Annotated in this window: 93 protein-coding genes (2 of these 93 only partly in view); 38 read left to right on the top strand and 55 right to left on the bottom strand. The window is 43.4% G+C overall.

Annotated features, from left to right (window positions below; genetic code table 11):
* A protein-coding gene (locus tag ACQY73_RS08190) for a serine hydrolase (RefSeq protein WP_428664007.1) crosses the window boundary here: on the top strand, positions 1-1,302 show its 3' portion. Its footprint begins 192 nt before the window's first position; the window shows 1,302 of its 1,494 coding nt (coding positions 193-1,494); the start codon falls outside the window, past its left edge; its stop codon occupies positions 1,300-1,302.
* Positions 1,303-1,347: 45 nt separating this feature from the next.
* Here the strand turns inward: ACQY73_RS08190 and ACQY73_RS08185 are convergent, their stop codons facing one another.
* From ACQY73_RS08185 to ACQY73_RS08160, 6 genes are read right to left on the bottom strand one after another with little or no spacing between them, the layout of a single operon-like run.
* Positions 1,348-2,664, bottom strand: a complete 1,317-nt coding sequence (locus ACQY73_RS08185) for a PKD domain-containing protein (RefSeq protein WP_428664005.1) — start codon at positions 2,662-2,664, stop codon at positions 1,348-1,350.
* Positions 2,665-2,711: 47 nt separating this feature from the next.
* Positions 2,712-8,657 (bottom strand): T9SS type A sorting domain-containing protein, encoded by a 5,946-nt coding sequence (locus ACQY73_RS08180; RefSeq protein WP_428664003.1) that lies wholly within the window; start codon positions 8,655-8,657, stop codon positions 2,712-2,714.
* The gene (locus ACQY73_RS08175; RefSeq protein ID WP_428664000.1) at positions 8,654-10,753 is read right to left on the bottom strand and encodes a fibronectin type III domain-containing protein; all 2,100 of its coding nucleotides are present in this window, start codon (positions 10,751-10,753) and stop codon (positions 8,654-8,656) included. The genes ACQY73_RS08180 and ACQY73_RS08175 overlap by 4 nt, the downstream gene beginning before the upstream one ends.
* Positions 10,754-10,765: 12 nt before the next feature.
* On the bottom strand, positions 10,766-14,956 hold the full coding sequence (locus ACQY73_RS08170; protein WP_428663998.1) for a hypothetical protein: 4,191 nt from the start codon (positions 14,954-14,956) through the stop codon (positions 10,766-10,768).
* Positions 14,957-14,986: 30 nt separating this feature from the next.
* Positions 14,987-16,939: a hypothetical protein gene (locus ACQY73_RS08165; RefSeq protein ID WP_428663995.1), complete on the bottom strand. Its 1,953-nt coding sequence runs from the start codon at positions 16,937-16,939 to the stop codon at positions 14,987-14,989.
* A gap of 9 nt (positions 16,940-16,948) precedes the next feature.
* Complete coding sequence (locus tag ACQY73_RS08160) at positions 16,949-18,664, bottom strand: hypothetical protein (RefSeq protein ID WP_428663992.1); 1,716 nt, start codon at positions 18,662-18,664, stop codon at positions 16,949-16,951.
* A 291-nt stretch (positions 18,665-18,955) separates the two neighbouring features.
* Between ACQY73_RS08160 and ACQY73_RS08155 the strand changes: the two genes are divergently transcribed.
* Positions 18,956-21,916, top strand: a complete 2,961-nt coding sequence (locus ACQY73_RS08155) for an ATP-binding protein (RefSeq protein ID WP_428663990.1) — start codon at positions 18,956-18,958, stop codon at positions 21,914-21,916.
* A 79-nt stretch (positions 21,917-21,995) separates the two neighbouring features.
* Positions 21,996-22,865, top strand: a complete 870-nt coding sequence (locus ACQY73_RS08150) for an aldose 1-epimerase family protein (protein ID WP_428663987.1) — start codon at positions 21,996-21,998, stop codon at positions 22,863-22,865.
* Between the two features lie 12 nt (positions 22,866-22,877).
* On the opposite strand, the gene ACQY73_RS08145 is transcribed toward ACQY73_RS08150, so the two are convergent.
* From ACQY73_RS08145 to ACQY73_RS08125, 5 genes are read right to left on the bottom strand one after another with little or no spacing between them, the layout of a single operon-like run.
* Positions 22,878-23,261 (bottom strand): hypothetical protein, encoded by a 384-nt coding sequence (locus tag ACQY73_RS08145; RefSeq protein ID WP_428663985.1) that lies wholly within the window; start codon positions 23,259-23,261, stop codon positions 22,878-22,880.
* 38 nt (positions 23,262-23,299) lie between these two features.
* A complete protein-coding gene (locus ACQY73_RS08140) occupies positions 23,300-23,845 on the bottom strand; it encodes an HD domain-containing protein (protein WP_428663982.1) in 546 nt (181 codons plus the stop codon).
* Positions 23,846-23,855: 10 nt separating this feature from the next.
* Positions 23,856-24,356, bottom strand: a complete 501-nt coding sequence (locus ACQY73_RS08135; protein ID WP_428663979.1) for an RICIN domain-containing protein — start codon at positions 24,354-24,356, stop codon at positions 23,856-23,858.
* Positions 24,357-24,403: 47 nt separating this feature from the next.
* Positions 24,404-24,610 carry a hypothetical protein gene (locus tag ACQY73_RS08130; RefSeq protein WP_428663976.1) on the bottom strand — a complete coding sequence of 69 codons (207 nt, stop codon included), beginning with the start codon at positions 24,608-24,610 and terminating at the stop codon, positions 24,404-24,406.
* Between the two features lie 27 nt (positions 24,611-24,637).
* Positions 24,638-25,330, bottom strand: a complete 693-nt coding sequence (locus ACQY73_RS08125) for an arylesterase (protein WP_428663974.1) — start codon at positions 25,328-25,330, stop codon at positions 24,638-24,640.
* Between the two features lie 140 nt (positions 25,331-25,470).
* Between ACQY73_RS08125 and ACQY73_RS08120 the strand changes: the two genes are divergently transcribed.
* Positions 25,471-26,154, top strand: a complete 684-nt coding sequence (locus ACQY73_RS08120; RefSeq protein WP_428663971.1) for an ABC transporter ATP-binding protein — start codon at positions 25,471-25,473, stop codon at positions 26,152-26,154.
* A gap of 108 nt (positions 26,155-26,262) precedes the next feature.
* On the top strand, positions 26,263-28,800 hold the full coding sequence (locus tag ACQY73_RS08115) for an ABC transporter permease (protein WP_428663969.1): 2,538 nt from the start codon (positions 26,263-26,265) through the stop codon (positions 28,798-28,800).
* Positions 28,801-28,802: 2 nt separating this feature from the next.
* On the opposite strand, the gene ACQY73_RS08110 is transcribed toward ACQY73_RS08115, so the two are convergent.
* From ACQY73_RS08110 to ACQY73_RS08070, 9 genes are all read right to left on the bottom strand, one after another.
* A complete protein-coding gene (locus tag ACQY73_RS08110; RefSeq protein WP_428663966.1) occupies positions 28,803-30,119 on the bottom strand; it encodes an MFS transporter in 1,317 nt (438 codons plus the stop codon).
* Positions 30,120-30,138: 19 nt separating this feature from the next.
* The gene (locus ACQY73_RS08105) at positions 30,139-31,152 is read right to left on the bottom strand and encodes a zinc-dependent alcohol dehydrogenase (protein WP_428663962.1); all 1,014 of its coding nucleotides are present in this window, start codon (positions 31,150-31,152) and stop codon (positions 30,139-30,141) included.
* A 113-nt stretch (positions 31,153-31,265) separates the two neighbouring features.
* Positions 31,266-32,702, bottom strand: a complete 1,437-nt coding sequence (locus ACQY73_RS08100) for a TlpA family protein disulfide reductase (RefSeq protein ID WP_428663959.1) — start codon at positions 32,700-32,702, stop codon at positions 31,266-31,268.
* 75 nt (positions 32,703-32,777) lie between these two features.
* Positions 32,778-34,187, bottom strand: a complete 1,410-nt coding sequence (locus ACQY73_RS08095; RefSeq protein WP_428663957.1) for a TlpA family protein disulfide reductase — start codon at positions 34,185-34,187, stop codon at positions 32,778-32,780.
* Between the two features lie 14 nt (positions 34,188-34,201).
* The gene (locus ACQY73_RS08090) at positions 34,202-35,659 is read right to left on the bottom strand and encodes a POTRA domain-containing protein (protein WP_428663955.1); all 1,458 of its coding nucleotides are present in this window, start codon (positions 35,657-35,659) and stop codon (positions 34,202-34,204) included.
* Complete coding sequence (locus ACQY73_RS08085; protein ID WP_428663952.1) at positions 35,652-36,038, bottom strand: BlaI/MecI/CopY family transcriptional regulator; 387 nt, start codon at positions 36,036-36,038, stop codon at positions 35,652-35,654. The genes ACQY73_RS08090 and ACQY73_RS08085 overlap by 8 nt, the downstream gene beginning before the upstream one ends.
* Before the next feature lie 175 nt (positions 36,039-36,213).
* Positions 36,214-37,821, bottom strand: coding sequence for an FG-GAP repeat domain-containing protein (locus tag ACQY73_RS08080; RefSeq protein WP_428663949.1), 1,608 nt, complete (start codon positions 37,819-37,821; stop codon positions 36,214-36,216).
* Between the two features lie 105 nt (positions 37,822-37,926).
* Entirely contained in the window at positions 37,927-39,522 is a 1,596-nt protein-coding gene (locus ACQY73_RS08075; protein WP_428663947.1) for a SusD/RagB family nutrient-binding outer membrane lipoprotein, read from the bottom strand.
* An 18-nt stretch (positions 39,523-39,540) separates the two neighbouring features.
* Positions 39,541-42,864: a SusC/RagA family TonB-linked outer membrane protein gene (locus tag ACQY73_RS08070; RefSeq protein WP_428663944.1), complete on the bottom strand. Its 3,324-nt coding sequence runs from the start codon at positions 42,862-42,864 to the stop codon at positions 39,541-39,543.
* 610 nt (positions 42,865-43,474) lie between these two features.
* On the opposite strand from ACQY73_RS08070, the gene ACQY73_RS08065 reads away from it, so the two are divergent.
* Positions 43,475-44,701, top strand: coding sequence for an ROK family transcriptional regulator (locus tag ACQY73_RS08065; RefSeq protein WP_428663942.1), 1,227 nt, complete (start codon positions 43,475-43,477; stop codon positions 44,699-44,701).
* Here the strand turns inward: ACQY73_RS08065 and ACQY73_RS08060 are convergent.
* Positions 44,698-45,432, bottom strand: coding sequence for an MlaE family ABC transporter permease (locus tag ACQY73_RS08060; protein WP_428663940.1), 735 nt, complete (start codon positions 45,430-45,432; stop codon positions 44,698-44,700). The genes ACQY73_RS08065 and ACQY73_RS08060 overlap by 4 nt on opposite strands.
* A gap of 89 nt (positions 45,433-45,521) precedes the next feature.
* On the bottom strand, positions 45,522-46,541 hold the full coding sequence (pdhA, locus tag ACQY73_RS08055) for a pyruvate dehydrogenase (acetyl-transferring) E1 component subunit alpha (protein WP_428663938.1): 1,020 nt from the start codon (positions 46,539-46,541) through the stop codon (positions 45,522-45,524).
* Between the two features lie 94 nt (positions 46,542-46,635).
* On the opposite strand from pdhA, the gene recF reads away from it, so the two are divergent.
* Complete coding sequence (recF, locus tag ACQY73_RS08050) at positions 46,636-47,736, top strand: DNA replication/repair protein RecF (RefSeq protein ID WP_428663935.1); 1,101 nt, start codon at positions 46,636-46,638, stop codon at positions 47,734-47,736.
* Positions 47,737-47,779: 43 nt separating this feature from the next.
* Here recF and ACQY73_RS08045 read toward each other — a convergent pair whose 3' ends face one another.
* A complete protein-coding gene (locus ACQY73_RS08045; RefSeq protein WP_428663933.1) occupies positions 47,780-48,412 on the bottom strand; it encodes a NeuD/PglB/VioB family sugar acetyltransferase in 633 nt (210 codons plus the stop codon).
* Positions 48,413-48,689: 277 nt separating this feature from the next.
* Between ACQY73_RS08045 and ACQY73_RS08040 the strand changes: the two genes are divergently transcribed.
* Positions 48,690-49,508, top strand: a complete 819-nt coding sequence (locus ACQY73_RS08040) for a UDP-2,3-diacylglucosamine diphosphatase (RefSeq protein WP_428663930.1) — start codon at positions 48,690-48,692, stop codon at positions 49,506-49,508.
* Positions 49,509-49,596: 88 nt separating this feature from the next.
* On the opposite strand, the gene ACQY73_RS08035 is transcribed toward ACQY73_RS08040, so the two are convergent.
* A complete protein-coding gene (locus ACQY73_RS08035) occupies positions 49,597-50,325 on the bottom strand; it encodes a LysM peptidoglycan-binding domain-containing protein (protein ID WP_428663927.1) in 729 nt (242 codons plus the stop codon).
* 131 nt (positions 50,326-50,456) lie between these two features.
* Positions 50,457-50,951, bottom strand: coding sequence for a 5-(carboxyamino)imidazole ribonucleotide mutase (gene purE, locus ACQY73_RS08030; RefSeq protein WP_428663924.1), 495 nt, complete (start codon positions 50,949-50,951; stop codon positions 50,457-50,459).
* A gap of 116 nt (positions 50,952-51,067) precedes the next feature.
* On the opposite strand from purE, the gene ACQY73_RS08025 reads away from it, so the two are divergent.
* Complete coding sequence (locus ACQY73_RS08025) at positions 51,068-52,006, top strand: sterol desaturase family protein (RefSeq protein ID WP_428663921.1); 939 nt, start codon at positions 51,068-51,070, stop codon at positions 52,004-52,006.
* On the opposite strand, the gene ACQY73_RS08020 is transcribed toward ACQY73_RS08025, so the two are convergent.
* Together ACQY73_RS08020 and ACQY73_RS08015 are read right to left on the bottom strand one after the other, a co-directional pair.
* Positions 51,984-53,024 carry a LacI family DNA-binding transcriptional regulator gene (locus ACQY73_RS08020; protein WP_428663918.1) on the bottom strand — a complete coding sequence of 347 codons (1,041 nt, stop codon included), beginning with the start codon at positions 53,022-53,024 and terminating at the stop codon, positions 51,984-51,986. The two genes, ACQY73_RS08025 and ACQY73_RS08020, sit on opposite strands and share 23 nt — an antisense overlap.
* Positions 53,025-53,141: 117 nt before the next feature.
* Positions 53,142-54,026 carry an inositol oxygenase family protein gene (locus tag ACQY73_RS08015; protein ID WP_428663915.1) on the bottom strand — a complete coding sequence of 295 codons (885 nt, stop codon included), beginning with the start codon at positions 54,024-54,026 and terminating at the stop codon, positions 53,142-53,144.
* A gap of 290 nt (positions 54,027-54,316) precedes the next feature.
* Here ACQY73_RS08015 and mce point away from each other — a divergent pair, with 290 nt between their 5' ends.
* Positions 54,317-54,721, top strand: a complete 405-nt coding sequence (gene mce, locus ACQY73_RS08010) for a methylmalonyl-CoA epimerase (protein ID WP_428663912.1) — start codon at positions 54,317-54,319, stop codon at positions 54,719-54,721.
* A gap of 91 nt (positions 54,722-54,812) precedes the next feature.
* The gene (locus tag ACQY73_RS08005; protein WP_428663909.1) at positions 54,813-55,475 is read left to right on the top strand and encodes a lysoplasmalogenase; all 663 of its coding nucleotides are present in this window, start codon (positions 54,813-54,815) and stop codon (positions 55,473-55,475) included.
* 68 nt (positions 55,476-55,543) lie between these two features.
* On the opposite strand, the gene ACQY73_RS08000 is transcribed toward ACQY73_RS08005, so the two are convergent.
* The 3 genes from ACQY73_RS08000 to ACQY73_RS07990 all read right to left on the bottom strand — a co-directional run bounded on the left by ACQY73_RS08000 (position 55,544) and on the right by ACQY73_RS07990 (position 58,100).
* Positions 55,544-56,665, bottom strand: coding sequence for a hybrid sensor histidine kinase/response regulator (locus tag ACQY73_RS08000; protein ID WP_428663906.1), 1,122 nt, complete (start codon positions 56,663-56,665; stop codon positions 55,544-55,546).
* A 450-nt stretch (positions 56,666-57,115) separates the two neighbouring features.
* Positions 57,116-57,370, bottom strand: coding sequence for a hypothetical protein (locus ACQY73_RS07995; RefSeq protein WP_428663903.1), 255 nt, complete (start codon positions 57,368-57,370; stop codon positions 57,116-57,118).
* Positions 57,371-57,908: 538 nt separating this feature from the next.
* Positions 57,909-58,100 (bottom strand): cold-shock protein, encoded by a 192-nt coding sequence (locus tag ACQY73_RS07990; RefSeq protein ID WP_428663900.1) that lies wholly within the window; start codon positions 58,098-58,100, stop codon positions 57,909-57,911.
* A gap of 164 nt (positions 58,101-58,264) precedes the next feature.
* Between ACQY73_RS07990 and ACQY73_RS07985 the strand changes: the two genes are divergently transcribed.
* Complete coding sequence (locus ACQY73_RS07985) at positions 58,265-60,724, top strand: alpha/beta hydrolase-fold protein (protein WP_428663897.1); 2,460 nt, start codon at positions 58,265-58,267, stop codon at positions 60,722-60,724.
* Between the two features lie 63 nt (positions 60,725-60,787).
* Here ACQY73_RS07985 and ACQY73_RS07980 read toward each other — a convergent pair whose 3' ends face one another.
* The 11 genes from ACQY73_RS07980 to ACQY73_RS07930 all read right to left on the bottom strand — a co-directional run bounded on the left by ACQY73_RS07980 (position 60,788) and on the right by ACQY73_RS07930 (position 69,967).
* The gene (locus tag ACQY73_RS07980; RefSeq protein ID WP_428663894.1) at positions 60,788-61,141 is read right to left on the bottom strand and encodes a heavy-metal-associated domain-containing protein; all 354 of its coding nucleotides are present in this window, start codon (positions 61,139-61,141) and stop codon (positions 60,788-60,790) included.
* 62 nt (positions 61,142-61,203) lie between these two features.
* Positions 61,204-63,522: a TonB-dependent receptor gene (locus tag ACQY73_RS07975; protein WP_428663891.1), complete on the bottom strand. Its 2,319-nt coding sequence runs from the start codon at positions 63,520-63,522 to the stop codon at positions 61,204-61,206.
* Between the two features lie 91 nt (positions 63,523-63,613).
* Positions 63,614-64,180 (bottom strand): helix-turn-helix domain-containing protein, encoded by a 567-nt coding sequence (locus ACQY73_RS07970; RefSeq protein WP_428663888.1) that lies wholly within the window; start codon positions 64,178-64,180, stop codon positions 63,614-63,616.
* An 82-nt stretch (positions 64,181-64,262) separates the two neighbouring features.
* Complete coding sequence (locus ACQY73_RS07965) at positions 64,263-64,709, bottom strand: HYC_CC_PP family protein (RefSeq protein WP_428663885.1); 447 nt, start codon at positions 64,707-64,709, stop codon at positions 64,263-64,265.
* Between the two features lie 118 nt (positions 64,710-64,827).
* Complete coding sequence (rplT, locus tag ACQY73_RS07960) at positions 64,828-65,172, bottom strand: 50S ribosomal protein L20 (protein ID WP_013930989.1); 345 nt, start codon at positions 65,170-65,172, stop codon at positions 64,828-64,830.
* A 157-nt stretch (positions 65,173-65,329) separates the two neighbouring features.
* Positions 65,330-65,524, bottom strand: a complete 195-nt coding sequence (rpmI, locus tag ACQY73_RS07955; protein WP_013930988.1) for a 50S ribosomal protein L35 — start codon at positions 65,522-65,524, stop codon at positions 65,330-65,332.
* Between the two features lie 120 nt (positions 65,525-65,644).
* Positions 65,645-66,175, bottom strand: a complete 531-nt coding sequence (locus ACQY73_RS07950) for a DUF6702 family protein (RefSeq protein ID WP_428663881.1) — start codon at positions 66,173-66,175, stop codon at positions 65,645-65,647.
* A gap of 70 nt (positions 66,176-66,245) precedes the next feature.
* On the bottom strand, positions 66,246-67,553 hold the full coding sequence (rseP, locus tag ACQY73_RS07945) for an RIP metalloprotease RseP (RefSeq protein ID WP_428663878.1): 1,308 nt from the start codon (positions 67,551-67,553) through the stop codon (positions 66,246-66,248).
* Positions 67,554-67,617: 64 nt separating this feature from the next.
* Positions 67,618-68,208 (bottom strand): Uma2 family endonuclease, encoded by a 591-nt coding sequence (locus tag ACQY73_RS07940; protein WP_428663875.1) that lies wholly within the window; start codon positions 68,206-68,208, stop codon positions 67,618-67,620.
* Positions 68,209-68,212: 4 nt separating this feature from the next.
* Positions 68,213-68,755 (bottom strand): Uma2 family endonuclease, encoded by a 543-nt coding sequence (locus ACQY73_RS07935; protein ID WP_428663872.1) that lies wholly within the window; start codon positions 68,753-68,755, stop codon positions 68,213-68,215.
* Between the two features lie 42 nt (positions 68,756-68,797).
* Positions 68,798-69,967, bottom strand: a complete 1,170-nt coding sequence (locus ACQY73_RS07930; RefSeq protein WP_428663869.1) for a 1-deoxy-D-xylulose-5-phosphate reductoisomerase — start codon at positions 69,965-69,967, stop codon at positions 68,798-68,800.
* Positions 69,968-70,416: 449 nt separating this feature from the next.
* Between ACQY73_RS07930 and ACQY73_RS07925 the strand changes: the two genes are divergently transcribed.
* Both ACQY73_RS07925 and ACQY73_RS07920 read left to right on the top strand, forming a co-directional pair.
* Positions 70,417-72,924: a glycoside hydrolase family 95 protein gene (locus ACQY73_RS07925; RefSeq protein ID WP_428663866.1), complete on the top strand. Its 2,508-nt coding sequence runs from the start codon at positions 70,417-70,419 to the stop codon at positions 72,922-72,924.
* 95 nt (positions 72,925-73,019) lie between these two features.
* The gene (locus ACQY73_RS07920) at positions 73,020-73,439 is read left to right on the top strand and encodes a DoxX family protein (protein ID WP_428663863.1); all 420 of its coding nucleotides are present in this window, start codon (positions 73,020-73,022) and stop codon (positions 73,437-73,439) included.
* A gap of 76 nt (positions 73,440-73,515) precedes the next feature.
* Here ACQY73_RS07920 and folP read toward each other — a convergent pair whose 3' ends face one another.
* Entirely contained in the window at positions 73,516-74,352 is an 837-nt protein-coding gene (folP, locus tag ACQY73_RS07915; protein WP_428663860.1) for a dihydropteroate synthase, read from the bottom strand.
* A 124-nt stretch (positions 74,353-74,476) separates the two neighbouring features.
* Here folP and ACQY73_RS07910 point away from each other — a divergent pair, with 124 nt between their 5' ends.
* The 5 genes from ACQY73_RS07910 to ACQY73_RS07890 all read left to right on the top strand — a co-directional run bounded on the left by ACQY73_RS07910 (position 74,477) and on the right by ACQY73_RS07890 (position 77,462).
* The gene (locus ACQY73_RS07910) at positions 74,477-75,028 is read left to right on the top strand and encodes a DUF1599 domain-containing protein (RefSeq protein ID WP_428663857.1); all 552 of its coding nucleotides are present in this window, start codon (positions 74,477-74,479) and stop codon (positions 75,026-75,028) included.
* A 70-nt stretch (positions 75,029-75,098) separates the two neighbouring features.
* Complete coding sequence (locus ACQY73_RS07905; protein ID WP_428663854.1) at positions 75,099-75,290, top strand: hypothetical protein; 192 nt, start codon at positions 75,099-75,101, stop codon at positions 75,288-75,290.
* On the top strand, positions 75,281-75,778 hold the full coding sequence (locus ACQY73_RS07900) for a hypothetical protein (RefSeq protein ID WP_428663851.1): 498 nt from the start codon (positions 75,281-75,283) through the stop codon (positions 75,776-75,778). The genes ACQY73_RS07905 and ACQY73_RS07900 overlap by 10 nt, the downstream gene beginning before the upstream one ends.
* Positions 75,779-76,867 (top strand): BT_3928 family protein, encoded by a 1,089-nt coding sequence (locus ACQY73_RS07895; protein WP_428663848.1) that lies wholly within the window; start codon positions 75,779-75,781, stop codon positions 76,865-76,867.
* 79 nt (positions 76,868-76,946) lie between these two features.
* Positions 76,947-77,462, top strand: a complete 516-nt coding sequence (locus ACQY73_RS07890; RefSeq protein ID WP_428663845.1) for a shikimate kinase — start codon at positions 76,947-76,949, stop codon at positions 77,460-77,462.
* Positions 77,463-77,470: 8 nt separating this feature from the next.
* Here ACQY73_RS07890 and ACQY73_RS07885 read toward each other — a convergent pair whose 3' ends face one another.
* Positions 77,471-78,040, bottom strand: a complete 570-nt coding sequence (locus ACQY73_RS07885; RefSeq protein ID WP_428663842.1) for a hypothetical protein — start codon at positions 78,038-78,040, stop codon at positions 77,471-77,473.
* Positions 78,041-78,364: 324 nt separating this feature from the next.
* On the opposite strand from ACQY73_RS07885, the gene ACQY73_RS07880 reads away from it, so the two are divergent.
* The 3 genes from ACQY73_RS07880 to ACQY73_RS07870 are packed head-to-tail and all read left to right on the top strand — an operon-like array spanning position 78,365 to position 81,582.
* Positions 78,365-79,009, top strand: coding sequence for a class I SAM-dependent methyltransferase (locus ACQY73_RS07880; protein ID WP_428663839.1), 645 nt, complete (start codon positions 78,365-78,367; stop codon positions 79,007-79,009).
* Between the two features lie 7 nt (positions 79,010-79,016).
* Positions 79,017-80,267 (top strand): glycosyltransferase family 87 protein, encoded by a 1,251-nt coding sequence (locus ACQY73_RS07875; protein WP_428663836.1) that lies wholly within the window; start codon positions 79,017-79,019, stop codon positions 80,265-80,267.
* 58 nt (positions 80,268-80,325) lie between these two features.
* Positions 80,326-81,582 (top strand): hypothetical protein, encoded by a 1,257-nt coding sequence (locus ACQY73_RS07870; protein ID WP_428663834.1) that lies wholly within the window; start codon positions 80,326-80,328, stop codon positions 81,580-81,582.
* A gap of 21 nt (positions 81,583-81,603) precedes the next feature.
* On the opposite strand, the gene dapF is transcribed toward ACQY73_RS07870, so the two are convergent.
* Both dapF and rplS read right to left on the bottom strand, forming a co-directional pair.
* Positions 81,604-82,392 (bottom strand): diaminopimelate epimerase, encoded by a 789-nt coding sequence (gene dapF, locus ACQY73_RS07865; RefSeq protein ID WP_428663831.1) that lies wholly within the window; start codon positions 82,390-82,392, stop codon positions 81,604-81,606.
* A gap of 79 nt (positions 82,393-82,471) precedes the next feature.
* A complete protein-coding gene (gene rplS, locus ACQY73_RS07860; RefSeq protein ID WP_114459589.1) occupies positions 82,472-82,828 on the bottom strand; it encodes a 50S ribosomal protein L19 in 357 nt (118 codons plus the stop codon).
* A 248-nt stretch (positions 82,829-83,076) separates the two neighbouring features.
* On the opposite strand from rplS, the gene metF reads away from it, so the two are divergent.
* Positions 83,077-84,036: a methylenetetrahydrofolate reductase [NAD(P)H] gene (metF, locus tag ACQY73_RS07855; protein ID WP_428663828.1), complete on the top strand. Its 960-nt coding sequence runs from the start codon at positions 83,077-83,079 to the stop codon at positions 84,034-84,036.
* Positions 84,037-84,258: 222 nt separating this feature from the next.
* Here the strand turns inward: metF and ACQY73_RS07850 are convergent, their stop codons facing one another.
* A complete protein-coding gene (locus ACQY73_RS07850; RefSeq protein WP_428663825.1) occupies positions 84,259-84,588 on the bottom strand; it encodes a hypothetical protein in 330 nt (109 codons plus the stop codon).
* A gap of 444 nt (positions 84,589-85,032) precedes the next feature.
* On the opposite strand from ACQY73_RS07850, the gene ACQY73_RS07845 reads away from it, so the two are divergent.
* From ACQY73_RS07845 to ACQY73_RS07835, 3 genes are read left to right on the top strand one after another with little or no spacing between them, the layout of a single operon-like run.
* On the top strand, positions 85,033-85,926 hold the full coding sequence (locus ACQY73_RS07845; protein WP_428663823.1) for an OmpA family protein: 894 nt from the start codon (positions 85,033-85,035) through the stop codon (positions 85,924-85,926).
* Between the two features lie 44 nt (positions 85,927-85,970).
* Positions 85,971-86,495, top strand: coding sequence for a hypothetical protein (locus ACQY73_RS07840; protein WP_428663820.1), 525 nt, complete (start codon positions 85,971-85,973; stop codon positions 86,493-86,495).
* A 27-nt stretch (positions 86,496-86,522) separates the two neighbouring features.
* The gene (locus ACQY73_RS07835) at positions 86,523-87,062 is read left to right on the top strand and encodes a hypothetical protein (protein WP_428663817.1); all 540 of its coding nucleotides are present in this window, start codon (positions 86,523-86,525) and stop codon (positions 87,060-87,062) included.
* 51 nt (positions 87,063-87,113) lie between these two features.
* On the opposite strand, the gene ACQY73_RS07830 is transcribed toward ACQY73_RS07835, so the two are convergent.
* A complete protein-coding gene (locus ACQY73_RS07830) occupies positions 87,114-88,388 on the bottom strand; it encodes a mandelate racemase/muconate lactonizing enzyme family protein (RefSeq protein ID WP_428663814.1) in 1,275 nt (424 codons plus the stop codon).
* Between the two features lie 38 nt (positions 88,389-88,426).
* The gene (locus ACQY73_RS07825) at positions 88,427-89,371 is read right to left on the bottom strand and encodes an RraA family protein (protein WP_428663811.1); all 945 of its coding nucleotides are present in this window, start codon (positions 89,369-89,371) and stop codon (positions 88,427-88,429) included.
* 265 nt (positions 89,372-89,636) lie between these two features.
* Here ACQY73_RS07825 and ACQY73_RS07820 point away from each other — a divergent pair, with 265 nt between their 5' ends.
* The 6 genes from ACQY73_RS07820 to ACQY73_RS07795 all read left to right on the top strand — a co-directional run bounded on the left by ACQY73_RS07820 (position 89,637) and on the right by ACQY73_RS07795 (position 101,029).
* Entirely contained in the window at positions 89,637-94,712 is a 5,076-nt protein-coding gene (locus tag ACQY73_RS07820; RefSeq protein ID WP_428663808.1) for a fibronectin type III domain-containing protein, read from the top strand.
* Positions 94,713-94,720: 8 nt separating this feature from the next.
* Complete coding sequence (locus tag ACQY73_RS07815) at positions 94,721-95,170, top strand: hypothetical protein (protein ID WP_428663805.1); 450 nt, start codon at positions 94,721-94,723, stop codon at positions 95,168-95,170.
* Between the two features lie 513 nt (positions 95,171-95,683).
* Entirely contained in the window at positions 95,684-99,100 is a 3,417-nt protein-coding gene (locus tag ACQY73_RS07810; RefSeq protein ID WP_428663802.1) for a hypothetical protein, read from the top strand.
* On the top strand, positions 99,097-99,513 hold the full coding sequence (locus ACQY73_RS07805; protein ID WP_428663799.1) for a hypothetical protein: 417 nt from the start codon (positions 99,097-99,099) through the stop codon (positions 99,511-99,513). The genes ACQY73_RS07810 and ACQY73_RS07805 overlap by 4 nt, the downstream gene beginning before the upstream one ends.
* Positions 99,510-100,058, top strand: coding sequence for a hypothetical protein (locus ACQY73_RS07800; protein WP_428663796.1), 549 nt, complete (start codon positions 99,510-99,512; stop codon positions 100,056-100,058). The genes ACQY73_RS07805 and ACQY73_RS07800 overlap by 4 nt, the downstream gene beginning before the upstream one ends.
* A gap of 542 nt (positions 100,059-100,600) precedes the next feature.
* On the top strand, positions 100,601-101,029 hold the full coding sequence (locus ACQY73_RS07795) for a hypothetical protein (protein WP_428663793.1): 429 nt from the start codon (positions 100,601-100,603) through the stop codon (positions 101,027-101,029).
* Between the two features lie 669 nt (positions 101,030-101,698).
* Here the strand turns inward: ACQY73_RS07795 and ACQY73_RS07790 are convergent.
* Positions 101,699-102,808 (bottom strand): DUF922 domain-containing protein, encoded by a 1,110-nt coding sequence (locus ACQY73_RS07790; protein ID WP_428663790.1) that lies wholly within the window; start codon positions 102,806-102,808, stop codon positions 101,699-101,701.
* 66 nt (positions 102,809-102,874) lie between these two features.
* Here ACQY73_RS07790 and ACQY73_RS07785 point away from each other — a divergent pair, with 66 nt between their 5' ends.
* The 5 genes from ACQY73_RS07785 (at position 102,875) to ACQY73_RS07765 (ending at position 107,443) form a co-directional block, all read left to right on the top strand.
* The gene (locus ACQY73_RS07785) at positions 102,875-103,363 is read left to right on the top strand and encodes a deoxycytidylate deaminase (RefSeq protein WP_428663787.1); all 489 of its coding nucleotides are present in this window, start codon (positions 102,875-102,877) and stop codon (positions 103,361-103,363) included.
* Between the two features lie 32 nt (positions 103,364-103,395).
* Positions 103,396-103,992, top strand: a complete 597-nt coding sequence (locus ACQY73_RS07780; protein WP_428663784.1) for an ACP phosphodiesterase — start codon at positions 103,396-103,398, stop codon at positions 103,990-103,992.
* Between the two features lie 58 nt (positions 103,993-104,050).
* Positions 104,051-104,551, top strand: coding sequence for an MOSC domain-containing protein (locus ACQY73_RS07775; protein ID WP_428663781.1), 501 nt, complete (start codon positions 104,051-104,053; stop codon positions 104,549-104,551).
* Between the two features lie 94 nt (positions 104,552-104,645).
* Positions 104,646-106,481 carry a DNA polymerase III subunit gamma/tau gene (locus ACQY73_RS07770; protein ID WP_428663778.1) on the top strand — a complete coding sequence of 612 codons (1,836 nt, stop codon included), beginning with the start codon at positions 104,646-104,648 and terminating at the stop codon, positions 106,479-106,481.
* A gap of 227 nt (positions 106,482-106,708) precedes the next feature.
* Positions 106,709-107,443 (top strand): DUF6515 family protein, encoded by a 735-nt coding sequence (locus tag ACQY73_RS07765; protein ID WP_428663775.1) that lies wholly within the window; start codon positions 106,709-106,711, stop codon positions 107,441-107,443.
* Positions 107,444-107,738: 295 nt separating this feature from the next.
* On the opposite strand, the gene ACQY73_RS07760 is transcribed toward ACQY73_RS07765, so the two are convergent.
* The 6 genes from ACQY73_RS07760 to ACQY73_RS07735 form a co-directional block, all read right to left on the bottom strand.
* Entirely contained in the window at positions 107,739-108,374 is a 636-nt protein-coding gene (locus ACQY73_RS07760; RefSeq protein ID WP_428663772.1) for a hypothetical protein, read from the bottom strand.
* A 34-nt stretch (positions 108,375-108,408) separates the two neighbouring features.
* The gene (locus ACQY73_RS07755; protein ID WP_428663769.1) at positions 108,409-108,600 is read right to left on the bottom strand and encodes a hypothetical protein; all 192 of its coding nucleotides are present in this window, start codon (positions 108,598-108,600) and stop codon (positions 108,409-108,411) included.
* 130 nt (positions 108,601-108,730) lie between these two features.
* Positions 108,731-109,864, bottom strand: a complete 1,134-nt coding sequence (locus tag ACQY73_RS07750; protein WP_428663766.1) for a hypothetical protein — start codon at positions 109,862-109,864, stop codon at positions 108,731-108,733.
* Between the two features lie 102 nt (positions 109,865-109,966).
* Positions 109,967-110,611 (bottom strand): ABC transporter ATP-binding protein, encoded by a 645-nt coding sequence (locus tag ACQY73_RS07745; RefSeq protein ID WP_428663763.1) that lies wholly within the window; start codon positions 110,609-110,611, stop codon positions 109,967-109,969.
* A 36-nt stretch (positions 110,612-110,647) separates the two neighbouring features.
* Positions 110,648-112,006, bottom strand: coding sequence for a vanadium-dependent haloperoxidase (locus ACQY73_RS07740; RefSeq protein WP_428668439.1), 1,359 nt, complete (start codon positions 112,004-112,006; stop codon positions 110,648-110,650).
* A gap of 300 nt (positions 112,007-112,306) precedes the next feature.
* Positions 112,307-114,628, bottom strand: coding sequence for a choice-of-anchor A family protein (locus ACQY73_RS07735; protein ID WP_428663760.1), 2,322 nt, complete (start codon positions 114,626-114,628; stop codon positions 112,307-112,309).
* 524 nt (positions 114,629-115,152) lie between these two features.
* Between ACQY73_RS07735 and ACQY73_RS07730 the strand changes: the two genes are divergently transcribed.
* On the top strand, positions 115,153-115,343 hold the start of the coding sequence (locus ACQY73_RS07730; RefSeq protein ID WP_428663757.1) for a PhoH family protein. It continues 766 nt past the right edge of the window; only the first 191 of its 957 coding nucleotides appear in the window; its start codon is at positions 115,153-115,155; the stop codon falls past the right edge of the window.

Here is a 115,343-nt window from a genome sequence, read left to right as displayed (position 1 = left end):
ATTACCAACGGCAAACGGGATTTTATCAACAGCCTCAAAAATAATCTTTGTGCTCATCCGGAGAGTTATCAATCACGAAGAGCGTTGGTAAAAGGTAGTTTGCAAGTATATGCACTGGAAAAAAACGGCGTTTTATACGGCGCGATCCAATCGGGGCAGCATCGTTTTTACGAGAATATCAAAGGAAAACCCGAACGCTTTGCGAGTATTGCCCGATTTTCGCACGTTTGGTTGTTGGAGGACGGAGCCTGGAAGCTCGCCCGTGGATTGAGCTACGACCATCAAACATTGGATGTACTTGATAACTCCGGAAAAGGAGGAACGCTGTTTGAGAACGACGCTGCGGTAGAAAGTTGGTTGGCCCAAAATAACATCCCTGCGTTGGGATTGGGTATTATAAGAGACGGGAAATTGAAGGAAGTAAAAGTGTACGGGAGTCTAAAAAAAGGCGTATCTGCGCCCTACAACGCACTTTTTAACGTAGCTTCGCTGACAAAACCTATAACGGCCTTAGTTACATTGAGATTAGTGAGTGCCGGCAAATGGAATTTAGACGAGCCATTGTTTAGCTATTGGATCGACCCTGATCTGAAAGACGACCCGCGCCATAAAAAATTAACAACGCGCCATGTACTGACTCACCAAACAGGATTTCCGAATTGGCGTTGGAACAATGCCGACAAAAAACTGGCCTTCGGTGTTGATCCCGGCACCAAGTATGGGTATTCGGGTGAAGGGTTTGAATACCTGCGCAAAGCCTTAGAAAAGAAATTTAAAAAACCTTTGGACGAGTTAGTCAAAGAAACACTGCTGACGCCCGTTGGCATGAATGATACGCAATTTTACTGGAATGCTACTGTCGATGAATCTCGTTTTGCCGTAGGCCATACCCCCAAAGGCGATGTCTATAAAATCAATAAAAACACTTATGCTAACGCTGCCGACGATCTGTTGACGACGGTGGAAGATTATGGCAAATTTTTGGTTTCGGTTATGAAAGGTGATGGGTTGAGTAAGGAAGTTTTTGACGAAATGGTCGCTCATCAGGTAAAAACGAAAGACCACAAATATTTTGGACTGGGTTGGGAGATATACGATTTTGGAAATGGTGAATACGCGTTATCACATGGTGGCTCAGATGAAGGCGTTAAGACGCAGGTATTTTTGTTTCCCAAGTCAAAGCAAGGATTGATCATTTTTACCAATGTAGACGACGGTCACAAAACGTATACAGAATTGGTGAAAACGTACTTGGGTGATTTGGGACAGCGGATCATTGCTATTGAAATGGGATCAAAATAGAAATCAAATCCTCTCAAAGTTATGTTTTGAGAGGATTTGATACTGTTACTTTAAAACCTTTATGTCAAATTTAATGCGGGATTTGGCACCGTCTTTGATAAATTCTTTGATCAGTAATGCACCTTTCTTCTTTTGGGCATTTTCGAACAAAACGATCTTAGGTCCTGTCTCATTGAATGAATTGTCGGGGTCTTCTACTATTCGATTTATTTCCAACGCGTTGAGTTGAGCTTCTCCCATACTTTCAAAGGCAGGAACAGTACCGACATTGGCAGGATTCAGAACGATGGTTTTTCCCGTTCCCGGAATAGGATTGATTCCTGCGGAAGCGGCTGCATCGGGCGAGAGAAAACGATTAAAACTGAAATCGTCATTTAATCCAAAAAAAAGCAGGTCAATGGCGGCGGCCTCCCCCGCAGTTACCGGGTCAGACTCTTTGAAGGCCTTTCGGAGTGTGGTAGAATAAAAAACGCCTAAATCACTTTTGGCGGCGTAGATTCCGAGTTCAACATCCTTGATGTATGCGTAGCCTTTGCTTGGTTTTATGGTGATTGACTGACTGGTTTTTTTTGTTTTTTTTCCGTTGTTGATCTCCAGCAAAATCGTGTAGGTGCCTGCTTTAGAAAACCGGACAATAGGCTCTTTTTCTTGGGATTGGCTGACATCAGCGCCCTCTGTTTGCCAAAGATTCACGGTATTTCCAACGGAAGTATTCTTTAATTGTAACGTGACCGGGGCTTCCAATTCTTCAAACTGTTTAGGGATTTCAATGGAAAAGGCGGGGGTGAGTTCGGGTTCAAAGGTGATGAGCGTGTCTTTGGAAACACTTTCGCGGGAGTTAAAAATGGTCAATCGAATTTTATGTGGACCTCCGTTTTCAAACGTTACCACCGGCTGCTGTTGGGTAGACGTGGCCGGCGTGCCTCCTTCAAACGACCATTCCACTTTTTCGTATCCCGCTGATGCATTGGAAAAGTTGACAACAACGGGCGCGAAGGCATTACCTGCCAATGAATAACTGAAATCGGCCTTTAATTGGGCGTCGATGGTTACTTTTTTCTCCACTACGTTTTGACTTCCGTCAAAATTGCTAACTTCCAAACGCACGTTGTAGATGCCGGGCTTTCTGTAAATAACCTCACCGGGCGTTTTTTTTGCAGAAGTGCCGGGGTCCCCTCCTTCAAACGTCCACTTAAAACTTTCGGCGCCCACAGAGGTATTGCTGAACGTAAGGGTGACCGGAACGGTGAAGCCGTTGTTAACTGCCTGATACTCAAAATTGGCGGTGACGGGAAGCGCAGCTTCTTTGTAACATCCTGTAAACAGAAGGAGAACAGCATAGAATGGTACAGGCCGTATCATTTTGAGTCGTGTTTTGAAAAGTGTTCTCATTTTTATCAACATGATGTTTATCTCAGTATTGAAACTTTTTTAGTGATTCGGTCTTTTGGCGTTTCGACGGATAAGATATATGTGCCCGAATTGAAATCCCGTGCGTTTATCTTAGTATTGAAATCAATCTTATCTTTTTCCTCCATCTCCATAAGTACAACATCCGGCTTGGCAGAATCAATGATTTTGAGTTTGAAAGAAGTAGGGCTTTCAAAATGAAGCGTTACCTCAAATGCATCAAACGTTGGATTGGGACTTACCCTTAATGAAAGCTGTTCGGGGTTGAATGCCACCGTTTTAGGGTAAGAGTCAACGATGGTGATTTTTTTTGTTTGATATAATTCACATTCGGCAAATATGGCTTTGATACCGATATTGTAGTCGCCGAGTGCAGCGATACTGAACTGTAATTGCTGATCGGACTTTTCCGTTATTACGGCTTCTTTGGGCATTCGCCACTCTACTTTGCCGGAAGCCGGTTCGGAAAGATTGAGGATGAAGATCGGCTCGTTGCGGGGAGCGGAAGAGGCCGAAGCAAAGCGGATTTTGCCCGTAGCCTGTACCGATGCCACATTAACCAACGATTTGAATTCACACTTGGATTTATCAAAAAGGGATACGGTAAAAACGCCCGTTTGTTGGGTTTCGATGGCAGGTTTATCAGAAGTGCTTCCATCGGGCAGTTTCCACAAGTAGGAAGCGGCAGATTCGTAAGTGGCATCAAGCAGGATGCTTTGTCCCTGACAGATTTTTCGGTCTTTTTCGATCTTTAAATCAATGGCCGCGGGCTTAACAATGGGGATAACGGCCAATGCTACACATTGATTGGCATCGGTTGCTCTGAGGGTCAGGGATTCGTTGCCACATAGATTTTCGATTTTCAACGCCCGGTCAGTTCGGCCATTCCAGGCAAAACTATAAGGTGCCACTCCACCTGAAATGGTTGTTGCCACCTCCCCGTTGCAGGAGTTGGAGCAGGTGGGATTGCTGACTTTATACGAAATTTCTACTTTGGAAGGCTCACTTATTTTCGCTGAAAAAATGTCCGATTGGCACCCCTGCACGTCGTACGCAACGCCTGCGTAGGTACCTGCGACCAAATTATTTATTTTTAATTCCTTGGATTTATTGCTCCAACTTGCCGTATAAGGAGATTTCCCTCCGGCCACCGCAATTTCTATGCTTCCGTTTTTATCGCCGTTACAGGTCAGGTCTTTTATGGAAGTGATCTTAACGGTTACTTTTTGAGGTTCTCCCAGAAAATAATCAAAACTGCGCGACACATCGTTGGCGTCGGTAACGGTGAGGGTGTACTGACCTGTGCCGAGATTTTTGAATTGGTTTTTGTCGGACAGGAAAGCGGTTGGACTGTCACTTTTCTTTTCTAAACGCAACACATAGCCCGTTGTTGATGGGACTCCGCCTTTGGGCGTGATTAGCAGGACACCGTCTTTTTTGCCGAAACAGGTTATTGCTGTGGCTACGTCGATCTTTGCTTCGATAATGGGAGGCTCAACCAATGTGAAAGTGGCTTGATTGAAACAGCCGTTTTTTTGAGTTGCGATGGAATAGTTGGCATCGTAGACACGTACAGTATACTGCCCGCCGCGCAGCGTTTTATTGGCGTTTTCAGCATTATTGGTTATTCCTGTTCCGTACGAAACGCCTTGTTCATTTGTCCATTCAAATACATAACCGGGAGTGCCGCCCTTCACATTGACAATGGCCTGCCCGTCTTTTGTTTCAAATCCGCGCGGGTCTTTTTGAAAGATTTTGGTAAGGCCGACCGGCTCGGAAGGTTGGTTGACAGTTACCGACTGATCGGGAGCAAAGCAATTAAAGCTGTCGGCTACGCGAAGGGAGTAAGTGGCCAATCCGACATTTTCAATGGTATGCGTGTTGCCATTGGTAAAATAAACCCGATTGTCGGAGTTGAGTTGATAGAAAAACAGACCGGTGCCGCCGGTGGCGTTTATTTCTATTTTACCATCGGCCCCACCAAAACATTTTATATCGCTTTTGCTGAAAGAAAAGGAAACGGGTTCGGGGTTGTTTATGGTAATAATTCCCTCAGTTTGAGCCGAAACGGTGCCGCCGATAAAAGTTTCGATGATCGCAGTGTAAGTACCTGCTTCTAAATTTTCGGGAGTAGTGAAATTTGAACCTTGGAAGAAATACTCGCTGATATTTACGCCGTTCTTTGAGAGTTTTAAGCGGATATTGGTTTCTCCAACGACAGTTCCTCTGCTGAGATTCAGGGTTAAACTTCCATTTTGGTTACCAAAGCAGGTAGGTTGTTTGTGTGCATTGGAAACAATAAAAATGGGCGCAGGACTGACCGTAACCGTAACATTGGCGGTACAATTATTCCCTCCCCCGAATGGGACACACGTGGCGGTATAAGTGGTGGTGGAAACGAGGTACAAAGTAATGTTGTTTCCCGATCCGACGCCATTGTTCCAATTGACGCTGCCGTTAGAACATCCTGTATACGAAAGGGTTGTGGTCTGCCCGACATTGATGGCATCAGAGCTTGCAAAGGCAGCAATGGAGCACTGCGTTACATTGACGGTAACGGAAGCTGTACATGGATTTCCCCCGCCGGAGGGAGTACAGGTTAAAGTATAAGTAGTGGTTCCGGAAGGGAAGACAATAACATTATTTCCTGAGCCCGCACCATTATCCCATGTTACGGTGCCGTTGGAGCAACCTGAATAAGATAACGAAGCGCCTTGTCCGGCATTGATATTAGAAGGGCTTGCAGATGCAGAAATAGTGCATTGGGTCACGTTGACGGTAACGGAACCTGTGCAGGTGGAGCCACCACCCGAAGGCATACAGGTGGCAGTATAGGTGGTAGTGGAGGCCGGACTGACGCTTTTGTTATTTCCCGTCCCGACGCCATTGTCCCACGTTACAGTGCCGTTGGAACAGCCGGAGTAGGATAATGTGGCGTTTTGGCCTGCATTGAGGTTATTGGTACTTACTGATACATTCAATGAACAGCCGGCCACATTAACAGTGACGCTGCTTGTGCATGGGCTGCCTCCACCATTTGGGGTGCAGGTAGCCGTATAAATGGTGGTTGCTGAGGGGCTAACGCTTTTGTTGTTGCCACTTCCAACGCCGTTATCCCAGCTAACGCTTCCGCCGCTGCAACCGGTGTAAGAAAGTGTTGAGCTTTGCCCTGCATTGATATTGTTGGGCGATGCGGATGCCGTGATAGTACAGCTTGTGACATTAACGGTGACGGACGAGGTACAAACCGCTCCGCCGCCCGAAGGTGTGCAGGTAGCCGTATAAGTGGTGGTGGTTGAGGGGCTGACGCTTTTGTTGTTGCCATTGCCCGCCCCGTTATCCCAGCTAACGCTTCCGCCGCTGCAGCCGGTGTAAGAAAGTGTCGAGCTTTGCCCTGCATTGATGTTGTTGGGCGAAGCCGAGGCGGTGATGGTACAGCTTGTGACATTAACCGTGACGGACGAGGTACAAACCGCTCCGCCGCCCGAAGGTGTGCAGGTAGCCGTATAAGTGGTTGTTGATGAGGGGCTGACGCTTTTGTTGTTACCACTTCCCGCCCCGTTATCCCAACTGACGCTTCCGCCGCTGCAACCGGTGTAAGAAAGTGTCGAGCTTTGCCCCGCATTGATGTTGTTGGGCGAAGCCGAGGCGGTGATGGTGCAACTGGTGACGTTGACGGTAACCGATGAGGTACAAACCGCTCCGCCGCCTGCCGGGGTGCAAGTAGCGGTGTAGGTAGTTGTGGCAGTTGGGCTAACGCTTTTGTTGTTGCCATTGCCAACGCCGTTATCCCAACTGACGCTTCCGCCGCTGCAACCGGTGTAAGAAAGTGTTGAGCTTTGCCCTGCATTGATGTTGTTGGGCGAAGCCGAGGCGGTGATGGTACAGCTTGTGACATTAACCGTAACGGAAGACGTACAAACCGCTCCGCCGCCCGAAGGTGTACACGTGGCGGTGTAGGTGGTGGTGGTTGAGGGGCTAACGCTTTTGTTGTTACCGCTTCCTGCACCGTTATCCCAACTGACGCTTCCGCCGCTGCAACCTGTGTAAGAAAGTGTCGAGCTTTGCCCTGCATTGATGTTGTTGGGCGAAGCCGAGGCGGTGATAGTGCAACTTGTAACATTAACCGTGACAGACGAGGTACAAACCGCTCCGCCGCCCGAAGGTGTACACGTGGCGGTGTAGGTGGTGGTGGTTGAGGGGCTAACGCTTTTGTTGTTACCGCTTCCTGCACCGTTATCCCAACTGACGCTTCCGCCGCTGCAACCTGTGTAAGAAAGTGTTGAGCTTTGCCCTGCATTGATGTTGTTGGGCGAAGCCGAGGCGGTGATAGTACAGCTTGTAACATTAACCGTGACAGACGAGGTACAAACCGCTCCGCCGCCCGAAGGTGTACACGTGGCGGTGTAGGTGGTGGTAGCAGTTGGGCTGACGCTTTTGTTGTTGCCATTGCCCGCCCCGTTATCCCAGCTAACGCTTCCGCCGCTGCAGCCGGTGTAAGAAAGTGTTGAGCTTTGCCCTGCATTGATATTGTTGGGCGATGCGGATGCCGTGATGGTGCAACTGGTAACGTTGACGGTCACGGACGAGGTACAAACCGCTCCGCCGCCCGAAGGTGTACACGTGGCTGTATAAGTAGTGGTAGCAGTTGGGCTGACGCTTTTGTTGTTGCCATTGCCCGCCCCGTTATCCCAACTGACGCTTCCGCCGCTGCAACCGGTGTAAGAAAGTGTCGAGCTTTGTCCTGCATTGATGTTGTTGGGTGAAGCCGAGGCGGTGATAGTACAACTTGTGACATTAACCGTGACAGAAGAAGTGCAGACCGTGCCTCCACCCGTTGGGGTGCACGTGGCCGTGTACGTAGTTGTGGCAGTTGGGCTGACGGTTCTATTATTTCCGCTTCCTGCACCGTTGTCCCAACTGACGCTGCCGTTGGTGCAGTTTTCATAGGCCAATACGGTAGATTGTCCGGCGTTGATGGTAGAGTTCTGAGCCAATGCCAGTACGGAGCAGGCAGTGACAGTAACCGTTGCCGAACTGCTGCAGGTAGCGCCACCTCCTGCCGGTGCGCAGGTGGCGGTATAAGTGGTTGTTGTCGAAGGGCTAACGGTTTTGTTATTTCCCGTTCCCGCACCGTTGTTCCAAGTGACTGTTCCTCCTGTACAACCCGAGTAAGAAAGCGTGGATGTTTGGCCGGCATTGATAGCCGTTGGTCCGGCCGAAGCAGTAACGGAACAGGTAGAAACAGTTACCGTAACGGAACCTAAACAATAGCCGCCTTCTTTATGGCAGGCAGCGATATAATTGGTGGTTGTGGATGGATTCACCACGATATTGTTGCCTGAGCCTACTCCTTCGTCATTGCCGGTGACCCAATCGACCGAGCCGCCAACGCAGCCGGTGTACGAAAGCGTAACACTTTGGCCGGGCGTAGCCGTAGAAGGGGAGGCATTGGCCGTAATGGAACAATCTATGAAATTGACCGTCACCGATTGGGTGCAGATCAGGCCGTTGGTCGGAGTACAGGTGGCGTTGTATGTCGTTGTTGCCGAAGGACTTACGGTTTTGGAGTTGCCTGTTCCCAAGCCGTGATCCCAAGTGACCGTACCGCCGTTGCAACCTGAATACGTCAGGGTAGAACTTTGCCCCGCGCTGACGGGATTGGAGGAGTTGAGGCTCAAGTCGCACCCAAAAGAAGGACAGGCATTAATATTTGTGATTCGAAACGAGTAAGGGGTAGCGCCGCAATTGACGGTATAGGTGCCGGCGGTGGATATGGTGCGTAACGTAGTGGCATTGGCACTGTTATCAGCCCATGTTGGGGTGGAAGGGCAGCCGGTAAACTGCACCCTGACAGGGCTTCCCGCCGTACAGGAAAAACTCTGGGCGAAGGCAGTGGTTGTCGACAGCCATCCCAACAAAAGTACGGGTATGATTTTTTTCATTGCTTTAGTTCGATAACGGTTTCTTTCCAGCCTGACAAATATCCCTCCTGCATTTTGGCCCGAATAACATACTTATACGCGGCATTGGGCGCGATCTCAATGGAGTCTCTCCATTCCCGATTATTTTTATCCATTTTTTTGACAAAAGCTAACTCCTGATTGGGTAAGGCTCGGTAAATCAGGAAGTTGTCAATTTTATCCGCTTCATTACATTCCCACGAGATTTTGACCCGATAATCGGTGGTATCTACGACCGATGTAAAATGAAGAAAATGGACAGTTCGGGTAAAAAACGGGGTTTCGAGGATGACCGCGCTTGCCGGCTCGGATTGATTATTGTCGCCGTCAAAAGCGATGAGCGTATAGGCATAGAGACTTTTTTCGACGACGTTCGTATCTGCGTAGGTATGCTGAAGGGTATCGGTCAGGGTCAATACTTCTTCCCAAGCGGCAGAAGGCAGCTTTTTGCGGTATAAAATGTGTTTTTGTACGTCGTCGGAATAACTGCGCGTCCAGCGGAGAAATATCTTTTTGTCTTCTACCGCAAAACTGTCAATGATGGGCGAGGTGGGGGGATAGAGGTCGGGTATCGGAAGAATCAGGGGCTCTGAATTCTCTGACTGCTTAAACAGCTCATCCATGGCATTGACACTATACGTTACATATTTTTGAATATGACTGAGTTGGATGGTGTCTGTCAAGGTTGTATGTGTCATAACTTTATTATTGACTCGGGAAAAATCGGTTTCTACGCCTATTTTTCGATTTAAAAAATATCCCATTAAATCAGAATCCGTATTTGCATCCCAACTGAGAGTGACGATCCCAATATCCTTTTTGACTTCAATCTTGCCTTTCAATCCCTTGGGACGAGCCGGCGGATCATCGTCGGTCAAAACAATGGGATAGGGGAGTGTTTCCATCATCTCTCCTCTTTTGGGATACGTGCGTAATTTGATATAAAAAGAAAATCCTTTGGTGGGTGTCAGGGGCTTGAAATTGTAGTAATGCTGTTCGGGAGGAATGTCGCCGCTGATGGGCGTGTAGGGTCCGTCTCTCAATAAGGAACCTACTAATTGATAGTTGGTAATGTATTTATTGAGACTGTCGCGGTAGAGCCAGGTGACTTCGATCGTGTCTTTGCTTAGCTCCTGAGCGGAATAAATTTCGGGACGCGGAAGATTGGACTTTCCTTTCAGTTTGATGATTTTGGAATAAGGGCCTTCCTCCTGAAAGAGGGTTAATCCCTTTATGCGATAATAGTAATAAATATCATTGTCTTTAAGAGTATCGCTCACCAGTAAGCTATCCCGTTTATTTGTGACTACGATAGGCAAATCGCTGATGGATTTAAATTGGAGGGAGTCGGTAGAGCGTTCGATACGGTATTGAATATAGTCTTTTTTGAGGGTTTTGGTTGTGGCAAAAAGTGTGGCGTTATTGGTTCCTCCCACGCCTGAAAATTCAGCAATATTCGGTAATGGAATATGGTCGCTCAGCCCTACCTCGGCAGAGACAGTAGGGGAAAGTCCGTATTTGGGAGCAATTTTATGCCGGATGATATATTGATAACGCTCTCCGGCAACGGCAGTAGAATCTACAAAACCTATCCCGGCCATGCACGCTGCCTCAAAACTCATATCGGCACCGAAAAGAGCAAACTGATACAACTGACGACGTTCACTCAATTGTTGCAGTATATCCTTGGAATACTCCTGCGGCTCATAAATGGCGGCGTATAAGATCGTATAGTTGCGATCGTTTTTATCCAAAAACGGTTTCCACAGCGTGGCCGGCATAGGCTTGATACCCGCATGGAGCGTAGTTTTCCGGTTGGTTTTAGTATTAATGCGTTCCAGCACGTAGCCGCTTTGGTAGCCAAACTCCCAATAACTCTGCATTGTAGGTACCCAACGGATATAAATATGCCCTTTGATGGCTTTGACCGCCACCCCGATACATGCTCCGGGCTCTTCCGATTCCGGAGGACGTACAGTGCTTTTCGGAGGCGTTTTAATTCCGATTTTGGTCTGACCTATGGTTACTTCACACAGGATCGGACACAACAGACATAGAATAAGTAATGTCTTTTTCATGAGAAGTAAAGGTTAGGGATTACGGATATAATAATCGTGGTTTTTATCGACGTGCTCTGTTTTTAAAGAAACTCCCGTTCGGAACCTAAACTCGAACTTTTGCTCAAAATCTCCCAGTTTGTCCCACTTTCGATCGCCGTCACCGAATTGTATATTGGCATCGTCGGTAATGAGCAGGGTGACTTTTAATATATTATTTTGATTGGGTACATGTAGATTGGCCCACCACCACAAGGTACTGTTGGGCCCTCTGCGTTTTACTTTGTTATACGCATTGTCACGCCCCACAAAGCGTATTTCATCGTCCTGCCGGTCTTTACGCTTTTCCTTCCACCGCTGAATGTTATTAATGGGACCGATACTGTAGTTAGCGACCACCGCCACGTTGACCAAGGTGTCACGCCCGTCAATCACAATATTGCATCGTTCGTATACCGCAATTTCCGGGTTGATCTTCAGGATCAGCATTTCATTCAGATACACTTCTCCGTCGGTAAAATCGGCACGTCCGAACGAATTGTTGGATATAATAGGCGATTTGGGAGATACGTCGGTTACCAAATTGACATTACTGCTTAAATTATACTGTCGAGGATCTAAACAGGGGGCGCTTCCCACTTTGAAAAAAGCTTTACCTTCTATAATACCGCCTAAAATGCTGTACTCAAACATCCCGGCACCGTAGCTCTTTTTACCGTCGCCTACTCCTCCTACTGAGAGGGCTCCTTTCAGGATCGCAAAGCGGGTTTTTCCCTTCGCGGTGAGGTTGATACTTAATCCCAGTTCTCCTGAGCCGTGAAAAACAGCCGAGCCTAAGAAGTTTGAATTATTACAGGTAGGCACCTGACTGTAGGAAAGCATCATCCCGAACCCTATGGATGCCTGAAAATAAGGGAAAACTTTGGCTCCGGAATTGCTGAGTTCTACCGATCCCCCTAAGGAAAAGCCCATAGCGAAATACCGATTGCCGTCCATTTGGAAGGAGGGAGGCAAATCAAAATGCACTTCGTCTTCTCCCCTTGCGGTCAGTTCGGCATTGATTTGATCTTTGACATTTTCCAATAGGGAGTAATACTTAACTTTGGTACTGGGCAATCCTACGTTTCCTCCGATCATAAAAAAAGTAGCCCCAAAACTGATATAAGTAGGAGATTCTTTTCGGCCGACATTGATCATTGCTTCAATGGCTAAAGGCTGATCAGGGCGGCCGATCCAGAAATATCCTTTGTCTTTTTGAGCCCGAAAACTGATCATTCCCAAAAAGCCGAGCCCTTCATCATCGGCCGCTCCCCTGACATACGATCCGTCAGAGTCGCTGGTTTCATCAAGATTCACGTGCATAAATCCGTATAAATTTCCTTCAGCCGTGAATTCATCTTCGGAGTTATCGAGCATGAAGTTGAATTTGAAAAGGGCAAATTTGTCGTCTAACGGGACATCCAGTATCTTGACAGCATCAAAGACCTGTTTATTATACAGCGTACTGTTGCTTGTTGTTTTGGCTACCGGGGTAGTATTGGAAGTGCCCGGTGTTTTGGGCAGACTGCCGGCGGTTTTTTCAAGTACATCCTTAACATTAAAGTCAGCTAAAGGAGAGGCATCTTTCGCGATTTCCCACTGACCGTATAACGTGAGTTTGCGGAAGCCGTCGCCATCCGTTGCAAATTCAAAATAGATGCCTACGTACCCTCTTTGTTTAGAATCTGCTGTGATAAGCGAGACCGAGATCATAGCCCCATAGACTTTTTCTTTGGGCAAAAATTTCAACCCGGTGGCTGTTTTGCGACTTCCAAATTCCTTGGTCTGATACATATTGACTGCAACACCTACCCCGAAGCCGTTGATCTTGACAGCACCTACCGGAATCCCTCCGGCTGCCCCCATATCAAACATTCCGTCAAAATATCCATACCCATACCCGTCTTTTTTGCCGGCAATCCAGTTAATTTGAAATCTGGGAAGAGGTTTGTTGGCAGCGGCTTTTAGGCTCTTAGTTTCTATCTCGGCCATTAAATCTCCCATCACAGCCGTTCCATAATCTTCATCATCGGTTACATAGCGGAGCGAACCGTCAATGGTAAAACCATTGGTAGAAGCATTTCGGATGCGTAATGAGGTAAGCTCAAACCCATCAAAGGAAGCTGCCGCTTTTTCGTCAGAAACTTCCATATAAAAAGTGATGTTGAACCCCAGACTTATTTGAATAGTAGATTTTGGGGGCGGGGGAGTGTTTGGAGTAGTTGGATTTGCAGGCGTAGTTGATCCGGGTGGCGTCGTAGTTGACGGAGATGGCGTCGCAGTTGGTGCAGGTGGTGGCGTAGTTGGCGTAGGTCCCAAGGCATTCTGTCTGCTTTTGGGATTGAAATTGGCGTAGGCTTCTACTTCAATGGTTGCCAGTTTTTCTTGGTCATCGTAGCTTACCATCAACTTCCGGAGCCCGACATACCCGAAGACCGGAATCTGTCCCATTTGCTGATAACCGATTCGCGTAAAACTGAAAATGGGTTTTTCACTTAAAAAAGAATAACCTAACACTACATCTTCGGCTAAAATAACCCCTAAGCTTACAATTTTTTCTGCATTACTCGAAGTGACATCATGCTTCACTACATTACCGGCCAAGTCCTTTCCGATCACGAATCTAAAACTTAACTTAGGAGTGACGAGCCGTGCATTGAAAGTATGGTCACCGGTTACTTTTGTAGACTCGGTCGTTATTTCCGGAAGGTTATTCGCGTTTGTCGTATTGCTGCCTTCGGGCGTAGAGGTAACGGCCGAACTGCGATAGTTGGGGGAATCTTGAGTAAAGATAACTTTTGAGTCCTCGCGCAGAGTGGATTTAGCCCCCATGAAATACATACTGTTGGCGGTTTCGGCTTTCATCGCGAAGGTTTCCGACTTATCGTCCAGACTGCCGGTGTATTTGAGGTATTCTTCCGGTTTTAGATTATCAAAATTATACGACTTGTCTCCTTTGGCCGCAAAGGGGCTTTTGGCTAAAAGTACGCCTATTTTCCCCTTTAGGTTGAAGGATTTATACGTGCTTCCTTTCAGGGTGAATCGAAGTTCATCAATGGTCATGGGCGAACCTCCCATTTTGTCCCATTTGGCAACCGACGTTTGAGCGGAAGTCATATAAATGCCCGAAGCATCCATGACCAAGGCCGAAGATTCATAGCTTGGTCGTACCGGATTGGGATCCTTTTTGGTCGCAGGGTAAAAGAAAAGCGGCAGATAGACCCGCGTTTTTTCGGCGTAAAGGCCGGTCCATTGCTTGCGATTTTGTTCCGTTTTGGGGTTTAGAAATGTATCTAACAGCGTACTGAGCGAAGCAGGGGTAGAAGTCTCGGATATATCTAAAAAGGCTGTTTCCAAGAAAAAGCCCATTACACCGGCGGACTTTTTGAGAGTAAACGCAAGCGAATTTTTTAGCGGAATGCGTACTTCGCTAAGATTGGAGGTTTGAAAATCAATCGGGCATTCAATGGTTGTTCCTTCGGCCATTGGAAAACCTTTGGCGTCCAATTTGAGGAAATGATCCTTATTAAAGACAAAGTTTCCCTTCAGTACCAATGCTTCAAAAGTGCCGCAATTGATCTTTAATTGTGACATGCCGGCATTGGGGGTGCTGCCGGCATTGCCGCCCGTCAGGCTTAGTTTGTATTGGGCATTGGAAAATTCCTGCGTGCCCAGCATGGCCAGCGCGGCATTGCCGGCAAAGCCGGAGCCCGGTACGTAATTGATTTTTTTGTTGCCGAAATAAATTTCCTCATCTCCCAGAAACAATCGGCCGTACACCTCCAATTCAACATGGGTGGGGTAAAATGTGGCTTTTTTGATGGCTAAATAACCTTGTTGAGTAGCCTCCAGTGGGATAGCCACCGGAAGCTCCTGTAAGACTGTATTGGTGAGGCCGGGCAGTATTTTTCCGCGACGTTCCAAGTCATCAAAGAGCGCTTTGGCGTCTTTGGCTTCCTGTGTCAGGTCCGCGGTCGGGATTTGAACCGGTGAGAGCCCGCCGGCTATCTCAATAGGATTGGCCGAATGGAGACTTTTGTTGAGCGCCGTTTCCAGAGCCAACGCGGTTTTTCGTTGGCTTTCGCTGCTGCCGGTTGTGGCGGGGTCGTTGCCTGCACAGGCCATCGGAGTGGCCAACGCAACTAGTGGGAGTAGAAACAGCAATCTTTTAATTTGAGCACACATATCTTCAGGAGATTAACAGGCGTTGGGCAGTTATAGAAAAAGTTGGGGTAAAAGCAGCCCCATTATATCATTGGTGAAATTCAACCCTCTGAAATTTTGGATAAATGTATTCAGGTTGTCTATGTTTTTTTGAGTTTCACTTGATTTGGCCGTTAGTTTGGTTTTCATGTTTTGCAGGTGGGTTCGCTGCTGATTTGGTAGGTTCTTAGCCAGCTCCTCATTGATTACTTTTATACTTTCCAGAATCAATGCCTGCTTGGCCGTAAGCAAACCGGAAAGTGCGGGCAGTGCGGCGGAAATCCGGGAGATATAGCGATTGGCGGTCGTATACGCCAATTGCTGTTTACTTTGATCGTGGATCTGATTGGCCAATATTTTGAGCGAATCAGTTCTGACGCCTAAAGAGATCAATTGTTTATTGGTGATATCTGTTTCACCGATGTCGCCGCCCGAACTGAGAAGTTTGATGCGTTGGTTGGTCACTTCGCCGGTCAAATACCCCGAGATCAGTTCGTTATATTGATTGATTTTAAAATCGGCCGAATAATACAGTTTGACAATCGTACTGCCACCCGGCGTTTTAATGAGGGCATGGGCATATTCGTCCGACATGACGACCACATCGGTGCCGCCGGCATGTACCGTATCGCCGAGCACAACAGCGTTGGTTTTGGTATCGGTCGGATTGACTCTTGGATTTGGACAGGTTGCCGCCAAAGGGTTGGGGTTGTCTTTTCGACTTTTGCCCGCCAACAGCGCCAGATAGTCTTCGCTGTCGCTGAAGATGCCGCTGACGGTGATTTTTGACCAGTCAATCGGCGGTAAAACTATGGGTCCGGAAAACAGCGTTTCTTCGCCCGAAACACCGGTAATACCTCCTACCCGAAAAGTATAGCCGGATTTGAACTCCCTTGCCGCGTTGATCTTGCCGACGTACGTATTGTCGCCTGTTTTTTGCAGATAAGGGTTTGACAGACTGAAAAAAGGAAATGAGGCTTCTTGGGTATCTGAAGTTCTCTTGTAGAGCACCTCAAACTGTGTATGGCGATCCATGCCTTTCCAAGTGATTACCGGCTTGGCATCGTTCCCCCATTTGGCAGAAAGAATAATAGGCGCGCGATTCTTTTCTCCGTAGTTAAAAACGAAGATTTCACTGTAGCCGTCATTTCTGAAAATACCCACTTCTTCAAATCCCTGTTTGGCTTTGGCCCGTACCCTAAACCCGTAGGTTCGTCCGGCGATCAGTGGCGGTTGCGCCGGGCCGAAAAGCAGCGAAGTGCTTGAGGTGGTGGCTTGATAATAAGGAGGTTGGGAAAGAAAAAGGTTTTGGGGGTTCCCGTTGAAATTATCGGGGATCAGCAATTCCGTCAGCACAAATTCGTATTCGACCGTGGCCGCCTGCCGGTGCCGGGGTGTCCATTGAAAAATCAGGTTTTGAGGGTTTTGTACTTTTATCTGACTTAGGTTCTGCGGTACATTCAGGATGGGGGGGTCGTTGACCACCAGCCACACGGGCGGCATTTGCTCCACTTTAGACAACGCCCTGTTGGTCAGCACATCAATGATCTCAACAGAAAACGTATAGATTCCTTCCTGCAAAGGCAACGGATACAAAAAAGGCGAAACGTTGAGATTCTCACGGGTGAAATTACGCGCAAAATCGGCTTGGGTAAAGGTCTGTACCACGCCCGGTGTAAGCGTAAAAATGGGCGTGCCGGAGGGGGTTTGGGGGTTGCCGTAACTGACGGAATTGCTCGAAATTCGAAACTTGAAATACACCTGAGTGGGTCCCAGATTCAGGTCGCGAAGCACTACCTTCAGGGACAGGTTTTTGCCCTGCGGATTGGCATAATCGACCAGCCTGACAGGATAGGGAGGTCTTGAATAAAACGTGGCCTGCACCGGAAAATGCTGCGCCGTTACCTCGGTGACGGTGAGCAAAAGAAGACTGAGAAGCCCTATGAAACACTGTTTATTCCTCATGACTTTGGATTAAAACCGATTGATATATCCGACCGTGAGTGATACATAAGTGCGCGCTCCAATAGATGAACCCGACACCTGCGTAAGACCGAGATTGCCTGATACGCTGTTGTTTTTGTTCCATTTATAATTAACGTTTCCACGCAGGTTAAAGGCCTCCGTTCGGGTATCGGGGGTGTCGTCTTTGGAGTGAATGTAAGAGAGGTAACCGGTGGTGGTAAGCTGATCCTTAAGAAACCCTTTTTGGTAGTTGAGCAGCGGACCGACCGAAAAAGAGTTTTGGGTGCCGATGGTGTTAAGACTTGCATTGATGCCCATCCCGATCCCCTGTGATTTTTTGGGCTGTTGATAATTATAGAGTATATCTGAATTGATAAAACCCGACTGCTGCCCGATTCTGACCGCATCTCCCTGTTTGTTGGCGGATTCCATCCAGGAAAAATCGGCGGTCAGGGTGTTGACTTTTGTCTCTGATTGGGAGAGCGTATAGGCTGCATTGGCCGAAACGGTTTGGTTGATCTGGCGGTAATTGAGGGTGTCCAATTGCTCAAAAGGATTCAACTTGCGGATTTCGTCAAAGGCGGTCCGGACGTAGGAGTAGGACGTAAAATTGGAGAAGCTTACGCCCATATTCAGTTTTTCGGAGGGATTGAACATGAGATTTGCCATGCCGACGATTCGCCGCTGACTCGACGATTTTTGTTTGGCAATGTCATCCTGTTGAAGGCCCAGATTGCCGGACAGGTTGATCTTGCCCGACCATATACTTTGGGAATACCTGAGCGTGAGATTCTCAAAGTCATTGACAAAATAGTAGCCGCCCAACGTGACGTAGTCAGGGTCTACTTTTTGGTATTCAATTCCAAGGATTCCGTTCCATTTACTTAAATTATAGTTGAGACCCAGCCGATAGCTGTTGTATGATTGCAGGGAAGCGTTGTTTCCTAAAAATATACCTGAGAGTGATTTTCGGTTAGCGGGCTCGGTGGAAGTTTGCGCCTTGTCTGCGTTGAGTGTGCTGGAATAATAGGCAGCATCCAATTGTAATTTTTTGAATAAAACTGTGCTGAAATCAAGCCCTGCAACCATATTTTCTTTTGGTTGAGGGCGTTGATTGTCGGGCAGGTTGGGTAAAGTGTTAGCTTGATCTCGGGCGTTGAACAACGATACTCCGAGGGTATAAAAAGAGGATTTGTAGACTGCTTTGATGCCCATGCCCATTCGTCGATAGTTGGCTTCAATTCCTGCATCGGTGCTGCCTTCCGTTGCTTTCAGCAGTCGCCCGTACATCATGCTTACGGTCCATTTATTGGGCGTGAGGGTGAGCCCAACTCCCTGAAACTGATGACCGCTGAGAGAATATGGCGAAAAAGACATAAAACAGGTACCTATTTCTGCCGATGCCCATTTGTAGGAAGGACGAAACGTAACAAAATTGAACGAAAAGGGTTGACTGTAGGTGAACCTGCGATTGGAGTAGTTGATACTCACGGGCAGACTGAAATTTCGGTAGCTGAAATTGATATTTCCACCCAAAAAATAACTTATCGGGGGGATATTCGGTGATTGTGTTGCGTTATATACAATGTTGGCGGTCAGTCCGCCGTTTACTTTCAGTTTGTTGTCGCCTCCTTTTAAAGCACTGAAGTCAATGGTTTGGCTTATACTTTCAAACCAACAGATGCCGCAAAAGAAAAAAGTAAAGGCGGTACATAGTTTCTTCATAACTCAAAAGGGATAGGGTAATGTTAGAGGGAAGACAGACGCCGTCGTTCTCTTTACAAAGCTACCCTCTCCTTTAGGGCAAATGCTACCACTGAAGTGTCATTTCATATAAGTATATTGCACTATGTAAATCGGTCATTTATTGTCCTGTTTTATCTTTTGAAAAAACATCCGGTATTGTGTCATTTTATGTAAATATGTTGCATTTTTGTTATTTACTGCTACCCTATGCAAGGTCTTAACTGTTTGTTGCTGTTGGTTTTGTGCGCTGTTTCGTGCTTGGGACAAATCATGCCCAAACCGCTTCAGGTTATTTCTGTAGAGGGGCATTTTTTTGGCGGTTCCGATATTACGAAAGACCGTTTTGGCAATTATTGGTTTGCGGGACGGAAAGGAATGTGCCGCTATGATGGTAAGCAAACCCGTATTTTTCGGGATCCGAAAGCCGATAAAGAAGAATTCTATACGAAAGCCCGGGCATCGGTAGACGGAAAAGTGTGGTTCAAAACCAGCCGAGGGTATTCCCTTTCTTATTTTGATCCGAAACGTCAACAAATTGTCCGGATTCCGGACAGTGCATCGGTCATTAAAAATTACCTGACTAAATACGGCAGTACTTTTTTATACCCTGACAAAAAAGGAATAGTATGGATTGGCCTGCAGGAAATCGGGCTTTTGCGGTTTGATCCTGCTACCAACGATGTAAAACGTATAACTAACCGGAAAATAAATGTGAATGGTATCACCGAAGATGATTTCGGCCATCTTTGGTTGGCCACCAATCAAGGTGTTCAGCAGTATGATCCGGTATCCGGAAAATTTACGATTTTTTTGCACGATCCTCTCAATGATGAATCACTCAGCGATAATCATACCCACAGCGTAAACCTTCGAAAGAACGGTGATCTATGGATAGGTTTTCAGAACATGGTCAATATCCTCAGTCCGAAAACCGGAAAAGTAAAACGCATTCCGCTTCATTCGTTTCCTGAATATAATACCGTTATTAATGTTGTGCATGACCAAACCGGCAATGATTATCTGGCGCATGGCTTTATCGTGTATCGTTACAACGACCGCGAAGGATTGCTTCGCATGGATTTAACTCCTTCGGGCCGCTACGCGCTGGCAATGATGGTGGACGAAAAAAATCGCCTGTGGGTAGGCAATGCCAAATTTGTCAGGGTATACGACCTGAATCAACTACAGCGCACTCAATCGTTTCATCCTTTGAGTATTACGGTCAATGGCAGTATCCTTAAGGACAATACGGAAAACTACTCCTACACCCGCGACGAGAAGGGAGTTCCTGTCATTACACTTCAGGAAAACGACAATATTGTCATCTATAGTGCTCCTGCGGCACCGGCAAAACTGTATGAATACAAGCAACTCCTTTCCGGAACAGAGGATGCAGGACTGACATTTTCAACGGTGAATAACCGAGTGACGTATACTGACATGGAAGCGGGCAATTATACATTTATTACGTACAACCGCCTTGATTCCAACCGATGGGAAGAAGCCGGCTCGCTTAAAATTATTGTGATAACACCGCTTTGGAAAAGATGGTGGGCCATCGCGCTGTATGTATTTCTGGCGGGGATAATCGTGTTTTTTGTTTCAAAAGAATGGCAAAAACGCCGAAAACTCCGAAAAGAACTGCGCCGTAGAGAACAGGAAACGGAGGTGTTGCAACGCGTGGACGAAATGAAAACGCATTTTTTTGCCAACCTCACCCACGAATTTCGCACGCCTTTAACCCTTATTCTAAATGCTGCCGAGCAATTGGAGCATTCTGCACCGGAATTGACCGACCGGGAACGTATTAAATCCATACAGCGAAATACCCATCAATTGCTTCGTTTGATTAACGAAATGTTGGATCTGACAAAGAAAGATGCGGGAAAACTGGAAGTCATCGAAACCATTGGCGACCCCATCCAACAGTTGTCTCAGCTCGTACGGGCGTTTGAGGGAGTGGCCGCGAAAAAACAACTTACTCTGGCGTTTAAGGCTCCTGAGTCAGGGCATGATTATTTGTTTGATCAGGATAAAATTGAAAAAATTGTTTATAATCTTCTTTCCAATGCCATCAAATTTACCCCTGAGGCAGGAAAGGTAACCTTAGAGGCCAACATCACCCCGGAACACATACTCGTGATTAAAGTCAACGATACCGGAATTGGGGTTGCCCCCGAGCACCTTCCGCATATCTTTAACCGCTTTTATCAGGCGGATGCTTCTTTTACGAAGCAATACGCCGGCACCGGTATCGGATTAGCATTGGTGAAAGAACTTGTTGAAATGATGGGAGGAACCATAAAAGCAGAAAGCATCCTGAATTTAGGAAGTTCATTTCGGGCTCAAATTCCTTTAAAAATAGCAACCTTAAAAAATGCTTCGGCCGGAGAGCGCTCGTTTGAAATTCATCCATCCTCTCTCCCGTCAGCCTCAGACGGTCATATTTCGGTCCAACATTCGACTGCTGCACCGCTTATTTTAGTAATTGAAGACAATGAAGAACTGCGTTCCTTTTTGGTCGATAGCCTGCGCCTTTCCTATCAGGTAAAAGCGGCAGGTAATGGCAAAGAGGGTATTGATTTGGCCTTGGAGTATATCCCTGATGTGGTCATTACGGACGTTATGATGCCATTGGTGGATGGGTACGACGTGATAAAAACCCTCAAAAATGACGAGCGGACCAGTCACGTTCCCATCATTGTATTGTCGGCAAAGTCTTCTTTTGACAGCAAATTGAAAGGGCTGGAGTTTGGTGCCGACGAATACATGAGTAAGCCATTCAGCCTGCCTGAGTTAACGGTAAGGGTACACAACATGCTCTCCATTCGTCAAAAACTTGCCCTGAAAATAACGGGTGCAGAATCTGAAGAATCGCCGAAAACCAATAGCCTGCCTCAGGTATTGATTGAAAAAGAGCGGATCTTTCTGCAAAAGATCAAAAATATTGTGCTGGAAAACCTATCAGATGAGACATTTGAAATAGAAACGCTGGCCGAAAAGGCAAACATGAGCCGCTCGCAGCTGTATCGTAAAATTCAGGCACTTACCAATCAAACTACTTCCCAATTTATCCATAAGATTCGGCTTGAACGAGCCCATGAGCTATTGAAGCAGGGAAATCTCAATGTAACTCAGGTGGCTTACGAAGTAGGCTATAGTTCTCAATCTTATTTTTCCAAAATGTATCAGGAACACTTTGGCTATTCACCCAAAAAGGCGAAAGTTTGAGCCGGATAACTGCTTATTAGCTGAGTCAATTCCGTTTATTCCTTACATTTGCCGGCACATCTTATTAGAATCTGCATCTATGCTAACCATTCAAAACGAATACATCAAGGCTGTCATCAATCCGAAAGGAGCGGAACTCGTAAGTTTAATATTGCTCGGGCCAGAACTCGAATTTATGTGGGAGGGCAATCCCGAATTTTGGAGCAAACATTCACCTGTTTTGTTCCCGATTGTGGGAGGATTGAAAGACAATACGTATTACTGCAATGATAAAGCGTATCAATTGTCCCGTCACGGTTTTGCCCGTGAAAAAACCTTTGCAATAGAAGCACAGGAAAGCGGCTCGGTCACGTTTTTGTTAACGCATGATGAAAGTACGTTGGCCGTATATCCTTTTGAATTTGCCTTTCGTATTCGGTACACTTTACAAGATAATCAACTGCATGTCAGTTATTTGGTAAATAATCCAAGTAATGCCCCGTTATGGTTCTCAGTAGGAGGGCACCCTGCTTTCAAGGTGCCCTTGGTAGAAGGTACGCAGTATGAAGATTATTTGTTGAGTTTTAATAAACAGGAAGATTGGGCAAGATGGCCATTGACGCCGGAAGGTTTGGTTGAAACTAAACCGGTACTTATTGCCGAACAAACGACGGATATTGCGCTTTCCAAAGAATTGTTTCATGAAGATGCGCTGGTTTTCAAGAATTATCGCTCCGACAGTGTGGTGTTGCATACGCCTAAATCTCCACATTCGCTTCGCTTTGATTTTTCCGGGTTTCCTTATCTCGGCGTTTGGGCCGCCAAAAACGCTGATTTTGTGTGCATAGAGCCTTGGTGTGGCATCGCCGATTCGGTTGACCACAATCAGGACATTACCCAAAAAGAAGGTATTATTCAGTTGGCAGAAAAAGGGAGTTTTGAACGGACTTGGAAAGTGATTTTAGGTTGACGAAGGAGTAGATTACTCTTTCGTTTCTTTCTCTAATACTTTGATCTCGGTGATTTCTTTTTTTATCGCCTGACGGATAAGTCCGTAGATATTCATGTAGATATTGGCTATCCAAACCAATGCAAATCCTGCAATCAAATACCCTCGCCAATCATTCAATAACAGTTTATAACCGGTTAAAATAAGGAAGAAAATAGTGATATAATGGCTAAAGCAGTACTCACAGGTAAAAAGATAAAAAAACTTTCGCTGTAACATGGCCTTATCATTCTGACTCCGCCTTATGCAATATTCGCGAGGTTCACGAAAGATTTCTTCGTGCGTAACTGTCCATGCAACACAGGCAATGGGCAGCGCTAATAGAAAAAGCCACTGGATTTGCGTGTATATTTCCATAACGAATGTGGTAGTAATTTTAAAACAAATCTTGTCAATTACGATTGAATATACTTTTCATATTCTGTTATTTTCAAACGCAATCGTTCTTCCAAAAACGTATTTCCTCCTTTCAGTTCTTCTAAAATAATAACTGCTTCGTTCCGGTATTCTATTTTCTTGGCAGTATCCCAATGACTTGGCGGCGTCTGCAAATTCGTGATTCTGTCCGCTAATTTTACCGCCCACGTTTCTGCCTGCAACTGCTTTATTCTTCTTAAACTATCCGGCATCCGTTCCGGTTTTGGTAATGCTTCATTTTTTGTCAAGGCCAAAACGCCTTCGGCGATCATTGGGCCAAATTCGGTGATAAGTTCCTCTATTGTGGTAGAAGTATCTTCCAATGTATCATGTAACAACGCAACCTGTACGGCGTAGTCCAAATCAAAATTAGCAGAATGTTGGGCGGCAAGTAGAATTTCCATGGCTACATTGCTCAAATGTACCACATACGGCAACTCACTTCCCGGAACAATTTGATCTTGTTCCAAGTGTTTTAAAGCGGCAAATTTTATTGCCTTTTGGTATAACGATTGAGTTTGCATTCAGATCGTATTAAAAACTCGGTGTTTGAGCTACTAATTTCCAACGTTGAAGATCGGATTTTTGCTTTTCCTGCAAAATGATCGCGCTGTTATCTGCGCCGTTACTATCTGCTGCCGTAACATACAGATTTGTATTTTTCAACCGAATGGAATATTGGTTTTCCGCTTCTTTAATAAATTCCCATTCCTGTTGCAGATCATCATTGATAAGCGTTTTCTGGATCAATTTGTCGCCCGCTTTGGGTTGGGTTTCTGTCTGGAAAGTTTTAGCGGTAAACAGATTTTTGAGTTGATACACATTATCGGTTTTATGCTGAAAATCCCACGTCATGCACTTCCATTCTCGATGATCGTACAAAACAATTCGGTTGCCTTCGGCTTTTTGAGCTTCATAAGGCCGTAAGTTCTTTTGTGTGGCAACATTCTGAACAGCAAACGTTCCTTTGATTTCCTGAGCTTTTATGACCAATGCATTAACAATGATCAGCAAGGCAAAAATTGTTTGTTTCATGATAGTGTTTTGGATGGGTTTTACTTCAATAGTTTTGGAGCGATCTTCTAAGCAGCTAAAGCTACATTGACATCCATTTCTGCCAATAACACTAAAAGTTGTTTAGTAAGGTCTGTTTTCAAAGCCTGATATTGCTCAATGGCTAATGCATCCGGGGTTTCTTGCGCTTCATGTCGAACGAGGGCGACATTTATACGCCCAATGGTTTCAAGTGTATGTTGAATTTCATCTTGAAGTGATTCGTAAGGTTTCATAAAATGATTGTTTTAGTTATTTAAACTTTACACCTCCTTAACCAACAATCCTTCCAATACTTTCCACACGTTCTCCGCCACGATCTTGGCCCCGATGGCGTTGGGGTGAATGCCGTCTTTTTGGTTAAGTTTTACTTCACCTCCTACATTTTCGAGTAAAAAGGGAATCAATTCGACATTGTTTTTCTCGGCCAATTCGGGATAAATGACGCGAAACTCATCGGCGTATTTTTTACCCATGCTCGGCGGTACCTGCATTCCGGCCAAAATTATTTTGGCTTCGGGATATTTAGCTTTCACTTTGTCGATCATGGCTTGCAGATTTTTGCGCGTTTCCGTGGCGGGAATGCCGCGCAGACCGTCGTTGCCACCCAATTCCAAAATGAATATATCGACGGGATTTTTCAAGACCCAATCCAAGCGACTGTTGCCGCCCGAAGTAGTTTCGCCGCTGACACCCGCATTAACGATCTTGTAAGGTAACTTGAGCGAATCCAACCGATTTTGAAGTTGAGCCGGATACGATTCTGAAGGTTCTAAACCATACCCTGCGGTAAGGCTATTACCAAAAACCAGAATATTCTTTACGACTTTCACGGGGGTGGCGGCGTTGTTTTTGGAAGGCGTGTTTTGCTCGGCGGATGCCTTTTCCTGATTATTGCAGGCAACAAACGTAACTACCGAAAAATAAAGCAGAAAGATTGAAACTATTTTAGACATAATGTATTTTGATTAGAATACTGACTCAAAATAAACTCACGCAAAGACGCATAAGTTTCTGAAAAACTGTCATTTCTTTGCCGCAGCGGCGGACTGCTCCTTGGCGTCTTGGCGTGAACTTTAAATTTTAAACATAGACTATGGCAAATATACTTCATCTTCACCAAGTTGGGAAGGTTTATCGTAGCGGGAATCGAGATTTAACGGTACTCAATGATGTTAATTTCTCCGTCGAAGCGGGTTCTACGCTTTCAATTGTAGGGCCGTCGGGAAGTGGGAAAACAACCTTGCTCGGATTGTGCGCGGGACTGGATCGCGCTTCGAGCGGACAGGTAGAACTGAACGGCATAGGCTTAAACAAACTCAGCGAAGACGAATTGGCGTCGGTCAGAAACCGGTACATCGGGTTTATCTTTCAAAACTTTCAGCTCATGCCTACCCTCACGGCGCTCGAAAACGTGATGGTGCCCTTGGAATTGCGCGGTGAGAAAAACGTTCGCAGTCGTTCGTTAGATTTACTTGATAAAGTGGGTTTAGCCGACCGTGGACACCATTATCCTACCCAATTGAGCGGGGGCGAGCAGCAACGCGTATCGCTGGCGCGGGCTTTCTCCAACCAACCTCAGATTCTTTTTGCCGATGAACCTACGGGAAACCTCGACGCCGAAACGGGTGTAAAGGTGGAAAAGTTGTTGTTTGATCTGAATAAGGAATCAGGAACAACGCTCATTTTAGTGACGCACAACCTCGAATTAGCCGCCAAAACGCAACGGATCATTAGAATCAAAGGCGGTAAAATTGTTTCGGATGCCCCTGTTGTCTGATAAATAATAATCACAGAGTTTTACTGAATAGAGTACGTAGTTATAGAATCGTACTTTGTGTAACTCTGTGCAAAACTCCGTGTAACTCTGTGGTAAAAAAACGTTAACATGAATTCAAAGATAAATTTTGCGTGGCTGGCCAAAATGGCTTGGCGCGACAGTCGGCGCAATTATTCGCGTTTATTACTTTTTGTTTCTTCCATTGTCTTGGGAATTGCGGCGTTGGTGGCCATCTATTCACTAGGTTACAACTTGCAGCAAAATATTGACACACAGGCTGCTTCGTTGTTGGGCGCTGACCTTGAAATCTCTAACAATACGCCTCCAACCCCGAAGATCACCAACCTGATCGACTCACTGAAAGGGCAAAAATCCGAAGAGCGGAGCTTTGCTTCCATGATCTATTTTCCCAAAAGCAGTGGCACCCGCTTGGCACAGATTCGGGCATTGGAAGGCAATTTTCCTTATTATGGTGAATTGGAAACCGAACCGGCATCAGCGGGAAAAAGCTTTCGTAACAAAAAGGAAGTGTTGGTTGATCAAACCCTTATGCTCCAATACCAAGCCCAAGTCGGCGACTCGCTCAAAGTGGGAGAAGTGACTTTTTTGATTGCAGGTATCCTGAAAAAAGCGCCCGGTCAGACGGGCATTGCGGCTACTGTGGCACCGTCGGTATACATTCCGTTGTCTTATTTGAAACAAACAGGGTTGGCGCAGAAAGGCAGTCGAATCGTGTATCGGTATTATTTCAAGTTTGCGCCTACGGTAAATATGCCGCTGTTGGTCAAAAAAATTGAACCGACGGTTGAACGTGAAGATTACAATTACCGCACCGTTGAAAGTCAAAAAGAAGATACGGGCCGCACCTTCCGCGATTTGACGCGTTTTTTAAGTTTAGTGGGTTTTATTGCCTTGTTGTTGGGTTGCGTGGGTGTGGCAAGTGCCATCCATATTTATATTCGTGAAAAGCTTAATTCTATCGCTATTTTGCGCTGTTTGGGCGTGAAGGCTTCACAAGCCTTTTTGATTTACCTGATTCAGATTTCGGGCATTGGCCTGATTGGTTCATTGCTCGGCGCGGGCCTTGGCGCGGTGATCCAACAATTTTTGCCTGCTGTTTTAAAAGATTTTCTGCCTTTCGAACTGGCTACAGAATTGTCATTTTCGGCCATTGGACAAGGCATTGTTTTAGGCGTGATCATTTCCAATCTGTTCGCGCTTTTGTCGCTGATTTCCATTCGCAAAGTATCTCCCCTTAATGTGCTTCGTGCTTCGTATGAGCAAGGCCAAATCACCAAAGACCCCTTGAAATGGTTGGTGTATCTTTTGATTGTGTTGTTTGTGTTCGGGTTTACGTGGCTGCAAATGAAAAAATGGACCGATGCTATAGCTTTTACGGTGGGGGTAATGGTGGCGTTTTTGCTGTTGTTGGGCGTGGCATCGTTGTTGATGTGGTTGGTGCGCCGCTTTTTTCCTTCTTCCTGGGGGTATTTGGGCAGGCAGGGGTTGGCCAATTTATACCGCCCCAATAACCAAACGGCTATTTTGATGGTGTCCATTGGTTTGGGAACCATGTTTATTTGCACACTCCTTTTTGTACAAAATATTCTGCTCGACCGCATCAAACTTTCTACCGATGGCGATCAGCCCAACATGGTGTTGTTCGATATTCAAACATCGCAAAAACAAGGCGTTACAAACCTGCTCAAACAACAAAAACTGCCCGTTTTACAGTCGGTGCCCATCGTGACAATGCGTTTGGAGCAATTGAATGGTCAAACCTCGGTGGAAGCGCTCAAAGATACCACCAACAGGCGGTGGCGTGGGCTGTTCAGCCGTGAGTACCGTGTAACGTTCCGGGACTCGCTGATCTCGACTGAAAAGGTGGTAAAAGGCAAATGGAACGGTGAAGCAAAAGACCTAAATGCGGTGCCGATTTCGTTGGAAGACGGTTATGCAGAACGCAATATGATCAAGATCGGTGATACCCTTACGTTTAACGTGCAGGGAACAATGGTAACGACCGTGGTTTCCAGTTTGCGCGATGTAGATTGGGCGGGCGTGCAAACCAACTTTTTGGTTGTTTTCCCGAAAGGTGTGTTGGAAGAAGCTCCGCAGTTTCATGTGTTGCTGACGCACGTTCCCACTAATGAAGTGTCAGCCAAATTTCAGCAATCTATTGTCCGGCAATTTCCTAACATTTCCTTGATAGATTTGGGCTTGATTCTCACCGTGTTGGATGATATTTCTACCAAGATCGGTTTTGTGATTCGCTTTATGGCAGGCTTCAGCATTTTGACCGGTTTGATCGTCCTTATTGCCTCGGTGTTGATTTCCAAGTACCAACGCATTCAGGAAAGTGTATTGCTGCGCACATTGGGAGCCAGTCGCCGACAGATATTGGTCATTACTGCGTTGGAATATTTCTTTTTGGGAACATTAGCCTCAGCTACGGGCGTTTTGTTAGCCGTGGGCGGTGGCTGGGCGTTGGCGCATTTCAGCTTTGAAACAGATTTTGATCCACAATTTGTGCCTGTTCTTTTGGTATTTTTGATAGTGCCTGCCATTACGGTTTTCATCGGCTTAGCCAATAGTTGGGGTATTTTATCGCGTTCGCCTTTGGAAGTATTACGGCAGGATGTGTAATATTAATTCACATTCTTTGAAGGAATGGAATAGGCCATAAAACCGGCGACCAAAAGCGGAATGGAAAAAAGGCTGAAAAGTGTAGTCACTTCCAACCCCAAGTCGGAAAATATTCCAAACAGAGCAGGGCCAAGAATGGCGCCGAAACGTCCGACTCCCATCGCTAAACCTACGCCGGTAGAGCGCATGTTGGCAGGGTAAATTCGGGTGGCGGTTGGGTAAAAAGCGTTAAATCCTCCCTGCACAAAAAAGCCGATAAAGAAGGTCAATATAAACATCAAAAGTGGCGTGAGTTTTAAATTACCGTAGATGAGCATAATGGTAAATGCCGTCAGCATAAAGCCTAAAAGCACTTTTTTGATGCCAAAGCGGGTAATGCACATTCCCATAACAAAGACGCCCGTAAAAGCTCCGAAATTAAGCGCCGTGCCAACCAGCGTTGCCATTTCAAAGGGCATGCCCGATTCTTTGGCGATGTTGGGAACCCAACTCATGAGGGTGTATAAGGTAAGGAAACCAAAGAAAATCCCCGTCCAGAGCCGAATGGTCGAAGCAGCGTAGAGAGGCGCAAAAAGGTCTTTTAGCGGAATAGGTTGGCTTGCGTGGGGTTTGGTCGGAAGTTGCTCAATGCCTGCCTGATGCATCTTTTCCAGAATTGCATTGATTTTGTCTTTGGCATTTTTTGGCTGATGTTTTCCCAAGAAAGCCAAGGATTCGGGCATAAAAATGTATACGCCGATGAGCATGACTAAAGATACCAACCCGGCAGATAGATATGCAAATCGCCAACCGAATTCGGGAACGGCCCATGTCGTAAAAAATCCTGTAAGAATAGCTCCTAACGGCCATCCGGCCTGTACCAATCCCACACTGAAATCGCGTCTTTTTGTATTGGAAAACTCTGCCGCGACCGTGGCTAAATTGGGCAAAATTCCGCCGATGCCTAAACCGGTTACGACTCGAAGCCCCAAAAGTTGAGCGTACGACGTGACGGTATAAGCCAAAAGCATTCCGCTTGTAATAAGCACCAACGAGATGAGAAATATATTTCTTCGGCCAATTTTGTCGCCTAACGGAGCCAATAAAAAACATCCTGCGGTCATTCCTGCCAATCCGGCGCTGAAAATATAGCCCAATTCACTTTTGGAAAGACCCCACTCATGGGCAATTTCAGAACCGGTGAATGATACCACCAAGACATCAATACCGTCGTTGAAGTTTAAAATAAAACAAAGCGCCACAATGACGATCTGATACGCCGACATGGGATTTGTATCGATCAACTCTTTTAATCGATTTTGTAAATTCTCGTAGGTCATAGGTTAAGAAAAGCGAAGACTAGGGAAGGATAATTATTTTACTGTCTTCCCCGGCGGCGGCAAATTCCAGCGCAGTTTGCAACTGATACAGCGGCATAAAGCGTGAAATAATAAAACTTGGACGAACGATACCGGCCGCAATGAGTTGGATGGTTCGTTTGAAATCTAAAGGATGGTCGTAAATAATGGAAGGAATAATATGAATCCCTTCGCGCGCTATTTTGAGAGGAGTAAAAGTGGCCGGCTTTGCGGAAAGCCCTACCAAAACGATCTCCGAGCCACGCGGCGCAGCGGCCGTTGCCAAGGAAGCAGTATGTGAAGTACCCGCGCATTCAAAAACTGCGGCTACCTGATTTTGCTCCCAAATTGCGTTTAAGAAATCTGCCTGTGTTTGCGTATCACCGACAGGGTAAAGGGCCACAGCACCCATTTCTTTGGCCAGATTTATTTTCGTTTGGCTGATCTCTGTTACAAAAACTTTATACCCTAACGACAGCGCCAAATGGGTCAGCAGCAATCCAATAGCTCCCAAACCAATCACGGCAATGGTATCACCGGGTTTGGCGTTGGACGACAACAGTGCGTGAACACTTACCGCCATAGGTTCTATCGTCACGGCGTCGTTGTCGGAAATGGTCTCGGGTAGCGGCCAACAAAAGTCGGCCGGTACAATGACGTATTCGGCAAAGCAGCCGGGTTCGTTTAGGCCAAGGATGCGTTTGTTGGGGCAAATATTGCCGCGGTTTTTCAGGCAATATGTACATTTATAACAAGGCGTATTTGGTTCAATTACAACACGTTGGCCGAGAATTCGGCCGGTGACACCCTCCCCAAGTTTATCAATGATGCCCAATCCTTCATGCCCAATAACGGTAGGGGAAGGCAGCTGGCGATGACCCAAAAACAGGTGAACATCGGAGCCGCACACACCGATCATTTTTAGCTTTACTCTCACTTCGCCCGCACGAGGTTCGGGAACAGCAATAGTACTTAGTTGGATTTCTTTGGGCTTTGTAAGAAAAGCAGCGCGCATGAGACAAAAACAGAACGTGAGTTTTTATATCAAAATAGCCACTTTTAATTGATTTTCTTGATGAAAAACAGATTAAAATACCAAATTATTTTTTTGATTGGGAGAAAATAAGCTTATTTCAACAACGCCTTTATTTCATTTTCTACTTTTCCGGAAGAGGGGCGGGGGGCAGGTGCGGCACTGATTTTGCCTTCTTGATCAATAAGCAGATATGTCGGCACGCCGACCATTTGATAGGTTTTGTATAAGTTACTGACTTGGTCAGAATTTGAAATATTAATATGAGTCCCCACAAAAGCAGGGTCTGATTTTAAAAACTTTTTCCAACTTTCAGTATCGGTATCTATCGAAACGTATAGAAACACTACTTTATCGTTTTGCGAAAACTGCTTTTGAATTTCTTTTGACTTTGGCAATTCCTCCCGGCAAGGCCCGCACCAAGTCGCCCAAATATCGGTGTAAACTACTTTCCCTTTTAAATCATTCAACGACAGCTTTTGGCCATCGGGTGTTATGCCAACAAAGTTAGGTGCAAGTGTACCTTTTGACAGGGTTAACCATTTCCGGTATCTTTTATCAATACTTGACAAGTAAAAAGAAGAAGGATAACCGGTCATAAATTCGTTGTACAAAGAGGTAGCGACCTCGTTAATACCGTAATCAAAAGCTTCATAGACGTTTTGAGCTAATAAAAATTCTTTAACGGCAGGTGAGTAAGTTCCTTTTTTGATTGCGGCATCTTTCAATTTGGGAAGTAGTATGATACTGTTTTTGCGTTCTTCCGGTAAGATATTGTAGTATATTTGATAGGTAATATCTGTCAGGTAATACAATAAAACAGTGGCGTAAGCCTCATCTTTGGCTAATAAAAGAGCATCATTGAAGGGGACTTCTCCAAAAACTTTTTGCAATGCCGGCGGCACCGCAACTTTTTCTGTCGGGGTATAAAAACGTGCTGTACTATAATTTTGCTTCAGAGAAAGAGGATACATACGGGCGCTGATTCTTAGAAAATCCTGCATTTCTCCGGAAAGAGAAGTTTTTGCCATATACTTACGGTGAAAATAGGCTAATGCTTTATCCATACTATCTAACCTGACAGCAAATTCCTCCGGTTCAAACTCATTAATATATTTCCCGTTGATGATTAAATGATCGGTGACAATTTGTGAAGATTGCGCCAGATAATTGTTGACTTCAGCAGTTTTGCCTCGATAAACAAAAATACGATGCTCTTTTTTCAGATCTACGTTAATTTCTGTGTTTGTATTAGGCTGAAGATAAACCTTTTCAGATTTTTTGCCTATTCGGATAAATGCAAAAACGGGAGTGGTAAGCCGTAATGTAAATTCCGCATTTCCGACCGCATTGAGGTTGGTTTTTGCCAAAGTATCACGTCCTGAGATCATTCCGGAGGATATTATATATACCTTTTCCGCATTGCTGCCAATGGCTTTTATGGTGATTTGAGTAGAAGCAAAAAGTGGAACAGTATTTAAACACAGCACTAAAGTGCTCACGAAGAGCGCAAAGCGAGAAGAGATTTTCATGTGACGGTTTAGGTTTTATTGTTTTTGCACTACAAACTCACTATTTGCTTTTAGCAAGTGAGTTAAATAGAAGCGTTATTTGCTTAATAACGCCTCTATTTCATCCGCCGCTTTCCCGGAAGAGGGACGAGTAGCATCGACATTGACAATTTTTCCTTCCTGATCAATCAGAATATACCGTGGAATGCCGCTGATCTTGTATGATTGATAAATTGATTCGGGAATCTTGGAATTAGGTTGATTAATATGATACCCTTTTGGTGTTCTTTGGTCAGAAAGAAGTTTTTTCCATTGCTGGATGTCTTCATCAATAGATACATTCAGAAATACCACTTTGTCATTGCCTTCAAATTGTTTTTGCAACTCCTTCGCTTTGGGAAATTCGGCCCGGCATGGCCCGCACCAAGTAGCCCACACATCAACATAAATTACTTTTCCTTTAAACTCATTTGTAGACAGCATTTTGTTATCAGAGGTCAAACCGGCTATTTCAGGAGCAGTTTTTCCTTTGGCTAAAGGCAACCATTGATTATATCGACTTTCAACGGACGGAAAATAAGGAGAAGCACTGTATTGCTGTTTGAATTCATGATAAAGCGATTCCGTGATTGAAGTTGGCCCGTTTTGTAAACTATATGCAATCGTTTTTGCGATCAATAATTCTTTAAATTCCTTTGGATAACTATCTTCTTTGATTTTTTCTATTGCCGTTTTGAAAAGATCCTGAGAGCTATTCCGCTCTTTAATTTCTTTGGCGGTAATTGCCAGCTTATCCAAAAAATGGTAGTGTAATAAGGCTCCATAGGGTTCAGGGTTTGCATTCAGAAGAGCGACATCAAAGGGAATGTAATCTTTGATTTTTTGCAGATCAGATGAAATGCTTTTGCGCTCATTACGTATTCTGTTTTGTCTGAGATATAGTAAATACATCTTACTGTCGTTTTCAAACAAAGTACTTAACTCCTTTGATAATGATCCTTTATAAATAGTGTGTATTTCGGAGAGCGAACTTTGGAGTTTATCTAACTGACTGAGATACAATTGAATATCTGTATCGTCTAAACGCTTACCGTCGGGCATCAATGTATTTAGAAAGGCTTGATCGGAGTGAGCCAAATAGAGAGCATTTGCTGCCCCAACTCCCTGAAATTGTGGTATAGCATCAGGCTTAGTTAAATCCACTAAAATGTTTAGATCCTCGTTAGGAGACAGATACAGTCGGCAATACTTCGCTCCGATATTGACTCCAACAAACTGAGCTTGCGTAAGATTAAAATTCAATTTGGCAGCACCGGAAGCGTCTAATTTTGCTTCTGACAATAGTGTAGTCCCACTCCGAACCGGATCGGCAACTTTTACTTTTATACTTTCGGCATTGCCGCCAATGGCTTTTATGGTGATTTGGGTAGAAGCAAAAAGCGGAACAGTATTTAAACACAGCACTAAAGTGCTCACGAAGAGCGCAAAGCGGAAAGAGATTTTCATGAGACGGTTTAGGTTTATTTTTCTTCAACAACAAATTGAATATCCACTATCCAACCTTTAGGAGTTTGTGTCGGTAAAGGAGTAATATTGATTTTCTCAGGATCAAAATAGCCACTTTTAGCCAATGCACTCATTGAATTTATCAATTTGGTGCGATTAAAAAATTCTCCTTTGTGAATAGCAATTTGTTTTATAACGTCCTCTTTCGAAATTTTCTTGTTCCCCATTAAAATAATATCGTTGATCAGCACTTTTTCACCTTCAGCAATCGTAATTTCAATATCTAATTCATTATTTATTGTTTTTGATTTGAGGCTTGAAACGAAGAATAAATATCCTTTATCCATATATAAATTAGAGACGCTGCCCGGACTAAAATCATCAATACGATTACGAATGTCTTTTTCGTTGTATATGTTTCCTTTTTTGAGGCTTAAAGCTTGATCTAATTCAGTGTCAGTATAAAGCGTATTTCCAATCCAGGTAATTTTTCGAACAGGTAACTTCTTATCAGTAACTGTATGTTTTGTTTCAATTTTTTCAGCTACAGTCGGTAAATTATTATTTTTATCTCCTAAGAAAGAGCATGAAACTATAGTAAGTGACAAAGCGGGAATTGCCATTAAAAAACGCAGTTTCTGAATTTGGCCGGATTTAGGTTGAGTGAGCATCATGATTCGGTTTAAAAGTTGATTGTTTGAGATACCGTTTGCCATGGGGAGATTATTTTGTCGAAGGGCTAATTTGAGAAGTAAATGGCTGTATTCTTTTAAGTCATGATATCTTATAATATCTGCATCCACTAAATATTCATGGATCAACTTGAGGGACTTTTTGAGGTAGTTTATTGTAGGATTAAACCAGAAAACAATGCTGACAACTTCAAATAAAAGTAAATCAATGGTATGTTTTTGTCGCACATGAACCTGTTCATGATGAATCACTTGCAGCAATTCCTCCTGTTTTAATTGACGCATTTCATCCTCTAGGAAAATGTAACGCATGAATGAAAAAGTAGGTAGTGCAGTTTGGATGTAAACGGAATAACAGGACTCCTCCTGCGTTTTTTCACTTTGATGAATAAGGCTCATAATAATTCGTAAATTTTTTAGAAAAAACCACAGCTTATATATGAATCCCGAGAGATAAATCGCAGTAAATAGAAAAATCAATTGGTTTGAATCCTGCGTTTTTTCAGAAAGTTGACTTGATGATAAAAACTGATTTTTTGTTTGCCAGACAGCAGGGCTGAGATTCCAATGGAATACCTTGATTATCTCAGGTTGATTGCCATAAAACCAAATTGACGGAGAAATTAGCGGAATGATAAGTGCTAAAGATACGCTGCTTAACAGGTAGCATCGGTTCCATTGAAAATAAGTAATTTTACTCAAGAGCAATCGGAAAATGAGTGTAAATAAGAGCAGACAAATCGTCGATTCTGCCAAATAAATAAAGAAGCTATTAATCATTGGTAGGAGGATTTTTATTGTCGGGGTCTTTATTCAGCATTTCTAAAATCTTCTGAATTTCATCTTGGTTAAGTTTTTTTTCTTTTACCATAAATGATAGCACATTCTCAGGAGAGCCCTCAAAATAATTAGCCAGAAAATTGGAAAAAGTAAACTTTCGATAGGCCATTTTTGAAATCTTGGGAAAATACTCGTGCGTTTTCCCGTATGCCTTATACCCTACAAATTCTTTTTTTTCCAGTATTCGAATCAAGGATGAAACTGTATTGTATGGAGGCTTGGGGTCGGGCATTTTTTCGATTATATCCCTCACTACTCCTCTTTTCAAATCCCAGAGGATTTGCATGATTTTTTCTTCCGCTTTTGTTAATAATTCCATGAAAACGTTTTTTTTAGTTGTATAACTTATTTTACAGTTATATAATTGTAAAATAAGTTAAAAAAAATCAAAAATCTTTTTTTAAGGTCAATTATTGGAAGCTAATTGATTGAAAGAGAGGTGAAAAGAGAAGGATTGGTCGCGCTTATTACAATTCCTGCATGCAACTTCTATTTTATTTCTGCCGATTGGTAAGCACCAATAATTGCGGAAAAGAGGTAATTCCTTTAAACATTAAGGTAGTCAGTTCGCCTACTGTATGGAAATAGGAGCCAAGTACAATATCTACATCGCCATCGTGGTCGAGGTCAGCTACTTCCATTGTTAGCCATTTCCCGGAGGCGGCTTCCGGCGTGGAAAATGCCTCGAAGGTTAGGGTTCCTTTATTGGATAGATAGACAAATCCCTGCTCGGGTTTTTCCAGATCGGAATAAAAAGAAATCGCGGCAATGTCTATATCTCCGTCGTTGTCAAAATCGCGCGCCATGGCTTTGCTTGTTCCGTAAAGCGGATAAAACCAAGCTTCCTTGAAATTATCCCGGCCATCATTGAGGTAGATACGGATGCCGTGGTAATTTTTCTGAATAGCGGAATAATCCCAATTATCACCGTTGGTGAGCAGAATATCCTGAAACCCATCTTTGTTAAAATCTACCAATTCAAAATAACTGACACCATAGGAGGGTTGGAATTTCAGCACTGTTTTTTCCTTAAAATTCCCGTTTCCCTGATTATAAAAAATAGAAACTTCTTCGTGAGCCTGCGCCATCAACACCATTAAATCAGGCTTTTTGTCATTGTTGAAATCCCTGACTTCTACTCGTCTTGCACCCGGCAATGCTTTCAGTATGTGTTCTTTAGCAGAAGAAAAGCCGTCATACCAAAACAGTTTTCCTGCATTATTTCCAAACCCACAGATCACTAAATCTTCTTTGCCGTCCAATGTAAGGTCAGCGGCGACAAACTGAACGGGCCTTGGCAGGGAATCAAAGTAAACACTCGTTTCGGTAGTGGAAGTGTCCAACGAAATGATTTTTCCTAGCTTTTGATCGGAAGGGCTGAACGTCCCGATCGTGAGCAATCGAGGTTTGGCATTTTTGGGAAAGTATATATCCGTCGGCGGACTGTCGAGATTCCACAACGTTTTCAATTGGAATGCCGAATCTACGACATATAGTTCATTGGGGTCATTGCCCACATATAATTGAGAAGAAGCAGGGTCAAATTTTACCAGCGTTGTTTTAGGAACAGGTTTGTCGCTGATTTTTATCGGTGTTGCCTTAAACTGAGGGAGTTGATCGGCGATGGGTGGATGCGCTTTTTGAGGGAGCGGCTCGGTGGGGGCTTCGCTTTCGTAATAGTTGACAATGCTTTCCCATTCGGCTACGGAAAGAAGGGCCGTTTCGGGATATGTACCCAACTGATGAAGTATTTTTTCATCCTCTCTCGAAGTCAGGCCATCATAAGGATTTTTGCCGGCTTGCTTTATTCCCAAGCGTAAGCCCATATTGGGCAGCACACTGCCGACCCACGTTTTTTTGTCCAATAAACCAGGCTCAGGAAAAAGGTGGCAGCTTTGGCAATACTTTAAGGCTAATCGCTTTCCTGATGTTGTTGAGTCTATCGCATAATTTGTAAAGGCGAGCGGATAAGTTTGTTTTGAATCAGTTCGGATCAAAAATTCGTTGCAGTTAGGGTCAGGACGGTTCGCCGCACGATTGCAAATCCGGACCGGCTCACATAGGAAAAGCACAGCAATTAAACCGATTTTGATGGACGCCATAGTATTAGTTTTATTTACAAAGAAAAAAAAATCCGAGATAAAACTATCTCGGATTTTTAACTACTTACCAAAGTTCAATTCTAACATTTTGTTTTTATTCGTAGGTTACTTGACATCCCAAAAAATCTTGTTAGTAAGCTTATCCTGGTCTTTGATCGTCGAATAATTAGGGTTGTATGTGATTTCATTGCCCGGGATTGTCCAACGGTAGGGAGGCAACGTTTGATTGTTTGAATTATCCGCCACAAAGCTAAACTTAGGCATGTCAAGTCTTCTCACGTCAGCCCAGTTTTCAAACGACTGAGTGATGTTATAGTGAAGCCATTTCTGATCGGCTATCAACGCCAACTTATTAGCTGCGGTTCCTGCCTTGGTCCAGTTTACACCGTCTTTGGCAATGTAAGCGGAGATTTGCGCAGCCGTTGCCGCTACCGGAATATTTTTCTCACCCACAATGTTATTGCTCAATGACAAAATCTTGTTGTAAAAATTAACGGATTGGTCAATCGCAGTTTCGTAAGCTGTTTGAGCCTTCGCATCGTTGCCGGTTCTCAAATAATATTCCGCTTTGATCAAATTTACCTCGGCAGCATTGATCAACACGCCCGGGAAGTAGTTGTTGCCGCTAAACGTCACGCGGTTGTAAACGGCCGCCATTCCTTCATTCGCCAAGGCCGTTTGAACACTTGTATTAGCCATAGGATCAATGCCGATGTATTCTCCTTTGGCATTGTTTCCGGGTTGGAAAATGATCGGCAAACGGGGGTCTGCATTGGTTTTCATGTGGTCGATCATCTTCTTACCTGCGAAGTTGATGTACCAGGTAGTTCCCGACTCAAGTGCGTCTTTAAACCCTTTGGAGTTAATCGGCGAATTGAGGTCATACACATTCACCTGAATATTTTGGGCGTTTGTTTCTACGATAGGATACGTAGTGGGCGCATTCAATATCTCGGCTATTTCCGAATTGGAACGGGCTTTCAGGCTTTCTACATCAGAAACCCGGTTCAGCATGCGCAAACGAAGCGAATTGGTATAACGTTTCCAGGCTGTAATATCCCCATAGTTCACAAAGTCCTGAACCGTGAATGATTTTTGATAGCCTGCACTTAACGTGATTCCGTTCAACTCTGTAGAAATGCTTTTTAGATCATCCAGCATCTTGGTATAAAGTTCCTGCGGAGCATCAAATTTTGGCAATGAATTGGCGTAATCTCCTCCGTTTGCGCTTAACAAACCTGCTTCACTGAAAGGAATAGCGCCGTGAAGGTCGATCAGCTTTTGGGTATAGTCGTACAAATAGACCGTAGCCGCAAGCATGAAGATTTTCTTTTCCTTTTGCTCATCAGCCGGTCTTTGTGCGTATACTTTTTGTAATTCACGATACTGAGCCAACGTACCGTAATAATTGAACCAAACGTCTTCCACACCGGATGAGCCGGGAACGTATTGCCCTTCGCCGTTTACCCAACCGGTTGTTTGTACGTAGTGATTGATACTTGTACGGAGCGTAACAAAGTATAGACGATAACCCGGAAGAACATAATCTTTGTTTGATTGCAACATACCCGTGAATTGCTTTTCAATGGTCGTCGATGCAAGCTTGGATGGATCAGGATACGCCTCAATAAATTCGGATTCTTTACAGGACATCGCAAATAAAAGAACTCCTGCTAGTAATATAGATGATATTTTGTTCATTTTCTTGTTCATTTAAAATTAGAAACTGGCTCTTAACATAACACCTGTTGTGCGGAACGATGGGTTGTTTCCTGCATTGTTCACGTTGTCTGTCCAACGGGTACCGGCATTGGTTTGCTCTGCATCCAAATCTTTGATGGTGCGGTAGAAGAAGAACAGGTTACGACCAAATACAGATACTGTCAGGCTTTGAGCGCCAATTTTGGAGGCAATAGACGAAGGCAACGTATAGCCGAATGAAAGCTCTCTCATTTTGGCATACGTATTTTCTGTTACATACAACTCATAACGAGAACTGCTGTACTGAGGCCCGCCCCAGTTATAGGTGCTGTTATAATAAACGGCCTGTGAAATGATGTTGGTATTTGCTTCTCCGGTTGCCAGGACACCGTCCATCAGCATACCGTCATGGTATACAGGTTGGCCTTCAGGCCCTGAGGTTCCGGTAGTGGCAACTCCTTTTCCATTCTTGTCGACATAGTAGCTTAATCCACCGTGTTCAGCATCCATGCTACCCAAGCTTTGTTCTGTTAAACCTCTGGAAGTCATCCAGTTGATACCGGTTGGCATAATGCTTCCACCGATTCTGAAGTCAACCACTGCTTCAAGATTGAAGTTTCTGTAGTTAAAACTGTTAATAAAACCACCCACCACTTTCGGCATGGCGTTACCTACTTTTTTCCAGTTCGGGTCAAGTTGATATAAACCACTCGGACCTACCACATTTTTGCCATCTTTTTGCAGGATTCCGTGGGCATAAATGTCACCCATGGCTTGGCCCACAACCGATCTTAGTTGAGCCGCGTTTCCATCGTAATCGGCGTGTAAAAGCTCGGTAGAATTGTTGGCCAGTTTTTCAACTTTGTTTACATTCTTGGCAAGATTCAACGTGATGTCCCAGTTCAGATCAGAAGCAGACTTTCCTCTGATCGGATTCGCATTGATCCCAATTTCCAATCCTTGATTCCTCAACGTACCGATATTGGCAAGAATGGAACGGGCGCCCGTAGTTGAAGCAATAGACAACGGAAGTATTTGATCTACGATCTGTGCATTGTAATAGGAAATATCCAATCCTAAACGATTATTGAAAAATTTGGCGTTAACTCCAAATTCCAATTCATGCTTTTGCTCCGGACGAATCAGGTCATTACCATAGGGATTTGCACTTGTATTGGTATATAATACAGAGCTGCCTCCTGATTGTTGAATATTAAGGGTACCTTGGTTGTAGGCTACGTTAGCAAGATAAATACCCGGATAGTTACCCACAACACCGTAAGAAGCACGGAGTTTACCAAAGCTAAAGAACGAAGGCAAACGGAAGGCATCAGAGAATACAAAACTTGCGTTAACTGATGGATAGACAAATGCGTTATTTCCCGGAGCCAACGTAGAGGTACGGTCTCTGCGCAGGGTTCCTTCAACAAAGACGATGTTCTTATAATCGAAGTTAACCGTTCCCAAATAAGCATCTCTGATATAACGATCACGGGTTTGTTTACCATTGGCAGTGTTTACTGATGCAGAAAGGTCAAAGAAATTTTCTGTACTCAATCCGCCATTAGTCTCACGATTTAAAGTTGTATTCAACTCACGTTTGGCTGTATATCCGCCCATTACTGAAACGTTTATGTCGTCCGTGATTTTTTTGGAATAGGTCAAAAGCAAATCACCGTAAACACTGTTGTACAAATTGTTGCTCATGGAAAAGCTACCACTGTAGCCAAATGCTAAAGGTGTTGCGCTATAACCTTTGTTTTCGATACGTTCCGAGGTAAAGTCGGTCGCAATACGACCTCTCAGATTTAGGCCACTGACGATATCCCAGTTTTGAGTAATGCTGGCAATGATACGATTGCTGTATTCGTCAGAGGTATTTTTACGTACATTCCATACATAATCAGCAATATCTCCTTTGAAGCCGTTGTATCTGATGTTTTCGTTGGGCGTTAAGCTTTGCGTACCCGCACCGTTTACAAACTTATACCCAAGGCTGGTTTGGTATTTGGCATTGTACCAGTCTGCTGATTCAAAACGATCCATCATCCCTGTAAAGTTGTTGATCATACGATCCACTTTAAAAGGGCGATTATGCGTATACTGGTTGACGAAATTCACCATCAGATCCGTTTTCAGCTTCTTGTGGGGGCTAAAGCTGGCGTTAAGGTTAGCAATGTTTTTGCTGTTTTTAGCACCGTAGCTGATCATTCCGTTGTCCTGACGGGTAAAAGAGAACCGAACATTCGAATTGTCCGAAACTTTGGAAACGGCTAAGTTGATGTTGGAGCTGGACGTATTTTGAAAAAGATCGCCATAGCTATTGTTGGATGGTGAATAAGGTCTAATCACACCATCCCATGACATAACAGGCTGGCCGTCAAATTTTGGACCAAAGTTTACACTGGCACCAAGCAACCCGCGCGTTTCTTTCACGCCATCACCATTGGTGTCGTAATAAATAAAACCGGCCGCATCCTGCCCCCCATTATTATAGTTCAATGGGTAGCCGGGGCCTCTGACGTTTTGGTAACGAGGTAAATAAGCGATTTTATCTACATTGTAGCTTGCGTTGAAGTCAACGCCTAACCCTTTTTTACCTTTTCCGCTCTTCGTAGTTATCAACAAAACACCGTTTACCGCTTCAGAACCATACAATGCCGCTGCTGAAGCTCCTTTGAGTACTGAAATATTCTCAACATCAGCAGGGTTTATGTCCAACAATCCATTACCACGGATGCGTTGGTCGCCCCAGTAATCGGTATTTCTGGCTTCACCGTTACGGATGGGGATACCGTCCAAAATGATAAGCGGCTGAGTATTACCGGTGATAGAGCTAAACCCACGGATGCTTATACTTACCCCACTGGTTGCTCCACCCGGAGTAGCATTGATCATTACGCCCGGGGCTTTACCATACAGTGCATTGGCAATGTTGGGAGAGGCCACTTTTACAAGCGCGTCACTTTTGATCGTTGAGGTGGCATATCCCAACCCACGCTGCTCTTTACCAATTCCAAGTGCTGTAACAACTACTTCCTGCAATTGAGACGCATCTTCTTCCATGAGCAGGTCTATTACTGAGCGACTGCCAACCGCTACTTCCTGACTTTTGAAGCCAATATAAGAGAAAACAAGGATGCTTTGCGAGGATGCTGCAAGACTGAATTTCCCATTACCATCCGTTGTCGTACCTGTTCCGGTGCCTTTTACCACCACCGACACCCCGGGGAGGGGCTGCCCTTCGGCCTTTGTGGTGACCTTACCTGTTATTGTTTGCGCAAAAACAGGCGCGCTTATCATTGCCAGAATGACAATAAGCATGAGTAATTTTTTTTCCATTGATTAAAAGAGATTTAAGTGAAAAATGAAAGAATTGGATAACTGGATTTCAACTTTCCGGATTCGTATAAAAGGGCTGTTCCGATTGTTTGGAAGCGCCTCTGCCATTTTGCCGTACATGGTTACGCTAACGTAAAATCAGCCACAATTTGGAAGACCGACGTGTTTTCGACCCTGCAAAACCAACTTATCGGTACTGATAGTGGTGAAACCAAGCATAGTGGTTACGTAAGACGTTACTACAGAAACATTTCGAAAAAGGTTGTCCGGAACCGCCGGCTGCCTTTCGATGTCACCGACGCCGGGTAGAAAATATCCCTTGTGAGCAGAGGGCACGCTCGTTTATGAGCAACATGATTAAAGTAGCTTTTTTGTCATATTGGATTGTCAGGTTAAGAATTAATAAAAAAATATACTTATTCGGTGCAAAAATTGCGGCATTACCGAGCAAATTATAGAATTATTTTACAATGATAAAGAGAAAATTAGCTTTAACAAATAAATTTAATAAAAAATATTTTTAAATCATGTTATTTACTAAAAAAAATTAATATTACATTTATATACTTAAATACAGTATTTTAGCCATTGATTTTCCTTAATAGTTATTATGTTTGACTCTACTACTTCATCTGAGGTCGATTTTCAGCCTAAAACCTCTGTCGTTGACTACAAAAAAAGTCAACATCGTCGTCGCATTCTTACCGAGTTATACCGCTCAGGTACCTGTTCAATTGCTGAAATGGCCCGTGTCATTCACAGCAGTGTGCCTTCAGTGACCAGTATTGTGGAAGAAATGGTGGAGGAGAAATGGATTGTGCCGGTGGGAACCGGAATCACAAAACAGGGACGTAAGCCCGTTTTATTCAGCCTCAGCACGGAACGCTATTATTCCATTGTATTGGATGTCAATACGCACGACACAAAGATTTTGATATTGAATCTTAAAAACGAAGTGATCTTACGACGGGATTTTAACCTTCGTTTGGAAGATTCTTCTAAATTTTTGAATAGCCTCGTTGAAGCTACCGAGCAGGTTTTGCGGGAATCAAACATCCGATACGATGATTTTATGGCCATGGGAGTATCAGTGGCCGGTTTGGTGGATGCCCGCAAAGGCTTCAACTTTACATACCGCAGTTTGAATCAAAATGAATCTTTTGGTACATTTTTGGAGAACTACTTCAAATTTCCGGTATACGTTATCAATGATACCAAAGCAACCACGCTTGGAGAGCACCGCTTTGGATTAGCGCAGGGTAAAGATCATGTATTGGCAATTTATATTGACTGGGGTGTTGGTCTTGGCGTTATACTGAACGGAGAAGTATTTCAGGGCGCTTCCGGTTTTGCCGGTGAGCTGGGACACATTCAAGTGGTTCCTAACGGTGAATTATGCCATTGCGGAAAAGTAGGATGTTTGGATACCATCACCTCGGCCGCTTCATTGATTCGTCGTATTAAAAAAGGGCTTTCAGAAGGCAGAATTTCCCGACTTTCGGCGATCGAAGGCGAAAAAATTGATGCAGAAACCATTATAGAAGCTGCTTGGCAGGGTGATTCGTTTGCCATTGATATTCTCCACGAAATCGGAATGGAACTTGGCAAAGGGTTATCTATCGCCATTCATTTGTTCAATCCTGAAATTATTATCGTCGACGGGATCGTGGCAAAAGCGGGCGCTTTTATTACCAATCCGATTGAACAGGCAATCAATAAATATTGCTTAACTGATTTTAGAAATAACCTGACCGTAGTTATCTCACAATTGGGCCAGGAAGCAAAATGGCTTGGTACTCAGGCGTATGTAGTTGAAAAAGTCATTGAAAGCAATTAATCCAACAGCAACAATTGCGCTAAAAGATAGTCGGCTACCAAAACAGCAATACAACTGTTGGTAACGGCTGCCGTAGATGCCTGCCCTACTTCCAAGGCTCCGCCGCGCGTGAAATATCCCTTAAACGAAGAAATAGACGTAATTAAGAACGCAAAAACAACGGACTTGATGATCGCAAAGGGAATATTGAACGGACGAAAATCAGAGCGAAGACCGCGAATATAATCTTCCGGAGAAATAACGTTTGTGGCGATTCCCGCCAAATACCCGCCCAAAATCGATAGAAAGCCTGAAAGAATCACTAACATCGGAAACGTAATAATAGAAGCGATGATCTTGGGCAAAACCAAGTAAGAGACTGAATTGATCCCCATTACTTCAAGTGCATCAATTTGCTCAGTGATACGCATGGTGCCTAAGCCGCCCGCGATGTGAGAGCCTACTTTTCCTGACAATACAACGCAGGTAATGGTTGGGGCAAATTCCAGGATACTGCTGTCTCGAACAATCAATGAAATGATGTAATTAGGCACAAAAGGGCTGACGAGGTTGTCGGCAGTTTGTACGCAGGTAACGGCCCCGAGAAAGGTAGCAACGATAGAGACAATAAAGACCGAGTTGATGCCGATCTCTGAACATTCGTCAAAAATCAGTTTGACATAGACCCGAAATTTCTCGCGGTTACTGAATAAGTTTCCAAGAAAAATAAAATAATTCCCTAACGTTTTCATAGCTATGTGATGTAGAAAACAGACGTTGGACTACGGATAACGGAAGTTGATTTTCCATGCCCGTAGTCCAACAGCTGTTTTCCCGTAAATTAGTCCATTATAAAAGGATAATCTTCCTGCGTATATATATCTTTGAAGATCTCAGACGCATCGGGCCACGGAGATTCTTCCGAAAACTTCACTGCTTCTTCTACCTGTTGCTTGATTTTGGCATCAATGGCGGCCAGATCCTCTTCCGTTGCAATACCCGTTGTCAGGATTTTATCCTTGACCATCTCGATAGGGTCGCGCTTTTTGTATTCTTCGACTTCTTCTTTGGTCCGGTATTTTTGCGGGTCAGACATTGAGTGACCACGATAACGATACGTTTTGAATTCCAGAAACGTCGGGCCCTGTCCGCTGCGGGCGCGTTCTGCGGCACGACTAACAGCTTCATGCACTGCTTCTACGTCCATTCCATCGACCGGCTCAGAAGGCATATCGTAGGCTTCGCCAATGGTATAAAGATCAGTTACGTTGGAGGTACGATTTACCGAGGTACCCATGGCATATCCGTTGTTTTCAACGACGAAAATAACGGGTAATTTCCACGTCATGGCCATGTTAAACGCCTCGTGCAAAGCACCTTGGCGTACGGCTCCGTCGCCAAAAAGGCAAATGCAAAGGTTGGTGGTTTTGTTGTACTTTTCGGCAAAGGCAATGCCGGCACCCATTGGGATCTGTGCTCCCACGATACCGTGGCCACCTACGAAATTGCGTTCTTTGTCAAAAATGTGCATCGAGCCGCCTTTTCCTTTGGTAGTACCGGTTGCTTTTCCGAAAAGTTCAGCCATAATGGCTTTAGGATCAGTACCTAATGCCAATGGAATGCCGTGGTCACGGTAAGCGGTGATCCATTTATCATCTTTTGTCAATGCACTTACTCCGCCCGAAGAGCACGCCTCCTGACCAATGTAGAGGTGGCAAAAGCCGCGTATTTTTTGTTGACCGTAGAGCTGTCCTGCTTTTTCTTCAAACTTACGCTGAAGTTGCATTGACTCATACCAGTACATATATCGTTCTTTGGGGTGGGTAGTTTTTGCGGGTGCCGCTTTGGTTTTGGTTGCCATTTTTTATAAAAAATAAAGTTTATCTGTCAACTATGAACTCCGAACTGTTGACTATTTTATCTTTGCCCCGCGAAAATAAGCATAAAACCAATTAATGCCACAGCTACACTTAGAAAAACTCCATTTGACGTACTTCAGGAATTATGAAGAGGAGCGTTTTGAGTTTAGTCCCGGGCTCAATTGCATCGTGGGCGAGAATGGAAGCGGAAAAACCAACCTGCTCGATGCCATCTACTGGCTGGGATTGACCAAGAGTGCGTTTCAGGTGCAGGATGCTTTCAGTATTCAGCACGAAGCTGATTTTATGCTTGTTGACGGTGTTTTCCGAAAAGATTCCCGGGAAATACAGATCACGTGCAGTTTGCAGCGCGGCCAACGCAAAGTGCTCATGTCTGACAAAAAGCCGTATGAGCGTATCAGTGATCACATAGGGGAATTTCCCATCGTGTTGGTGGCACCCAATGACACGGATCTGGTACGGGAAGGCAGCGAAGAACGTCGCCGTTTCTTTGACGGAGTATTGTCGCAACTCGACCAATTGTATTTGCAGGACCTGCTTCAATACAATAAGCTCTTGGCACAGCGAAACAGTCTGTTGAAGATTTTTTACGAACGTCATTACGTAGATGATGTCCTGCTGGATACGTATGACGAATCACTTATCACATTAGCCAATCGTATCTTTGACAGACGTCAGCGATTTCTGGATGATTTTGAACCTTTGGTGCAGCATTTTTACGGTTTTTTGGGAGAAAGTCGGGAGTCGGTGGCGATTCATTATGAATCTGAAATGGAAGATCTGGAGTTTAGGGAGAATTTCCGCCGCCACCGGCAGCGTGATCTGCAAACACAACGTACCTATATGGGGGCGCACAAAGACGATTTTCGGTTTGAGATGAGCGAGGTTGCCTTGAAAAAATTTGGCTCGCAAGGGCAGCAGAAATCCTTTGTGTTGGCCCTGAAATTGGCTCAATTTGAGCTGTTGTCGGTCGAAAAAGAGATGAAGCCGCTGTTATTATTAGATGATATCTTCGATAAATTGGATGACCGACGTATTCAAAAACTCATTCAACTCATTGAAAACGGCACGTTTGGACAGGTATTTCTGACCGACGCGCGGCCTGACCGAACCAGAGCATTGCTCAATGATGTAAAAGCGGACGTGAAGTTTTTTGAGGTCAATGCATTAGGCTAAAGATGAACTCACTAACAAATTGAGTCCATCTTTAGCTAAAAATCTACACCTTCTTAGCAGGATTACCAAATACACGATTACCCGCAGGAACGTTTTCCACAACCACTGAACCGGCACCAATGCTGGCTCCTTTGCCAATTTTTACTCCGGAAATGATCGTCACTCCGGAGCCTATAAATACATCCTGATCAATCACCGCGCCGCTGCCAATGATGCTCCCGGCTCCTACGTTGATATAATCGCCCAAGATGGCATCGTGTTCGATCAGTACTCCCGTATTAAGGATGGAGTGATTGCCAAGTCTTGCTTTAGGACCAATGACCACGCGGGCACTGATAAGATTGCCATGACCGATTTCGGCAAAAGTTGAAATGACGGCCGTGTCGTGAATGGCGTTTACGGGCATGACGCTGCGGCGCTCGTTGAGCATTTCGACGATATCTGTTCGTTCCGCACGGGCTTCTATGGCAACAAAAGCTTCGCATTTTTTGCCGATCAATTTTAAAAAACCATCATCGTCCGTGTTTCCCAATACCGTATACTCCCCGATTTGGGTGTTATGTAAGTTAGGGTCGTCGTCTAAAAGACCATAAACTACTACATTGTTACGCTGAAAAATGTCTAATGCGACCAATCCTAAGCCTTTTGCCCCAAAAATCAATACCGGGTTTTCCATTTATGTGTATACGGTTTTGCTTATAAATTTAACCTTAATGGCTATTTTGTTATTAAAGTTCCTTTAAATGTATGTAAGTACCAAATCAAATTCTTTGCCAAATAAGTGTCAATGATATTTATATGGTTGATAATCAAATGTTTACATATTAAAATTAATGTATTTTCTAAACCTGATAATTGTGTGTTACTATAATGTTATTGGATGAAAAAAAACTTCTCAAAAACGTAAATTGCTGGTAATGAATAAGTAAAGGAAAATTGCGTTTTTTGAGTACATGAAAAGCAACATACATTTCCGCACGATTGTCATCTCTGACCTTCACTTAGGAACGAAAGGGTCCAAAGCGAAAGAAGTAACAAACTTCTTGAAACAATATAAATGCCAAAAACTGATCCTCAACGGAGATATCATTGACGGATGGCAGCTGAAAAAATACGGTGCCTGGAAGAAAAAACATACCGCTTTTTTCAAAACTGTCCTGAAAATGATGGATGATTATGATACAAAAGTAATTTATCTGCGGGGAAACCATGACGACTTTTTGGACCAGATCATGCCGCTTCGTTTGGGTAAGCAGTTTCAGATCCGTAAGGATTACATTCTTAAATCGGGCTCAAAGCGTTATTATATTACCCACGGCGATGTTTTTGACAGTATCACCACCAATCTCAAATGGTTGGCCTACTTAGGGGATATTGGCTATACTTTTTTATTGTGGGTCAATAAGCTGTATAATCATTATCGTGCTTGGCAGGGAAAGCCTTATTATTCGTTGTCACAGGTGATAAAGCAAAAGGTCAAAGCGGCGGTGAGCTATATTTCTGATTTTGAAGAAAAACTCACTGAGCTTGCACGCTCACGTAATTGCGATGGAATCATTTGCGGGCACATCCATCAGCCCGCTATTCGTCAAATAGGGGAGTTGATCTACATGAATTCGGGTGACTGGGTAGAGTCGCTGAGTGCTTTGGTGGAAGACCACAACGGAAACTGGAGTCTGATGTATTACAATGAGCAGGACGTAAAATCATCCGAAGAACCAACTATTTCCGAGTTTTTTGGCCGAAAAGAGCGCTTGGCGCAGGTAAGTTAAACGTCAATCAACCGGCCGTTGAATAAGCAAAAAGCGGCCTGTTGCCTGTCCAACGACCAACTTATACATTTTTTGCCCAAACTAACGCTTATTTTTTCTCAGGAAAAGGAATAATAAGTTTCTCGCCTCGTTCTGTAAAATTCTTGGTCTTTTTGTTGGCCGCCATTAATTGCTGTACCGTTACACCGTACTTCTCAGCCACAACGCGTAGAATATCACCGGGACCAACAGTATGCACTGCCTGAACACGAACTTTGATACGCGTTACGCCTGATTTTACATCGGTGGTTTCGTCTTTAATGACCGGGTTAAGCCCTTTAAGGGTAGCGCTTTTCAGATTATAGCGATTGGCAATCCCGTAGAATGTTTCTCCGCTCTGAACTGTATGCGTAATTTCCACACCTCCGGGATTCACAGCTACCGGCGCAGGTGTTTCTTTTGGTTTTTCAGGGGCTTTTTCTTCGGGCTTTTTGGGCTCATCTTCGTCCGTTGGGCGAGTAGTTGGAGTTACAACTTCTTCATCTTTGGCAGAAGCAGTCGGTTTATCATCTTTCGCTTCAGAATCACTTTCGGTGTCTTTTGATGCTGCAGGCGTAGTTGACAACTGATCGTTTTCGTTAGGAATAGGCTGTAATTCCCGGCCGGTGGTATCTAAAGGCGTATTCAGGAGTTGGTCTACATCGGCAGCGTCGTCGGCAATGTACTCATACCCAACGTATAAAAGTCCGGCAATCATCAAAACCAATACTCCTAACGAAAGATAAGGCAACTTTGACGATTCTTCAGGGCGACGATTTCTGTTTTCGTTCTCTGACATTTGATTTGGTAGTGTTTTAGTCGATTTACAAAGCGTAAAGGTTATGCTTTATAGCCATAAAACCCCGACTTTGTAAAATCTAATTTAAAAATATAGTTAAATTTTGTGCCATACAATATCGCACATCATTATCATTTCAGCGCATTGATTTTTTGAGCTTCCAGGCTCATTTCCGCCACTTTGTCTTTAAGTGCTTCTTTGTACTCTTCAAGTTTGGTGCCAACAATTACATCTGAAGCACCAATGATCTGAGCGGCCAAAATTCCCGCGTTGCGGGCGCCGTTTAAAGCTACCGTTGCTACGGGAACCCCCGAAGGCATTTGTAAAATGGAGAGGACAGAATCCCATCCATCTATGGAGTTGCTGCTTTTGACGGGTACACCTATGACAGGTAATGTAGTCAGCGAAGCGACCATACCGGGCAGGTGAGCGGCACCGCCTGCGCCTGCAATAATTACTTTCAGACCGCGAGTGCGGGCAGATTTGCCATATTCGACCATTTTTTCGGGGGTCCGATGGGCAGAAACAATATCTATTTCGTAATCAATTCCAAATTCTTTTAAAATATCGGCAGCCTCCTGCATTACTTTTAAATCTGAAATGCTGCCCATTATAATTCCTACCATGTGATTTTCGTCAGGATTTTTGCTATAATACGTCGTTTCGTTGGGTTTGTCAACTTTACCGTATTAAATATGTTTTGTTTTTGCGTAAATTGCCCCGCAAAAATAGTATTTTTCTAATGAGTAACGAATTAGAACAAGCGTTAATTCAACTTACGACCCCACTTTATGCACTCCTAATTGGATTGGAGGCATTGCTGAGCCATTGGCAACACCGTCAATATTATACCTGGCGTGATACGATCACCAATTTCTTATTAATGCTTTTTAACGGAGGTATTGATTTGGCCTTCAGGGTGGTTTATGTTGTCATTTTAACTTGGTTTTATCAGTACCACTTTACCGAAATTACCAACGTTTACGGCTATTGGTTATTGCTGTTTTTGGCCGAAGATTTTCTGTTTTACGTATTACACGTTGTAGATCATTACTGTCGTTTATTTTGGGCGGTTCACGTTACGCACCATTCTTCCGACTTTTTTAATCTTACGACCGGTTTTCGATCTTCCGTATTTCAGCCGTTGTATCGTTTTGTTTACTTTATTCCTTTGGTTTTGTTAGGTTTTCGCCCCGCTGATATTATCTTTATGTATGCTATTACACAAATCTATGGCATCATTGTACATACCAATTATGTGGGGAAATTGGGAGTTTTGGAATATATTCTGGTTACACCTTCGCACCACCGCGTCCATCATGCTTCCAATATTGAGTATTTGGACAAAAATATGGGTATGTGCCTTATTGTTTGGGACAAGCTTTTTGGTACTTTTCAGCCCGAAGATGCAGACATTCCTTTAAAGTATGGTTTAACGACACCTCTTGCACAACGCGGAATCGGTCATACTGTTTTTCATGAATGGAAGGCCATTGCCAATGACCTGCGCCGTAAGGTAGATTGGAAAACCAAACTTAAATATGTATTGAATCCGCCGGGCTGGTCGCACGATGGAAGCACGAAGACCAGTAATCAATTGAGAGAAACACTGGCCTCCGGTGCACAGCAGGACGTGACAAATGCAACGGTTGAACTATCTAAAGATTTACTCTCAAAGTAGACTCCCGAACGATCAGTGACGAAGACAAAACAATGTTTTCAACAGGTAAATGCGTAGAAGAGTCCTTTAATTGACCCAAAAAAATTCGCGAAGCCTCCGTTCCGATCTGTTTTCCGGGACGTTTTACGGTGGTAAGTGTGGGTTGAATGTAAGCCGATATGGGCGAATCATCAAATCCGACAATGGCAACTTGGTTGGGCACTTCAAATCCTTTTTCCCGCACTACATACATGGCTCCAATGGCTACCTGATCGTTTACTCCGAAAATACCGTCGGGAGGTTGTGGTAATTCCATGAGACGTTGAGTGGGAATAATCGCGCTTTCCACACCAAAATTGGTCGTTACGATCAGGTCTTCGTTTAAAGGGATCCGGTATTTTTCCAGACAATCAATATAGCCTTTGTAACGCTGTTCGGTTACCGCCAGACCGTGGGGGCCTTTTAGATGGGCAATTCGTTGACATCCCATTTTGATCAAATGCTCGGTGGCGGCAAAAGCGCCATAATAGTCGTCAATAGTAACGCGGCAGGCTTCAAACCCTTCGTATTCCCGGTCAATAAAGATAAGGGGTACCTTGCGTTGGATGATACTTTCGAGGTGTTCATAATGGCCTGAGTCGTACGTTTCCTGTGAGACAGACAAAAATATCCCTTCCACGCGGTTGGCTAACAGTTTGTCAACGTATTCTTTTTCAAGAAGATAGCTTTCGTTACTTACGCAAATATTCATCAAGTACCCCAAGGGTTGAAGGATGGATTGTAAACCCTCAATAATGGCAGTTTCGTGCTGGTGGTTGAGCGTGGGAACAATGACCCCCAAGGTGCCGGTGCGTTTATTAAGAAGACTCAACGAGACCGAATTACGTTGGTATCCTACTTTTTGGGCGTATTCCTGAAGATTACGGCGCGTATCTTCGTTGATCAAAGGGTGATTGTTTAAAGCTCTCGATACAGTAGAGGGAGAACATTTGAACTTTCGGGCAATATCCTTAATGGTAACGGGGCGATCAGTAGCCATGGCAATTTAAACATAGGAGGTCTTACTAATATAACGCATTTTGTTGAACAGCAAGTCTCTCTTCACCGAATTAACGTATAAAAACAAAAGAGCGGTCTTAAAAACCGCTCTTTTGTTTTAGAATTTCAAGGTTGCCGGCAAATACTTGGCGGCCAGATCCTCGTAATAAGGACGAAGCTCTTTCCAGTTGGGAACATTAGGAGACTTCGTATATAAATCGTATGGATTGAAAAGCTTTACGTATTTAAAATACTCGTGATCGTGCTCATCCATCAGGTGATTGTACGCCTGCTCACGGTGCTGAGCATAGAATGAGTGATAACGGATCATATACAAAGCCGATTCGGGCAAGTAATTTTTGGTCATTTGGTACAAATATTCATCATGCCCCCATGACATGTGTACATTACGTAAGCCACAATTAGGCTCATATACGCCGTATTTTGTGTTGTAACGCTCATCGTAGGTATCAGGATTGGCGGCAAAGAACTCAGGAAAAACAATTTTGTCTGAATGCTTACAACCCACCGGGAAAGTATCTCCTACGACGGCCCATTGAGGTTCTCCAAACAGACAAAGCACCTTGCCCATGTCGTGCAGCAAACCGGTCAATACAAACCAGTCAGGATGGCCGTCGGCGCGAATGGCTTCGGATGTTTGAAGGAGGTGTTGGAGTTGATCAAGGTCGATGTCCGGATCTGAATCATCCACCAACGTATTAAGGAAGTCAAATGAATCCCAAAGGGTCATTTCCTTCTTATCAAATTTTAGAAAGTCACGTTCTTTCTCCATCACAAAATCATAGGTCTGATACTTGTGATTGAGGCGATAAAACTCCGTCACGGTGTCGCGGGCGGGGCTATCATAATTACGGAATTCTTCTTTGGTTTTTGCCTGAGCGATACTGTCAGGGTCGGGATAACGAACTAAAAGATCATCTTCCCACTCATCCAAACTCGCCAAGGGAGCTATTTCGGCGTTGCTATAAGATGTTGCGTTCATGAGTATATATAAAAGTAAATAGAAGTTGAAAACCTATAACTCAACAAATATACATTATTAAGTTTTGAAGAAATCAACCTTTTGTCGTAAAAATACATGCAAACGTTTGAAATAATTTGAAGCTCCGATTTCCGCTTTGTCTTAAAGTAGATTTTGCATAAAGCAACCCTTTGAGAGCAAATTGAGATCAATAACGGTGAGGCAACGAGGAAAAGAACTACGAATAGGTTTTGGCTCATTTGCTCATTATTGTCAATATTGTTCCGGAGTTGCTGAAAAATTAAAAACGTATGTTTGTTAACGTAGAACACATTGGAATAGCGGTCAAAAACATTGCTGCTTCCGACGAATTATTTTCTAAACTTTTCAGTATCCAACCTTACAAACACGAGGCGGTAGAGTCGGAGGGAGTAACTACTTCTTTTTTTAAAATTAATGAAACAAAAATAGAATTGCTGGAAGCCACAAATCCCGAGAGTGCTATTGCAAAATTTATTGAGAAAAAGGGAGAAGGGGTTCATCATGTGGCGTTTGAGGTAGCGGATATTGTATCGGAAATGCAGCGCCTTAAAAACGAAGGTTTTGTGCTGCTGAATGAAACGCCCAAGCAAGGTGCTGATAATAAACTGGTTTGCTTTCTGCATCCCAAAAGCACTAATGGTGTATTGATTGAGCTTTGTCAGGAAATAATGTAGGGGCAGGCTTCACGTTTGCCCTTTGTATGCGGTTTCGGGCAGACGTAAAGTCTGCCCCTACGGGTTGGATTTGTTTGTTTTTAATAAAAATATGCGTTTAAAACTACTTATTTATTCGGTCATTGTGGTGGCCGAAATTGCCTGTGGCTATGCCGGAGTTTGGGTAGGAGTTTATGTATTAAAGCCCCTTATTATGCTCTCGCTGCTGTTTTGGGCAAGAGAATACCGAAAGTCATATCCTTTGTTATGGATAGGAATGTGGTTTGGGCTTGGCGGTGATGTATTTCTGATGATTCGCGAAAAAGACCTTTTTGTGGCCGGATTGGGTTCTTTTCTGGTCATGCAAATTTTCTATATTCTGGCTTTCAGAAATACATTTACTACCGAAGGAAAAACGCAATTGCGGCCTGTGTGGTGGTGGCTGACATTGCCCTTTGCCATGTATGCAATGGCTTTTCTAATGATGTTGCATCAACCTTTAACGCAAAATCCTGCTACACAAGGGCTATGGATTCCTGTGGTTGCGTATGGTATTTGTTTGTGTACCATGGGGGCAGCGGCGGCTCTTCGAAGAGGTTCGGTCAATACGATAAGTTATAGTTGGGTGTTGGCGGGAGCGGTGTTGTTTATCGCTTCTGATTCGGGGATTGCGATCAATAAGTTTTTGCAGCCTTTCGAATCTTCTTCTCTCTTTATCATGACCACTTATGCCGCCGCGCAGTGGCTGATCGTGTGGGGCATGGTGAAAAAGTGAAGCGTCCTTTAGGGTAAATGCTGATGTCTTTTACGTCGGGTTGTTATGAACTTAGGTCTATAAACGTTTCAAGTGCGTAGATTCATTTTATGGATTTGAAAAACAATCGTTACAACAGTGAAACCGTCTTTGCTGTCTATTTCAAACTGCCCTTTATTGATTGTGACTAATTCCTGCGCAATCCATAATCCTAACCCAAGGCCTTGTTGCTCATATTTTTCTCTCTCAAATTGAATATAAGGCCCTGTTTGTTGAATGTGATCCTGTTTAAATTCTCTCCCTTGATTTTTGATACTTAACGTGTACGTATTTTCAGTTTTCTTTCCAATGATTTCTATAGAAGTCTCATCGTCGGAAAATTTGAAGGCATTTTCAATTAACTCTTCCAGAATTTTTTTTAGGTTCGTTTCTGAAATAGCAATATTGGCTTTTTCTATTGACACAGAAAAAAAAGTTTTACGTACAAAATTAATTTCATATTGATGAGCCAATGTTGAAGTAAATTGAATTACCCAATATTCTTCAATGAGCGCATGCCCGGTCGTATATTGATTATACCAATTGCTTGATGGCTCAAGTTGTTGTAAAAGAAAATGCAATTGAGTATTGTCCAGTGTCTTCTTTAAACGAATGCATGAGATCGTAATTAATTCAAGCATTGACAAAGTCTCCTCTTTATTAAAAGAATAATAATGATCTGACAGCAGATGTAAGAACCCCATTATACTGCTCAATGGTGTATTATATTCATGCGTTGAGACTTTGTTAAGGCTGCATTGATATTCTTTGATCCGGGCATTTAATTCTTCTTTTCGTATTCTTTCCCGTTTTAAGCGACTTTCAATGGTGGCAATCAATTCAGAAAAATTAAAGGGTTTTGTTAAATAATCATCAGCGCCTATCAACATTCCTTCACGTATTTCGGCAGGGTTGGCCATAGAAGTCAAAAAAATGAATGGAGTATTTGCCTGAGAAGTGGAGCTTCGAAGGGTTTTAAGTACCTGATAACCATTCATAACAGGCATCATAATATCACACACAATGACATCGGGTTTAAAGACCAATGTTTGAGAGATACCGTCACTGCCATTATTTGCTGTTTTTACCTCATAACCGGAAAGCGATAACATTTCGGCTATATTTTCTCGAATAGCATCTTCATCTTCTATGATTAAAACTTTAGTAGCCATAAGAGTTTTTTCGTTCAATACACAACCATGCTTATAAAATATGCCCCCGTTAAAACCTGTTGAGTATAATTTATGAGAACACGAGTCTTCGTAAGTAGTTGATTATAATTAAGATTTTTACCGTTAATAAAGAAATGAGTGTTGTCAATTTTGTATCCGATCTGCCTTGGCGGATAATTACAATAGCATTAATAAACTCCCCAACGTGGAATATAGTATACTATTTTTAAAAATAGCACAAGTTTTTAACTGTAAAAGGCATATAACTCCATAGAGTTTTGCACTAAACAACTTGCTGAAAATTGTAACCTGATAAGAACGAATTTGCATTGAATACAAAAAATATCAGCATGTTTAAAATATTGTAATTTCTTATTAAATAACCTGTTTTTGTTTTTAATAGATTTTTTGATAGACATCATTTTATGATGTTTGAGCGGTTTTGCCCTACTAACTAATGCCCGAAATAAATGCTTTTATGGTAAAAATATTGTTAATTTTTTCGCCTTGTTCTGTTGTCTCAATAAGGCAAAAAGTATTGCAGAAAGGTTGATTATTTATTGTTGTTTTCTGGTACATAAGTGGGATACCTTTTTCAGTTAAGCACCATACATTATTTTCCCCTTTTTTCATGTTTATAATCTGAAAATTTTTATTTTCTGCAACAAGTTCAGCAACTTTTACCCAGATCATTTTAGTATTCATGGGAGGTGAGATTTATAGGTTAACGACGAATATAGGGTTGAAAAGTTTCCTTCACATACTGATTATACAATGATTTATACGTATTTTAGGTACTTTACAATGAGTATATAGGAACTATCAAATAGTTAGTGCGCTTATTGATAATATGGCCGAATTTCCTGTTGGTAATGCAAGAGTCTGTTCGTTTGCTAAATAAAGCAAAAATAGTGATATGTTTAACCAATATACGTTATGTTATTTACGAAGTACTTAAAACCTCAATTTTTTTTAATCTAAGCCTTTATAAGTCATGTTTTTAGCACTATTATGTGATACCAAACAGTGCATCCATTTCAGATAATGTATATTACCGACGATTCAATTCAGATATACGGATTTTGATGGCTTGAAGTTGCTGCTGATGCTTATTTTTTTGTATTGGAAGACAATAAAAACATGGTAGGCTGTAAAACGAAGAAAGCCGGATAAATAATGCAAAAAGAAAGCCGATTCCTGTGAAGGAACCGGCTTTCTTACATAATGATTTTTATGAATAAAATTAGATAACTTTTACGTTAACTGCATTTAACCCTTTTTTACCATTTTCGACATCATAAGACACATTGTCATTTTCACGAATATCTTCTGTAAGACCTGTTACGTGTACAAAAATGTCTTGACCTCCGTTTGTTGGAGTTATAAAACCAAATCCTTTGGTATCATTAAAAAACTTTACTACGCCTTCTTGCATTATTTTTTCTTTAAAGTATTAGGATATAAAGGTACGATATAGTATTCAATAAACCTAATAAAAGCGTAAGTACTTCAAATTTGTGTGTAGAGTGGCACACAGGTTATGGGTAAAAAAATTATATTTGTTACTATTTTAAAAAAAATTAAAAACTCAACCCGCTTATGAATAAGCCTTTTTACCTGCTCATTTTTGCGTTTATTTTTATTATTAGCTTAAGCCATGCGCAAACTGTTCGCCCATTTACTGAAGGTTTGGTTGTTGGCCCTTGCCATCAATACGGAAGAGAAGCCATATATACTGACCAAATAACCTACCAACTGATCAAAAAAACGTTTGTTACTCCTACCGAAGGCAAAAGCGTTCTGACAGATGCGCAAGGAAAAGAACTGAAGTGGCAGAGTATTATGGCTGATACATCGCGTCGTTTTCGGCACTCGGCTTTGTCCAACGGGTATCTTTATTTAACGTATACTTCTCCTAAAGAAACAATGGCGTTGTTGCATTTGGCCGGACATGCAGGAGCGTATTTTAACGGCGTTCCTCGTGGAGGCGATGCCAATCACTATGGTTATATGTATAGTCCCGTCAAACTTAAAAAAGGATTGAACGAAGTATTGGTAAGAGTGGGGAACGGCGGAAGATTTCAGGGCGTTTCGGCCAATTTGGTATTTCCTGATAAAAATATACTGCTCAGCACTCCGGACATGACACTGCCAAATATAGTACTATCAGAGAACAATGAGCAGCTTTTAGGCGCAATCGTATTGTTAAATTTAACTGAAAAACCGTTGGCTGATTTACGAATTCGGGCCGTTATACAAGGCAAAGAAATCATTACGGAAGTACCCATGGTTACAGCGCTGAATTCCCGAAAAGTAGGTTTTAAAATGGATGCAGGTGCGGTGCAGCAAAAAGGAGAGGTAAGCTGCGAACTCTCGTTGCTGCAAAACGGAAAAGTAATTGATCAAAAGTCCATTCCGCTACAGGCGGTGTTGCCCAATGATCATTACAGTAATACTTTTATTAGTGCTATTGATGGAAGTGTACAGTATTTTGGCGTAGCTCCGCAAAAAGGCGTGAAAACAGATACTGCTTCTTTGTTTCTGTCGGTGCATGGCGCGGGGGTAGAGGCAATTGGGCAGGCAAAGGCTTATAAGCCAAAGGAGTGGGGTACCTTGGTAGCTCCCACAAATCGCCGCCCAAGGGGATTCAATTGGGAAGATTGGGGGCGAATTGATGCGCTTGAAGTGCTGGAAGTTGCCCAAAAGAAATTCAATCCGCATCCTCAGAAGATATATCTGACGGGTCATTCAATGGGTGGCCACGGATCATGGTATCTGGGAGCAACCTATCCGGGCAAATGGGCAGGCGTAGCTCCCTGTGCAGGATATCCAACCTTAATGGGGTATGGCTCTGCCGACGGAAAAATTCCTGAAAACAGTACGAATGTGATTGAAAAAATGCTGCTTCGGGCGAGCAATCCAAGCAACGTAATGGCCTTAGCGCCCAATTATAAAGCAAGCGGTATTTATGTGCTGCATGGCGATGCTGACCGTACTGTTTCGGTAGAATATGCCCGCACGATGCGCAATACATTGGGGGCTTTTCACAATGATTTTTCGTATTATGAATATCCGAACGGCTCGCATTGGTACGGCGATCACAGCGTAGACTGGCCCGCACTGTTTGACTTTTTTAAGTGGCATCGCAGCAAAAAATCGGACGAAGCAGAGGCGATTGATTTTACAACAGCTAATCCTGCCATTTCGGCACAGTACCTTTGGGCTGGAATTGAGCAGCAGGAAATCCCGCTGAATTACAGTCGAATTCAAGCAAAACGTAATACAAACAATAAAAGTATCATCATTACGACCGACAATGCACGAACAATGATGTTGTTGCCGGGCGCATTTTCCAAAGGGCAGGCATTTACAGTAAAAATAGATGAGGCCGAAGTTTGTACGGCTTGTATAATGGAAGATAAGCCGCTGTATTTCACTAAAAACGGCAAGTGGACTATGGCGGAGAAACCTGCTGTAACGCAACGAGGTTCACACCGAAACGGTACTTTTAAAGCGGCTTTCAATCATCGCATGGTATTCGTTTACGGAACTACAGGAACAAAAGAAGAAAACGAATGGGCGTATAATAAGGCACGTTATGACGCTGAAACGTGGTATTATCGGGGTAATGGTGCCGTAGATGTAATTCCCGACCGTGAATTCTCGCTTACGGGGTATGCAGACCGAGGAGTGATCTTATTTGGAAATGCTACAACAAATGCTGCCTGGAATTCCTTATTGCGCCAAAGCCCGATACAGGTTCAACGGGGAAGTATTAAAGTAGGAGAGGAGCAACTGACCGGCGATGACTTGGGCATTTATTTTACCTATCCGCGTCCGGACAGCCCTTTTGCATCGGTGGCGGTGGTGGCCGGGTCGGGTTTGCCGGGAATGTTGGCTACCGAATCAAATCAATATTTTACAGGAGGCAGCGGTTTTCCTGATTACTTTATTTTTGGTGCAGCTATGCTGAAAGATGGCGTAAAAGGGGTAAAACAGGCAGGCTTTTTTGACACTAATTGGCAGATTTCAAAAACAGATGCGGTGAAAGCACAGTAAACTGACTGATAGTGCAAATAAAAAATGACCCTTCCGGATTTTGCCGGAAGGGTCATTTTTTTGTTAGTGGGAATGAGTTTCATTTCCCTTCTGGCAACAGCTCGGCAATTTGTCATGCGCCGATTTGCTGCATTGGAGGTTGTCGGCATCATAACCTGTATCAGTAATTATCTTACGAATAGCCGCTTCGTCGGTTTTATTGGGGTTGTATTTAACCGTTACGACTTTATCTTCTAAGTTCAATACCGCTTCGGTGATTCCTTTACTTAGCGTTAAATTTTTTTCAATACGCTCCTTACATTCTTCGCATACGGCGGAAGTTTTAATTTTAACTTCTTTTTCTTTGCCGGGTTTGTTGGCTGTTGTGCTGAATACTACTCCCAGTATCAGCGCAAAAATTAGGGTTAACTGTTTCATTTGGTTGATTATAATTTATTTGTCTTTTTAATTTCTGGTCCTTCGAATTTGTGAAAACGTTTCTACTCTTTGACTTTAATTCGTATTCCTGCATAAATCACTCGTCCAACGACCGGACCCCATGTTTGTCCGGCATCAAAATACTTGCTGAAAGGGTCTTCAGGATGAATGATCGGATTGGGTTGTTTAAAATTTGCTAAATTTTCACCTCCCAAGTACACTTCAAATTTCCTGAATGCCCTGGATGCCTGTGCATTGATATTCATAAACGACTGAGAATATAAAATCGGCATAGGCTTGCGATCAATGGTTGCCTGCAATGATTTCATAGGATCTGTAATACGCGCTTTGCCATTCCATTGTACCGTTAGGTCCAGTTTCCATTTGTCGTACGGAAGGTTATAACCAATGTTGAATAATATGCGGTCATGCGGTACCATCATGCGTTGTTGTAGCGTCGAAGTTCCAAAAGGTTGTCCCATGGTTTGCCATACATCAAACAAACGATATGCCAATTTTACTTCCGTACGTTTTGATAATAATGTATTTAATTCGATTTGGAAACTATTGGAGTAAGACTTGCCTTTCAGATTGTAAAAATACAGGTGTGAAGCCAGCGTTGTAGCATGGTCGGTATCGGCAATGAGTTGATTTTGAAAATCGGTTCGGTAATAATCAAGCACCAGATCCCAATGCTTATCAAGCCAATGAAAAGTTTGCGTAAGGCTGATGCCGTAATTCCACGAAACTTCGGGCTGAATCCTTGTACCCCAATACGTTACATTTCGTCCACTCACTAAGTACCCATAATATTCGGCAAAAGCATTGGGCGTACGCTGACCACGACCTCCGGATATGCGCAGAACCGTATGTTCCAAGGGCTGCCAACGCACGTGCAAACGAGGTGTAACAAACGCTCCGAACAGATTGTGATAATCGGCGCGTAACCCGGCCACGAGCGTAAGTTTATCCAAATGGGTGTACGTGTATTCGAAAAAAGCTCCGGGAACCGACTCAGTACGGGTCATGAGGCTGTCTTTATATGTCTCGCGATAATCATCCAACATGTAGCTCAATCCCGTTTTGAACTGATGATTGGTGTTGTCAATGATGGATTGATAGATCAAATTTCCGTACAATGTCCGTTGGCGACCGTCGTAATTGGCAAATCCAAAGTAAGAATCGGCGTTGTGTTGCGAAGCATTCAATACAAACCCCAGACCTTTATAAGGTTTGTCCTGATACAGTTTGGCGATTTTAGAAAACAACTCAATGCGATTTGTTTGATTGCCGAACCCGTAAAATTTGGCCGTGCCGCGATGCTCTGAGGGGTAAAATCCCATTTGTCCGCCAATCCGATTATCGGTCAAGGCTTTTATACCAAACTGCGCCATGACTTTATCGCTTTTATATTGCCAACGATTTATGCCGTTGAACTGTGTATAAAGTGGCAGATCCATGAATCCATCGCCGTTGTGATCCACGCGATTTTGCAATGTACTTGCATGCGTTAGAAAACCTGTTGACCATTTATCGGACAACTTTCGGTTAATGTTTAAATTCACTTCGCCTCTTCCTAAGTGATTGAAGTAGGCATTGAAATACATTTTTTCGCGAACATCAGGCTTGATAAGTTCCACATTAATGGCTCCTGTCATGCTTTCATATCCGTTTACCACCGAGCCTGCTCCCTTGGCTACATCAATGGACTGGATCCAAGTACCGGGAATATAAGTTAGCCCAAAAGTAGAAGCCAATCCCCGCACGGTCGGAACATTTTCGACGTTGGTTTGCACGTATTGACCGCCTAATCCCAAAAACTGAATTTGTTTGGCTCCCGTTACCGCATCGCTGTAACTTACCGAAACCGAAGCGTTGGTTTCGAAACTTTCCGATAAGTTACAACAGGCGGCTTTGGCGAGTGCTTTGGTTGTAATGATCTCGGTTTGAATGGGATTCATGCGGTCGATTTGGGAAGACGTTCCCCGTACAACTACTTCTCCGAGTTGTCCTTCGGGTTTCATCACTATTTCAAAATTACTTTCAGAAGTGACTTTGATCGTATCTGTTTTAAAACCAATGTACCTTAAAACCATTCGATTTGACTTAGCGGAGCGGGCAATGTCAAATTTACCGGTCGAATCGGTGGCTGTTCCGAGTGAGGTCTCGGCCCAAAATACATTTACACCTACCAACGGCGCTTTTTTTCCTGCTTCGTTTCGCTCGAAAATCGTACCCGTCACCCGTTGGGCATTGAGCGTCATGAGCAGCGAAGGAGCGAAAATAAGGATTATTATTTGAGAGATTTTTTTCATTGCCTTTACTTTACTATCAATCTGTATCTCGACATCAGAGATCGTTGATTGAAAAATTGTTTTCATGATTGAGCTGATTTGTACACTGCAAAGGTACCGGGAAGCTGTCCGGAAAGTTTTACAAAATTCTCGTTACGTTTTACATCATTTTTGGAACTCATACTTTATCCAACGATCGCCGGTCTTTCGCCGAAGCAACTTTATACTGACTTGGCGTCAGCCCCGTTACTTTCTTGAATTGGTTAGACAAATGTGCTACACTGCTATATTGAAGTGAATCAGCAATTTGACTCAGGCTTTGCTCATCGTAAAGTAAAAGCTCTTTCACCCGTTCAATTTTTTGTCGAATGATGTACTGCTCAATGGTACTGTTCTCATGTTGAGAAAAAAGGGTACTTAAACCACTGTAATCGCGGTTTAATTTCTCCGATAAATAATCTGAATAATTACTTTTTAAGTAAGGATGCTCCCCATGAATTAACTCTACCAACAACGTTTTGATTTTCTCCACGATGCGGCCTTGTTTATCATCCAACAACTCAAAACCTACTTCGCTGAACGTTTGCTGTACTGTTTGCAGTTGTTGAGGGCTTAGAGGGTCGATGGTTTCAACTTCGCCGAGTTCAATGCTTTGTACCTTGGCACCGGCTTTTTCAAAGGCATCTTTGACCACAAGCTTGCAGCGGTCGCAGACCATATTTTTGATATGAAATAGCGTAGACATGATTCTGTTCTTTTTTGATAAAATCTATAAACAAATTTGCCTGTAAGAATCATTCTTACAGGAATTGCAGTCTATAAGATTTCTAGATCAAAAAAGATTGGACGAAAGAAAGCAGGCTTCGCCCATGAAACAGTGAAGTAAAGGAAGATAGAGCCGTCGCAGCGTCGGTGCTCGTGGCAAACAACGCAATAATGGATTTAAATACAGCCATTAAAGCACCAATGAAGGCATCGCTGACAATCTGCAAAAACTTCGCTACCAATTGCGTAACGGATGACGAAACATCTACGTTTTCGTAACTCTGTTGGTCATCGCAGCAATTCTGTTTTTGAAAAGTAGCTTTGTCGGAAAGCGGCGCTTTAGCATTATTTTGTTGACAATTTTGTGTCCCTTCTTTTTGCAAAGCCGCTAAGTGGAGCGATTTTCCCCGCATGAGGCAGTGATGCTCGATCACACCAAAGCCTGTACTCGCTGCAAGTACAACGAAGGCCATGAATAGCGTGAGCGATCTGCGGAGGAATAGTTTCATTTATATCCGACAATAAATAGAAATATGGAAGTAAAGATAGGAAGTTTTTTATTTCCAAACGTCGGGAAGAGAAATTTTGTTTAAAAAAAAGCGGGACGTCTGTCCCGCTTTTTGTATACTACTTTACTTTTTCGACTACTGCCTTGAATGCCTCCGGATGATTCATTGCAAGATCAGCAAGTACTTTACGGTTCAGTTCGATACCTGCGGCGTGAACTTTACCCATCAAAGCAGAATAAGATAATCCTTCTTGACGAGCAGCAGCGTTGATACGCTGGATCCACAACGCGCGGAAATTTCTTTTCTTGTGTTTACGACCGGTGTACGCATAAACAAGCCCTTTTTCAACGGCGTTTTTTGCAACGGTCCAAACGTTTTTACGACGGCCATAATAACCTTTGGCCAATTTTAAGATTTTTTTGCGGCGAGCCCGCGAAGCGACGTGATTTACTGAACGTGGCATAATTTTAAACGTTTTTTGACGGCTGGTGGCTTCTGTTGAAGCACTTGTCAGACCAACAATCGGGTGAAACAATGAACCTGTGCCGAAGCACTTTTTTAGTTAAAAGTTATACGTGAATTGCTGAAAGAATAAGCAACAAACGTTTTTAACAGTTAACTCAAATCTTGAGCATCAATTTGATACGGTCAAGGTTTGTGTCATCAGCGATGGTAAAGCCAACAAGATTGCGTTTACGTTTCGTTGATTTTTTAGTCAAAATGTGACTGTGGAAAGCGTGTTTACGCTTGATTTTCCCGGTGCCGGTAAGCTTAAAACGCTTCTTGGCACTTGAGTGTGTTTTTACTTTAGGCATGATACTGAATCGTTTAAGATACTAAAAAAGTAAAGTTTTGGGGCGCAAAGGTAGTGATTTGCTGCTATAAATGCAACGAACCGTTTGATTTTAAGTAGTTAAAGCATCGGCATCTGTATTCTAGATACCCAAAGACAGCGTAGCCTCGTCTTTTTTGAAGATATAAGATTTCTTTTGACCTTGATAATTGAGATTGACCAAGTTGATCTGGTCCTCAAAAAGGTCGTGCATGATGGTATTTTGAAGTGAAAAACCCGTAATGGCTTCCTGAGTGGGAATTTCTATGTATATCCAAGTGGCATCGGCTTCCTGTTCTTTACCAACGTAAGAATACGTTTTCTTCTGTTTTTGTGAACTCACCAAAGCAAAATGTTTACGGATATATTTTTCAACCAACGGGTCGTTTTTGTCATTGTTGACCACCAGGATCTTTTGGCCGTTGTTATCTTTTGAAAGGGCTTTTTCCAGATCATCCGTAAAGACACGAATGCTTATCTCAAACGCTTTATCCTTTGCATTATAATCCATCCGTGTAATACTGGTGTGAAATTCGTGGAGATGAAAAGAGAATAATGACAGTGAGAGAAAAAGTACTGAAAACGGTATAAATTTAATCACGCAGAGGCGCAAAGCAGCAAAGTGATGGTTCATGACAACTTCTGTTTTTTTGCTCCTTTGCATCTTTGCGTGATTTTTTAAATAATGAAGTTTTGTTAGTTTACTAACGGAACAACTTGAAAATATCATTACCAAAGGCAAATACCATTAGGCCCAACAAAATGACCATACCCACTTTTTGAGCACCTTCCAAGAATCCATCGGAAGGTTTGTGGCCGGTCACCATTTCATAGATCAATAAAACGGAATGCCCACCATCCAATGCCGGAATCGGCAAGATGTTCATAAAAGCCAATACCATTGACAAAAGGCCGGTCAGGAACCAAAAACGGCCCCAATCCCAGATACCGCCAAACATTTGCGCAATACCGATAGGGCCGCTAAGTGCTTTGGAAGCAGAAACTTCACCACGGAATATCTTGCCAAAACCACGAATGTTATCCGTCACAACACTGAACGCTCTTCCTGCACCAATCGCAATGGATTCTCCAAAAGAATAATCAATGTGCGTAATTTTCAGATCTTTATCAGGATAAAAACCAATAGTACCTTCGGGAGATACTTTTACGGGCAACTGTATGGTTTGTCCGCCGCGCTCAACGGTTAGGGTTACGGCTTGATTTTTTGTTTTATCCAGTGCGTCCTGAATATCGTGGTAGAAATTGATGGGCGTTTCGTTAAGCTTCACAATTTTATCTCCCGGTTTCAATCCCGCTTTGGCTGCCGGCATGCCCGGTACCAATTCACCTATTTTAAAAGAAAAAATAGGGTCGATAAACTCGCCTGCATTCTTTTTATCGCTTATTTTCTCAATAAAGTTATTAGGAACATACACATCTACGCGTTGCCCTCCACGTTCTACGGTGTAGTAACTGTTGGTTTCCAGAAACACTTTACGTACTTCGGCAAAATCGTCAAACGCTTTTCCGTTGATCGCCACAATTTTGTCGCCTGTACGAAGCCCCATTTCATGCCCTAACTTATGAGCAACGATTCCGTATTTAACGTCTTTGGTAGCGATGTAATCATAACCTTCGTAATACGTGATGGCAATAAAAATGATCACTCCCGTAATTACGTTGACAATGATACCGCCAAGCATGACGATCAGGCGCTGCCAAGCCGGTTTGGCGCGGAATTCCCACGGTTGAGGTTCAGCAGATAGATTTTTGGTATCCAACGATTCATCCACCATTCCTGAAATCTTCACAAATCCACCAAGTGGTATCGCTCCCACACCGTATTCGGTTTCGCCGCGTTGAATGGACCATATTTTGGGAGGAAATCCGATGAAGTATTTTTCAACCCGCATTCCAAATATCTTGGCAGTGATGAGGTGTCCCCATTCATGTAGTCCCACTAAAATCGACAGTCCTAAAATCAACTGTCCAACCATTACTAAAATTTCCATTCTTTGCTTTTATGAGTTTGTTTAATTGTTCTGTTGTGCAACGTCGACTGTTTAACGTCATTTTTTATCCTATATCTTCAAAAACGGTTCTGAGATCAAGTTCTAATCCCTCTAACACCTCACCGCCGTTGATAATTCCAAACGGTTGTTTTTCAGGATTGGTATTTCGAGGTGTAAAAATCATGTAAGCTTTTTGGTTAGAATCTATCAGCCACCCCAATCGGCATCCATTAGAAATCCACTCCCGCATTTTATCTTCATGTTCTCCCCACGTATCTGATTCTGAAATAACCTCTATAACAAAATCAGGACAAATTGGAGCGAATTTTTTACGCAATTGGTGGGGTACCTTTTCCCAACGTTCACGACTGATCCACGCTACATCCGGCGATTTGATCGAGCTGTCAGGGAGCATAAACCCTGTAGAAGAAGGGAATACAAATCCGGTATTTTTTTTTCTGTTCCAAAGTTTTATTTCAACAAAAATTTCGCCATCATCATGGCCTCCGATACTTCCGGTTGGTGACATAAAAATAATTCTGCGGTATTTATCCCGTTCAAAATGCATTCCATTACGGCGATTTGCTTCGCAAAATTCGAAGAACTCATCGTCGTTCATGGTATCCATGGTGGGTATGTTCAGGACTTGGGGCATCGGGTTATTGGATCCTTTTAAGGTCAAACACAAAATCAGGCAAGACATCTTCGCCGGTGAGTACAAACTCGAATGTTTCTATCACTTCAACTTCTTTGTTTGGACGATAAATGTACGTTTTCTTTTCTAAACGGTCGATGAGCCATCCCAACCGGCATCCATTGGCAAGGTATTCACTCATTTTATCCTTTAAATAAGTCAAACTATCCGTTTTTGAACGAACTTCCACTACAAAATCGGGACAAAGCGGAGCAAATGTTTCTTTTTGCTCATCGCTAAGAGCTACCCAACGTTCTTTTTTTACCCACGCAGCATCCGGAGAACGGACGGCGTTGTTAGGCATCAAAAATCCCGTTGATGAATCAAAGCAATAGCCCGGGAATTGATTACTTTCATTCCAATTCAATAATCTGCTGCCAATGATTAGATTAATAATTCCTGTTTGAGACCCTGTAGGAGACATAAAAATAATGTTGCGCTCACTATCGCGTTCAAAATCAAGGGTATCGTTCAATTGACAAAAAGTAAAAAACTCTTCGTCAGTCATTAAATCCCCCATTTTTATCAGCACCGGTGTTTGCATAATTTCCTAAATATGAATGGTGACCCAATTCTCGGCTAATTTCCGGGTTTCAGCATCTGTTTCGATATAATCTTCCAACGTTGGCTGTTTTATAAACGTCACACGCTGCATACAAGTTTCGATAAGGTCCGACATTTCCAGAAACCCGATCTCGTCGCGCAGGAAAGCTGCAACGGCTATTTCATTGGCAGCGTTGACGATACAAGCCATATTCCCGCCTCGTTCAATGGCGTCGAAAGCGAATTGCAAATTACGAAAAGTTTTTAAATCAGGTTGCTCGAACGTCAGCGCTGGGTAGTTGGCGAAATTGAATCTTGGGAAATTGGCCGGCAGACGATGCGGAAAGGTTAGTGCAAACTGAATAGGCAAACGCATATCCGGCAGACCCATTTGGGCTTTGATGCTGCCATCTTCAAATTGCACCATGGAATGAATGATGCTTTGCGGATGTACAACTACCTCGATTTGAGATACATCCAACCCAAATAGCCACTTCGCTTCAATGACTTCCAGACCCTTATTCATTAAGGAGGCAGAGTCAATGGTAATTTTGGCTCCCATGCTCCAATTGGGGTGTTTGAGCGCCTGAGCTTTGGTTACATGCAACAATTCTTCACGCGTTTTCCCTCGGAAAGGCCCACCGGAGGCAGTCAAAAAAATCTTTTCAATGGGATTATGAAACTCCCCCACAAGGCACTGAAAGATGGCTGAATGCTCAGAATCAACAGGATAAATGCTTACCCCTTTTTTTTGCGCCAAAGCAGTCACCAACTCACCGGCTACAACGAGCGTTTCTTTGTTGGCCAGCGCGATCTGTTTTCCCGCTTCAATGGCTTTTACGGTAGGGATCAGTCCCGAATAACCCACCATTGACGTTAAAACAGTATCAATGGAATCCATTTGAACCACGTCGGCAATGGCCTTGGAACCTGCATACACTTTGATACCAAGCGGGTCGAGGGCGTCGAAAACTTTATCGTAAAGATCTTCATTGGCAATAACGACCACATTGGGACGAAACTGCGCCGCTTGCTGAATAAGCAGTTCAGCGTTGTTTTGAGCAGTGAGTATCTCAACGATAAAGGAGTCGGGATTGGCGGCTACTACGTCGAGGGCTTGGGTTCCGATAGAACCCGTTGAGCCGAGAATGGCTAAATGTTTTTGGGGGAACTTCATGCAGTAAGCAAATAATCGTGAGCAAAATTACACATTCTTCCCGCTTTTAAGTACTTGCACATCCGTTAATAGTTAACCGTTCGTGGTTAATTACAATTTGGGTTTGATTATCAATATATTATGGCAGAAAGCACCCTCTTCTCATCATTTGTAAATTCAATTTATTTGCTCGGAAGTCGCTTAACAAAAAGGTGGCCAAATCCAACGCTGCTTTTTATGTAGATTTGTCCGGCCTGATTGTGTCTCATTACAAAGTAAGGAGAAAGTAATGACCGAATTCTTTATTCCCAAACGTAATACTCACATCAACGAAGCGATAGTGAAGAGACTGAAATCTTTGAATGATTGCTTATTGACGCAGTAAATAAAAAAATAAATCCTTTATTTACGATTGATAAAAAGCTTAATCGCAAAATTGATGACCCAAAAATACCAAATAACTATACTGAATGAAACGCCTGTTTTTCTCTTTTACCTTTACACTTTCGATACTTTCTACGGTATTTTCTCAAGCTCCTATTCATTATAAACAACCCGCTCGCAACTGGAATGAAGCATTGCCCGTTGGAAACGGACGTTTGGGGGTAATGACCTTTGGCCGAGTCAATGAAGAGTTGCTTCAATTAAACGAAGAAACGCTTTGGTCAGGTGGGCCGGTGGAGAAAAACCCTAACCCCGACGCTATTAACCATTTACCGGCGGTACGGGCAGCCCTGAATCGGGAGGATTATGAGGGCGCTTCCAAAGAACTGCAAAAAATACAGGGCCTCTATACCGAGGCGTATCAGCCGTTGGGAGATTTGCTTATAAAACAACCTTTTGATGCACAGCCCACCACTTATTTTCGCGATCTGGACCTTCAAAATGCCACGGCACATACGCAATTTACCATTAATGGAGTAACCTACAGCCGTGAATTGTTCGTGTCGGCACCTGACCAGGTAATCGTACTTCGCCTGACGGCTTCGAAAAAAGGAACACTGAATTTTTCGGCTTCTACGCGCAGTCCTCATCCCGTGTCGAAAATGATTATCAGTAAGAACGAATTGAGTATGCGGGGAAAAGCGCCTGTGCACGCTGATCCCAACTATGTAAATTATAATTCTGAACCGGTGTATTATAAAGATCCAACGGGATGCAAAGGAATGCGGTTTGACTGGCGTGTAAAAGTGCAAACCACCGATGGAAAGGTAACTGCCGATACATCGGGGATTACGGTAAGCGATGCTACCGAGGCCATTTTGTTGGTGACCGCCGCCACAAGCTTTAACGGTTTTGACAAATGTCCCGACAGTCAGGGGCGTGATGAGAAAGCACTGGTAGAATCGTATTTGAAAAGAGCTTCTGCCAAGTCGATTGATATTATCCGTAAAGCGCATATTGCTGATTATCAACGTTATTTTAATCGGGTAAAATTAACATTAGGACAATCGGGAGAAGCAGCGCATCTGCCGATGGATTCGCGTTTGATGCGGTATGCGCAAATGGGCAATGACCCGGAATTAGAGGCATTATACTTTCAGTTCGGCCGTTATTTGCTGATCTCAAGTTCGCGCCCGGGAGGGATTCCTGCCAATTTGCAGGGAATTTGGAACCCGATGACGCGCCCACCGTGGAGTAGTAATTACACCACTAACATCAACGCGCAAATGAATTATTGGCCGGCCGAACCCGCCAACCTTTCGGATCTGCATACCACATTTACTGATTGGATCGCAAGTGCCGCCAAGACCGGGAAGGAAACAGCCAAGAATTTCTACGGAATGAATGGATGGACGGTACACCACAATTCAGACATTTGGGGTGCTTCCAATCCGGTAGGCGACAAAGGAAAAGGAAGCCCGTCGTGGGCCAACTGGGCCATGGGAGGCGCGTGGTTGAGTCAGCATTTGTGGGAACATTATACGTATTCGGGCGATGAAAAATACTTGAAAAGTTACGCCTATCCGCTCATGCGAGATGCCGCTCAGTTTTGCCTGGATTGGTTGGTCAAAGATGCCAACGGCAACTGGATCACATCGCCGGCAACTTCACCGGAAAACGTATTTGTGACCGAAAAAGGAATCAAACAGGCGGTTTCGGTTGCTACAACTATGGATATGGCGTTGGTCTATGATTTATTTACCAACGTGGTTCATGCATCTGAACACTTGAAAATGGATGCTGATCTGCGTAAAACGTTGGAAGACAGATTGCAGCATTTGTTTCCGTTACAGATCGGTAAAAAAGGAAACTTGCAGGAATGGTACAAAGATTGGGAAGATCAAGACCCTCAACATCGCCACGTGTCGCATTTGTTTGCACTGCATCCGGGACGCTACATTTCTCCACTTCGTACGCCTAAATTCACTGATGCTGCCCGCAAAACGCTTGAGATCAGAGGTGACGGCGGAACGGGTTGGAGTAAATCCTGGAAAATTAACTTTTGGGCGCGATTACATGACGGCAATCATGCTTATAAACTCCTTCGTGAATTATTAAAAGTAACAGGCATTGAAGGCACAGACTATGCGAATGCCGGCGGGACATATCCAAACTTATTTTGTGCCCACCCGCCTTTTCAAATTGACGGAAATTTTGGCGGTACATCGGGCATAGCGGAAATGTTGCTCCAAAGTCAGGATGGACTCATTAATCTGTTACCGGCATTGCCCGATGCTTGGGCAACGGGTGAAGTTAAGGGCTTGAAAGCGCGCGGTGGATTTGAACTGGATATGAATTGGAAAGACGGAAAAATCACGCGTATTATTATAAAATCAGCTTTGGGAGGAAATTGCCGATTGAAATTGCCGAATGCATTGACAAGTGCCAAACTACAGGCAGCAAAGGGCAAAAATTCCAATTCTTTTTATCAGGTATTTGAAAGTAAATACCAAACGACTACACCCGAAGCCGGCCGTTTTGTATTTGATTTGGCAACGGAAAAAAATAAAATTTATATTTTGGGCGAAAATTAGAAGTTTAATGATTTGATAGAACGTCGATTTCGAAAACTTTCGGAGAGATTTTACTGTAAAAATAATCACCATTCTATAACTTAAATAACTTCTTTATGCTGGATTTCTTTAAACCGAATTCAAAAGTTGCTTACACGGATCTGGGCATTTTTGTATTGCGGGTATTTGTTCCGCTTCTGCTTATTACGCACGGCTACGACAAACTGTTAAGCTTTCTGGACGGTGCAGACAAATTTCCTGACCCGCTGCATATAGGCGTGCGCTTTTCTCATGCGTTGGCCGTGATCGGCGAAGTGGTTGCGCCGATATTGGTTATTTTAGGATTGTGGACGCGGTTGGCAAGTGTTGTGGAAATCATTCATTTTCTGGTCGTTGTATTTATGATGCACGCCAACGAACCACTTGGTGAGAAAGAACACGGTTTGTTGTTTCTGATTCCTTATGTAACGATTTTATTAACAGGAGCAGGAAAATATTCGTTGGATGCTTCTCTATACAAAAAGAAAAGATACTGAAAAGAATGGCTGTTCACAGACTTTCCAAGTTTGGGCGACCCCGTCTGGGCGACCCCGTTTTTAAAACTTGGAAAGTCTAGTATCCGCGATGCAACAGCCCTACTAATTTTATCGCCTCTACAGCTTCTTTTACGTCATGTACGCGCAGGATATTCGCACCGTTCATGAGCGCAACGGTATTCAAAACCGTTGTCCCGTTAAGTGATTGTTCCGGGCTAATGTCAAGTTTTCGCCAAATCATTGACTTTCGTGACACACCTACCAGCAATGGCACATTTAAAGGCTGAAAGGCTTTAAGTTCATGCAATAAGACATAATTTTGGTCAGCATTTTTAGCAAATCCAAACCCCATGTCGGCCACAATATCTTTGACGCCCAGGTGTTGAAGTTCGTATATTTTTACCTGTAATTCCCGTAATACATCCGTCACCAAATCATCGTATTGATTGAGGTTTTTCATGGTTTGCGGGGTACCGCGGCTGTGCATCAAAATATAGGGTACGTTGAGTGAAGCTATGGTTTCAAACATCTGAGCATCAAGATTTCCACCTGCAATATCATTGACAATGTGCGCCCCTGCTTCCACTGCCTGCCGTGCTACTGAAGCCCTGAAAGTATCAATGGAAAGAATTGCATTTGGAAAATCTTTCCGAAGCATTTCCACTACGGGCACTATACGCTTAAGTTCTTCTTCCTCACTCACGGCATCCGCGCCCGGACGGGTGGAATGTCCGCCCAAATCAAGAATGGAAGCACCTTCGGAAAGCATGCGTTCGGCTTTCCTGCGGGCATCATCAAGTTGGGTGACACGGCTCTCCGAATAAAAAGAATCGGGAGTAACATTAAGGATTCCCATGACTTGCGGCGTAGACAAGTCCAGTAATTTACCACCGATGTTCAGCGTTTTTTTCATAATTTAGCGGCGAAAAAAGTCACGAATTGTCATTTGTCGTCAGTTTAACGTCAGGAAATTGCTAAGAAACAATGAATGGCACACGAAGTACACATGACCACCTCTTGACTCGAAGCTAATGACTATGAATGACCAAAGTAAAACCGAGCGCGAATATCGGAGTGTAATCACTCGCTGCAAAGATATTTTTACGAAAAAAAACCAAGATTACGGCCCGTCGTGGAGAATTTTGCGGTTGCCGTCCATTACCGATCAAATTTTTATCAAAGCCCAACGCATTCGTACATTGCAGGAAAATGGGTTTTCGAAAGTAGATGAAGGAGAAGTCCCTGAGTTTATCGGAATTATAAATTATTGCGTCATGGCCCTGATTCAGAATCAGTTGGGAGATAATAAACGAACTGATTTCACCGCGGTCGAACTGACTGAAATGTACGATGCTCAGATGAATGAAGTGTATGAATTGCTGTTTAACAAGAACCACGACTACGGCGAAGCCTGGCGCGATATGCGGGTAAGCAGCATGACGGATATTATTTTGATGAAATTGTTCAGAATCAAGCAGATCGAAGACAATGAAGGCAAAACGATCATCTCTGAGGGAGTAAAGTCAGGGTATCAGGACATCATTAACTATTCGGTTTTTTGCCTGATAAAACTTGGACAGGCAGTTTAACTTTTCATTAACACTTTCTTTGGCGTGATTTTTGAAATTTGCGAACGATTAATAAAACTAATAAGACTTTATGAAACGTAAAATAACAATTTATAAAGAACTTAACGAACCCTACGAGGCGATGCTTAAACGAGGCCTGGAAGAAACTCCCGATCAGAGATTTGTTCGTTTTTTTGAGGAGAGGGCTAAGTTCAGAACATTTTTGGGAATAAAAACAGCTCCCCAAAAGAAAATAGTTATACGAAAAGTTTCATGGATTTAGAAAATAATGAATTCTTGCTATTTACAGCTTGTGCTGAACAATGTCAGTTACAATATTTAATAATCGGCGGGTTTGCAATGTATTTAAATGGACTAAATCGCGCAACAAATGATATAGATATTTGGATTAAGCCCAGTGTTGAAAATGGCAAAAAACTTATTGAGGTATTACTTTGTATGGGTTATACTGCTGAAGAGTTGGATGACTTGGCAATGTTGGATTTTAGACAACCACAAATATTTGGAATTAATGAAGAACTTGATATTCTTACCCAAGTACACTACCGTTTTGATTTTGACCACTGTTTTTTGAGAGCTGGAAGTTGTAAGAATGGTCAGGGCAATACACTTTACTTTTTACATCTTAACGATTTAAGGGATTTAAAAGTTATTGCTCAACGACCTCAGGATTTGAGGGATGTAATTATGATTGATGATTTTTTAAAGCTACGACAGACAAATAACGAAAATAACGAACCCACTAATTGAATGAAAATAGCAGCCCACGTTGTTCGCTTCCTGGTTGGGGGCATATTTATTTTTTCAGGATTGGTCAAGCTCAATGACCCCGTTGGTACACAGATCAAATTAGAAGAATATTTTGAAGTTTTTGCCGCCGATTTTCCTGCTTTGCATGATTTCTGGATGTCATTGGTGCCGTATGCGTTGTATTTTTCGGTGTTGATGTGTGCTGCAGAAGTGATTTTGGGTGTGGCGTTAATTGTTTCATGGCGTCTCAAACAGGTAAGTTGGGTGCTGTTGGCGTTGATTATTTTCTTTACATTTCTGACGTTTTACTCGGCCTATTACAACAAAGTAACCGATTGCGGTTGCTTTGGCGATTTCCTGAAACTCAAGCCGTGGACTTCTTTTACGAAGGATATTATTCTATTGATATTGATCGTATTTATCATTTGGCAACGGAAAGTATTTCGTAATCTCCGCACCGGTTCTTTGGTTGGCTTTTCGGCCATTTTTTCGTTGGCAGTGGCTATTTATGCTATTCGTTATTTACCACCGGTTGATTTTCTGCCTTATAAAATTGGAAATAATATTCCGCAATTGATGCAACCTTCGGAGCCGCTGCGCTACAAATACATTATGGAAAAAGACGGCAAATCGGAAGAATTTGAGAAATTCCCGACCGATACTACTTATAAATACAAAGAAATGGTGCTCATTAACGAAAGCGCCAAACCGAAGATCACAGATTACAAAGTCTGGAACAACGAAGGAGATTTTACGCAGGAAACTTTTAAAGGTAAAAAACTCATTGTTATCATTAAAAACGGCCCTGACCTTAATGGGGCAAGCTTGGCAAAGATTCGTTCATTGGTCAATTCGGTGAAAGGCAGTGACATTGAATCACTGATCCTGACTTCCAATAGTGACGCCGAAATTCAGGAGATCCGCAAAGCATATGCGTTGGATATTCCTTATTATTTTGCCGATGGTACGGTATTAAAGACGATCTCCCGCTCAAATCCGGGCGTATGGTTGCTCGAAAACGGTACGGTAAAAGGGAAATGGCATTACAACAAGACACCTGATAAAGAGTTGGTTGTAAGTAAATTGTAAAATCAGAAGTGAGAAGTTAGGAGCGAGAAGTGGGGTTTGTTCATTTTTTACTTTTTCTTCTCGTTTTTCACTCCAATAAATGAAAAACATATTTTTAGTCGGTCTTCCTTCGTCGGGCAAAACTACTCTTGGCAAGCAGCTGGCGAGGTATATTCGGTACCGTTTTGTGGATACTGATGTGCTGATCGTAAAAGAAGAAGGCATGAGTATCAACGATATTTTTGCAAAAAAAGGAGAACCTTATTTCCGGGAAGCGGAAGCAAGAATTCTACGTGCCATTCGCCCCGATTCCAAGCTGATAGTGGCAACGGGCGGCGGGATTCCTTATTTTCACAATAACATGAACTATATCAAGGAGAACGGTATCAGCGTTTTTCTGGATGTGGCACCGGAGGAAATTGTGGAACGCATTCAACGCCATGCCTCCAACGACCGACCAACGTACCGGAAACAGGATACTCAACTCCTGGAGAACCTCAAACAGAAATACCACGACCGTTTACCTTTTTATTCTCAAGCAGATTTTACATTGAGCGGAGAAAGTCTCCACATTAAGCAGTTACTGGAATTGTTGCAGGAAGTGGTGGTGGTTTGATTCTTTTCTTATCCTTTTACGTTCAGGTCTATTTCTGAAATAATTTCACCTTTTCCGTTTTTATCCCAAAAACGTGCTTTGAAGTGATATTTTCCGGTTTGCATAGGCTTACCAACGGTAAAAGATGCCGTAAGCGTTTTGGCATCCTGAAGCGCAACTCCATTTTTGTATTCGGCCAACAAATCGCCTGTGTTCATGATTTCAAGACCTTCCGCATCGCTGACCACAATGGCAATGCCGGGATAGGCGTTGCCGGTTTTTAATGTAAACCCATCTACGTCGGTTAGAACCACCGAAAATGATGTTTGCAGGGCCATTTCGTTGCTGCTTAATTTTTCGTTTCGGTCGTTCACCAAAAATACTTCTTCATAACTGAGCCCGTCGTTGGTTGTCTTTAACCCTGTTGTTATATCCTTTTTGAGGCCTTTGCTGAATCCGAAACTAAACCCTGTCTCTTCTTTTACGGCAGGAGTGGTTTCTGTAGAAGTATTTTCAGTACTTGAATCACACGCGATCAATAGGGCAGTGGTAGCCCAAACGGCTACAAAATAAGCGGAGAACCAATGTTTGTTTTTCATGCTGCTGATAGATGACTTGTTAAATGATGAAGCAAAAGTATACATCCGGCAGATTGGTTTTCAGAAGGTCTTATTTATCGGTCATTGAATTGAGTTATCGGTAAAAGATTTACTGCCAATCGGTTAAAGGTATCGTGGCCGGTATTCTACGCTATTGTATGTCTGAATAAAAGTGACCTTTTTAAACATAGATTTACGATCAAATGCATTTACTACACACAAATAATATACAAATAGTGCGGCTATGATTACTCATTATTTGTATATTCTTACAAAGGGTAGTTTCTTTGCGATTCCAAACGCTAAAAGCTCTTTACAACCCGAATGAATTACGAAAGAATCTACGAATACCGCTTCAAACAGGTAGCGCACGAAAAAAAGAAAGTGATCTGGACCATTATTGCGGAATATTTTTACCAAAAATTGGATAAACCTCAACGTATTTTGGATTCGGCAGGAGGGATGTGTGAGTTTATCAACGCGGTGCCTTCGCCCGAAAAATGGACAGTAGATATTGTCGAGGCCATCAGAAATTACGCAAGTCCTGAGGTAAATCTTATCATTGGGGATATTTTGAAAGTTGATCTGCCCGAAAATTATTTTGATGCAGTATTCATCTCCAACTTTCTCGAACACCTTCACAGTCAGGAAGAAGTAGCATTTTTCTTAGGGCGGATGTACAAAGCACTCAAACCGGGCGGTAAAATCGGCATCATCGGACCCAACTTTAAATATTGCTACAAGCAATATTTTGATTTTGCGGATCATACGGTAGTGCTGTCGGAATTGGGGGTTGAGGAGCATTTGTACGGGGCGGGTTTTAAGATCAGCGAATCACACGCCCGGTTTTTGCCTTTGTCATTTCGGGGTGGTTTGCCCGTTCACCCAATGCTTGTAAAGCTGTATTTGGCAATGCCCTTCACGTGGTGGGTATTGGGGAAACAGTTCTTGATTGTGGGCGAGAAATAAGTTTATTATGTCAACACTTACGGTATTTTATGTAAAACTGTTATTGATCGCTTTTTCATCAATCGCAGTTTGGTTAGGTGCACGTTCGAACGCTTTTTGGGCACAAATTCACCAAAATAAGCAGGAAAATCGTGTTCTCGGTATTGGAATTATCTTATTCAGATTGTTGCCATTCATTCTTATTTACCTATTTATGGACCAATCGCCGCGTGGCGATGTGCCTTTCTTTTGGGGTAAAGCAACCGTAGCATATAAGGGTGGGTTGGTGTACAGAGATTTTGCTTCGTATCATGCTCCGTTGTTTTCATACATTATTACGCTGCCGATTTTGCTTTGGTATACGCCCAAAGCCATCGTTTTATTGATGGTATTGATTGAAGCAGCCATTATTTGGGGAACGTATCGAACATATAAATCCCTACATACGAACGTATTAAAATCGGTCTCGCTCTACATCATACTGTCAGCACCGATGGTAATGGTGTTATTTGGAGGACAGGAGGATATTTGGTTGTGGGGAGTCGCAGTGTGGATGTTGTATTATTTTCTGCGAACCAACGATGATGGCTTGGGCTTGGGCCTTCGTTTTTCGTCGGGTTTGATCCTTATCAAAGCGACTGCCGGTTTTTGGTTATTTCCACTCTGGTTTTTGATCAAAAAACAATGGTCTTTTTTATTGGGAATGATAATAGTGGGAGTACCCTCGTTGATTATTTTATATTTATTGATGGGGATGGATTTTCTAATGCCCCTGCAAATGACCACTAACCTACTGACTCCCAATCTGTTTACGATTGCCAGACCGCTTATTACAACTATATTGGGGCACGCGCCCGACTTGCCGACATTTAGTTGGATAGGGATGGTCATTACGCTTGCTTCTGCCGTGTGGATCATGTATCCTGCCCGTCATAAGTCATTGACAAAGACGTTACCATTGGCATTTTTAGCTACCTACATTGCCATGACTATCTTCCAACCTACTTCGCCGGGTTATTATGTGTTTACGTACATGTTGCCTTTGGTGATGGAACTGGTGGATTGGAAGAAAAATAGAGACATTTTTATTTTGCTGATTTTCAACGCCTTGCTTGTCGTGCAACCATTTCTTTTCACGCGTTTGGAAAGCCCAACGTATGATGATGTATCGGTGTTGGCCAAACCTTTATTCTTGTTGGAGTATACCCTTCAAGTTCTGAATGTAGTTTGTTATGGTTGGTATTTTATGAAAGTATACCAAAAAGCGCGTTACTCATAAGTTCTGCAATTGATTTGACTCAATCGTAAATCCAAAATCGTAACCCCAAATTCTATAAATGCTTGTAATTGTAGCAAAAACCATTGTATCACTGATTTGTGTAGGCTTAGTGAGTATTTTGCTCGCCTACCGGACTGTGATAGAACAGTGGATCGCGCGTCAGAATGAGCGTTTATTGCTTGGCGGTGTTTGGGTGGCAACCCGGATCATTCCTTTTGTTGGAATATTTATTGTGATCGGATTTACTCCTTTTTCCGATCTTGACGGCTTCTATAATCAAGCGAGGGAAGCGGTACAACTCAAAATGGTGTACCGCGATTTTTACTGCATGTACTCACCCTTTTTTCCGTACGTCAACGCGCTGGCATTATGGTTTTGGATGGATAAAAAAGCCATTATCCTTATCATGATTCTCATTGAAGGTGGTGCGTTGTGGGCAACTAATCGTTATTTTCAATCATTGCTGCCTTCTGCTGAGCGAATTTATAAAAGCCTGATTTATTTATTGTTGCCCGGTTCTCTTGTGTTTTGCGTCTTTGGCGGACAGGAAGATGAGTGGATGTGGTTTTTGCTGATCGGTGCTTATTTGATATGGCAACGCACCAAACGGGTAGAATGGTTTGGTGTAGGCTTGGTGATTGGATTTATGTTTACCAAAGCCGTTTTTATTTTGGTGGGGCCGGCGCTTTTATTTCTGGTTCCTAAACCTTTCCGATGGATTTCGGCGGCGATTGTGGCCGGTATTGTTTGCTTAGGGGCGCTGTATTATTTCACTGAATTTTTATGGTTGGATCAGCCATTGCATGAAGCCGCGACGCTTCGCGCACCTAATTGGCTTTCCGTTCTTAATCCCTTAACCTTCAATGTACTCCACGCGGGAGCTAAAGGCTGGAACTGGCTGGGCTTATTGACTACGGTAGGATTGGGAACAACGTTGGCGTATCGTTTACGACAACTGGATTTTGTGCGGGCCTTTTCAGCGGTATTTGTGGTAGTATACGGCACCATGATGGTGGTGCAGCAGAGCGCGTACAGCAGTTACATTTTTATTTTTTTACTGCCGCTGACATTTGTTTGGATCGACTTCCAAAATCGGCGCGAAGTGTTGATCTTTTTGATTTTCAACGTATTGGCCGTTGTACATCCTTCCGTATGGTGGCGACTCAAAAGTCCTTATTACCGATCTCCTGCGGCCATTTTTACCCAACCCATTTATGTTCTGGACTATGCCCTGCAAATCGGTGTCGTAATTTGCACGCTCTATTTCCTGCAAATGGTTTGGAAAAAATCACTTCTCCTGACCAAACAACGTTAAGGCAGAAGAAGTGATAAAAGGCTAGAGATCATCGACTTTGAACACTCCCTCAAACACTTTGATGGCAGGGCCGATGAGGTAAATACTGTCAAATTTTCCCGGTTCATGCGCTGTAAAAGAGACACGGAGATTGCCGCCTCGGGTTTTAACATTGATAGGAGATTCCATTTGTAAACGGTCGTGCGCTGACAATGCACAGGCCGTCACTCCAGTACCGCAGGAATAGGTTTCGTCTTCTACGCCGCGTTCGTAAGTTCGTACATATAGTGAATCTTCGTTAAGAACTTCGGCAAAGTTGACGTTGGTGCCTCCAACGGGACCATAAACATCACCGTAGCGAATTTGTTTCCCTTCATTGACTACTTCTACGGCTTCAATGTCATTCACAAACGCTACATAGTGCGGTGAGCCGGTGTTTAAAAAATCATGATCGGTGTTTTGCTGAATACCTGAGACATCACTCATATTCAGGAAAATTTCTTCTTCACACGCCACGGCTTTGTGTTCGCCATCCACCGCAATGAACGTCGTACTTTCTTCAAAAAGGCCCAGATCCTGCGCAAAACGGACGGTACAGCGTCCACCGTTGCCGCACATGCTGCCTTCGCCACCGTCAGCATTGAAATACACCATGCGAAAATCGTAGTTTTCGGCATTGCGCAATAAGATAAGTCCATCGGCTCCGATGCCAAAACGGCGATGGCACAGAAAAGCGATGAGGCTTTTATCAACGGGGAATTGTTCGGCGCGGTCATCGATCATGATGAAGTCATTGCCGGTGCCCTGGTATTTTGAAAATTCAATGGTCATTGTATGCGTTGGGATTGAATCAGTTATAAAAAAAGCCGCCTCTAAAGACAGCTTTTTATGACCACTCTGTGCAGAAAAACTATTTTTTCTCTTTCACACGAGCGGCTTTACCTTGCTTACCACGAAGATAGAACAAACGGGCACGACGTACTTTACCGCGACGAATTACTTCGATTTTGTCAATGCTTGGTGACAAAATAGGAATGATACGCTCAACACCTACACCGTTTGAAATTTTGCGAACTGTAAACGTTTCGCCGTTTCCGCCATTGTTACGACGTTGGATAACGGTTCCGGTAAATACCTGAATACGTTCTTTGGCACCTTCAATAATTTTAAGGTGAACGCTGATAGTATCACCTGCTCCGAAAGCAGGGTGGCTGTCGCGTTTTCCCGCGAATTCAGCGTCTACCAGTTTGATTAACTCATTAGTCATTGTTTTAGTAAAATTGTAGCTTTTTCCAGCGGATGGCTCATCGGCCTTCATTCAAAAAAGCGAGTTTATCAGAAAAATTGCCCGCAAAAGTACTGTTTTTGACTGATAAATGCAATTTTATGGGTCGAGTTTTTGCGGACGATGAATGTTTTTTTTTCTGAATTGTTATTGTACTAACGCAGAACCCACTTTTTTGAGACAGATAATCGGGCACTTGTATATCTTTGCCCTCCAAATGAACAGCACGCATGACCAAAATTACCGACTACATCCGTCAGGCCAACGGAAAAACATTGTTTTCGCTTGAAGTCATTCCGCCCCTTAAAGGGAACAATATCAAAGAGTTATTGGCCAATATTGAGCCTTTGATGGATTTCAAACCCCCGTTTATTGATGTTACCTACCACCGCGAAGAATACATCGAACAAACCCTTTCTGACGGAACCATTAAGCAAATTGTAACGCGGAAACGCCCGGGTACGCTTGGGATATGCAGTTCTATTATGCATAAATTTGGCGTGGACGCTGTTCCGCACGTGCTTTGCGGCGGATTTACCCGTGAAGAAACCGAGGATTTTCTGTTGGATTTACATTATTTGGGCATTGACAATGTACTGGTGTTGCGCGGCGATCCGGCCAAACCGTATAAGACGTTCAAGCCCAAAACCAACGGTCACGAATATGCCAGTCAATTGGTGGAACAGGTGGCCAATATGAACAAAGGACAATACCTGCATGAAGGTGTTGAAGCCTTGGCACCCACGGATTTCTGCATTGGTGTGGCGGCTTATCCTGAAAAACACTTTGAAGCGGTTGATTTCGATATTGACTTTGATTTTTTAAAGCAAAAAATAGCGCTTGGAGCGGATTATATCGTAACGCAGATGTTTTTTGATAATCGCAAGTATTTTGATTTCGTAAAACGCTGTCGGGAAGCGGGCATTACGGTTCCGATCATTCCGGGGTTAAAACCGCTTTCGACCAAAAAACAGTTGAATATCTTGCCGCGTATCTTTTATTTAGAAATGCCCGGTGACTTTGTCAAAGCAGTGGAAGCGTGCGAAAACGACGCGCAGGCCAAACAGGTAGGCATAGAATGGTGTACGCAGCAATGCAAAGAGTTAATGGATTTTGGTGTGCCTGTCCTGCACTTTTATACGATGGGTAAATCCGAAAATATTTACAAGATTGCCTCACAGTTGTTTTAAACGAACTTTAAGTAGTTGAGCAGAAGTGGCAAAAGTCGGATGGTCGGGTTGTGAGCAACGGCAACGGCCGACCGTCATCTGCACGGAGAGTGTCACCCTGTGCAGAGGGTTGCTCACAACCCGACCGGTAACCGGAGTTGCAAAATACTCAGGCACTTACTTTAGTGTAAACGAAAAAAGCCGCTCAGAGAGCGGCTTTTTTCATTGATGGAAGCAAATCGGTTACTTTACCGGATTAGTGCGAGTTTCTGATTTTACTTCCGTTTTTGGAACAGTAACAGTGTTAGTAGTTTGCTGAGCCACTGCTGTTTTTTCAACAATGACGCTTGGAGTTTCGATATTTACATCCACTGTTGGAAGTAAAGAAATCAAGCGTTGATCGTTAAGTGAAAAAACAGGAGAAGTAGGCGTATATGTATCGTGCGTTGGTAATGAAGCCAACATTTCTTCTGCAATTTGTGATTTAGTGCGAAGGCTCTTTCCATCTTGAGCTTCGGCAAAATGTCCAAGTGATAAAACACTTAAAGCGACTGTGATAATGAACGTTTTCATAATGGGTACTTTGTGTTAATTTAACGATTTAGCATTTGTTATTGGCTGTTGTCTCATTTTGACACTGCAAAGGTGCACTACTCCGGTGACTTCGGAAAGTGAAATTGGATGAGTGGAAGTTTTTTAAGGATGAATGGCGGCCTGTTTTGGCTAAAACCAAAATATATTCTGCTTAACTATCTTTTTGAGTATGTATACTTTGTAAAATTATATAAAAAATGCGTTATGTTATACAGTAAACAAAATATTATTTTGTTTACTGTAAATTGATTTTCTTGAAAATCGTTTTTGCTAAATCTTGTTTATATACCATTTACCTTTTTTTGTTTTTTTGGATTATACCCATTACTTTTTGTAAAAATCATTGTTTTTGAGATACTTATTGTTATTTTCACAGTCATAAGTACCGGTACTCTATTCTTCTCCCTTTAACTCTCTACCTCTATGGCTTCAGGTGTCAAAACGCTTGCGTGGATTTTGCTCATTGGTTGGATGGGCGGCTCCACTTACTGGCACGTTTGTAAAATCAAACTATTATGCGACGGTCCTGTAGAAGCAGGGCCACCTGCGACTGCCGATTATTCTGTTCCTGCCCTCAGTATTGTAGATGGCAACAACCTTAATTTGTCGTCAGCAATGAATTTTGGCTTTAAAAAGTCAATGCCCGAACCTAATTATGCGAATGTTAAAAAAGAACTGGACTCGTTGGCAGCTTATTTGAAGGCAAGTCCCAATCGTAAATTGACCATTACGGGGCTTTATGCTTCGATTGAGCAAAACACCACTTCGTTTGCTGATCTGGGATTGGCTCGTGCCGATGCGCTGAAACAGTATCTTGTTCAGGCAGGCGTTCCGGGAGGCCAATTGCTGACGGCGAGCAAGTTGGTTGAACTGACCTTCAGTAAAGATGATTCTACGCATGGAATGGAATTCGGATTTGACAGTTTGATGATTCCGAAAACGGAAGAAGCACTTGCTGCTGCCGAGAAGTACGAAAATGTTTTCAAACCAATGGATCTGTACTTTAAAAGCGCTAAGGCTGATTTTATCAAAACACCCGAAAATGAGAAATTCATTGAAGAGGCAAAGAAGTATCTGGCGGCGAACAAAGATAAAAAACTGAATTTAACGGGACACACCGACAACGAAGGTGCTGACGACGAAAACCTGAAATTGTCGAAAAACCGGGCAACAAGTGTGAAAGATATGTTGGTGAAACGCGGTATTTCGGCGGCGCAGCTCGTGACTGATGCAAAAGGCGAATCGGAGCCTAAGGCCTCCAACTTTACCCCTGAAGGTCGTAAAGCCAATCGTCGGGTAAGCATTGTTGTGCAATAAGTTGAATTAAAAAGCACTGTTCCTTCACATTAAACACTAAAGATATGTACCAACATTTTAACCCTTTTGCTTCAGGAGATGCCTGGTGGCAACACCTGCTGATGCTGGTCGTGGCGGCTGTTTTAGGTTATATAATAGGTTATATAAGCGCTAAAAGCAAAGTAGAAAAACTACAAACAGATTTACAGGCATTGGAGATAGACATTGATGACTGTCAACAAAGTAAAAAAGCGATTTTAGCAACGCCCGTGCCGTCTGTAAAAGCAGTTACCTATATCACTCCCGTTTCGGAAACTGTTGTAGCGGCAGTTCTACCTGACGACCTGAAAATAGTGGAAGGGATTGGGCCGAAAATTGAAAAACTGCTTAATAATGAAGGAATTTTGACATACGATCAATTGGCGACAACTTCTCCGGAGCGTATTAAAGAAATTTTGGTGGCGGCCGGGCCGCGTTTTCAAATGCATAATCCGAGCACTTGGCCCGAGCAATCGGCGTATGCCCGCGACGGCAAATGGGAGGAGCTGAAAGCGTGGCAGGATGAGTTGAATAAAGGCCGTACGGAATAATGTTTTACCCCAAACTGAATAATCACCATGATCATATTACAAGTTTCACCCATGAGTCAGAATTTTTGGATCGCCGGCATAGAGGCGCTTCTGTTACTGGCTTTAGCCGCTTACATTGGTTGGTGGATCGCTCGCCGAACCTTCGCCGGTCAGCTGGCAGGACTGGAAGCCGACGTTCATGCCCGACACAAAGAACTCAATGATTGCCACAAAAGTCAGTTAATAATCTCAACGCCTCCGCCGGCGAGAATAGAACCCGTTCGGGTAGAAAGTTTTGCGCCGATTGCTGTTATAGACGAGGCTTTGAATGGACCCGATGATTTAGAGATCATTGAAGGGATAGGTCCTAAAATAGAGGAACTGCTCAATAAAGAAGGTATTTCAACTTTTGCGCAATTGGCCGCAACTTCGGCGGAAGCTATCAAAGCGATATTGCATGCCGCCGGGCCGAGGTTTCAGGTGCATGACCCCGGTACCTGGCCTCAACAAGCGGCATTGGCCCGTGATGGAAAATGGGACGAACTCAAACAATGGCAGGATGAGTTGAACAAAGGAAAGTTGGATTAGTTGAAAAGAGACGCAAATGCCCCACTAAACGGGGCATTTGCATCATAGCTGTTACTCAAAAAAAGGAACGCCTTTTGGCGCATATTTTCGCATTCCTTCTTCGTTGATCTCAACGCCGATACCGGGCTTTTCAGAAAGAGGAATATAGCCGTCTTTGACCATTGGCCCGTCAAATGTGACAATTTCCTTAAACATTGGCTCTTCGTGGAAATAGATCTGCCATTCCAAGATCAGGAAGTTAGGCACCGATGCGCACACGTGGCTCGAAGCCATAGCACCCAAATAGGACGCCACCATGTGAGGCGCAAACGGGACATAATAAAGGTTGGCAAGGTTGGCAATGCGCTGACCTTCCCCTAAACCGCCTGCTTTTTGAAGATCCGGCATGACGACGTCCACCGCACCCAGTTCCAATAATTTTCGGAAACCATGTGCCAAGTAATGATTCTCTCCGGCACAAATAGGCGTTTGGGTAGAATCACGGACAATTTTATATGCTTCGGGATTTTCGGCGGGGAAAGGTTCTTCCAGAAACAGTAATTTCAGCGGCTCCATCATTTTTGCTACACGCTTGCCCGTGGTTGTATCGTAGCGTCCGTGCATATCTACACAAATATCAACTCTTGGTCCAACGGCTTCGCGAACGGCGGCAATTTGGTTGTACATACGTTCCAATTCCATGTTGTTGGCCGTCCAGTTGTACACGTCATATTTATTGGGGTCATTGCGTTCGTCGATGTCGTATTTTACCGCGTTAAAGCCCATTTTTACGGCTGCTTTGGCGCTTTCGGCAAAAGCCGCAGGACCCGTTTGGGTAGTGCGATACGCACCTGTGTCGCAATACACCCGAATTTTGTCCCGAAATTTACCCCCTAAAAGCTGATAAACAGGCAACCCAAGAGCTTTGCCCGCCAAATCCCACAAGGCCGATTCTACTGCCGACAATACGGCAATGTACATACCCGCCTGCGCTCCTTCGAAAAAACCGGCCCTTCGTACATCTTCAAACAAACGATGCACATTGAGTGGGCTTTTTCCTTTAATGCGCTCGCCCATCATTTTTACGAGGTGATACGTGCCGGGAGTGGCATCGACCCCTTCACCGCAGCCATGAATGCCTTGATTAGTATAGATTTTGACAAACAAGCTGTGCCCATTTCGGATGAATCCGCATTTGATGTCGGTGATTTTCAGATCAGATGGGGCCGAGGATTGCGGTGTGCGATGAAGGGCAGTTTCAAGCCCTTTTCCGTAACTGCTTATCGTTGAAAGCCCCAGAGCGGTAGTGATGGCACTTTTGGTTAAAAAATCGCGGCGGGAAGTCATGTTTAGTGTAAAGGTTAAAGGAAAAAGTTAAAAGAATACTACCAAGTTCGGGTTTTCAAATACTCCTGAATCTGCTCTTTCGGCACCGGCAACTGATTGATATGCGCATTGAGCCATTGAGAAAAGTCTTTTTCGATGTCGTCAGACCAGCGATTGTCAATTTGTCCGGCCGTGTACTTTTGTTGACGTAACCGTTCATGACCAAACATGTCGCGCAAACGAACGATTTCGGAAGTAGTAACTACCTTTTCTGCCAAATGCGGCGGAATGAAGGTAACGGCACCGTCGCGGCCCAAGACCACGTCGCCGGGCATGACCATCACTTTGCCGATACGAGTGGGATGATTAATGCCGACCAATGTCGTATTCAGTTCACCATCAGGATTATTGAGGTGATGTGAAGGATGATAAGTACGGAAGAAAGATGTAAAACCGCCGATCTCTTTCAGCCCGGCAATATCGCGAACAGCACCCTCATATACGATGCCATTGCCGGATTTGGCGTAGATCGAATTTCCTAAATTGTCGCCGATGGTGGGGCCGTTCTCGTGCGCTCCGAATTGATCCACGACATATACGTCCCCTTTGACCAACAGATCAATGGGCCATGAGTTTTGGGATTTGATACGTCCGTCTTTCTCGTGCCCTTTTTTGTCGATCACGCGATGAACATCGGGACGTCCGGGCATAAAGGTAGCCGTGAGTGCTCTGCCTACCAGCACACTGTCGGGATTGATGCATTGCCATCCTTCGGCATATTGAAATTTATAATTAGCCCCTTTCATCACCGCCCATGCTTCCTCGTGCGTGACGAGGCGCATTCGTTTCAGCAGCGCATCCGATACTTTAGGGCGCCCATCGGCAAAGCGTTCGCCTTTCCATTCAGGTGTCAGAAAGAGCAGTTCTTCTTTCGAGATTTGTTGAGCAAACAGAGACAACGTAAGTCCCCACCATAAGACAGCGGAAAAAATGAGATATTTCACAGGCAAAGGAGTTGAAGTTTGAAGGCATTTATAGTAAAAGTCACCATATCTCAAAACTTACTTTTTCGCTGTTTTTTTTGGATTATTTTTCTGTTTTTAAACTTGAGTCAGTTGTTGTTATTAAGGGATAATCTTTTTGGTACAATTGATGTTTTTGGAATATTTTGGGTGATTTTCGCCATTTCGCCCGTTTTTAAATGTATTTACTCTTTTAGTGACGCAAAAGAAAGATGAACGTCTTAGCCTTAAAGCTACCGTTTCTTTCATGCGTCTGAATCTTTATTCGAAAGCAGTTACTATAGTATTGATGGGTTTCGTAAGTCTGTTCACTTATGCCCAGACGACGGACAATTATCCTGTACAAGCGACGGGGTATTTCGGAGCACCCACTACACAACGTCTTTCCGACTGGTTCACCTCCGACCAACGTCTTTTCGTGCAGCTTTTGCTCAAAGACCTCACCAAACCCTCCGTATCGGTCTACCTGCGCTGGCAACTCGATGGCCCCGGCATCCGCATCGCCACCCGCCCCGGCTACGTACCCCCTGCCTTTATTTCCCTCGCCCCGGGCCTGCCCATCCGCCTCAACGGCGCCGATCTGGCCGCTCATTACTTTTCGCCTTCTCTCCTGGAAACTGAAGGCATTGATGCGCCGCAGGCTTACAACGCCTCCCTGCCCGAAGGCTTCTACACCTTCTCGGTGCAGGCCTTTGAAGCCTCTACGGGACAGGTCGTTTCCAACACCGCGCAGACCTTCTTGGTGCTCTCCTCGCCTCAACCGCCTCTGCTGAATCTGCCCGTAAGCGGCACCTCAGTACCCGTCAGTGCGCTACAGAAAGTGTTGTTTCAGTGGACGCCGCGCCACTTTGCCACGCCGCAATCGCAGGTGGTCTACCGCCTGAAGGTGTGCCGCGTGCCCGACGGGGAGGAGCCCAACGAGCAGAGCATGCTTTCCTGCACCGAACCCGTATTGGACAAAACGGATCCGGGCACTTCAATGACGGGGGATATGACCCAATGGATTCAGCCGTTGGAGACGGGACAACGCTACGCTGTGCAGGTACAGGCCATTGACCTCAATAATCAACTGACGAATTTTGCCAACCAAGGCTACAGTCAGGTGCAATGGTTTCGGTATGGGCAGGCGTGTTTGCCGCCTTCGTCGTTTACGCTGCAAAGCGTGGCTTCTGACCGGGTGCGATTGCGGTGGCAAGCCCAGTCGCAGGCACAGGCTTACATAGTGGAATACAAAGCCGAAACGGCCACAGAATGGCGGTCGGAAAAGGTCTACGCCACGACGTATATGGCAACGGGGTTGCAAAACAAAACCACCTATTTATTTCGCTTGCGCAGTGACTGCGGAGGTTTGATGCCGAGTGCTCCGAGTGAGGAGCAGGCGTGGAATATCTCGGAACAGGTCCCTGAAAAAGCTCCTGAGTGGCCGAAGGAATTACTGCAACCCGAGTTGATCAACGTGCAGACGGTAGATGGTAAATCCGTGCCGGTGACGACGTTGCAGGAGTTGTACGTCAATTTTTCCGTGCTGTCACCAGACCCTGCCGCGACCGCGACACCGGTTGCCGCGACCTCCGGTGCCTCAGCAGCGACTGCAAAATTGAAATTACCTGATTGTGCCCTCAGGGTGGGGTCATTTGCTGATTGTCAACCGACGCATCCGGTCATTCCCCTGCCCACGGGCGAAGAACTGACTTCGCTCAATATCGGCGATGTATTGGGCATCTATGATTTTGCCGTTATTGTCACCAAGATAGGGGAAGGGCCGGGGTTTTCGGGCGAAGGATTGGTACGGCTGCCGTTTTTGGGCAATGCCATGATGCCCATGGAATTCAAAGGCGTACGGGCCAAAAAAGGCGAAGAAGGCACCAATGGTGGGTGCGTGTACGCCATCGACGCAGGAGGCTATGTGCAGTCCAAAAACAATGTATCGGCCAAAGAGTTAATGGAGCAGCGGCAGTCGCTGATTCAGACGGTAGTGCAAAAAAGCAACCCCAAGGCCTTTGTGGGTACTTTGCAGCAGGTGCTTCAATACTACGATCTCGTCGCCAAAGAAATCAGTGAAATAAAAGCAGCAGGTCAGCCCGTGACCCCTGAACAGACGCAAAAGCTAATTCAGTACACGGCGGCGATCTTGCAGGGTAGTGAGGTGTTGAAAACACACTTGGAAACCCTCGGCACAGGCAGCGAAAAGGTCGTTGCGCTCTTGGCGGATTTGAAGGCATTGACAGATGAATTGGCGGCGAACCAAGTCAAGATTGCCAAGGGGCAGGAGGTGTCTGTCATGGACGGACTGGAAGCGAAATACCAAGCCCTTTTTGACCGTATCAAACAACTTACTGCCTTGGCGTTGGAGCCGCCCGTTGTTATCCCAACGGGGCAGATTACTAATGTAAGCGTCAGCAGCATTGAAGCGCATTCGGCCACTATTGGTTGGACGGGCGGTAAGTCTTTTGCGAAGTACACCATCCTGTATGCCGCCGAAGGCGAGGGAGAACTCACCCAAACGGTCACGAGTCCTAAAATTAACCTTCAAAATCTTAGATCAGGAAAATATTACACCATTAAGATTTTAGGATATAATGATGCGGGGGAACTGCTGGATACCTATGGTCCGGCTTTGTTTGCTATCCCCGCTAAAGTTTTGCCTCCTCCTGAAAATTTGTCTTATACCGTCCTAAATGACAATAGTGTGAGGATTACCTGGAACAAGAATAGACAACATTTTTCTTATAAATTGGTTTATTGGGAAACTAACGGCGATGTAAGAACTACTTATCTCACTACAAATCAGGTGATTCTTTCCGGCTTGAAAGTAGGCCAAAAATATGATTATAGCATTGTTGCCTTCGGAAGAGATAATATTTCAAGTACACCTGTTTCAGCACAATTTTCTTCTTCGTTTTTAGTGTTGCTGAATGCTGATAAGTCAACGGCTTGTTTGAGTGAAATGGTTAAACTTACCGCGACCTGCCCCAAAGAATGGTATGTCGAGTGGACTTGGAATAAAAATGATACTGTCCATACTGTAGCCACTTCGTCTATTACTCAGGCGGGTCCTAACACCTACCGAGCTGTATGTATACATAGGAAAACTCATGAACGTAGTGCATCAGAAAAAATCATTATTACTCCTAAATCCAACGATTTTTGTGGTCATGATACAATTGTTAATAGAAAGAACTATATTCTATGGGTAAATCCGCAAGATGCTGATTACTTTAAGAGTGTTCCGCTGAAAAACAGTTCTAGCGCTCGTGTCACAGGCAATACAAGAGGCATTTTTAATGTTACTCTCATGTTTGGCCCGGAAGACTGTTGGGAATTTATGGTACAAGTATCGGAGGCACCCCAACCTGTTGCATCAACACCTTCTGTTTGTGTTCCTTTTACTATTCATAAACCACTCTCAGAACCTTCTAATCCCACACAAGGCAGTGGCTCTGTTGATGTTCCGGGTACAGGAGCCTATCCTTCTATCAGTGACCCGATCACTAATCCGCCCGTTATTATTCCACAAGAACCTCAGACTGCGAATCCTTCCGATATCCCTCAACTGCCACGCCCCGGATTACCGCGCCCGACTACTCCCTGCACTAACGAAGGGGAAGATTGGGTATGGAGTACTGATAAATATGGCCGATTGGGTTGGGTTTGCAAGCCTATTAATTTGCGAACTTCTTCCTCTGATTCCTCTAATATAATAACCGCATCTCCTGCACGTCTGGCAGTGTCTAATGCTTCTTCTGTTACCTGTATATCATTTGTGATAGGGGATAGGCAATATAATGTTCAGGTGCTTAATAAAGAAAAGGTGCCATGTGATGCTACTTCGGAAGATTTCGAGAAAAATCTTTTAGTTGCTTTTTTGGAGCAACAATACCCCAGTATTTATTATTATAATCAACCTGCCGGCAATACCACTTTTCTGGGATTGAAAGAAGGGTTTATGTACTTGTTTGAACAGGCATTACCTACTATTGGTGAAACAGAAAATCGTAACGCTTCAATTGATCTGTATTTTAACATTTTGCAATATTTGGTTAATGGAATTACTGATTTCAATGGAGCGAAGTTACAACTCACTCCTGAATCATACTCCACTCTATATGCTTTGTTGACCCAAAAAGGAGCCTATGAAGGCGTTGCAAGTGCATTGAGTCAGTTGCTGCTCAAAGACGGTGTAAACGCAGATTATAACATTGTAAAAAAAGATATAGAAGCCTTAAGTATATCTTTGCAAACTATTTATACAGCACTCCAACCTCTTTCCAGCAAATTGCAGCAACAGGTATGGGAAATAATCAAAGAAAACCCTAACCTTTCTGCTAATGATATATCAGACATTGTGAAAGAGCTTACAAATTCGGATAGATGGGCTGAGAGTTATAAACCTATATATCAAACAGATGGTCATTATGGGACTGTATATTTGATTTGTTTAATGTTAGGGCTTACAAATGCAGAAGATATCGCTAAAGCTTCGGAATTTCCAGACAATGTGATAACTACTCATACTGCTCAACTGCGAACTACTTGGATAGATGCAGAGTATCAAAAGAAACTCCATGCATTAACATATGGTTTGCATACGCAGGAAGAATTTGAAACAGCTCTTGGTATACTAAATGTTGAGACAAATGATGTAGCAGCTTTGGGTAATCTAATTCATAGGTACGGTGATACATATGCTCATGTTAGATTAGAGGACCGTTTAAAGCCGGAAACTTTACAAAGGATGTATGGAGAAATATTCAATTTGACTATACCAATTGTTGTTAATGGTATCATCATTGGATATAATATGACATATGATAGAACATTACAACACCAATTTGTTGATGGTAAAGTCGTGGGGGAAGCTCCTGATATGATTAAGAATGATGATTTTTCATATTTGAAATATGTTTATAATTTAGCTGAGATTCTTGCTATCAAATTTAACAAAAAAACAGATAATATGGATTATGCATTATTTATGCGCCTAGCCAAATACGCTAAAGAAAATAATGTGTCTTTAATGGGAATCATTCACTACCATATTGCAAAAACAAAAAAAATGAATGAATTCGTAATTCCATACCCTACGCTGGCAGATAAGGGTAATGGGACTATTCCTTTTGGATGGCAAAGATGGTTAGGCACCACAGCGCTTGAAATTGAGAAGAAGAATTATGAAAAATGGATTTTAAATACTGAAAAGTATATCAAACAAGTCGAAAAAGAAGTTGAAATTGAGAGACGTAAAGAAGATAAATATATTCCCGGTGTAAACGGGAATCCTATAAAAATAACATATGAGTACGAAGCAACTTTTAAATGGTAAAGAGGAATATGAAAACTAAGCTAGTAAGTATTTTTTTTATAAATTATAGTTTAGGTATTGCTCTAAACTACATTATACTTATAGCTCTATTATGGGGCGTTTGGTCGTCTTTTTATGATCAATTAACTGTGATAACGCTGTTGTATGTTTTAATTTTTTCACCTATCTGGATTTTTCCTTTTTCATTTTTTTTTACTATAGCAAGAGTACTTCATTTTTTATTACCTAAACTATCTATTGACTTAAGAATTTTTATTGCATCATTAATTACGGGATTGGCCTTACTTATTATCCTTTTAAATACCAGTGGCCTTTCCTCAAATATAACCAATCAAGAAGAGATACAAGATAACACAAATAATGTTGTTCCCATTTCTTTGTCGATTATATATACGATGAGTACATACCTGACTTATTTGATTTTAAGGAAAATTTGGATGAAAATGTTTGCACCATAGACATAATATAGTTAACTTTTTTACTTAATTTAACTATACTAAAAAATTAGCATGAACAACTATCAGAAAAATATGCTAGTGTTAATAATAGCACTATGTTCATTCACTTTTATTATCTATCAAATACTCCGACTGTTTGCGTTAATTCCTCATTTCATTGATGGAGCGGATAGTCAACATTCTTCAATGCAGAAAATAACAGGAGACTATTATTTAGATTTGAGGGATTCTACTTTATGGAAAAATAACCATGAAGTAGATGCATATATGTTACTGATATCTGAGAAAGTTAACGGATTATCTTATAATACAAGATTCATAACGGGTAAAACTAAAGGTACCTTCTTTGTTATTTATTTTCAAACAGACTCTGTTTATTACTCTTCAAAACCGATACAACTTGATTCTCTGCGTTAATAACTATAGGCGACTTACTACGCCGGTTTTAAGTCGGGCGACGACCGTTTTGATGCCTCCGCCGTCACTGCTCAAAACAGCAACTTTTCCATTACTATGATGGCAGGGGCCACCGCTCAAAAGGGTGGAAATCTGATGGATGATTTGGGCGGTTGTACGGGACGGTTGGTTTGGAGCAACAACCGTGACAATACCGTTTGGGAAACCCAAACCCTGCGCCTGCAAAACGATTATGTTATTCCCGACAGTAAAACACTCATCGTACGCCCATTACCGAGGGTCACCACCACGTATTATGCCACCTGTTATCAAAACGATCGGGTGTTTCCGGCGGCCAATCCCAAAACCATCGTCATTACCTCCAACGACTGTATGCGGCTCGACCCGGTGCCCGTCAGCGTTGCGTTGGGCGGCTCGGTGTCGCTGACGGCGGAGGGGTGCAGCGGCGAAGTTCGCTGGTACAACGGAGCGGCGGAATTGGGCAGGGGACGGACGTTGGTTCATACGCCGTTGCCGACGAAGAATCCTACCCAAAGCAGCCCCGTTGCGTACGTCTATGAGGCCGTTTGTGCTGACCCCGTATGTCGGGTCAAAACCTCCGTCAGTGTGAAAGCGTGCCGCTTCCTGATCACGGCCGCCAAAACATTGGCCAAAATTGCCGAGCCGGTGCAGTTGAACTCCGAAGGTTGCGACGGGGGACAGGTCGAATGGAGTACGGGCGAAGCCGGAGCGACCGTTACGGTCAAACCGTTGCAAACCGCCGTTTATTCGGCCAAGTGTGTGGTGAATGGGCAAACGTTGTGTACCTCCAACGAACTCTCCATTGACGTTGATAATCAGCCCCCCGCAGACATTGAATGTCCTTCGTTTACGTTACAGGCTTCGTTGGCAAGTGTTGATAAATGTGCACAGCAAACGGTGACCATTACACCCAACTGCCCGGCAGGTGCCTACATTGTTTGGGAGAACGCTGTCAGGCAGGGAATTGCCGAACCCTACACGGTCCAACTCAACGATACCAAAACCATTACCACTACCTGCACTACTATTTATGGCCTATCGGTGACGAAAGAAATTACCATTGCTGCTACTGCACCTCAACTGACCGTAAGTCCAACCTCAGCAGTGGTGGGCTATCCTGTTACCCTAACCGCTTATGGCTGCTATACACCCGATTGTAATCAAGGCGCTTACAGTTGGAAAAACCTTACGACGGGCATAACGTACTCAGGACAGAATATTACCGTCAAACTCGCGGAGGATACGCAATTTGAAGTAAGTTGTAACGGCAGCACCCCGAAAGTGGTGGATATTGCAGTGCTGAAACAATGTGAAAACTCCCCAACCGTCACTGTAGTAAATGGAAAAAGTAAGCTGAAAGTGAGCGCAAATTCGGAATACGACATCACATGGTACCGAGTAGATCCCATAACGCGTACCACGAGCCGGTCTACCGAAATTTACAAAAACGTGAGCAGCATCACCGTTCCACAACCGGCCTGTACCGGCACCACGAATTTTTATCCGTGGTACAAAGCCGTTTATGTCAATGAATCGGGAGCGGTTTGTACTGATGTATTTACTGTAAACTGCAATAACAGTTCATCAGGCGCTATCATCACTCAGGAGCCTACCACGCCTGACCCCTGTAACCAATGGGCATTTGATGAAAAAATCAAGGTAAACCCTTACGAAACCGTGTTTTTGTACTCCTCTTGGTGCCCGGGCAAGGTACGTTGGTACAGCGATGAAGCCCGAACGGTCCAAGTAGGCTCCGAACTCAGCGGAGGCACCACCCACACTCTTGGAAAACTAACCAACACCACGACGTTTTATGATCGTTGCTACCTTGCCGGCGGTGCAGTGTGTGAAGGAAGCTACACCATCAACGTAAACCCAAAACGGGCAGGTACTACCGAAGCCATTGCTACAACTACAGCTTCTAATTGCCCTCCCGATGCTAAAATAAGTTTGGCGGTGGCCATGGAAAAATACTTATCACAGATGATTTGCCAAAGTTTATATCTCTATCAGGGCGACCCAGTCAAAGCACAGAGCTTTTTGGACGATTTACAAGCTGCCATCCTTAGCAATCCCGCTTTTCGAGGAATTAACATTTCCTTCCCCAGCAATCAAAGCGCTATTATTGCTGCGCTTGTAGCGGGGGATTGTCAAAAATCCGCTCAACTCTTAAGCGAAAATAACACAGGTGCAATTCCTTTTAAAGATTTTAATGCGTTCAAAAATGATAATTATAGGAAGATATTAAAGGAAATAATCAACCTAAATCTGGAAGAAATTGACATTTCACAGCTCAACCCGCCTACACTTCTCAATATTACCCCCACTGATGCTGCTCGTGTGGCTGCCCAAAACTGTGAACCGCTTTTGTTGCAATATAAAACCTTGACTACTCAATATACTGTCCTGACAAAGCTTCCCTCAGGAGTAAATTGCAATTTTATTAATAACAATTTGATTATTACAGGTTTAACCGGTAGTAATGTCAAGTTCAATGGCGTTTATCTGCCGATGTTTGGTTCCAATACAGGTAAGTTTATTGGATTCTACTTAAAAGACAAATACATAACGCAACCCGATTGTGCTACGTCCCAATACACAGTAGCCAACAAACCAAAACCTGCCTGTGGAGAATACTTTCTACCCAAAATGTGGTGGGAAAGTGTAGTGATTGACAATGAAAAAGGTGAGTTTGAAAGTTATGAGAAATATAAAGCTTTACTTGGAGATAAAGCATTTGCTGAGAGTGAATGGAAAGGACAAGATGCGCATTGGCTGACCTCAGATAGAGAGAATTGCACAGATCGTTGGCAAAATGCCTGTTGGAATATTATTAAATATGATCAAAAAGGTAAATTACAGCCCTTCTCCCAAATCAGAGATTTTTATAAATGGATAAGATGGCAAATTCAACTACAAGGCCATGAGGTACGCTGGGCACTAGGAGCAGATTTGCTGGTAACTAGGTTGTCAGTTATAGATGTAACACCAAGTTTTTTTACGGATATAACTTTTGGCCCAGAGTATATAAACTTACTTCAAGATTTAAATTTGGGTATTGCTAATTTTTCTTATCATAAATGGAAAGAGTTATTGATAGATAGAAGAAATGTGCCAATAATAGGTGCAGAAGCCTACAATTGGGATAAAGACTTTATCTATGAAGAGCAAGGGATAATTGCTCCACCGATTTACGCTAAATATGAGCAAATATCTCCAATAGCTATTGATATTATGAATGTAATCGTCCATCAAGAAAATACAGGAAATTATAGCCCATCTCAAGTTTTGGTGCAAATAATGGGATTATATAGTGGTATTCCTAAATTCGATATTTTTGTTAGTTGTACTGACTCTCAATATCGTATTGATTTACCATTAAAGATGCTTTACCCTTTTACACATCAGCCTGTTCATATCGTTTTAAAGCAAAGACCTATTGATGATTTTGTGAATATTAAATTTGTCCCTATGAATTTCTGTAAACCATGAAAAAGCATTTTGTAAATATTATTTTAGCGTTTATTCTAAACTCTATTTTTGGTCTTATTGCTTTTTCTTATGGGCAAGGATTTTATAATAATGGGTTTATGTCTCAATTCCTGGCCTTGTGGTTGCTCTATATTATGATAATTGAAATTTGGATTTTTATCATTTATATAATATTGCAATTGATTTTAGTGTTTCTGAAAATTAAATTTCGTAACGTTTATATAGGCGTAGGACTTGTTGATTTTGTAGTTAGAGGGCAAGATTTTTTTAATAAACACCATAGTTTAATACCCCATTCTAAAGGCGATTGGCTACTTTTTATGCCCTCTTTATCCCTTATTTTAATTGGGTTGATTTATTGGATATGGGTAAAATATTATAAGGAAACTGTAAAAAATATCTCTAAAAAATGAAAAAGAGGTATTTACTATTGGCAATCTTGGTTTGGTTGGTTTGGAAATGCTTCAGCTATAAGGTGGAAGAAAAGTGCATTCTACCGGATCACTATCGGGGTTTTTTCGGCGTATTATATCAGGCTACCAACCGCTTATCTCAATTAGAGCAGGGCGAAAGAGTCTATCATATTCCTGCCAACGGAGTCTTGGAATCGACTGACAGATTTGCCATAGGACCTCCAAAACAGGAGTTCTATTTTCAAGACGAAAGCAGAATAAACGACACTGGATTTACCCCGTTGGGTAGATTGGATTTAAAAGTTAATGAAGAAGATTACCAACAAATTAAAGCGAATCCTCAAAAATTATTTGCTGTTTATTTTTTCGGTGCAAAAATAAATCAGCGACATAATGAACATAAATCTTTTGTTGTTTACATAATTGCCTCTGGGAAAGAAATATTGACATTGGAAAAAAAATCAGAAAAAATATTTACTTATATGAATAACAGTTTTGATTGGAATTGGCAGCAAAATAAAGAGAGTTTAACAAAAAAATATTGAAAGGCTTAATAAAGAGTATCAGTCTGGAAAACCGCCTTTTGACTGACTCAAAGTAGTCTTATACTACTAATTTCTAAATAATGTTTTGGGTTTTTATAAGTCTAAAAATGAAAACTGAAATATAAAAAATAGGACTTAAAAAAACTGTTGCCTTGGAACGAAAAAGTACAAAACGTTGGGAATAGTATAAATTATTGAAAGTAAATAAAAATCCTAACTTCTTTTTGAGATTCTGAAATTTCATTTAAATATATGTATGAAAAAAATATTAAAAAAAGAATTTACGGTGCTGTACTGCTGCTTGCGGGAATAATCTACTTAGCCGTATTTTGTATTCCCGGGAGTATTGTATTATTTAGATATGCTGATTGGAATCAATCGGTAACCTATATTTTTTGTGCTATTGGTTAAGCAATACCTTTTGCCATTCTATTATTTGCTATTTTTTATACTGCATATCGCTTTTTAAAATAGAGTAGTTTATTGATTTTTCTGATTATCTAAGTGTGAGTGGCAGATATCTTTAAGTACTAAAGAGAAATATGAAAATTAAACAAGTAAGAACTGTTTTTGTAAATTATGTCCTAGAGTTTGCCCTGAACTACATTATATTTATAATTTTACTATGGGGTATTTGGTCATCTTTTTACGATCAACTGACTGTATTAACACTATTATATGTTTTAGCCTTTTCTCCTGTTTGGATTTTGCCTTTTTTGTTCTTTTTTGCCGGAGGAGGGGTGTTGCATTTTTTGTTGCCTGAATTGTCTGCCGATGTGAAAGTTTTTATTGCATCATTTAGTACAGGGTTGATTCTACTCATTATTCTTTTAAATACGCATGGCCTTTCCTCAAACGCGACAAGCCAAGAAAAAATTGACAATGAAATTAATAATGTTATTCCCATTTCATTGTCAATTGTGTATATGATAAGCACATATCTAGCCTATTTGATTTTGAGAAAAAAATGAATGAAAATGTTTCCTAGTCCGTGGTCTGTGTCTCCAAAGACTCTTTTAGGTAGGTCTGTGGAGACACAGACCACGGTGAAAAGAATCTATGAAATAAATTCAAGAAAGTCTAAAATAAGATGAAGCTATATTCTATTTTTTACACTTTATTGATATAAATATAAACAATTGTTACTCAAGCCGTTAAACGATTAAGTGAAGAACGCTATCGTAAAAATTTAGTAAATAAACATGTCTTTCAAAATAATCAAAAGACGCATAATTGAAATAGTTATTGCGTTTTTGCTAAATGCAGTACTAGGAATATCTTTATTACTGGAGGGGAACGTTTTGCCGGAATATGGGTATTTAACTAAAATACTTGCTTTGTTGATGTTATATATTTTTATAATTGAGATTTTTTATTTTCTACTTTGTTATTGCATTAACTTTGAAAATGTTGGGTTTGCGATTTTTAAATGCTTTTTTGGGAGTCGGATTAGTTGATTTAATAATAAGATTTCCTGATTTCTCTTCAAAGTATGTTAGCATGGATTCATTTTTACAATGGATTTTTATGCCCAGTTTTGTAAAGATATTCATTGGGATTGTCTATTTGATTTACGAATTACATACTGGAAAAGCTAATTTTGGCGCATTTAAAAATAACGACAAATAGACTCCTACCCCTCACTTTACAGAAGGCAATACCCCATAGCTGCGCAATTCATCGCGGACTTTTTTGGCCCAAGCCGCCTGCATTCCCTGATTGATGCCGTGGTTGGTTTCGTCGTCGTATTGTTGTTGGAGTTGGCTGTGGAGGCGATAAAATTCGAGGTATTGGTATTGGATCTCACTGCTGAAATCCTCGACCGAAAATGTCATGGATTGCAGCTTTCGCCTGAAACGCTCGGCGGTGAGTCGGGTCACGTCAAAATGCAACTGTTCGTGGTCGAGGACATAGTCGTTTTTGGAGTCGGGGCGCACCCATGAAATGGTTTTGTCGATCCAGACCTTTGTTTTGACGCGCAGTTCCAGAGTACGGTTTTTGACGGCAGAGCGTGCTTCGAAGCCAAAACTTGTAAATACCTGCGCCGCCCAACGATTAAAAACCGTGGGTGCTCCCTGAAAATCCTGCCAAATAAGCGGACGTTTTGGATTATAGTACACCAACGTATCGGCTTTGGAAGGCGGCGGAAGGCTATCACTTTCAAGGATCAACGTAACGTTTCGCGCAAATATGTCGGAGACATTGACGCTTTGGGCAAACCATTTATTAAATCCTTTCAACTCGTTTTCGAGCAAATTTCGAAGTTGAGGTTCTATGATGTCTTCCGGCGCAATGCCCGCCCGGGTATACGTAGCCGAAGCGTTGGCACTCGTAAGAAAGGTCCGTTTGCCTTCTCGGTAGGTTTCGAATCCCAGATTCATCCTGATCGTTCCACTGACCTTAGCGGGCGGAATGAGCGCTTCGGTAACCTGTAATTCTTTGATAACAAGAATGATGGGTGTAAGAGAATCGGTTTGCGAAGGGTTGAAATAACGACGAAGAAAATTGTCGATCGCCGGCGCTGTGCCGCCCTGAAGTACGGCCGTTAATGGCTGTGGACGACTCCATATTTTACCGATATTGGAGGTTACCGGGCGATTGTCAATGACTTCAATGATGAAAAACCCTTTGGGTTGAACTTTGAGCCGTTCGGGTTTGAGCGCGATGGTTTGCGTCTGTGAAAAACAAAGCGTTGGGGAAATGTATTGCACGACAAAAAACAACAAAAGCCACAGGACACTACGCTGCATACATTTCTTATTTGTTACTTTGCTTTTCATTTTCAATTCGCTGCACTTTTAAACTTACTTTTCGGAATGCGTCCTGCTTTTGACGATATATTTATGGAATTGGCCCAAAATCTGGCGCGGCGATCACATTGCATCAAAGCACAGGTTGGGGCGGTCCTCACCAAAGATACACGGATTATTTCAATTGGGTATAACGGCCCGCCGTCGGGAACCCACAATTGTGACGATGAATTTCCGGAGACCGGTTGCCCGCGCGATTCCAAGGGAAGTTGCTCGTTGGCGCTCCATGCCGAACAAAATGCGATCCTGTACGCGGTCAAAAATGGGGCAAACCTGGAAGGAACCACGTTGTACGTAACGCTCTCTCCCTGTATTGCCTGCGCACGGGTTATTTTTACCATGAAAATCAAACGGGTCATTTACTTAAATTCTTACGCCGCCTACAAAGGCATCGGTATTGATGAAGGCGTAGAATTCCTGCGGAAATTTGGCGTAGAAGTAGAACGTTATCTGCCGAAAAATAGTACAGAGGCCGAATTGTCTATTACCAATTAAAGGCATGGCCTTTCAGAAATCCAAAATTGATAATGAATTATCTCGCTCATTTTTATTTGTCTTTTGATCAGGAACCCTTGATCATTGGCAATTTATTGGGCGATTTTGCCCGTGGCCGTCTCGACCACCCCCGCAACGATCGTTACAATTCCCCCATTAAACAGGGAATTTTGCTGCATCGACAAATTGATTCATTTACCGATACACATCCTGCCGGGCAAGCCTGTCGTCAGGCGTTGCCGGCCCGTTTCGGAAAATACAAAGGAGTGGTGATGGATATGTATTTTGATTATTTTCTGGCGAAACATTTTAAAGATTATCATCCGTTGTCATTAAAGCATTTTACGATTTGGGTATACGGCATTTTGGAAAAACACCGCGCGGTTATTCCTCCGGAAGCGCTGATGTTGGTCGACTCAATGATCAAATACGATTGGTTGTACAATTATCAGTTTGCCGAAGGCATGAACCGGTCGTTTGTGGGAATGTCGCGTCGTTATCCTTTTTTGGCAGGAATAGAGCAGGCAGGGACGGAGTTATTTGATAACGAGGCGCTTTATGAATCGTATTTTCGTCAATTTTTTCCTGATCTCATCAGCACCTGCAAGGACTTTCTTTCGTTTGATTAATATATTTTTTAACCTTTTTAAATTAAAAACCTTATAGGTTTGATTTGGCGAAAACGATATGTATACCGATCATACTCCTTTAAAAGAACTCATGGGTCATTTCCCGCAGGCGGGAGAGGTGATCTGGATAGGACTGAGAACAGCAACCCGGCAAGAAATAGAAATAGTAGAGGAAACCTATGCCCGTATCGGCACGGGTCTGGACGGCGACCGCTATAAAGGCAATGCCGACAGCAAACGGCAAGTGACCCTGATCCAGGCAGAGCACCTTGCGGCAATAGGTTCATACTTGGGGCGAGGTATTATTAATCCTATTCTTTTGCGTCGAAACATCGTAGTTCATGGAATCAACCTGCTGGCGCTGAAAGACCATCGTATTCAGATTGGCGATGCCGTTTTGGAAATGACGGGGTTGTGCCATCCATGCAGTCGTATGGAAGAAGTACTGGGGGAGGGAGGCTACAATGCCATGCGCGGACACGGAGGCATTACTGCGCGTGTACTTCAGGAGGGTGCGATTCGTTCGGGAGATAGAGTAACCATTTTAAAAACAAAATAGAAGTGCCGGTGCTAACTTCCTGATATCTTTTTAATTACTGATCTTCCCCTTTTTTTCTGTTTGAATTCAGGCATTGAGTTGCTAACTTGCGACCATGGCAGACAATTTTGTAGTATCGGCTCGGAAATATCGCCCCGTTACGTTCGATACGGTGGTCGGGCAGTCGCACATTACCACTACCCTCAAGAACGCAATTCGAACCAACCACTTGGCGCAGGCATTTTTGTTTTGCGGCCCGCGTGGGGTGGGAAAAACGACCAATGCGCGTATTTTAGCAAAGACCATTAACTGTCAGAGTCTTACCGACGAAGTGGAGCCGTGCGGAGAGTGCGAATCGTGTGTGGCGTTTCAAAACAATGCTTCGTTCAATGTGCACGAATTGGATGCGGCGTCCAACAACTCCGTGGATGATATTCGTAACCTGATCGATCAGGTACGCTATCCGCCCCAAACGGGAAAGTACAAAATCTACATCATTGACGAGGTACATATGCTTTCGTCGGCGGCCTTCAATGCCTTTTTGAAGACCCTCGAAGAACCGCCGAGCTACGCTATTTTTATCTTGGCTACGACCGAAAAACACAAGATTTTGCCGACGATCCTGTCGCGGTGTCAGATCTTTGATTTTAACCGGATTCAGCCGCGCGACATTGCCGATCACATCGAACTCATTGCCAAAAAAGAAGGCATTAAAACCGAGCGCGAAGCCCTCGAACTCATTGCCCAGAAAGCCGACGGAGGCCTTCGGGATGCGCTTTCGATGTTTGACCTCAACGTAACTTTCTCGACCGACAACACGGTGCGATATAAAGAGGTGTTGGAAAATCTTCACATTCTGGATTACGATTACTATTTCCGATTGACCGATGCGTTGTTGTCAGGAGCACTTTCCGAAACGCTGTTGATCTTTAATGAGGTATTGAAAAAAGGCTTCGATGGGCATTTGTTTGTGATCGGGATGTTGGAGCATTTTCGTAATCTGTTGGTTTCTAAGGATTCTGCTACTGTACAACTGCTTGAGGTTTCCGAAATCGCCAAGAATAAATACCTTGATCAATCAACCCGTGCTTCGTTGTCTTTTCTGTTGTCGGCGCTGAGTATCGGCGGGCAATGTGATATAAATTACAAAGCAGCAAAACAACAGCGTCTGCACGTGGAGCTTTGCCTGATGAAAATGGCCAAGCTGACCGAAGTGCTTGATCTGGAAGCCTTAGCCGCCGACGAAAAAAAAAAGCCTAACGTAGGGGCAGGCCTTGCGTCTGCCCAACCGGGCGCGGCCTCTGCCCAATCAAACGCGGGGGCCGGTCAAAACGGCAACAACAACGTATCGCAAAACGCGGCAGATAGGGCAGACGCGAGGCCTGCCCCTACATCGTCGTCATCATTACCCATGACGGCTGAGCCTACCATAACGTACCAAAATACGCCTAACGGTAATAAGTTGGGTCCGCTTGGCAAATTGCGTTCAACGGTCAATTTAAGCACTTCTATTACGGATACTCCCGAACCGACGCAGGTTTCAAAGCCCGTCGAAGTGGTTTTGGAGACATTGCCCGAAAAAGACCAACCTGTAACGACAGAAGCGTTGAAAGATGTTTGGGCCGCTTTTTCACGGATGCGGGAGCAAAACGGCGGCGCGGTAAGTGAACAGATCATGCTCAACCGTGAGATAAGTTTTCAGGACATGACCATTGAGTTGATCCTGGACAATCTGCATCAGGAAACCCTGCTTAATGAGATCAAACCCATGCTGTTAGGCTACCTTCGAAGAAACCTCCAAAACCGTCAGATTCAAATTACACACCGCATTGCGCCGAGTGAAGTAAAACGCAATCCCTATACCCCACAGGAAAAATTCAATGCTCTTGCCGAGCGTAATCCTGCCCTGCTTGATTTACAGAATTTGTTGGGGTTGGAGGTGGATTTCTAGGGGTTTTGTAAATTGATTTTGGATAGTATTTCTTGATACGCCGCTTCACCGATTTTTTCTTTTATAGCGTTTAGAAAATTTATCGGATGTTGCACATTAGGGAATACTTACACAGAAGATGCTTCGAGAAAAAACGCGACTTTCCGGTTATCATAATTTAAACCAAACTGCATATTTTGGCAGATAGAATCGTTATATTTATAAAAAGTTTTAAACTGCTTTTTATCATGAAAACGACAGCATTGAAAAATATCACTTTGGGGCTTTTGGTGGGAATCGCTTTGGTTTCCGGCCCCCTCGCCGCCCAACACCGAAACGGTGGAGGAGCGCACAACGGTCATCATCAAAGCGGTGGCTCACACTATGGTAACGGTCGGAGCAATGGCGGTAGCTACCACGACGGACGGGGACAAAGCTATAATTCTTCGCGACAGCATTACAACAATTATAATCAGGGAAGAAGTTTTAATCGCCCCGCCTATCCCCAATATGGACAGAGAGGAGGATACTATACTCCTCCAAGGCAAAACTATTATCGTTATGCTCCACCTGTGGTGCGCCGAGGATATGGCTATGGGAATGCGTATGCATACGGAGGCTCCGCTTACCGCTATGGAGGCGGATATGGGTATCGTTACGGTGGCAGACCTCGGGTATTGATCGCCCCGCCGATTGCGTGGGGAACCCGCATTGGAATGTTACCCTACGGATATGCCCAGATCTACGTTGGAGGAATCCCTTATTACTATCATTCCGGCACCTTTTATCGCCCCTACAATAATTACAATAACCAATACGAAGTGGTACGTCCGCCCGTTGGTGCGGTTGTGACAGAACTGCCGGCCGACGCCCAACAGGTGATCATTGACGGTCAGGAATATTTCGTAAGTTTCGGAACCTACTACCGGGCATTTGTCGATGAAAATAATCAAACGGTATATGAAGTAGTGGGCGAGCAATAAAGCATTTCATTGATTAAATAGAATTGGAAGCAATCATGAAATCAACAGTTCTGATCGCTCCCGGCGAAGAAGGCCTGCGAGATATTCGTGTATTGGAAGCGGTGTATAAATCTGTCGCAAACGGGGGAAAAACGATCAAAATTTAATTCGTCGTTTAATTCAAATTTATAAATAGGAGCGAGGCATTGTCTCGCTCTTTTTGTGCAATCGCTCTCGTCCCGCGAGTGATGCTTATTTCCGGGCTTCCTGCCTTTTTTAGTAGTAGCCTGTAATGTGAAGTAGCTTCGTTATAGTTTTATAAAATTATTTCATTGACATATTTAATGTGCCAAATTAGTCTTTCATAAGAGCCTGTATCCAAAGCTCTTTGGCCGGTGAGCATACTTGTGAAAAAAATGGGTGTGTTATTCCAGTCCCAACGATATGTCCCTAAATTTTCCTCAAATTTAATCGGTTGTTGCAGCCAATTATCGGCTTGATTAAAATGAGAAGTGAAAAAATCACGAGCAAGAGAATTGCAGATAACAATAATTTGAGGATTAATATTTTTTATTAGCTCTAATGACAATTCGAGCTGACTTAATATAAATTGTTTCCCGATATTACCTGTTCTGTAAGCAATTTTACTGACGTTTGCTTGGTTAGTATCCCTGAAATAAAGCAAGTCTAAATGACCCCATTTTAACGTAGATTCTTTTGATACTTCCTGAAATCGTTTGAAATATGAATGCTCAACAACTGTTGGATTTTGAGGGGTAATCTCAAGGTGGTTTACTTCAATGTTTTTTTCCTCTGAAGGGTTAAGCCCAACAAAAAGCAAGTCTACATTTTTAGGGTTTTCGCAATACAAATATTGCTTATATTGAATACCGTTATCTATAGCTTTTAGCGCTATTTTGGTTAACTCGCTTTCAATATTTATTTCAGCCATAAAGTTTAGGAATTAGATATTCTAAATTCTTTCTCTAATCCGCAACTTTATTCAGCATTCCAACTCCTACAAACAAAAACAGTGCTCCGACCGCAAACGGAACGAGGGTTTCCCATTTGCTGAGTGTAAATCCTAAAACAGCCTTGTCGGACATGAAGGCGATGCAGGCAAAAAGAATAAAAATGACACCCATACCGGTGAGGATTGTTCCAATCGTGCGTTTCATTATACGTTTGTTTATGGGGCGAAAATAGGCTTTTTACAGCAAGCATCCAATAATCCTGCACCACCGGTTATTTTTAGGCTCTTTGCGTTTTGTGAGTTATTCACATTTGAGAAATTTTCAAAAAATTGGCTTAGTCTTCGGGCCGAGGAGCTATGGCGGATGAATCGATCAGGTATTCTGAGCGGTAATAATGGCGGTTGAAAAGCAACACACCTACCGTAAGGCATAAGCCCACGATCAATAAGACGGGCAGACGAAACATGATCACAAAATACAAAACAATAAAGGTATAAATGCCGAGTTTCAGCAAATGCTCCATGGTGTGATGCTTCTGTAAAAAACGTCCGAAGATCAGCCACAAAAGACTGATCAGCAGGCACCACCATTCAATTGCATATAACAAACTCACTCCCTTGGGCAGATAGCGAATCAAGAAAATCGTTTCGGGAAGCATAAGCAAAGTGAACAAACTACTGTAATTGACAAAGCGTTGGACAAGGGTAAAAGGAAGATTACGCAGTAACGGCAACTGCACATGTTCAAATTCGTATAAATGCAGTAACAGCACCACATGAACCATTCCGATGGCGGAGCCGGCCAACGAGAACAGGCGTTCATCATAGGTATCGGTAGGGTAAAGTTTACAAACTCCCACGACCAACAGGCAGGTAAATGCTTTGGTTAAAAACAGCAAAACGGGTGCCTGATTGAATAAATAAAGGATAAAATACGACCAATACGGTTTGGTGAACCGGCGATTGATATACGCCGCAAGCTGACTGAGGCGAGTATCGGGATTAGGTCGGTACAAACGATGTTCATACGCCCATACACCCGTAAGTGGTAAGATCAGCAGGAAACCTGCGGTAGAGAGAATAGCTGTCTGTTGCCCGATTTTCCATCCATAATACCCGACAAAAACGGCATAGGCAACCACAGGCAGCCAAAGCATCATTTGGGCTGCCCAAAGTAACGCCCAACGAACAGATTTTGGCACCAACACTAAGTGATATAAAAACGTATGCGAGTCCCAAAGAAAACGTTGGCGGACAAAAAAGAGGATTTTCAGATGGTATAAGGCCCAAATGCCAAACAGCAGCAAAAGCAAAAAGGGCGACGCAAACACATATGCTGCTAACGCAATGTGATCTTCGGGCCGCAGAATGCCGAATCCAAACATAAGTACCAAGAACAGAAATCCCGTATTTTGACGGTAATATTCCCGAACGAGGGTTTTATAGAGTATGTTCCAAAGTGTCGGCAACGGATGAATAAGTAAAAAAATGTAAAACTGAAAAACCGAGAAATGTAAAACCGAAAAAGGTACTGATATAGTTGATAATCAACTATTTGTGAGTTAGTCTAGCTATTGGGAATTGGGAAGTGATTGAGCATAAATCCCTTGATTTTCAACACGGAAAATGGTTTGAATGGGTAATTTCTCAAACATAAAATCCTGATGGGATGATAGCAGAAAAGTGACCCCCTGAGCGTGATAATCGCGCACTAACTCGTAGACTTTCAAGACTGTGGCATCATCAATGGTTATGAGGGGCTCGTCCAAAATGATCACTTTGGGGTTGCCCAAGAATGCCAATGCCAACGATGTTTTTTTCAGCATTCCGCTTGAATAGGTGCCCGTGGGTTGGTATAAAAACGGCTTGATCCCGAGCGTTTCAATTAATTTCTCCACTTGGGAGGCGTTGGCCTGTTTGGCCTTGGCAACGAACGCAATAAGGTCATTGGCCGTCAAAAATTCAGGATAATCAGGCTCGGCTTCTCCGTAGTTGATGCATAGTCGGTAGGCAACATGGTCGCGGCGGATGTCCATTCCGCCGAGGGTGATTTCGCCCTCAAAAGGCAGCATTCCGGCCAAGGTTCTGAAAAAAGTGGTTTTGCCTGAACCGTTAGCTCCCTTGAACCAATGAATACCTGTTGATAAAACCAAGTCGGGCACTTGGATAACCAAATGCCCGCCGTAGGATTTTTTAAGCTCTTTAATGACGATCATCGCGTTGCGAGGTAGGCTGAAAGGAACGATGAACGGTTAGTGTACTTGTGTAATTATTTTTGGCTCTTTTCGGGTCATGGCAACACTTAAGACGTGCTTGCCGATCTTGATACCGCAGCGATTGCCTTCATCGCACCCTGAACGGTAGTGGATTCCGCCGTATACGCGGCTGATACTGGCCATCAATGCCGCTTCCCTGAATGATTTAAACGACATTACACCGTGTCCGTGCTTAAACTCGGTTGAGTCGGTGAAAGCCACATTGTCGCCGTGTACAAACGTCAACACCTCGGCAGCGGCGGCCGAAATAGTGCTGTGGCCGCTGGTGTATTCGGGAAAAGGGGGTGTTTGCAGGAAAGGTTGCCATTTGGGATCAATGTCTGAATTGATAACCGTTTCAGGGCGAACTTTAGTACTGCGGTATTTTTCGTCCCAACAACTGATAAATCCGTCCATCAATGCAATAGAACCCAATACATAGCCTTCTACACTTGTGGCAAATGAGGCTTTGGTTTTTCGGCAGACCGTTTCATGAATGGCCAACCAATGGCCGCCGGGCGTCATTTTTTTATTGGCAAACATAACGTGACCTACCACATTCATTACAAATGGATTGTCATCCCAAAACCACGCAATACGCTTTTGTTCTTCGGTCAGGTTTTTCCCAATTTCGTAGACCTCACGGGTTTCCTGCCAAAACAGACTGGTTTTATCGGTACTCCACATGGGTGGGCGCGGAGGCATAAATTGGGTAACTGTATCCAAGGTAAATAATCGGATCTTATTCCATTGGGGTTCGCACGCATCGGCATAAGCAGGTGGGGTTGGCACCCATGTTCCGGGTTTGTTGGTCACTGTAAACCGAATACCGCGTGTTTGTTTGTAACTGTCTTTTGTTGAATAACGTATTACGTGCGCAGCGATGCTGTCACCGTAAGCCATTGAGTTTTCAATGACCTCTTCGGGAATCCCCATTGCTTCATATTTTTTGTAGAATTCTTTTTCATATTCATCAAAAAAACTTGCTGAGAACGTTAGGTTTCGGGCTACTTTCAGGAAAGCACGGGTACCGGCTAATGGAAAACAATATTCTTTTCCCGGTTCCGGTGCCTTAGGAGTGGTAAAACCTTTGAGTTTTCCGCCGAGCGACTGATAAGCGGGAAAGCCGGGTACCATTGCTTCGTATCCGGCAAGGTTGGCATATACGTAGATGCGGCTCGCTACGGGCGGTTTAAAAATATCATGAATGATCACTTCCGTCAATAACTCGACCGATTTATGGTATAACTCAGGATCAGCAGCTTTGGCGTTGTATTCTTCAGGGTTTAATTTGGGTTTGCAGGCGCTCATCAGCAGAAAAATGACTCCCACTGCCGCTAAGAAAGACTTTCTCATCATAAGATTCCGGAAAAAATCAAAAATAAAATTCGAAAAATATACTGTTAAAGGGCAAATTTACGAAAGGATATGGTCAATAAATTGATTTTTATCACTTATTTCACTGCCTGTCCTATGGCTATTGCCGAAATAAGCGAAAGAAAATCAGATTTCAACGTAGTGTGTCAATCCTCAGCTTGTAGAAAAACAGGGATGTGGACCGGACCGCAGCATGTTGAAATTGTTGCAGAACCGGTAGGACAAAAAAAGGCCGCTTTACATTGAAAGCGACCTTTTACCGGAATCATTTACTTACTCCTACTTTCTGATCTTTTTAACGGTATATGGAATACATTGCACGATAAGGCAACAATTAATACTTGCTTCAACGATGATTGGGCAACATCCTTCCAAAGGACAACTGCCATTGGAGGAAGTAAACGTATAGGTTCCTGTCGTATCAATGAGTATCTGATTGCCGGAAGCAATGGTGCCTGTTGTTCCGGTTTTGAACCACTGTACGCCCGTAAATTGACCCGGAACGGTTAATAGCGCCTTTTCGCCTCCGCATATCTTGATGGGAACACTAAAGCATTGGCGATCCAGATCATCTTCGGTCTCTGATTGATTTCCCGGCGTACTGTCTACATCCTTTTCGTTGACTTTGCTGATTTCGGCAGTATTGAACCACACCCCTTGCGCTACTATTTTGACTTTGATCGTGAGGGAAACGGTGTCGCCGTTAGTGCCGATATTGCCGATGATCCATTTGGAAGTCAGTGGATTGTAACTGCCGGCAATGGTGTTGTTTGACAACCTTAATGTTGAACTGCTGATGTATTCTACCCCTGCATTGAGGGAGTCGGTGACTTCCACACCCGTGGCAAAACTGGTATTTTCGTTCCAAACTTTGATGGTATAGTGGATGGTGTCGCCGATTTGAACCATTTTTTTACTGATGGATTTTTTAAGTTTTAAATCAACCAACGTGTCGCAATCCTGTACTGTGATAATAACGGGAGTTCTTGAAGCGCTGATTCCACCGCATTGGGCCGTGGTTCCGCGTGCTTCCACGTAAAAAGTATCGGTAACAGTTGTCAACCCGGCGGGTTTATAATTTACTGATCCCGAGATCAACGCTGAACCTCCCGTTGCGTTGGCGTACCAGTCGGCGGTGGTGCCTCCAATGACCGTTGCTTTTAAAGTTGGAAGAGTATCTCCTTTGCAGGCAAAGACATTGGGAATGACCACAACAGGTGCCGCAGGAATACAATTACACGCGGCCGGAGCAGTGATAGTGGTATCAAATTTACAGATGGAAGTCAAACTGTCGGTAATTTTCAAACTCACCGTTGGCGGAATATTACTTACGGTATAGGGGCCGTTGTTGCTGCCCGTTAATGTTCCTGCGTTAACTTTGATGGTGCCGTTTCTTTGGAGTACGTTAAACGTAACGCTGTATGATTGTTTGTTTGGAGCACAGGAAGGCGTGCCGCTCAGCACAAAGCCGGTTTTCAAACAGGGAGGAGGGCAGGGGAACTCACCCACAAAAGGATAATTGTGTATTTCGCCGCCTGATGCATTGTGGGTAAGATTACCACCAACTACCAGACGTCCGTCGAAGTTCCCTCCCGATAACGTTGCATTTCCGGCCGGAATGATGGCAGAACCATAGAAAGTGCCGGTAAATGTGACATTAGCGGCTTGATGAAAATTAAAAAGCAATCGAAACAGAGAAGGCGAGCCGGCCGTTGGTGTAACTGCGTTCACCGCCGGCATTTGAACATTGGTGAATGTTGAACCACTCACGTTCACAATGACGGAAGCGCCGACAGGAATATTTTTGAAAACAAAGTTTTTCCAAGTTGAAACGTTGAATACCTGAATTGAAGAGGTATTGTTGCCCTTAAGGGTATCTCCGCTTAATGTGCCGGTGGCGGTAAGTGTAGCCCAATAGAGGCTTTTGGCCTTAATGTCATTCAATGTACTGTCAATATTCAGCCCGATGCCTCCGATTCCCAGATTGCCGGTTACGGTAATGGGATTGGGTAAATTATTGGCATAACTGCCCCCCATTGCTATTCCTGTTCCTCCCACTCCAAAAGAATTGGTGTTACCTTTGATCGTACCGCCGATGAGCAATGCGGGCAAATCGGTTGAAGCTATTACGTAAGTTCCGCCGCCCGATGTTCCAACGCCATAGTAGGAATTGTACGGAATGGTTGTATCACCGAGGATAAAATTGCCTTTGATCGCAACCCTACCTTCAATTTCGGCCGGTACACCCTGCCCACCGTCGTGAATCCTGAAATTTCCGCCGACCAATACACTGAAAGAACGGTCATATCCTCTGACAGTATTGTTGCCCCAATTGAACGGAAGGGGAAGATAGGTGGTATTGAGAGGATAACCACTCAATGCAACATCTTCAATAGTATTGTTGTTGATATCGACGGCAGTAGTGAGGTCCGGACAATTACCATTTACACATCCACTTAGCTTAGGGCCCAGTCCGCAGTTCTGTGCCTGTGCTCTTAAATGGGTTGGACTGAATGAAAAGCAGGCTAAAACGATAAGCGGCAATAGATGAAATAAAGTCCTTTTGCTAAAAGCCTTTGGGTTAGATAACGGGTGTTGCATTTCCTTGATTGTTTGTTTTTAGCTTCAAATCAAGGCTTCTCAACAAATGTGCCATTTTTTGTAAAATGGTATATATTAATCAGTTACGGAAGTTGAAAATATACCTATAAGTTTAATAAAGGTGGGCGAAAAGTTGGAATATGGGCTAGAATGAGCTTTTTATGCTTAATGGCTATTCTAAAATAAAAAGTTGTTTGATTTTATAATTTTAGGTTGAGCAGCCGCAGAAACGGTTCTAAAATGAAGGTTACTTTGAATAAGTATCATTCAAAGTACTTTACGATCAACGTTCGACAGTCGGTCAATGATAGGATTGAAATGAAATCGGCAAAGGCATTTCGTACTTATTTTTAATTTCCTTCAACTCTTTCAGAATCAAAGTTTCTCGAAAAAGCTTCCCTAAAAATTCACTTGAAAAGTTGTAATTCTTAAAACAAAAACGTATTTTTCCCAAAGCTAAAACGGCAAACGCAACGTTTTAGGAAAGCAATACGTATTCATCATTATCAAAACACTTACATCGTTTGGTCGAAAAAATAATTTCCTTGGAAGATGTGTCTTTAGTTGACTTTCTCGGTGTAGAAAACAACCACATCAAAGAAGTTGCTGCCGCTTTTCCGATGAGTAAAATCATTTCGCGCGGCAACGAAATACGAGTAATGGGCACACAGCCCGAAATCCTTCGCATCAGCGATATTCTGGACTCTCTTCTGCA

The organism is Runella sp. (assembly GCF_965279615.1).
In the GTDB taxonomy this organism is placed as follows: Bacteria; Bacteroidota; Bacteroidia; order Cytophagales; family Spirosomataceae; genus Runella.
This window is presented reverse-complemented; position numbering and strand designations above follow the sequence as displayed.

What these genes read in the sequence shown, in the direction of transcription:
- ACQY73_RS07845 (WP_428663823.1), top strand. Translation starts at nt 85,033, where the DNA reads ATGGCTTCAGGTGTCAAAACGCTTGCGTGGATTTTGCTCATTGGTTGG.
- ACQY73_RS07835 (WP_428663817.1), top strand. Translation starts at nt 86,523, where the DNA reads ATGATCATATTACAAGTTTCACCCATGAGTCAGAATTTTTGGATCGCC.
- ACQY73_RS07760 (WP_428663772.1), bottom strand. Translation starts at nt 108,374, where the DNA reads ATGGCTGAAATAAATATTGAAAGCGAGTTAACCAAAATAGCGCTAAAA.
- recF (WP_428663935.1), top strand. Translation starts at nt 46,636, where the DNA reads ATGCCACAGCTACACTTAGAAAAACTCCATTTGACGTACTTCAGGAAT.
- ACQY73_RS07975 (WP_428663891.1), bottom strand. Translation starts at nt 63,522, where the DNA reads ATGAAAACAATTTTTCAATCAACGATCTCTGATGTCGAGATACAGATT.
- ACQY73_RS07810 (WP_428663802.1), top strand. Translation starts at nt 95,684, where the DNA reads ATGATGGCAGGGGCCACCGCTCAAAAGGGTGGAAATCTGATGGATGAT.
- metF (WP_428663828.1), top strand. Translation starts at nt 83,077, where the DNA reads ATGACCAAAATTACCGACTACATCCGTCAGGCCAACGGAAAAACATTG.
- ACQY73_RS07920 (WP_428663863.1), top strand. Translation starts at nt 73,020, where the DNA reads ATGCTGGATTTCTTTAAACCGAATTCAAAAGTTGCTTACACGGATCTG.
- ACQY73_RS08140 (WP_428663982.1), bottom strand. Translation starts at nt 23,845, where the DNA reads ATGCAAACTCAATCGTTATACCAAAAGGCAATAAAATTTGCCGCTTTA.
- ACQY73_RS07820 (WP_428663808.1), top strand. Translation starts at nt 89,637, where the DNA reads ATGCGTCTGAATCTTTATTCGAAAGCAGTTACTATAGTATTGATGGGT.
- ACQY73_RS08110 (WP_428663966.1), bottom strand. Translation starts at nt 30,119, where the DNA reads ATGACCTACGAGAATTTACAAAATCGATTAAAAGAGTTGATCGATACA.
- dapF (WP_428663831.1), bottom strand. Translation starts at nt 82,392, where the DNA reads ATGACCATTGAATTTTCAAAATACCAGGGCACCGGCAATGACTTCATC.
- rplT (WP_013930989.1), bottom strand. Translation starts at nt 65,172, where the DNA reads ATGCCACGTTCAGTAAATCACGTCGCTTCGCGGGCTCGCCGCAAAAAA.
- ACQY73_RS07830 (WP_428663814.1), bottom strand. Translation starts at nt 88,388, where the DNA reads ATGACTTCCCGCCGCGATTTTTTAACCAAAAGTGCCATCACTACCGCT.
- ACQY73_RS08070 (WP_428663944.1), bottom strand. Translation starts at nt 42,864, where the DNA reads ATGGAAAAAAAATTACTCATGCTTATTGTCATTCTGGCAATGATAAGC.
- ACQY73_RS08175 (WP_428664000.1), bottom strand. Translation starts at nt 10,753, where the DNA reads ATGAAAAAGACATTACTTATTCTATGTCTGTTGTGTCCGATCCTGTGT.
- ACQY73_RS08150 (WP_428663987.1), top strand. Translation starts at nt 21,996, where the DNA reads ATGCTAACCATTCAAAACGAATACATCAAGGCTGTCATCAATCCGAAA.
- ACQY73_RS07885 (WP_428663842.1), bottom strand. Translation starts at nt 78,040, where the DNA reads ATGAAAAACAAACATTGGTTCTCCGCTTATTTTGTAGCCGTTTGGGCT.
- ACQY73_RS08040 (WP_428663930.1), top strand. Translation starts at nt 48,690, where the DNA reads ATGAAAAGCAACATACATTTCCGCACGATTGTCATCTCTGACCTTCAC.
- ACQY73_RS08135 (WP_428663979.1), bottom strand. Translation starts at nt 24,356, where the DNA reads ATGAAACAAACAATTTTTGCCTTGCTGATCATTGTTAATGCATTGGTC.
- ACQY73_RS08170 (WP_428663998.1), bottom strand. Translation starts at nt 14,956, where the DNA reads ATGTGTGCTCAAATTAAAAGATTGCTGTTTCTACTCCCACTAGTTGCG.
- ACQY73_RS08025 (WP_428663921.1), top strand. Translation starts at nt 51,068, where the DNA reads ATGAGTAACGAATTAGAACAAGCGTTAATTCAACTTACGACCCCACTT.
- ACQY73_RS07990 (WP_428663900.1), bottom strand. Translation starts at nt 58,100, where the DNA reads ATGCAAGAAGGCGTAGTAAAGTTTTTTAATGATACCAAAGGATTTGGT.
- ACQY73_RS07880 (WP_428663839.1), top strand. Translation starts at nt 78,365, where the DNA reads ATGAATTACGAAAGAATCTACGAATACCGCTTCAAACAGGTAGCGCAC.
- ACQY73_RS07875 (WP_428663836.1), top strand. Translation starts at nt 79,017, where the DNA reads ATGTCAACACTTACGGTATTTTATGTAAAACTGTTATTGATCGCTTTT.
- ACQY73_RS07770 (WP_428663778.1), top strand. Translation starts at nt 104,646, where the DNA reads ATGGCAGACAATTTTGTAGTATCGGCTCGGAAATATCGCCCCGTTACG.
- ACQY73_RS08105 (WP_428663962.1), bottom strand. Translation starts at nt 31,152, where the DNA reads ATGCGCGCTGCTTTTCTTACAAAGCCCAAAGAAATCCAACTAAGTACT.
- mce (WP_428663912.1), top strand. Translation starts at nt 54,317, where the DNA reads ATGTTTGTTAACGTAGAACACATTGGAATAGCGGTCAAAAACATTGCT.
- ACQY73_RS07980 (WP_428663894.1), bottom strand. Translation starts at nt 61,141, where the DNA reads ATGAAACAGTTAACCCTAATTTTTGCGCTGATACTGGGAGTAGTATTC.
- ACQY73_RS07965 (WP_428663885.1), bottom strand. Translation starts at nt 64,709, where the DNA reads ATGAAACTATTCCTCCGCAGATCGCTCACGCTATTCATGGCCTTCGTT.
- ACQY73_RS07780 (WP_428663784.1), top strand. Translation starts at nt 103,396, where the DNA reads ATGAATTATCTCGCTCATTTTTATTTGTCTTTTGATCAGGAACCCTTG.
- ACQY73_RS08020 (WP_428663918.1), bottom strand. Translation starts at nt 53,024, where the DNA reads ATGGCTACTGATCGCCCCGTTACCATTAAGGATATTGCCCGAAAGTTC.
- ACQY73_RS07930 (WP_428663869.1), bottom strand. Translation starts at nt 69,967, where the DNA reads ATGAAGTTCCCCCAAAAACATTTAGCCATTCTCGGCTCAACGGGTTCT.
- ACQY73_RS08045 (WP_428663933.1), bottom strand. Translation starts at nt 48,412, where the DNA reads ATGGAAAACCCGGTATTGATTTTTGGGGCAAAAGGCTTAGGATTGGTC.
- ACQY73_RS08155 (WP_428663990.1), top strand. Translation starts at nt 18,956, where the DNA reads ATGCCCAAACCGCTTCAGGTTATTTCTGTAGAGGGGCATTTTTTTGGC.
- ACQY73_RS07895 (WP_428663848.1), top strand. Translation starts at nt 75,779, where the DNA reads ATGAAAATAGCAGCCCACGTTGTTCGCTTCCTGGTTGGGGGCATATTT.
- ACQY73_RS08075 (WP_428663947.1), bottom strand. Translation starts at nt 39,522, where the DNA reads ATGAACAAAATATCATCTATATTACTAGCAGGAGTTCTTTTATTTGCG.
- ACQY73_RS07755 (WP_428663769.1), bottom strand. Translation starts at nt 108,600, where the DNA reads ATGAAACGCACGATTGGAACAATCCTCACCGGTATGGGTGTCATTTTT.
- ACQY73_RS07995 (WP_428663903.1), bottom strand. Translation starts at nt 57,370, where the DNA reads ATGAATACTAAAATGATCTGGGTAAAAGTTGCTGAACTTGTTGCAGAA.
- rpmI (WP_013930988.1), bottom strand. Translation starts at nt 65,524, where the DNA reads ATGCCTAAAGTAAAAACACACTCAAGTGCCAAGAAGCGTTTTAAGCTT.
- rplS (WP_114459589.1), bottom strand. Translation starts at nt 82,828, where the DNA reads ATGACTAATGAGTTAATCAAACTGGTAGACGCTGAATTCGCGGGAAAA.
- ACQY73_RS07900 (WP_428663851.1), top strand. Translation starts at nt 75,281, where the DNA reads ATGGATTTAGAAAATAATGAATTCTTGCTATTTACAGCTTGTGCTGAA.
- ACQY73_RS08130 (WP_428663976.1), bottom strand. Translation starts at nt 24,610, where the DNA reads ATGAAACCTTACGAATCACTTCAAGATGAAATTCAACATACACTTGAA.
- folP (WP_428663860.1), bottom strand. Translation starts at nt 74,352, where the DNA reads ATGAAAAAAACGCTGAACATCGGTGGTAAATTACTGGACTTGTCTACG.
- ACQY73_RS08160 (WP_428663992.1), bottom strand. Translation starts at nt 18,664, where the DNA reads ATGAAGAAACTATGTACCGCCTTTACTTTTTTCTTTTGCGGCATCTGT.
- ACQY73_RS07800 (WP_428663796.1), top strand. Translation starts at nt 99,510, where the DNA reads ATGAAAAAGAGGTATTTACTATTGGCAATCTTGGTTTGGTTGGTTTGG.
- ACQY73_RS07805 (WP_428663799.1), top strand. Translation starts at nt 99,097, where the DNA reads ATGAAAAAGCATTTTGTAAATATTATTTTAGCGTTTATTCTAAACTCT.
- ACQY73_RS07935 (WP_428663872.1), bottom strand. Translation starts at nt 68,755, where the DNA reads ATGACTGACGAAGAGTTTTTTACTTTTTGTCAATTGAACGATACCCTT.
- ACQY73_RS08065 (WP_428663942.1), top strand. Translation starts at nt 43,475, where the DNA reads ATGTTTGACTCTACTACTTCATCTGAGGTCGATTTTCAGCCTAAAACC.
- ACQY73_RS07840 (WP_428663820.1), top strand. Translation starts at nt 85,971, where the DNA reads ATGTACCAACATTTTAACCCTTTTGCTTCAGGAGATGCCTGGTGGCAA.
- ACQY73_RS07870 (WP_428663834.1), top strand. Translation starts at nt 80,326, where the DNA reads ATGCTTGTAATTGTAGCAAAAACCATTGTATCACTGATTTGTGTAGGC.
- pdhA (WP_428663938.1), bottom strand. Translation starts at nt 46,541, where the DNA reads ATGGCAACCAAAACCAAAGCGGCACCCGCAAAAACTACCCACCCCAAA.
- ACQY73_RS07950 (WP_428663881.1), bottom strand. Translation starts at nt 66,175, where the DNA reads ATGAACCATCACTTTGCTGCTTTGCGCCTCTGCGTGATTAAATTTATA.
- ACQY73_RS08085 (WP_428663952.1), bottom strand. Translation starts at nt 36,038, where the DNA reads ATGGAATTATTAACAAAAGCGGAAGAAAAAATCATGCAAATCCTCTGG.
- ACQY73_RS08095 (WP_428663957.1), bottom strand. Translation starts at nt 34,187, where the DNA reads ATGAAAATCTCTTTCCGCTTTGCGCTCTTCGTGAGCACTTTAGTGCTG.
- ACQY73_RS07910 (WP_428663857.1), top strand. Translation starts at nt 74,477, where the DNA reads ATGAATGACCAAAGTAAAACCGAGCGCGAATATCGGAGTGTAATCACT.
- ACQY73_RS07785 (WP_428663787.1), top strand. Translation starts at nt 102,875, where the DNA reads ATGCGTCCTGCTTTTGACGATATATTTATGGAATTGGCCCAAAATCTG.
- ACQY73_RS08035 (WP_428663927.1), bottom strand. Translation starts at nt 50,325, where the DNA reads ATGTCAGAGAACGAAAACAGAAATCGTCGCCCTGAAGAATCGTCAAAG.
- ACQY73_RS07815 (WP_428663805.1), top strand. Translation starts at nt 94,721, where the DNA reads ATGAAAACTAAGCTAGTAAGTATTTTTTTTATAAATTATAGTTTAGGT.
- ACQY73_RS08180 (WP_428664003.1), bottom strand. Translation starts at nt 8,657, where the DNA reads ATGAAAAAAATCATACCCGTACTTTTGTTGGGATGGCTGTCGACAACC.
- ACQY73_RS08115 (WP_428663969.1), top strand. Translation starts at nt 26,263, where the DNA reads ATGAATTCAAAGATAAATTTTGCGTGGCTGGCCAAAATGGCTTGGCGC.
- ACQY73_RS07925 (WP_428663866.1), top strand. Translation starts at nt 70,417, where the DNA reads ATGAAACGCCTGTTTTTCTCTTTTACCTTTACACTTTCGATACTTTCT.
- ACQY73_RS07790 (WP_428663790.1), bottom strand. Translation starts at nt 102,808, where the DNA reads ATGCAGCGTAGTGTCCTGTGGCTTTTGTTGTTTTTTGTCGTGCAATAC.
- ACQY73_RS07740 (WP_428668439.1), bottom strand. Translation starts at nt 112,006, where the DNA reads ATGAGAAAGTCTTTCTTAGCGGCAGTGGGAGTCATTTTTCTGCTGATG.
- ACQY73_RS08100 (WP_428663959.1), bottom strand. Translation starts at nt 32,702, where the DNA reads ATGAAAATCTCTTCTCGCTTTGCGCTCTTCGTGAGCACTTTAGTGCTG.
- ACQY73_RS07905 (WP_428663854.1), top strand. Translation starts at nt 75,099, where the DNA reads ATGAAACGTAAAATAACAATTTATAAAGAACTTAACGAACCCTACGAG.
- ACQY73_RS07970 (WP_428663888.1), bottom strand. Translation starts at nt 64,180, where the DNA reads ATGTCTACGCTATTTCATATCAAAAATATGGTCTGCGACCGCTGCAAG.
- ACQY73_RS07765 (WP_428663775.1), top strand. Translation starts at nt 106,709, where the DNA reads ATGAAAACGACAGCATTGAAAAATATCACTTTGGGGCTTTTGGTGGGA.
- ACQY73_RS08015 (WP_428663915.1), bottom strand. Translation starts at nt 54,026, where the DNA reads ATGAACGCAACATCTTATAGCAACGCCGAAATAGCTCCCTTGGCGAGT.
- ACQY73_RS08080 (WP_428663949.1), bottom strand. Translation starts at nt 37,821, where the DNA reads ATGGCGTCCATCAAAATCGGTTTAATTGCTGTGCTTTTCCTATGTGAG.
- ACQY73_RS08060 (WP_428663940.1), bottom strand. Translation starts at nt 45,432, where the DNA reads ATGAAAACGTTAGGGAATTATTTTATTTTTCTTGGAAACTTATTCAGT.
- ACQY73_RS07795 (WP_428663793.1), top strand. Translation starts at nt 100,601, where the DNA reads ATGAAAATTAAACAAGTAAGAACTGTTTTTGTAAATTATGTCCTAGAG.
- ACQY73_RS08000 (WP_428663906.1), bottom strand. Translation starts at nt 56,665, where the DNA reads ATGGCTACTAAAGTTTTAATCATAGAAGATGAAGATGCTATTCGAGAA.
- ACQY73_RS08185 (WP_428664005.1), bottom strand. Translation starts at nt 2,664, where the DNA reads ATGATACGGCCTGTACCATTCTATGCTGTTCTCCTTCTGTTTACAGGA.
- ACQY73_RS07940 (WP_428663875.1), bottom strand. Translation starts at nt 68,208, where the DNA reads ATGCCCCAAGTCCTGAACATACCCACCATGGATACCATGAACGACGAT.
- ACQY73_RS08090 (WP_428663955.1), bottom strand. Translation starts at nt 35,659, where the DNA reads ATGATTAATAGCTTCTTTATTTATTTGGCAGAATCGACGATTTGTCTG.
- ACQY73_RS07775 (WP_428663781.1), top strand. Translation starts at nt 104,051, where the DNA reads ATGTATACCGATCATACTCCTTTAAAAGAACTCATGGGTCATTTCCCG.
- ACQY73_RS07745 (WP_428663763.1), bottom strand. Translation starts at nt 110,611, where the DNA reads ATGATCGTCATTAAAGAGCTTAAAAAATCCTACGGCGGGCATTTGGTT.
- rseP (WP_428663878.1), bottom strand. Translation starts at nt 67,553, where the DNA reads ATGGAAATTTTAGTAATGGTTGGACAGTTGATTTTAGGACTGTCGATT.
- ACQY73_RS07985 (WP_428663897.1), top strand. Translation starts at nt 58,265, where the DNA reads ATGAATAAGCCTTTTTACCTGCTCATTTTTGCGTTTATTTTTATTATT.
- ACQY73_RS08005 (WP_428663909.1), top strand. Translation starts at nt 54,813, where the DNA reads ATGCGTTTAAAACTACTTATTTATTCGGTCATTGTGGTGGCCGAAATT.
- ACQY73_RS07735 (WP_428663760.1), bottom strand. Translation starts at nt 114,628, where the DNA reads ATGCAACACCCGTTATCTAACCCAAAGGCTTTTAGCAAAAGGACTTTA.
- ACQY73_RS08120 (WP_428663971.1), top strand. Translation starts at nt 25,471, where the DNA reads ATGGCAAATATACTTCATCTTCACCAAGTTGGGAAGGTTTATCGTAGC.
- purE (WP_428663924.1), bottom strand. Translation starts at nt 50,951, where the DNA reads ATGGTAGGAATTATAATGGGCAGCATTTCAGATTTAAAAGTAATGCAG.
- ACQY73_RS08145 (WP_428663985.1), bottom strand. Translation starts at nt 23,261, where the DNA reads ATGGAAATATACACGCAAATCCAGTGGCTTTTTCTATTAGCGCTGCCC.
- ACQY73_RS07850 (WP_428663825.1), bottom strand. Translation starts at nt 84,588, where the DNA reads ATGAAAACGTTCATTATCACAGTCGCTTTAAGTGTTTTATCACTTGGA.
- ACQY73_RS07890 (WP_428663845.1), top strand. Translation starts at nt 76,947, where the DNA reads ATGAAAAACATATTTTTAGTCGGTCTTCCTTCGTCGGGCAAAACTACT.
- ACQY73_RS08165 (WP_428663995.1), bottom strand. Translation starts at nt 16,939, where the DNA reads ATGAGGAATAAACAGTGTTTCATAGGGCTTCTCAGTCTTCTTTTGCTC.
- ACQY73_RS08125 (WP_428663974.1), bottom strand. Translation starts at nt 25,330, where the DNA reads ATGTCTAAAATAGTTTCAATCTTTCTGCTTTATTTTTCGGTAGTTACG.